A 94,727-nucleotide genomic window follows, 5' to 3' on the forward strand; every position below is an offset into this window, starting at 1 on the left:
AGTACATCGCAAAAAGCTCTTAGTACAAAATGCTTGCTATTGTCAATTAAACAAGGTATAATTGTTATTTTACAATTTTAATAATTTTATAATTTTAATGGCTTTTTATTAAGGAAGTAGTGATTTCTGAATAAAATACCCATTGACGTAATCGAAAATTATAGGATTTTATCAGACTTATCCAAACACAAATTTAATCTTTTTCTCTTGCTCGTCCCATGCCAACTTCGCATTGAATTCTTTATCCTTGCTTTTGAAGCCTTGAATTTGGTCTGTAACTCCATCGGTCAAAAGCTTTTTCAATTGTGCCTGTGTAATGGTTTTTCCAAGAATTTTTTTTGAGATCGTGAAGGAACAACCGGTCTTTTGATAATTGCTGCAACCGTAGAAGGTACCTTTATCTATAACATTTCCGTCGCAAAATTTGCAGTTGCCGAGTTTTCTGGGTGCGGATTTTTTAAATTGACGGGGGACAAAGTTTTCAGTCACCTCACGATCAAACGACCATTCGACCGCTTGCTTTGTTGTCTCCGTCACTAAATGGGTAATCATCTTATTCGTCATATCGATAAATTGTTTCGCATTTGCTTTCCCCTCAGCAATTTCCTTCAGCCGTTGTTCCCATTTTGCCGTCATTTCCGGTGAAGCAAGCAATTCTTTCCCGATTGCGTGTATCAAAATTTTTGCCTTTGCTGTTGCATATACTAAATTTTTCTTGATTTCGATGTATTTGCGTGATTTCAACATTGTTATAATCCCGGCTCGAGTCGCTTCTGTTCCAAGGCCTTCTGTTTCGTCCAACACCTTTTCCAATTCTTTGTCTTCTATATGCTTTCCGGCAGTTTTCATCAATGTAATTAACTGTCCTTCTGTATACCGTTTTGGTGGCTGGGTTTTACTTTCCTTCACGTTGACCTTTTTGACAATGCCGGTTTCGCCTTTTTCAAGTAAAGGTAATTCCGGTTCACCATCTTTTTCATTCGCAGGAATAACTTTACGCCAACCTTCAGCAAGTTGAACTTTTCCTTTTGATAAAAATGTTGCCCGTCCACCAACAAGGGTCGTAACTGTCGTATATTCGTAAACAGATTTTTCATAATGCGCGGCCAATAAGCTTTTAATGATCAAATCATAAATTTTTTGCTCGTCGGCACTTAATTTTTCAGGATCCTTCACTTGTTCGGTCGGGATAATTGCATAGTGATCGGTTACCTTTTTCTCATTTACATATCGTTTATTGTTGCGGATGGACGAAATCGGTAAAGGGAAAAATTCGGCATACTTTTCTATCCGGGAAATCTTATGTAAGATATCCGGAAACATGTCCGCCTCACCCGGTGTCACGTAGCGGGAATCGGAACGCGGATAGGAAACGATTCCTTTTTGGTATAAACCTTGCAAGATATCGAGTGTTTTTTTCGGCGGGAATTTATATAAGCGATTTGTCTCCGCTTGTAACGCCGACAAATTATAAAGCATCGGTGGATGGTATTCTTTTTTCTCCCGCTTTACATCAGTAATTTCAGCCGGCTTGCCGTTACAAAATTGAGCAATTTTTGCGGCCATGTCAGCTTTCTTAATCCGGGAATCCCCATCCACTTCCCATTTGCCTTTATATTTTTTCCCATTTATGAAAAATTCACCAATGACTTCCCAAAAAGGTTCCGATACAAATTGTTCGATTTCGAGCTCGCGTTTCACAATGAGTGCAAGGGTTGGCGTCTGCACACGGCCGACCGAAAACACGTCGGAAAACCCTTTTTCCTTTAAAAGAATACTGTACAGTCGGGATGCATTCATGCCAACAATCCAGTCACTGCATGCACGGGTATAGGCCTCAAAATATAAATTTTTCGTCTCGGTTTCATCCCGAAGATTCCGAAAACCTTCTTTAATGGCCATAGGGGTCAAGGAAGAGATCCAAAGCCGTTTCATTGGCTGTTTGGCTTTCGTCAAACGGAGAATATTACGGATGATCAGTTCTCCTTCTCGTCCGGCGTCACCTGCATGAATAATTTCGGTTATCCTAGGGTCGTTTATAAATTTTTTTATGACCGAAAATTGTTTTGGCTTATCTTTACTTACTTGATATTGGAATTGAGACGGAATCATCGGTAAGGTGGCCAAGGTCCATTTTTTCCATTCGGGGTTATATTTTTCCGGCGGGACAAGTTCACATAAGTGACCAATGGCCCATGTCATGAAAGCGCCATCCGGAAAAATCTCATTCGGTAAAATTTCAATGTATCCTTGTGCTTTTTTATTTTTAAATACGGAGGCGAGTGTCCGTGCTTGATCCGGTTTTTCAGCAATAATCAGCTGCATTTAAGAGAGAAACCTCCCTTTCGTTTTTAAACATGATTTGTTCCTAGATTTCATTATAAAAGTTAAGGTCAAAAAAACAAGATATAACTAAAAAATAAACTAAATCTAATGAATGAATTCCCCCTGTACAGTAATCGCCATATTGGAAAAAAATGATAAAGAGGGGTAAAATAACATTAAATTGGAAATGGGGGATGATAATGTCCAAATCACTACAAGGAACGACTACATTACATAATGGTGTGAAAATGCCGTATTTTGGTTTAGGTGTTTATAAGGTTAAGGATGGCAAAGAAGTTATTAACACAGTAAAGACGGCTCTGGAAGTCGGCTATCGGGCCATTGATACAGCTGCCCTTTATGATAATGAAGAAGGAGTCGGCCAAGCAATTAAAGAAAGCGGCATCCCACGGGAAGAACTATTTATTACAACAAAGGTTTGGAATACCGATCAAGGTTACGACAAAACGCTAAAAGCCTTTGAAATCAGTATGAAAAAACTTGGACTTGATTATCTTGATCTGTACTTGATTCATTGGCCGGGGAAAGATAAATATGTGGATACATGGCGGGCACTTGAGAAATTGTATAAAGATGGAAGGGTTCGAGCCATCGGAGTCAGTAATTTTAAAATTCACCATTTGCAAACATTGATGGAACAGTCTGAGGAAAAACCGGTGATCAATCAAGTCGAACTTCACCCGTATTTATCTCAAAAAGACCTTCTTTCCTTTTGTAAAAAACAACAAATTGCCGTGGAAGCATGGGGTCCGCTTGGCAGAGGCCGGTTGCTGAATGATCCGACGCTCATAGAAATCGGGCAAAAGTACGGAAAAACAGCTGCGCAAGTGACATTACGGTGGCATTTGCAAAATGATGTAATCGTAATTCCAAAATCCGTTACACCGTCAAGAATTAAGGAAAATGCGGATATATTTGATTTCGAATTAACCGCGGAAGATATGGAGAGAATTGATGCCCTGAATAAAAACGAACGGACCGGAAAAGATCCGGATCAATTTCTGTTTTAATGTGAATGGAAAAGGATAGTGCCAATACTATCCTTTTTTACTGGATAAATTTGAAGGGCTGAATTTTGCTGAACTTTTCACATCCTTGTAGAGAACAATGTTAGATAAAATTTTTGCCACTACCTACTAATATGAAAATTCTTCCAGGTTAAAAGCCGCCGCCAATATGATTAGTCGCTACTAAATTATTTTCCGCCACTTCCTGTTAACTCCGGAAAATCATCCAAATAAGGTGCTTCTATATCTATTTTTTCCATCGTCAAAGGATGAATAACCGATAAATATTTTGCATGTAAGGCTTGACGATAAAATAGAGGCTTCCCGCCATATAAAACGTCACCAACAAGCGGATGACCAATAGATGAAAGGTGAACCCGAATTTGGTGGGTACGTCCTGTATCAAGGCGACAAATGATTTGGCTCAAATTTTTCACTGTATCGAAACCAATCACTTCATAATGGGTGACAGCCGGTTGACCTGTGTATGAAATGCGTCTTCTGGTCGGATGATGGCGGTCACGACCAATAGGCGCATTAATTGTATCTTTTTTCTTCTGTAATTTTCCATGAACAATCGCTATGTATGTACGTTTTATTTTGCGTTCTTTCAATTGTTTATCAAGGATGCCGCCAATAAAAGGCGATTTTGCAAAAAGAACGGCACCACTTGTATCTTTATCAAGCCGGTGGATATGTTGTACTTTGGCAGGTTCATTCTTTACCGCTAAATAATGGACAATCCGATTTGCCAAAGTATCCGTGTCAGCAGAAGTGTTTGGATGTGTTGCCAGTTGTGCCGGTTTATTGGCAATCAACAAAAAATCATCTTCAAACAATATTTGCACAGATTGAGGTGAAGGTTTGTTGCCGTAGTCTGCTTCAAAAAATATATTTTCAAAAATAAGCTGATCACCCGCTCTTAATTTGTTGGCAAATGGAACGGAAAGACCGTTTTGTTTCACCATCTTGTCCATTCTCATTTGGTGAATGCGTTTTTTGGCCAACTGCCATTTATTTTTCAATAAATCATCAATGGAAATCCCATCCCATTCTGCAGGAACTACTACATGCAGGTGGTTGTCCAATTTCTCTACTTTGATCATGTGATCACCCATTCTTTTTAAAGTTCTCCAAAACTAACTGTTTTTCACTGGTTAACCTGAAATTTCCACAGACAAATGATTTGTTCATGAGTATAATTATTGTTATCTTATACACATAGGGAAATTATTTTATCGAGTAAATCCGGAACAGTATTTTACATTATTCTAGAAAATTGTCCAAAAGGTGGGTTTGATCTTGAAGATTGTATATGCTTCCACCCCGGAGCAAGAGAAAAAAATAAATCATTTAGTTGAATATTTCTACTCAAATATCTTACCGAAATATTTTACGGATAAACAAATAAATGAATTCATCAAAATGAACTTTTTAAATATTAATGATTTTGATAATCAGTCTGACACGTTAAAAGAAGCTTATCAAATTATAGCGTGCTTGGAAACAATTTGTTTTCTTATTGAATCGGAAAGTCTTGAGAAAGAAAAATACCAAAAAATGTTTAATAAAAACGCACAAATCTTAAACAATCTTGGTTTTTCATTTCCTTTTTCTTATGAAAACTTTTTAGAAACTAAAAATGTTTCAATGGAAATGGGCAGTATTCATGTGAAAGCTGCCAATCATTGGCTCGTATAATTTGGGTGATTGCATAATGAAACGTCTGGTGATTACAGGTTACAAACCGCATGAATTAGGGATTTTTCATTCGAATCATCCGGGAATCCCTTATATTAAAAAAGCGATCAAAAAGCAGCTTATCCCTTTGTTGGAAGAAGGTCTTGAATGGGTTTTGTTGAGTGGCCAATTAGGCGTTGAAACATGGGCGGCGGAAGTAATTATGGACTTGCAATGTGAGTATCCAAAGCTAAAATATGCCGTAATTACCCCATTTCTTGATCAGGAAAAAAACTGGAAAGAGGAAAAACAAGAGAAATATGAGGAGATTTTATTGAACGCTGATTTTCATTCGACGGTTACGAAAAAGCCGTATGAAGGACCATGGCAGTTCGTTGCGAAAAACAAATTTTTTATCCGAAATTCGGATGGTCTTTTACTTGTTTATGACGATGAAAAAGTCGGCTCCCCACAATACATATTGAAAATGGCGAAAATTTATGCCGAGACTCATGACTATCAATTACTTGTCATCAATTCCGATGATTTGCAAGCATTAATTGATGAAGATATGGATAACGGTTAGTCATGTTTAAAGGAAAGCTTTGTGTGTTTTATAAAGCCGTATAAAGCAATTGCGGTGAAGCAGTAAAAGCGGAAACCGGCCGGGTATGGTTTCCGCTCTTTCATCCGGAAAAACAAAAACTATTTCAAAACATTTTCCTCAAACCAGTCTTGGAACTCGTCCTTTTTCTTTTCTCCATGAATCCGAGCCACTTCTTTTCCATTTTCAAAATGAATAATTGTCGGTGTGCCCTCAATTTTATAATCATCCCAACCTTGTTCATATTGCAAGACATCATATATTTGCAAATCAATGTTCAAATCTTCGGCGAGCGGAACGACAATTGGAGTTGTTTTTTGACAATGGATACATTCCGGGCTATAAAAATACACAGTGGCGGTACCGTCATTTTTCAATTCATCCTGCAGTTCATCCGGTGTTACAGAATTTTTATAGTAGTCCTGTGCATCGTTCTCCTGGGCATTATTTAAAAAGGCAATCGCTGCAAAAAGAACAACGATAATTCCTAAAAAAATCAATACTTTTTTCATTTATTTCCCTCCTTCAAGCCTTTCCTGATCGTAAAACTAATCATAAAGATCATTATAAATGCAGTTAACGCTAAAAACGGAATAGTAATAAAACCAAACCAATTGATGTACTGTGCTGTACAGGGGACTCTTCCACAAAATAATGGCCCATCTCCGGCGAAAGATAATTTTTGTAAACAATAATGATAAAGGGATATCGATCCGCCGACCGCCGATAAAATCATGGCATAAAAGCTCATGTTCCAATCTTTTTTCACATAGGCAACCCCAAGCAAAATCGTCATCGGATACATAAAAATTCGTTGGAGCCAGCATAAGTCACAAGGCTCATAATGTTTAACTTCAGAAAAATATAAACTGCCAAAAGTCGCAATAATCGTAACAGCCCAGCTACTAAAAAATAACCAGTCAGTTTTTTTCTCTGCCAAGTATTTCCCCACCTTTTTCCAAGTACCATCTTTCATATTTCAGAAATAAAAGGTCAAACTTAAAATAATTGTACCATATGTTTCATTTTTCATGTTCTTTAAATACTTGGATAAATGGACTTATTTTTTTATTAAAAAGGGAAATTTTGCTCCATTGATTTTCCGGAGAATAGTAAAAAAATAAAAAGGCCTGTTTATGGAGTGAAACGTGAAAATACCAACGTGTTTCTCACCATAAACAGTCCGGAATTTTGTTTCTTTCGCTTTTTTCACCAGTCAAACCGAGTAAAGAACATCTTGTTGCATGATGGTTGCTTTATCATTCGCATAAGCGGCATATTGCAATAAAGCATATAACTGTTTTTCCACAATTGTATCATTTTTTTGATAGTAATAAGCATGTAAAAAATGTTCAATTCGTTTTGATAAAAAATCATCCTTTGTGCGGACCATGAGTATTAGCAAATTATCCCATTGAGAAAGGTATGTGTAATACAATGCGCGATCATAATCTGCTTTGTTCATGTATTGACCTCCTTTTTTCAGGAGTTAATGATATTGTATGCGGAAATAAGATATTTTTGTAAAGTAAATCTTAACAAAACGATATTTCTGGGGACGTATTTTTTTACCAGTATATTCGCAGGTTAACAAAACGAAACAAGTGAAAAATAAAAAATGAACGCGGGAAAAACTAATTAGCTGGATGTGGAAGCAAATGAGAGTGGTTGTTAAATACGGATTCATTTTTATTTTCTTTTTCTTATTCATGCCTGACCAAGGTCGTGCTTATATTGTTGATGCAGTAGATGGTTATACGATAGAACAATTAGAGGCGGATCTCAAAGATATTCATAAACAATATGGAAATAATTTATCCGTAAAACAAATAGGGACAAGTCATTTTCACCAGCCGATTTGGGCAATAAAACTTGGTGAAGGGGAAGAATCAATTTTACTTATCGGGGCACATCATGGCCGGGAATGGATCACCTCTAATTTGCTTATGGTGATGTTGGAAAGATACGCTGATGCCTATCAACATAAGAAAAAAATCGGGAAATTTGATTCGAACATATTTGATAAAGTTTCGATTTGGTTTGTACCAATGTTAAATCCGGACGGGGTAGATATTCAACAAGGGAAACTTCCGGTGCAGAACAAGCGAGATTTTATTTTCATGAATGACGGTAGTCCTAATTTTAAAAGATGGAAAGCAAATGGCATCGGAATTGATTTAAATCGGCAATATCCGTCCGGCTGGCAAGACGTTCCCGGCAGCCCTTTTCCGTCCTATAAAGGTTATAAAGGAAAGCAACCCTTTGAGGCAAAAGAGGTACAAGCGGTCGTTCGGTTTGTAGAAGAAATCAACCCGATGTCGGCAATTGCTTACCATTCATCCGGGCAAGAAATTTTTTGGCAATACGGTGCCCGGCAAAATATCGTTCGGGATTATTTTTTGGCAACCAAATTAGCCGAATTAACCGGTTATTCTTTGTCGATCCCGCCTGAAGAAGCCAATGGAGGGGGATTTACCGATTGGTTTATTGAAGAATACGGGAAGCCGGCATTTACTCTCGAATTGACCGATTTTCATCAAGAATCCAACCCGCCCATAAGGAAGCTTTGGGAGGAATGGCGCCGAAACAGACTGGTTGGCATTTATCTGGCAAGCGAAATGGCCAATTGGAGATAGAAAGAAGCAAAAGAGAGCTGTCACTCATGAAACGACAATCAGTGGGGAATTGGAATCGCCGCACTGATTGTTTGAGAGTGAAAAATTACTGAAATCTTTCTAACTTTGTAAAGAAGTCAACAACAAATTGGTGAAAAATTTTTTCCGATGGTGCCAGTTCACGTGTTTTCGGCGTTATAATGCCTACTGTTCTTTTAACTTCAGGAAAGGAAATCGCAATTTTTTTCGTCATTCTTGGAATATTGTTAATCAATGTATTTTCCGGTAAAATGCTAACACCAATCCCGGCCGAAACCAAGCCCTTAATGGCATCGATATCTTCACCCTCAGAGGTTATTCGCGGAAAGAAGCCGGCACTTTTACAAGCATCGATGGCAATTTTTCGTAAAATATAACCTTCCGAAAACAAAACAAAATCTTCTTCTTTCAGTTCACTTAATTGAATATGGTCCCTGTCAGATAACGGGTGAAGCAAAGGAACTAAGGCAGAGAATTTTTCCGAGAATAAAATATCCACTCTAATATCTGAATCTTCAGGAGGCGTCGGACCCAAGAACGAAATATTTATATCGCCACTTTTAACCGCTTTACTTAAATAAGCATATGAACCTTGTCTCAAGTGAAAACTGACTGTCGGATGAATTACTTTAAAATTTGAAATAATCGTTGGTAATAAATGGTTAACAAAACTAGACGGATAACCGATTTTCACCGTGCCGTGTTCCGGATCTAAGTATTGATCGACTTTTTCTTTTGCATAATCGATTGCTTGCAAAGCCTTTTTAACATGAACTAAAAATGTTTTTCCAATATCAGTTAATTTTAAATTTCTTCCTACTCGTTCAAACAACATAACCCCTAATTCATCTTCCAGTTTAGCGATTTGTAAACTGATGGCCGATTGAGCAACATGGAGATGGTCGGCTGCTTCAGTCATATGTTCCCGCTCGGCTACTTCAACAAAATACCGTAATTGTCGTAATTCCAAATGTTTCCCCTCCTAATCATTTACTAATCGTTTTTTGAGATAGTTTCTATCTTAATAATATATTGTTTGTATCAATTTGAAAATATATAATTAGTACTACAACGAAAATTCAGAAAGGGACTAAACGGAAACGAGGGGAATCATATGACTTTTCACCAATTACCTCAATCTCAAGGACTGTATCACCCAAGTTTTGAACATGATGCCTGCGGGATTGGTTTGTATGCACATATAAAAGGAAAATCTACCCATGATATTGTAAAAAAAGGAATTGAAATGCTTACTAGTTTAGATCACCGGGGAGGGAAAGCGGCAGACGGAATGACCGGTGATGGAGCAGGAATAATGGTGGACATCCCTGATCGTTTTTTTCGGAAAAATCTAAAAAACATTCAACTTCCTTCCAAAGGATATTACGGGGTTGGCATGCTCTTTTTAACCGAAAATGAACGTGAGGAAATTGAATATTATATTAATGAAACGATTCGGTTAGAAAAACAAATATTGTTGGGCTGGCGAACGGTGCCGATCAATCAAGAGCAAATTGGAGAAAAAGCCCGGCAATCCTGTCCGGTTGTCCGTCAAGTATTTATCGGATCACCTGGAGAAGTAAATCAACTCAATTTCGAACGAAAATTATATGTCATTCGAAAACAAGTGGAAAAATGGGCTAAAGAACACGGAAAAGAATTATATTTTTCGAGTTTGTCGAGTAGCACAATTGTTTATAAAGGTCTGTTAAATCCGGATCAATTAGATCGTTTTTATTTAGATTTGCAGGATGAAGATTTTGTCTCACGTTTCTCACTTGTCCACTCCCGTTACAGTACGAACACATTTCCAAGTTGGGAAAGAGCACATCCAAATCGTTATCTTTTGCATAATGGTGAAATTAATACATTAAGAGGCAATATTAATTGGATGAAAGCCCGCGAGAAACACCTGGCTGCATACGCTTTTGGTGCTGATGCGGAAAAAATTATGCCGGTCTTAGATGTAAACGGCAGTGATTCATCGATTTTAGATAATGCTTTTGAATTTTTTGTCCTATCCGGCATGCCGCTTGCTCAAGTAGCGATGATGCTTGTTCCGGAACCTTGGTCGGAAAACAAACATATTTCTGCGGAAAAACGTGCTTTCTATCAATACCAAAGTTTGCATATGGAGCCGTGGGATGGACCGGCAGCTATTATGTTTTCGAACGGTAAACAAATCGGAGCTGTTTTGGACCGAAACGGCTTAAGACCGGCGAGATATTATGTAACAAAAGATGATTACATTATTTTCGCTTCCGAGGTGGGCGTAATTGATGTCGAACCGGAAAAGATCTTATATAAAGAACGATTAAGTCCGGGAAAAATGTTACTGCTTGATTTGGAAGAAGGACGAATCATTTCAGATGAAGAAACCAAGTTGGAAGCCGCATTGGCATGGCCTTACCAGGAATGGCTGCAACAAGAGCTTGTTTTGCTGAACGATCAAGATGAGACTGAGGAAATTGTGGATCACATTCCATTACGGCAAAAAGCACTTGGCTATACGTATGAGGACATTCATAAGTACTTACTCCCGCTCGTTATAGACGGTAAAGATCCGGTTGGTTCGATGGGAAATGATATGCCGCTTGCTGTTTTATCAGAGCGTCCGCAATCGTTATTCAATTACTTTAAACAATTATTTGCCCAAGTGACAAACCCGCCGATTGATTCGATTCGTGAAAAAATTGTCACATCAACGGTTACGTATTTAGGAGCGGAAGGGAATATATTAAAGCCGGGTCCGGAAAACTGCCGCCGCATCGAATTAAAAACACCGTTATTAACGGCGGGACAATTTAAACAATTAATAGAGAATCAAAAACCTGATTTTCAGCATACGATTTTATCAACTGTATTTACCGATGATTTAGAGACTGAGTTAGAAAACTTGTTGCAAGAAGCGGAAAAGGCAGTGAACGAAGGGATAACCTTACTGATTTTATCCGATGAAAAAATGGACAAAGCGCATGTCCCAATGCCGCCTCTATTAGTCATCAGCGCGCTCCATCATCGGTTAATTGAGAAGGGGTTACGAACAAAGGCAAGTATCATCGTTGCATCCGGAGAAGTAAGAGAAGTTCATCATTTTGCTTCATGTATCGGGTTTGGCGCTGATGCCATTTATCCTTATCTTGTTTATGCGACATACCAAAAAGCAATTCAAGATGGTGACCTTGATTTTTCTTATACCAAGGCGGTGCAGAATTACGTAAAAGCGATTACCGACGGAATTGTAAAAGTCATGGCGAAAATGGGGATTTCAACAATTCAAAGCTATCGCGGCGCCCAAATTTTTGAAGCCCTCGGGATTTCCAATGAAGTGATTGACCGATATTTTCATGGAACGGTTTCACAAATTGGCGGGATTCATTTGGATACAATTGCTAAAGAGGCGATTCTTCGTCATGAAGCCGCCTACAGCCACCCGATGGATTCTCTGCTTGAATCCGGAAGTGACTTTCAATACCGTGTTGATGGGGAACAACATGCATTCAACCCGCTGACCATTCATACATTACAGTGGGCGGTAAGGAAAGGGGATTATCAATTATTCAAAAAGTATACAAAACTTGCGAATGATGAACGAATTCACTTTTTGCGGAATCTGTTTACTTTTAAAAAACGTTTGCAACCTGTACCGATTGAAGAGGTTGAACCGGTGGAAAATATTGTAAAGCGTTTCAAAACCGGTGCGATGTCCTTTGGCTCAATCAGTAAAGAAGCTCATGAAACACTTGCGATTGCGATGAACCGCTTAGGAGGAAAAAGTAACAGCGGTGAAGGAGGAGAAGATGCTGCTCGCTATAAACCCGATGCAAACGGCGGCAGCAGGAAGAGTCGAATAAAACAAATTGCTTCCGGTCGTTTCGGTGTAAAAAGTCATTATTTAGTCAATGCAGATGAACTGCAAATTAAAATGGCACAAGGCGCAAAACCGGGTGAAGGAGGTCAGCTGCCGGGAAATAAAGTGTATCCCTGGGTTGCCGAAGTTCGCGGCTCCACACCGGGTGTCGGACTTATTTCTCCGCCGCCGAATCATGATATTTACTCCATTGAAGACTTGGCGCAGCTCATTTTTGATTTAAAAAATGCAAACAGGGATGCCAGAATCAGTGTGAAACTCGTTTCCAAAGCCGGGGTTGGTACGATTGCCGCCGGGGTTGCAAAAGGGAATGCCGAAGTGATTGTTATCAGCGGTCATGATGGCGGAACAGGTGCATCGCCCAGAACAAGCATTAAACATGCCGGTCTTCCCTGGGAATTGGGGCTTGCCGAAGCTCACCAAACTTTGTTGCTAAATGGTTTACGTGATCGTGTCGTATTGGAAACAGACGGTAAACTCATGACCGGGAAAGATGTTGTCATGGCAGCCTTGCTTGGGGCGGAAGAATTCGGTTTTGCTACAGCACCGCTTATTTCCGTCGGTTGTGTGATGATGCGGGTTTGCCATCAGGATACTTGTCCGGTTGGCATTGCAACTCAAAATCCGGAATTACGGGCTAAATTTGCCGGGGAACCTGAACATGTGATTCATTTTATGACTTTTATTGCTCAAGAAGTCAGAGAAATCATGGCTCAACTTGGGTTTCGCACAGTTGATGAAATGGTGGGACGTACAGATATTCTTGAAGTAGGCGAACATGTAAAAGCTCATTGGAAAGCAAAAGATTTAGATTTAACTAGAATACTTTATCAACCGGATTTCGGTCGACTTTCTAAGAAAAAGCAAAATCATAAGTTGGAAGAAACATTGGATCTTCGGGAATTGTTATCTTTTGTTCGGCCGGCTTTCGTGGGCGGTAAAAAAGTGGAAGGTACTTTTGCCATTAAAAATACGGACCGGGCTGTCGGAACCATTGTCGGGAGTGAAGTATCCAAACAATATGGTGAAGAGGGTCTGCCGGAAGATACAATAAAACTTCATTTTAATGGGGCTGCAGGTCAAAGTTTTGGTGCGTTTGTGCCAAAAGGAATGACGCTTATCATTACCGGAGATGCCAATGATTATTTTGGAAAAGGTTTATCCGGGGGCAAGTTGATTGTTTGTGCACCGGGTGAATCTCCATTTGCCGCGGGAGAAAATGTAATTGTTGGTAATGTTGCTTTATATGGGGCAACAAGCGGGGAAGTGTATATTAATGGACGTGCCGGTGAACGGTTTGCTGTTCGAAATAGCGGTGTTCATGCAGTCGTAGAAGGAATCGGTGATCATGGTTGTGAATATATGACAGGCGGACGGGTGGTAATTTTAGGCGATGTCGGTAAAAATTTTGCTGCCGGTATGTCAGGCGGAATTGCCTACGTACTCCAAGATGAACCGGAACAGTTTAAATCCCTTGTTAATAGTGAATTAGTTGAGTTTGAAAGCTTAACAGAAAAAGATGAAATAAATGAAGTGAAAAAAATGATCGAAAAACATTTTGAATATACCGGAAGCAATAAAGCTGAAAAAGTCCTGGCCAATTGGGATTGGATAAAAGGGAAATTTGTTAAAGTCATTCCAAAGGACTATAAACAAATTCACCGTCTTGTCACCCGATTGACGAAACAAGGTATGACAGAGGAAGAAGCAATATTTCAAGCATTTCATCAATTAAATGAAATGAATACTACAGAATCAGCTGTACCGGCAGTGAATAAATAGAGAGGAGAGATGAAAATGGGGAAAAAGACGGGATTTATGGAATATACTCGCGAACATGTTTTTGAACGAGAACCCGGTTCTCGGCTCAATGACTGGAATGAATTTTCATCTCCTTATTCCGATGAAGTTTTACGAATACAAGGAGCACGCTGCATGGACTGCGGCACTCCTTTTTGCCACCTTGGAATGGAAATCAATGGTGTAACCACAGGGTGTCCAATTAATAACTTAATCCCTGAATGGAATGATCTTGTTTACCGTGGTAAATGGCAAGAAGCATTGGAAAGATTGCTTAAGACGAATAATTTTCCTGAGTTTACCGGTCGGGTTTGTCCCGCTCCATGTGAAGGTTCTTGTACATTAGCAATTTCCGAACCGGCCGTTTCGATAAAAAATATCGAGCGGACCATCATTGATAAAGGCTTTGAAAATGGTTGGATCAAACCGCGAATCCCGACGTCCCGAACAGGGAAGAAAATAGCTGTTATCGGTTCCGGGCCGGCCGGGTTGGCAAGTGCCGATCAGTTAAATCAGGCAGGACATTCCGTCACTGTTTATGAACGGGTTGACCGTCCCGGCGGCTTATTAATGTATGGAATTCCAAATATGAAGTTAGATAAAAAAATCGTTGAACGCCGCATCCGTTTATTAGAACAAGAAGGAATTAAATTTATCACGAATACAGAGGTCGGAAAAGATATTTCTGTTGATGAATTAAAGTCGACATATGATGCAGTAATCCTAGCAACCGGGGCGCAAAAACATCGCGACTTGCAAATTGAAGGAAGAGATGCAAAGGGTGTCCACTTTGCCATGGATTATTTAACTTCAGTAACAAAGAGTCTACTCGATTCAAATTTCCAAGACGGTCAATTTATTAATACAGAAGGAAAAAATGTCATTGTTATTGGCGGCGGTGATACCGGGGCCGACTGTATCGCAACAGCACTAAGGCAAAAATGTAACAGCGTCATCCAATTTAGTAAACATCCGGAATTGCCGATGGAACGTACAGCTGATAACATGTGGCCGAGCTACCCCAATGTGTATACGTTAGACTATGCGCATAAAGAAGCAAAAACTATTTTTGGCACCGATCCAAGAGAATATTTAATTCAAACGAAAAAGATCGAAAAGGATGCGAACGGTCACGTGAAAGCTCTTCATACGATTCAAATGGAAAAGATTTACCATGAAGACGGCTCCTACCATTTTAATGAGCTGCCCGGAACCGAAAGCGTGTGGCCGGCTGACTATGTTTTTATTGCTATCGGATTTGAAGGAACGGAAACTTCTTTGGCTGACCAATTTGGGGTGGAAACGGTCAATCATAAAATAAAAGCTTCCGTTGGTAAGTACCAAACAAATGTGGAAGGCGTCTTTGTTTGTGGAGATGCAAGACGTGGTCAAAGTTTAATTGTTTGGGCGATTAACGAAGGTCGTGCAGTTGCTAGAATGGTTGATTATTACTTGAAAACTGTCGCTGTATAATAGGGTTGTCTCTTTTTGAGGCAGCTTTTTTTCTTTCTCTGTGTGCTTATACTTAAATACTTTCCGACTATGTCAAAATGGCATCCTTAACCGATATTCATATTTTAAGGTTAAAAAATCTACTATTTTCTCCCCAACCTCTTATGTAAAAAACTCAATTCTTTTCAAAACAATCATCATTTTCTTTAAAAGTTCATAAATTGTAGATAAGGAGAGGAAGTTTTTGTATAGAAAATCATTGTCCATTCTTAATTGTAGGTAGGGAGGTTAGCCGATGAAACAGGAAGAGCACCTCGCACTCGAGAAAGCAATTGATGAGATTACCGAGATTGCGAAAGGTTTTGGCTTAGACTTTTATCCGATGCGATATGAAATTTGTCCGGCAGATATTATTTATACATTTGGGGCGTACGGGATGCCTACCAGATTTTCCCACTGGAGTTTTGGAAAGCAATTTTTTAAAATGAAACTTCACTATGATCTCGGATTAAGCAAAATTTATGAATTAGTCATTAATTCTGACCCGTGTTATGCTTTTTTACTTGATTCCAATTCCCTAGTCCAAAATAAACTTATTGTTGCACATGTCCTTGCCCATTGCGACTTTTTCAAAAACAATGTTCGTTTTCAAAATACGAAACGGGATATGGTGGAAAGTATGGCGGCTACGGCTGAACGAATCCGTCAATATGAAATCGAATATGGAAAAAAAGAAGTGGAATCGTTCATCGATGCGGTTCTGGCGATTGAAGAACATATCGATCCTTCATTGGTACGACCGCATTTGGCCTGGACACTGGATGACGTCGAATATGAGGAAGAGGAACCGACCAAAGCATCACCGTACGACGATCTTTGGAATCTTGATAAACCGAAAGAAACAAAATCGAAAAAAGTAAAGAAAATAAAAAAATTCCCGCCACAACCGGAAAAGGATTTACTCCTATTTCTTGTTCATTACAGTCGGGAATTAGAGGAATGGCAACGGGATATTTTAACAATGATTCGCGAAGAAATGCTATATTTCTGGCCGCAGTTAGAAACGAAAATAATGAACGAAGGTTGGGCTTCATACTGGCATCAACGGATTTTACGAGAAATGGACTTGACGAGTGATGAAGCCATTGAATTTGCCAAATTGAATGCCGGTGTCGTTCAGCCTTCAACAACAGGAATTAATCCATATTATCTTGGGCTAAAAATCTTTGAAGATATTGAAGAACGTTATAACAATCCGACTGAACAAATGAAGAAACTTGGCGTTAAACCGGGTTCCGGCCGGGAGAAAATTTTTGAAGTTCGCGAACTTGAATCCGATCAATCGTTTTTACGAAATTATTTAACAAAAGAACTGGTCATGCGCGAAGATATGTATTTGTTTCAAAAGCAAGGAAGGGATTATAAAATTGTCGACAAAGAATGGGAGCATGTCCGCGACCAATTGGTAAACATGCGGGTAAACGGCGGCTTTCCTTATATTACGGTTAATGATGGGGACTATTTACGCAATGGCGAGCTTTATTTGAAACATCATTATGAAGGAATTGAGCTGGATCTGAAATATTTAGAAAAAGTACTCCCTTATATTTATCAGCTCTGGGGCCGTAGTGTGCATATGGAAACAATTGTTGAAGAAAAACCGATTCTCTATAGTTTTGACGGACGGAGTATACAGAGACGATATTTGTGACAAACCGGAAAATAGTTGGGGTCAAATGATTTACCAGGGAAAATAATTGACAAATAACAGTGAAGTGCCGACTATTTCATTTTTGAAATGTCGGCTTGTTTTGTATGCTGTGTATGGCGATTAATGAGAAGAACAACAGGATAAACCTCTTATTAATGAAATGACGGGAATTTCAGAGGAGCTGCTTGTGATAATTGTAAATGGTGTCACTTTTTTGAACGAGAAAAATGTATTTGCCGATCATTTTAATATAAGATAAATTTATATAGTTTGAATAATTTTGTATATTATGGTATATTAATATATATCTCCTAAGTTATATGTCAGATGTCGAACTTTAACCCTAATCTTTTTAAGGTAAATGCAGGAGTCTGGTCACTCATATCATGATCTAAAAAGGGAGATCAATTCTTATGATGTTAAAATTTTCATTTATTGCTGGAATTGTTTTTATTGTTATTTCGGCTATCTTTAGTGGCGCTTGGGTTGATGGGCAACAACAAAGAGCAAATTTTTATTCTGAAACAAAAGGGCATAGGGATTTTAGGATGAAAATAGCATCGTACTCTGGGTATATAGGAATTGTTTTTTTAATAATTGCTGCATGCCTTTACTTTTTCTCATAAAGACCAAACATGCCAAGTATTCAATCTTGTCGGGAACAAAACCGTTGATAAAGACGTCCAATTGCAGCGTTTATACATTAATCAGTTTTCAGGAGAATTTCCATCATTCCTAATTTTAACGGAGGTGGTAAAGCGTGATCTGGTTATATCTGCTTATCCCGGTTTTCCTAATCGGCGGCATTGCTATTTATTTTGAGAAAAAATCAGGAATGAAACCACCAAAGGATGCTACGGAAAAACAAATCGACAAATTGGCGGAAATGAAATCTCAGCAAGAAAATAACCAAAATGGGTTTTATCAATAAAGATTTCTTAAAGCGGTCAACATCTTCAAAAGATTAAAGGTGAATGACCGCTTTTTAAGTGAAAGGATTGCTTATTGGTTTTTTGTAAGATAATTGGAAGATACGTTTTCAACCTTTTTTATATTAGTCTTATTCCGTTCTTGGTTTGGTAGGGTCACAGTTTGGCGGGGTAGTATTCCTTGATTCAGCAAGTTTCATTAAATAATAGCATTCCTCCCGGTACATATGGTCGGCCATTAATGCGGAAAAGGAACTGAGAACCGTGTGGGATAGTTCCATTTCTTCCAGTTCATGAAGAAAGGTTTGAAATAATTTAATTTCCACTTCAACATCATTATTGAATTTTTCAAGAGCCGGGAAGGAATGGACATTTGTACGCAAATACCCAGTAAGTTCGGATGCTTTCAAATAAAATTGCTCAAAATGCTTCGTAAACTCATGACTTTTTTCCTTGAGCCGCTTTTCAACTCCATCTAACTCATCATTGATGGTACCTGAATGACCATAAGCATCTGCCAACCAAAGGAGATGGTGGTGCAATTCATGAAAAATCGGCGGGACTCGGCCTTCTTTTAAATAGCTCAATACCCGTTGATATTCTTCCAGTTCATTCACCATATGATTAAGAAAAGTGGGAGTTAAATGAATTCCGGCTTCACCAGTTATGTGTCTCCGAATAATCATCAATTTAAATTCCTTAAAATTATCGACAACCTCTTCTACCTGATTGGTAAAGGAAATCACATTTTGTTCGGTTAATGATTTAGATTGGCTTAACAACTGATCGAAAGTATGAATAAATGCCCTTGCCAGTTCAATATCTTCCTGTTTTGAAGGATAGAGGGAATCATGAATAAATCTCGCGTGATCACCAAATACTTGCAGCCAGAATTGATGTTCAAACGATGCGCTTTTTAAAAATTGAGACAATTTCATCAACTACTTATTATCATCTAACTAAATATATTCAAGCATATAGAGAAAAATAAGCGGGACAGGTTAATTTGTTAAATGTGTTCACAAATTAAGTCAAGAGTTGCTGAGAATTGGTAATACAAACGATACTTCGGCCTGATTCACTACTGCACAAAAAGGGATCAAAAAATTTTTTATAATAACATGAATTTCCACTGTTTTCATGTTCATTAACTTGTCAAATTTATAGATAAAAAGTATAATAATGGTATGGTCATCAGATGACCTTACTAATTGCATAAGTGATATAAAATGTTAGCGCTTGCTGGTGCTCTTATTTTGTTATTTTAAAAGCCATATAAGAGTGGTATTTTTTGTTTTTAGTGAAAATCAAATGCTGTCAAACAAATGGTTAAGAGACTTGAAGTATTTGAATTTTAACTTATTGTTCCGTACAATAAGTTAAAAACTAAAGGAGACTAGGAAAATTGGAGTACAAGCGGATACAAACGAAGAAAATTTACGAAGAAGTGGCAGACTCGATTATTAACATGATTAAAAATGGGGAACTGAAACCGGGTGAAAAAATCGAATCTGTTGAAAAATTAGCGAAAAATTTCGGGGTAGGTCGTTCTGCTATACGGGAAGCATTAAACGGATTGAGAACAATGGGATTGGTCGAAATGCGTCAGGGGGAAGGGACGTATGTAAAAAAGTTTGACCCATCCAAGTTCACATTGCCGGTCACAACCGCATTTTTGATGAAACAAAAAGATGTCAAAGAATTGTATGAAGTCCGGAAAATCTTGGAGGTTGGAACAGCGAGTTTAGCGGCAATGAACTGTAACGAAGAAGATTTATTTCCAATGGAAGAAGCGCTTAACGTCATGGAAAATGCGGGAGGAGATGAAGATCAGGCGCAAAAGGCCGATACGGATTTTCATCTTGCCATAGCAAAGGCAACACATAATCATTTGCTGATCAGTTTAATGGGGAGTATGTCTGAGTTAATTTCCGAAACGATTAGAGAAACGAGGAAAGTAATCCTTTATTCAGAAGATCAAGCAGATCTTCTTTTAGTTGAACATAAACAAATCTTCGAGGCTATTAAGAAAAAAGATTCGGATCTGGCAGGTAAGGTTATGTTCAACCATTTGGAAAATACAAAAAACCGGTTGTTTAAATATATTGAATAGAATTTTCCTCACCATATCGCTAAGTGAATCCGTTAAGAAGGCTTGCCCCTATGCATCTGATTTGTTCAACTAACCATTAGCGGGAAGAAAACCCTGCTGATGGAAGTTTCACTTAATAAATTTAAAGATTTGTAGAACATGAAGGAGTGTCATATTGTGAAAGTTTCATTATTTATCACTTGTATAAGTGATATTATGTTTCCAAATGTCGGGAAAAACACTGTAGAAATTTTAGAACGGCTTGGATGTGAAGTTGACTTTCCAACCTTGCAAACATGTTGTGGACAGCCGGCATACAATAGCGGCTATTTGGAAGAAGCAAAAGGATCGATGAAACAAATGATCCGAGCATTCAAAGACGCCGAATATGTCGTCGGTCCGTCCGGTTCCTGTGTCGGTATGATCCGGGAATATCCGCATGTGTTTAAAGGAGATTCTGAGTGGGAAAAACCCGCCCAAGAACTTGCTGCCAAAACATTTGAATTAACTCAGTTTATTGTCGATGTATTGGGAGTGAAGGATGTTGGGTCAACTTTCAAAGGGAAAGTCACCTATCATCCATCTTGTCACATGACCCGGATTTTAGGAGTGAAAGATGCACCAAAAATTCTTTTGCAAAATGTAAAAGGAATTGAATTTGTAGAATTGCCTTCCGGTGAGGATTGCTGCGGTTTTGGCGGTACATTTTCCGTGAAAAAGCCGGAAATTTCCGCCGAGATGGTGAAGGAAAAGTCGCGCCATGTGACAGAAACCGGTGCTGAATATTTGGTCGGTGGCGATATGGGCTGCCTGATGAATATCGGCGGACGCATGCAAAGAGAGGGCAAAAATGTCAAAGTCATACATATCTCAGAAATTTTAAATACGCATAATTGACAAGAGGTGGAAGAAATGAGTTTAAAATTGGAAGATATTCCTTTTGAAGAAGGGGTACAAAAAGGGATCGAAAATGATTTCATGCGTCAAGCAGTTTCGGGTGCTCAGGGTCGTTTTCGTGCCGGCCGGCTAAAACAGGCGCAAGAATTGGGAAACTGGGAAGACTGGCGAAAACTCGGTGAAGAAATCCGTACCCATACAGTAAATCATATCGACTTTTATTTACATCAATTAAGCGAACAAGTGGAGAAACGCGGCGGCCATGTGTATTTTGCTGAAACTGCAGAAGAAGCAAATAGCTATATTAAGCAGGTGATTCAGACAAAGAACGCCAAAAAAATTGTTAAATCAAAGTCGATGGTGACGGAAGAAATCGGTTTAAATGATGCATTGGCAGAAACCGGTACTGAGGTTGTTGAATCCGATTTAGGCGAATGGATTTTACAATTGGAAGGGGACCATCCATCCCATATTGTTACACCAGCTCTTCATAAAAATAAAGAACAAATTCGTAAAACCTTTGCCCAAAAACGTGGATATACCGGGTCAAGTGAACCGGAAGAATTAGCAGCTTTTGCCCGCAAACAACTACGAAGTGATTTTTTGCAGGCAGATGTCGGTATTACCGGATGCAATTTTGCCATCGCTGAATCAGGAACAATTACCTTGGTAACCAACGAAGGAAATGCTGATATGGTATGGACCGTTCCTGATACACTAATTACCGTGATGGGGATGGAGCGGATTGTACCTACGTGGGAAGAAATGGAAGTTCTAGTTGGTCTTTTAACACGTTCAGCAGTTGGACAAAAACTTACCAGCTATATCACAGCATATACCGGTTGTCGTGAGGAAGATGAAATCGACGGACCAAACGATTACCATCTCGTTATTGTTGATAATGGCAGGTCGAATGCACTTGGGACGGAATTTCAGGCAGCCTTACATTGTATTCGCTGTGGTTCTTGCATCAATGTTTGTCCGGTTTATCGTCATATCGGCGGCCATGCCTACAATTCGGTTTACCCAGGGCCGATTGGTGCAGTACTGACGCCTGTTTTGGATGGATATGACGATCATAAAGATTTGCCGTATGCATCCTCGTTATGTGGAGCATGTACGGAAGCTTGTCCGGTAAGGATACCTTTGCACGAAATGTTAGTTCTTCATCGGCAAAAGATTGTTGAAAATGGTGACACTCCTTTTGCAGAAAAAATGATGATGAAAGGCGTCGGCATGTGGGGAGGCAGCCCGTTTGTTTATAAAATGAGTACAAAACTTGCCCACTCCGCCTTAAAACCATGGACAAAGGATGAGACAATTGAAAATGGACCCGGACCATTAAAAGCATGGACGGCGGTCCGCAATCTAGCAGCCCCGCCTAAACAATCTTTCCGTTCTTGGTTTGAAAACAGAAAAAAGGACGGTGAAAACTAATGGCGGTTTATAATCGAGATGAATTTTTAAACAAATTGGCAGCAAAACTCGGCCGTCCCCGTCGAACAGAAGGTGTAGTGCGCCCGGTTTGGCGTGTAAATCCGCAATATGAAGTGTTTAAAGGAATGGATCAAGAAGAACTTGTAGACATTTTTGCAAACCAATGTGAAGCCATCCATACGGACTTTGTAAGAACAGACGTTGCTCATTTAAAAAATGTTTTAGTCGATGTCATAAAAAGTTATGGCGGGGAATCAATTATTTTACCAAAGGACCCACGGAATGAAATATATGGCTTGCCAGATTGCTTTAATGAGTTACAACAAGATACAAATATTCATGTTTGGGATTACACAATTGGTAAGGAAAATGAAAAAATTGCTGAGCGAGCTAATATTGGTATTACTTTCAGCGATATAACATTAGCAGAAACAGCGACGGTCACTTTATTCCATAATAAACACCACGGCAGATCAATTAGCTTAATGCCGAAAAATTATATTGCGATCATTCCAAAAAGTACTTTAGTGCCCAGAATGACCCAGGCAGCAGCAATCATTCACGAAAAAATTGAAAAAGGGGAATTGGTTGCCTCTTGTGTCAGTTTTATTTCCGGTCCAAGTAACAGTGCTGATATTGAAATGAATCTGATTGTCGGGGTACATGGCCCAGTTAAAGCAACATATATTCTTGTTGATGAGTAAAATAAAAATTTTTTTATAAGACATTTTATAGAGGTATAAAAAGAAAAATCTCCAGGTATGGAATGAGGGTGAGTAAACCCTCTTCCATAGGTAAATATTTCTATTCCCCAATTAATCACTCACTAGTTATTACCATAAATTTTTTATAAAAAAATTGAAGGATTTTTTGTCTTTTTGTCGAATAAGATAAACATAAAATTCCCCAAAGATTTTCCTTCCTTCATCGTTTTTTACTGTACTAAGCATCCTAATTTTTTCAAAGTAACCGAAAATTCCGTTATATTCATTGAAGCCAAAATTTTGTATAATAAAAATGAAAGGAACGAGTTAAGTTATGTATGGTTTATAAACTTCCGATTTTTTGGCTCAAACCAAAAAATGATTTTGTTTTTAAGTTCGTTTTTGGTCGGGGCACGAAACAGTCAAATAAGTTACTATTGGCATTATTGAATGATGTTTTCAATGTACCAAAAGGACTGAGTTTAGGAATCGTAGAAATTACTAATCCATTAACGTTTCAAACAAACGTAACAGATCAGTATGCGATTTTGGATATTCGGGCAAAGGTCGCCGGTTTTGCCCATGTCAATCTTGAAATGCAAAGAGTAAATCAAAGAAATATCGACAAAAGGACGTTGTACTACGGAGCAAAATTATTCGAGGAACAATTGGATAAAGGGAATGAATATCGTGACTTAAAAAAAGTGGTAACGATTAATTTTCTTGATTTTTCTTACTTTACGACGGATATGTATCATAGCTGTTACCGGTTAATGGAAAAGCGGACATTTGAGCCGTACCCGGATTTACTGCAACTTCATTTTATTGAAATGCCGAAGTTTGTCAGGCAGGACAAAGAAAATCTGATTCATCCGAATGACCGAATGGCAAAATGGATACGCTTTTTAACAAATGAAGATGATGCGAGGTGGGAAGAGATGGCAAATCAAGACCCGATAATAGAAAATGCGGTAGATATGTTGCGCACAGTAAGTATGGACAGGGAAGCCCGGATGTTAGCGGAAGCCCGTGAAAAAGCATTAAAGGACATAAATTCCATTCGTGGGGAAGCAATGAGAGAAGGAAAAGAGGAAGGCATAGAAGAGGGCATAAAAAAAGGCATAGAAAAAGGAAGAAAAGAAGGCATAAAAGAAGGCAAACGGGAAATTGCAAAAAAGATGTTAATGGAAGGTGCAGATATTAACTTTATCGTTAAGATGACAGAGTTAACGGAATCTGAGGTTTTGGAAATGAAGAGTGAGTTGAATTGATAATAAAAAAGGGAGATCTTGGACGAGTAAGTGGACGGTTTATTTCTATCCGTCTACTCGTCTTTTTTTTATACGCTAATGTATCAATTTCCAGCAAAGGCAATCGTCATATTTTGAAATGAAAAATAAAGATACTCAGATAAAAAACCTTCAACATTGGTGCACGTGAAAAGGGCTCTATTAAGCCCTATGGTTGTTGAACTCATGATTTCGATAACGAAATATTTGAAAGAGAATAAATGCAATGATTGATAAAAGTAAACCGGTAATATAAGGGAGCCCAATACCGATGGCAAATAACATGCCGCCAAGGGGAGGCCCGATAATTCTGCCGAGAGAGTCAAAAGAAGATAGAAGACCGGTTACACTGCCATGACCGACCGTTGATGTCTTTGTTAACAGTGCTGAAACCGTTGGACGAATCACACCATTACCGAGTCCAAAAATGGTTAAGTAAACTGCAGCAGAGGTAAAATTATTGGTTAGTAAAATTAATCCGAATCCGATTGCTGATACCAGCAGTCCTCCTTGAATAATTCTTTCGTCGCCAAATTTTTTGGAGAGCAGACCGATTAAACCACCTTGAACAACAGCACCAGCCAAGCCCATAATCATAAAAATATAACCGATTTCCCTCGTCCCTAGCCCCGCCTTATCAGCGACAAAATAAGCGTATGTCGCTTCCAAACCGGCAAGTGACAAAGAAACGAAAAATTGCAGGATGAACAATATCGTATTAGCTCCACGAAATGCAGCCCACCTTGATAGAGCAGGAGTATTTTTTTCAGTATTACGCTCTTCCTTTGGCTTAGATTCCTTTAGGACAAACAGAACAAGCAGGAAGGTAAATATAGAAACGGAACCGGCAATGGTAAACGGCAAATTAAGGCGAATATCGGAAAAAACGCCCCCAATTGCCGGACCAAAGATAAATCCTAAACCAACTGCAGCACCAATCATCCCCATCCCTTTACTCCGGTTTTCAGGGGTGGTTATGTCGGCTGCATAAGCCATTGTTGTCGGCATATTGGCTGCCGATAAAAGACCGCCGATGATTCGGGCAAAAAACAGCATCCATAAGTGGTTGGCAATAGCCATTAGAAAAAAAGAGATGCTGAGTCCGGCAATACCAATTAACATGACGGGTTTTCGACCAATTTTATCGGAAATTTTCCCCCAAACAGGAGAAAATAATAACTGCATAAAAGAATAGACGGCCATCAGTAAGCCAAGTTCAGCAGGGCTGGCACCAAGTTCTTCCGCATAAAAAGGCAGAACAGGAATGATAATACCAAAGCCAACCATTACTAAAAACATCACAAGAAAAAGAATAGGTAATGCTCGTTTATTTTCCATTTCCTTCCCCTCTTCACGAATGAAATCAGAACACTCCTCATCTAGCAATAAAGCAGCGGGGGTCTCAGTTCCCGCTGATTGTTTATAAATATTTGGCTTAAAGAATCGGTGACAGTAGTCTTGATATGGATTCTTTGAAGCGAATTTTTAAAGGTCTTCGTAAATATTGATAATAAGTGAGCCTTCTTGACATTTTTATATCTTCATTGAAAACTTCAACTAACTGTTTCGCTGTCGGGACGTGATAGATAAACGCATTCACTTCAAAATTCAACTTGAAGCTGCGAACATCAATGTTGGCAGTTCCAACCGAAACAGTATTTTCATCAACAACCATCATTTTTGCATGAATAAAGCCGTTATCATAAATATAAACTTTTGCACCAATTTTAAGGAGTTCACCAATATAAGACATCGTTGCCCAATATACAAACATATGATCCGGTTTATTAGGTATCATAATTTTCACATCAACTCCGGATAAAATGGCAATCCGCATGGCATCAAGAATGCTCGCATCCGGGATAAAATAAGGTGTTTGAATATAGATAGATTTTTTTGCCGATGCAATCATTTTTATATAGCCATATTTAATTTGTTCCCATTCTGAGTCCGGACCACTTGTTACAATCTGAATCGGAACTTTCCCGTTATGGTTGATGTCGGGAAAATATTTCTTATCATAATAAATATCATTGCGAGAGGAAGCTTGGTTCCAGTCTAAAATAAAACGAATTTGGGTGGCAAAAACGGCATGTCCCTGTAACCGAAGATGCGTATCACGCCAATAACCGAATTTTTTATCAAGACCAAGATACTCATCCCCAACATTGAATCCACCGAGGTAAGCAATTTTCCCATCAATAATAACAAGTTTCCGGTGATTACGGAAGTTCATGCGCAAGTTGACTAGCGGAATTTTTGAAGGGAAAAACACTTCTACCTCTCCGCCTGCTTGTTTCAATTTATTAAAGGAACGTTTCTTAATTCGTCGCGACCCCATTTCATCATACAAAACACGAACTTCAACACCTTCTTTTGCTTTCTTTGTTAATAAATCAATTAATTTTTTACCTAATTCATCGTCACGGAAAATATAATATTGCAGGTGAATATGACTTTTTGCGTTTTCGATATCTTTAAAAAGAGCTTTAAATTTCTCTTTTCCATCAATAAATATGTCCAGCTCATTATCTTGGGTTAAAAGGGCATTATTGTTGGAAAGAAAAAAATAAATCAAGTCTCGATGGTTTTTCATCTCTTCCGTTGCCATCTCATATTTTCCATCCTCAATGTGACGGATTTGATCTTTAATTAAATTATCGAGTCCGATCTTCTTTAAATCTCCCCAAACGAATAATTTTTTTCCTTTTAAATTTTGTCCGAAAATTAAATAAAGAATAAATCCAAGGAGTGGAATGAAGAACAAAACTAATAGCCATGCCCAAGTGGAACTCGGATCACGTCGCTCCAAAAAAACAACGGCTACAGCCAAAATAATATTTAAAATAAAAATGGCACTGATAAAAATAGATAAAAGGCTCATAAAAATACTCCTGTTACTTTAGTATGATTTTCAAAAATAATAGCATGTTTTAGGATTGGTAATCTATATTATAATAACTCGATTTATGAAAAATGAGAAATAATATTATCTATATCAAAAACCGTGACTAAGGTCGACTATTCGAAATATAGAAAAATTTATGTTCATTTACTCGTTCGTTTTTGTTATAATAAAAGTAATCCTCACGAAAATTCAACATGGGAAAAGAATCGGGACATATAAATAAATTGGACTCCTAAACCGGTTTATTGTAACCCAAAAACGAATGAATATTAATTCTAATAGTAAGTGGGGTTGGAATAACGTGGATGCTATTTATAAAAAACAACTTGATTTAGAGTACAGCTATAATTTTCACATGTTTAATTCTATACTACATATATTATCGGAAACTTTTAACAGCTTAATTATTCGGAGTTCCATGCAGGGTGTTTTTAACTATGTATCGCCAAATTCTTTTTACATTCTTGGATATGAGTGGGAGGAAATGATAGGGAAAAAAATTACATACTTTTTACATGAAAAGGATAAACAAAGAGTACTTGAGATGTTTAATCGAGACAGTCATTTTTTGGAAAAAGAAAAATCCCTCACGATGCGATTAAAGAAGAGGGATGGGCTCTTTGTCTGGAGTGAATTAGATATTCATATTTTAAGGGATGTCAGACAAAATCCTAAGGAAATCCTGTTTTTAATTAAAGAAAAACCAATTGGCGACGAGGATAATCTTTTAGAAAATGATAAAATGGCACTTATTGGTCAACTTGCTGCCGGAATTGCCCATGAAATACGCAACCCACTTACATCTATTAAAGGCTTTATTCAATTGATGAAATCGGAGCCAACAAAGAATGACCAATATTTGGAAATTATTGATCAGGAAATCGACAGGATCAGTAGTATTACAAATGAATTGATGATTTTTGCCAAGCCGAATCATTTGAAATTTGAGCTTCATGATTTAAAAGTGATTTTAAGATCATGTATCACGTTGCTTGAAGGAGTTGCGTATCAAAAACAAATCCGTATCACACTTGATAGTTGTGAGGAACCTGTTTGGGTTTTTTGTGATAAACAAAAAATAAAACAAGTCATCATCAATTTGATAAAAAACGCATTAGAATCAATGGAAGATCCCGGAATTATTACGATAACCATTCGTAAATGTGAAGGTCAAAGTGTTCTTAGTATAACTGATGAAGGTTGCGGTATACCAAATGAACTTGTTGAAAAGTTAGGACAACCATTTTTTACAACAAAAAGTAATGGGAATGGACTTGGACTTATGATGTGTTATAAAATTATGGAAGAACATGAAGGGAGAATAGAAGTCCAGAGTGAATTAGGGGTCGGAACAACTTTCTATGTGTTTTTACCTTTAGAAGATTAAAATGAAGATTCACGACAGAAGACGAAACAATTGTTTGGAAAAATATGTGAATAAAGGGGATGCTGACTATGAATCTTGGCTTTGGTGAAATCGCGATCATATTAATTGTTGCATTACTTATTTTTGGTCCATCTAAACTGCCAAAGTTAGGAAGGGCTGCCGGGGAAACACTTCAGGAATTTAAGAAGGGGATGAGGCAAGTAATGGATGATGATGATAAAAACGGTAAAAAACAAGTGATGGATGATGAAAAAAGCAATGAAAAAATAGAAGGATAAAGGAATAATTTTAAATAAACGAATACGTTCATCTATTAATTAAGAAGGTTCCGCCTTTTCATTCGTTTTAAAATATGTATAAAGACCCCCGCATATTTGCGGAGGTCTAATCCATAATTATTTAGTTTTGCTTAGAAGTTTTGACCAGAAAGTTGTTGTTGAGCCATAGAAACTAAACGTTTTGTAATTTCTCCACCGACCGAACCGTTAGCACGGGAAGTCGTTTCTGCACCAAGATTCACTCCGAATTCTTGAGCAATTTCGTATTTCATTTGATCTAGAGCCTCTTGTGCTCCTGCCACTAAAAGTTGGTTTGAGGAATTGCTTCTGTTTGATGCCATTGTTGTCTCCTCCTTTTTTATGGTCGGCATTTTCTATCAAAGAAATCCTACCTTCTTTTGTAATCAACATCTAAACCGTATTTTGGTGGTTGGTAACGTTGATTACATGTTTTATTGTGTGTGAAACAGCAAAATATATTCGGAAAATTAAAGGTAATTGCTACCAATTTAATTCTTTTTTTAATAACATATTTAAAGAAATCCCGTGGCAAAATACGATTAACATTATTTTCAGGAAGGAATGTTTTAATTGTCAATTTGCCCGGTATGCAACGGCTTTGATTCAATTATTGTTCCGTGTCGAAATTGCAATATCAACATGATTGATGAGGGGAAACTTAGTGACTTTTTTGATGACTACAGCCCATATATGGAAATTGATTTATTGCGATTGGAAGACGGCTATCCGCAAAATTTTCACCAGAGTCAATGTGTTCACCTTTTACAGTGTCCCGCTTGTGGTCGGCAAGAGACATATTTTATCCGGGAGTAAAACTGTTACATATGTACCTGATTGGTTCAACTAACCATCCGTGGAAGAAGGCCCCACGGATGGAAGTTTCACTTTATCCCGCACAAACGGGCTGTAAACTTACATTAAAGTTTAGAAATCAAGAGCAGTTTAGGTGGGAAGTAACAGCCCGTAAGTGCCCGATTGGTTCAACTAACCATCCGTGAGTGACCTCACGGATGGAAGTTTCACTTTATTGTAAAACAAATTCATGAAAAATTTTTTCGGGATTGGTAATGACTTGTTCCATTAATTTTACGGCGTGAAGGAGGAGGTACTTATTTGATAAACGTTCATATTTGGATAATTGTGGGTGGTTAAAAATGGAACGTCCGGGCTTGGCATTGGCCTCGAACATCCAAACCTGCCCACTCTTGTCGACTCCAAAATCAAATCCAATTTCTGCAACGATTCCATTTATGTTTTTCTCGATATATTTACTAAGAGTAAGAGCTGCTTCAACTAATTTTTTTGTTTTTGTCTTTCGTTCCTCATGATCGGGAAAAATCTCTTCTAATGTTTTTATTTGGCCCCCTGCTAACAGATGGGTTGTCGGGCTACCGCTGCCGGCCACTTTACAGCCAATTGTAGTCACAACCCATTTTCCGTCCGGCAATTTATTTGTATGGATGCGAAAATCGGCAATATGTTGATCAACACGGAAGAGCTTGACTCCTTGTTGAATAATATATGGACCTGACAGATGTTCTTGCAAAAAATTACATAATTTTGTGATGTTGGCACATTTGATTAATCGATTGTTACCCGCATTATCCCGGAATCGGACAAAAATCTCATCATCTACGGTCTGGATTTGATATATACCTTTGCCGGAGCTGCCGTGATCCGGTTTTACATATAGAAAACCAAATTCGAAGAGCATATCCTTTAATGATTTTTCTTCAAAGGGAACTGTTTTTGGCAAATATTTGTTTACAGCTGATTCATTTACCAAACGGTTATAGATATCCAGTTTATTAAAAAATCCGGGATTAAACCAAGGAATGGCATATTCTTCTTGCAATCTTGTTTTTAAGGACTGAATATTTTGCAGGTTTTCAACAGCACGGTTTGGCAGTCGGTCATAAATAACGTTCGGTAAAGGAACTTCAATTTGTTTCCATTTGTTTTTATGGTAAACATAACCGGTAACGAAACCTTGCTCCCAATCAATATGCTGGATGCCGAACACGACAGGTAAAACCCCGACTTGCTCAAAGGTTAAGAAAAATTTAGACAAGGAATAAGAGCGTGAGCCCATTGGATTACCAGGAAATCCGGTGAAGCCGGCGGTAAATATTCCGACAATCGGGCCGATAAAAAGACTCCCCTCCTTTTCAAATAGATGAAGTCGTAAAGGTAGATCAGGAATATGCAGGTGATTTGCAAGGCTTTTTGTCATCGTAATGGTCTTTGTGTGCTCTTTTTGTGGAACCGCCTTGCAAGAAACAGTTAATGAACCGAAAGTAATTGTTTGGATGTCTGAAAATTTTAGCTCACTAGGGTAATAAAGGATTAACTCATTGCTATTCATGATTTCAATCGGATAAGATTTGAACATGTTTTGCTCACCTTTCTCAATTGGTGTTAGAATCAATCGGTGCTAATAATGAAGGATAATGTCCGGTTAACAAAAGATAAATCCTGTTTGAAATGAAGGGAATCAATAATCATGATTATTTCTCCAGCGGTCAAATTTGCCCAATACCCGAACAGCCGTTATAATTTAAGGATGGAAGTAAATGGGTAATCTTAGGAGAAATCGGTATTCTTTTTCATATTAAACAGCATATGTACATTCGCCCATTTAGGTGCATCATTTATGTTACAATGTAATAATTATCTTCAAACTCCACTTGTAGAAGTAAGAAAGGTCGATCCACATGCAGACATTAATCACGATCCTTTTCATGGGTATTGTTGGTGCAATTATTGGAGGCATAACAAACTCTATCGCCATTAAAATGCTATTCAGGCCTTATGAGGCAAAATATATCGGCAATTGGCGCCTTCCGTTTACGCCGGGGTTAATTCCGAAAAGACGTGACGAACTGGCTAAACAAATGGGCCAACTTGTCATTAATCACTTATTAACACCTGAAGTTATTCAACAAAAATTGACTGATCCTAAAATATATGACTCTTTACATCAAATTTTAGTAAAGAAAGTAGTGGAATTTTTTCAGTCGGAAAAAACATTAAATGAATGGCTTGAACATATTGGAATGATGAATCATGACGGAAAAATGGAAGATAAATTATACATATTACTAAATAAACAAATGACCCATTGGATAAATGAACATAATGATCAATTACTTCAAGAACTTATTCCGGAAACAATTTGGGAAAAGTTGGATAAAAATGTCAACAAGATATCAAAGTATTTGTTAATTAACGTAAAACAGTTTCTTGTTAGTCCAAGCGGGTATCACTTGATTAAACATCATTTTGATCAGTTTTTTGAAGGCCGGGGTAGATTATTAAACATGTTGCACCCATTTTTAGACAACCGCAATATGATCGAACGATTGCAGCAAGAACTTGTAAAAATAATTGAAAACGATCAAACGGAAAAAGCTGTTACTCAGGTTTTACAAAGTGAACTAGACAGAGTAAAGTCTTGGACGGTTGAGGAAGGTGTGCAAAAATTGTTGGGAAAAGAAGGAAAAGACTTGATTTGGGAAGAGTTGAAAAAATTTTTCTTCCACAAACCGCTTAAATCTTTCCCCTTGACCGATCTCAAAAATACAATTATAAACCAAATGATTCCAACTGTTGTTCAAAAGGGAATGGAGAAGCTTGGGAGTACGTATATAGAAAAATGGATGAAAAAATTAGAAATTCCTGAATTGGTAAAAAACCAAGTTGACTCCTTTTCGACGGAACAATTGGAAGAAATCGTTGTTGGCATCAGTCGGCGAGAATTGAAAATGATTACCTATCTTGGAGCTTATTTAGGAGGACTAATCGGAATTTTGCAAGGTTTTATCGTCATCTTAATGGGTTAACCCGTCCGAAAAAAGATTTGAGGGCGGGTAAAAAAATTGAGCACGCTCTCGCTTTTTTGAACATAGTTTGTTATAGTTAGAGAACATAGTTAAAAGAAGGCCTTTTCCTGTTTGGATATGGAGCCTTTTTAATAAAGATAATGGAGGTCCGAAATGGCTGCAAATATTTTTGATACCGCTTATACTTTGGAGAAAAACATTCGTGAAAGTGCTGAATTTGTCGATTTGAAAATTCAATATGCAAGTTTATATGCCGATGAAGCCGCAAGAAAACTTTTTGATGATTTTCGTACAGTTCAGATGAATTTACAAGAAAAACAAATGACCGGGCAACCGATTAGCCAAGAAGAAGTTGTTCAAGCACAACAAATGGTTTCGGTGATCCAGCAAAATAATAAAATCACTCGTTTAATCGAAGCCGAGCAAAAGATGAGCTCGGTAATTGCAGAGATAAATAAAATTGTTATGAAGCCGTTGGAAGAATTATACAGTCAGCAACAAGACCAATAACGATAAAGAACCCTGCCGTCGACGATTACTTGTCACGGCAGTTTTTTTCTATAAAAGGGTTCATTCCTCTGTTCTATACATTCACTTTTTTACATAGGTATAAATAAAAGCATTTTTGTCAGTTCATCGATACATCATGATTTGGCATAAGGGGGCATGGATGATGATTTATCGGCTACTTGCCATGAATATTGACGGAACCATTTTGCAATCGAACGGCAAATTACATAAATCGGTGAAGGAAGCTGTTGAATATGTTCAATCAAAAGGTGTGATGGTTACCCTTGTTACATCTCGAAATTTTGCCTTTGCAAAACGTATGGCAAAAGCACTGAAATTACAAACGATGGTTATTGCTCACCACGGTGCATTTATTGCTTCATCATCCGATCAAGCAATATTTGTCAAAAGAATTGATGAGCAAATTGTTCAAGATATTATCCGATTCTTGGAAACTTTTTCATGTCATATTCGAATCGTGCATGAAAAATATTCGGTCAGCAATGTCCCATTAAAGAATTCTATTGTAACGAGGGCGGTTATTGATACGAACAGTTTTTCCACCTATCACCATCAATTTGTAAAAAATCTTGGAGAATATGTTGAAGAAGAACAAATCCATCCCACACATATTGAAATAGACTTTCCGGATCAAAAAGTAGCCAAGGAAGTGAAAATCGCCCTGCAAAATATGTTCTACGAAATTGATCTTTATCTGTACGATAACCAATTAATTATTTTGCCAAATGGGGTGTCTAAATTAACCGGATTACTTTATTTTTGTGAAAAACAAAAAATTTCTCTTAATGAAACGGTTGCCATCGGAAGTGATATAGATGATTTGGATTTCATTGAAGCAGCAGGTTTAGGTGTTGCAATGGGAAATGCCCCGATTGCTGTGCGGAAGGCGGCTGATTGGGTAACACGGTCGAATAATGAGCACGGTGTATCCTATATGGTAAGAGAACATTTTCGAAAACAACAGCCCATCTCCTTTTTAGAAAAAATAAACAGTATAAAAAAATCATCCATCTAAAAGGGTCCCGCTCAATCGGAGACCCGTTTTTTTATAGGTTAAGAGTGTGTACTTATAAATTGGTCTTTAGCGAAAAATAGTTATAAAAATTATCAATTTAAAGAAGGATTTTTCTTCGGAATTGCGAATATGTATTATTAGCAGTTTTTAAGTTTAATAAGTTGAAAACGTTTACAAAAGGAGATGAGGTAAAATGATGAACACCCCGCTAATTTTAACACAAATGATTGAAAGGGTAGAAAAATTTTTCCCTAACAAGCAGGTAATTTCACGGACTTCAACAGGTGTGCAAAGATTCACGTATAAGGAATTTGGTGAACGGACAAGGAGATTAGCAAGTGTACTGACTAAGTTTGGCATTACGAGAGGAGATAAGGTAGGAACCATTGCTTGGAACCATCACCGCCACCTGGAAGCATATTTTGCCATACCATGTATTGGAGCTGTTTTACATACGATCAACATACGCTTGTCCCCTCAACAAATTGCTTATATTATCAACCATGCCGGGGACAAAATTTTACTCATTGATGAAGACCTTTTGCCGATCGTAGAAAATTGTAAAGATGAACTGAAAAATGTTGAGGCGTTTATTATTATGACCGATCGGCCGGAATTACCGGAAACAAGTTTAAGTCCTGTGTATCACTATGAAGATTTACTGAGTGAAGGAGATGCATTATTTACTTTTGTAAAAGATATTGATGAAAATGACCCTGCCGGAATGTGCTATACTTCTGCCACAACCGGTTTACCAAAAGGTGTGCTTTATTCACATCGTGGAATTGTGTTGCATAGTTTTGCTCTTGGTCTGGCTGACGGGGGATCGGTGAGTGAAAAGGATACGGCCATGCCAATTGTTCCAATGTTTCATGTAAATGCATGGGGTCTTCCTTTTGCGTGTGTGTGGTTTGGCTCAAATCTTGTTTTACCGGGTCCAAATTTTACACCGAAAATTTTGTTAGAATTAATGGTATCAGAGAAAGTAACCATTTCTGCCGGAGTTCCGACCATTTGGATCGGTGTTTTAAAAGAATTAGAAAACGAAAACTATGATTTGTCACATGTCCGTTATCTTTTATGCGGAGGTTCAGCGGCACCAAAAGGAATTATTAAAATGTTTGAAAAGAAATATAATATTCCATTTATGCATGCCTATGGAATGACCGAAACAACTCCGCTTGCCTTAATTTCCAGATTAAAGAGCGAACATGACGAGTTACCGGAAGAAGATATTTATGAATTAAAGGCGAAGCAAGGGATTTTAGTCCCCGGCTTGGAAATGAAAGTAATTGGTCAAAACGGAGAAGTGAAATGGGACGGTATCGAAATGGGGGAACTATGTCTTCGTGGTCCGTGGATCGCTTCCAGTTACTATAATGATGATCGTTCAGAAGAGACTTTTAAAGACGGCTGGCTCCATACGGGAGATGTAGTTACCGTTGATAAAAGCGGGTTTGTTAAAATTGTTGACCGAACGAAAGATTTAATAAAAAGCGGCGGGGAATGGATTTCATCTGTTGACATTGAAAACGCACTAATGGCCCATGAGGCTGTTTTTGAAGCTGCTGTCGTCGCCATACCGCATGAAAAGTGGCAAGAAAGACCCGTTGCCTGCGTTGTGTTGAAAGACCAATATAAGGATAAAATAATTGAGGATGAATTATATGAATTTTTGAAACCCCAATTTGCCAAATGGTGGTTACCGGATAAAATTCTTTTCATGAATGAAATCCCGAAAACATCAGTTGGTAAATTTTTAAAACGTGCGTTAAGAGATCAAGTAAAAGAATTATTGAATGTTTAAGGAAAATTATATTGCAATAAAAAAAGAGGGACGGCTATGTTCCTCTATCTATCGGAATATCACTGTTCTTTTAACTGATTTCTTCATATTTTAATTAAATAGAATGAGATTCATTCCCGATTTCGAAATAATTTTTGATTTTTAGTGACAAATTGTTTACAATAGTTATTGGGAAACAGTAAATCTCATATAAGTTTAAATCAATTTTTCTTGTTTTCTTATCAGGGTCCAAAATGGAGTAGGGGATAATTTGTGACTTTTAGAACATTCTGTGAAAGCATATTAGGAATAGTTACAAATTAATAACATTCCATAATGGATTTTCAAATAACCCAATTTTTTATTAATAGGACGTGGAGGGGAATAGCATGTCAAATGTAATGGAAGATGGAAACATGGAAAAAACTTTACCTCTAGGTGAGCGCGATCTTTTGGATCAGTTGCTTAAGCCGGAAGTACAACAATCATTAACGGTGTTAGTGGAACAGCTTCCAAAGTTAACGGAATTAATAACGGTCCTGACAAAAAATTTAGAAGTCGTAAAATCCCTGGTTACCGATGAAGTCTTGAAGGTGGATACGGTGGGGGCCATTAAAGAAGTGGCAGAACCGGTGATTCATTCAGCGAAACATTTAGCAGCTAATGTAATTGAAGCAAAAGACCGTGCCGAAGAAAGTCAAGAAGTCATCGGTATTTTTGGTTTGTTGAAATTGTTAAAAGATCCACAAGCTCAAAAAATGTTGCGTTTTCTTAATGCTTTCTTAAAAGTTGCGGCAGAAAAAGAACATAAATAATCAGGTCAATTGTGTGTATCTAAGGGAAAAGATTTTTACATATGAACGGAGGAAGAAAAATGTCGAAGGAAATTGTCATTTTAGGTGGGGGCTATGGCGGTGTATTGACCGCTTTGACAGTTCGTAAATATTTAGATGAAACAAAAGCCAAAGTAACAGTTGTGAACAAATATCCGACACATCAAATTATTACAGAATTACACCGACTTGCAGCAGGAAATGTTTCGGAACAACGAGTTGCTTTACCTTTGAAAAAATTGTTTAAAGGAAAAGCGATTGATTTCATTGTTGCAGAAGTGGAATCTTTTTCGGTGGACAATAAACAAGTAAAACTATCGAACGGTGACACGTTAAGTTATGACATGCTTGTTGTCGCTTTGGGCAGTGTAACCGGATATTTCGGCATCCCGGGACTCGAAGAAAACAGCATGGTGCTCAAATCTGTGGATGATGCAAAGAAAATTCGTGAACATATTGAAGAGAGAATTCGTCAATATGCGGAAACGAAAAATCCGGAAGATGCGCATATTCTAATTGGTGGTGGCGGTTTAACCGGGGTCGAACTAGTCGGTGAAATTGCTGACTTGCTTCCGGAATTGACGAAAAAATATGGTGTTCCCCGCAGTGAAATAAAATTGCAACTTGTCGAAGCCATGCAGAAAATTTTACCGGTGCTGCCTGATACTTTAATTGAACGGGCTCAAAAAAGTCTGGAAGCACGTGGTGTTGAATTTTTAATTGGTCTTCCGGTAACAAAAGTGGAAGGCAATATCGTTTCATTGAAAGATGGCAGTGAAATCAAAACCAATACTTTTGTTTGGACCGGCGGAGTTCAAGGGAATCCATTAGTAGGCGAGTCCGGATTAGAAGTAAACCGCGGTCGTGCTTCCGTAAACGAATACTTGCAATCAACTTCCCATCAAGACGTGTTTGTTGTGGGTGACAGTGCAGTTGCTTTTGCCCCGGATGGTCGTCCATATGCACCAACAGCACAAAATGCATGGCAAATGGGCGAAACGGTTGGTTATAACTTATTCGCTTATTTGGAAGGAAAATCATTGGAAGTATTCAATCCGGTTAATTCAGGAACATTGGCCAGTCTTGGTCGGAAAGATGCAGTGGCTTCGGTCGGAGCAAATGGGACGGAATTACACGGAATCCCTGCTTCTCTATTAAAAGAAGCAAGTAATTTGCGCTATTTATCTCATATTAAAGGTTTATTTTCATACGCATATTAATGATACAATTGAAGCAAAAGCGCCGGAATTTTGTTATCCGGCGCTTAATCTTTTTTTATACATGAAATAACAGCAGTTTCCCATCCGGTGATACAAGGCGGTGCGTTTTATTCAATAAATCTTTTTCAGTTAACATTGTTTCTGCTAGCTGTTTTGCCTCTTGGTCACTTTTTGCCTCAATGGATTCATCCAATAATTTTTCCCCTGCTTGTTCAAAAGCCGTTAGTTTATAAATTGGCATTAAATTACCCCCATATCTTTTCAATAATAAATTTTTATCCCGCAATACTTAATTGATTCGACAAATTAATGAAAATTCCTGCATTCCGTCGGGAAATGTGTAAAAAATTTGTGTTTCCTTCGTGCATTATATATAAAAATATGGCATAATAAAAGAACATATATTCGTGCGATTAAGGATGGGGAGATTATCGTGAAATCAATCAAATTTATTCATTGTGCGGATTTGCATTTGGATAGTCCATTTGTCGGGCTAAAAAATATACCTGCCGCTATATACGAAAAAACAAAACGCTCAACTTTTGCATCATTTTCAAAAATTGTTGAGGTCGCGATTAAGGAAAGGGTAGATTTCGTGATTATTGCCGGAGACTTATATGATGGGGAAGACCGCAGCATCCGGGCACAATTGTTTTTGCGAAGAGAAATGGAAAGGCTCGAACAGGAAGGGATTGGCGTTTTCCTCGTCCATGGAAACCATGATCATTTATCCGGCAGTTGGACGAAACTTGAATGGCCTAAAAATGTTTACCAGTTTCCGGCTACGGTAGAGGTCATTCCATATGAAACGAAAAATAAAACACGCATCCATTTCTACGGCTTCAGTTATCCAAAGAAACATGTCTTTGAACGGATGATTGATCATTACCAAAAAAAAGACGGAGCGGATTATCATATCGGTATTTTGCATGGCCACGATTCAAATAATCTTGCTCATTACAGCTATGCTCCATTTAAAGTGAAGGAGTTAATCGAAAAAGATTTTGATTATTGGGCACTTGGACATATTCATAAATCACAAATTTTACATAAAGAGCCGATGATCCTGTATCCCGGTAATATTCAAGGAAGACATAAAAACGAAACGGGTGCAAAAGGTTGTTATTTAATCGAGATGGATCATTTTGAAACAAGATGGAAATTTATCGAAACAGCTCCGATCCGTTGGGAAACGTGGGAATTAACCGAAAAAGAACCGTTTCGTTGTTTTGATGATTTTTATCAAACCATCATCGGAATAAAGGATTACTGGCGGCAAAAGGGAACCAATGTATTTTTACAAATAAATTTTAATGAAAACCAGTTTGATGTATTGACAGACCGTATCGATCTTGAAGATATGTTACAACTTTTACAAGAAGGTGAAGAACAGCAAGATTGTTTTATTTGGATTTATCAACTCGATATTCAGGAAAATGACACGAACAGGCAAGTTATTTCCGATGAATTTTTTCAAGAATTATCAAAGCAATTTCAACATGTTGATATAAAAGAACCGCTCTCTTTTCTTTTTGATCATCCGAAAGTAAGAAAATATTTAGCTCCTTTAACCGAGGGAGAACAACAACACATTTTACATGAGGCTGAAAAACTCCTCTTTCGTCTATTGAAAGGGTAAAAGTCCGGAACTAGGCGTGCTGCCACGGATGAAAAATGTTTTTCGCGAGGGGTGAAGATAATGATTATAAAAGAGTTAGTCATCTATGGGTACGGAAAGTTTGAACAATACCATCTAAAGTTACAGCCATTTTCTTTGATTTATGGAAAAAATGAAGCAGGCAAGTCTACCATCATGTCTTTCATCCATAGCATTCTTTTCGGCTTTCCATTGAAACAACAAAGTGAATTACGATATGAACCGAAAACAAGTTCCAAATATGGCGGTCGGATTGTTTTGGAAGACCCTGATTGGGGCATTGTCCAAATTGAACGGGTGAAAGGAAAAGCAATCGGTGATGTAACGGTAAAACTTGAAGACGGCACAATCGGTGATGAAGAATTGTTGCAAGTGATTTTGGGTGGTATGGAAAAATCGACCTATCAATCAATCTATTCCTTTGATATTCATGGGTTACAAAATGTCCAAAAGGTGAAAGGGGAAGAGCTTGGGAAATTTTTATTCTCGACAAGCGCGATTGGAACGGAACAAATTATGGAAACAGATCAGTTCCTTGATAAAGAAATGGACAAGCTGTTTAAACCAAACGGATCAAGGCCGGACATCAATAAACAAATAGCAAAGATGAAGGTGCTGGACAATCAATTAAAGGATGCCAAGAGAAAAATTATAAACTATGAAACTTTGTTGCAAAATTTAACGAACACGGATAACCAACTGGAAGCTAAACGGAAACAAATGGCGGATATTCAACAGGAAATTTTTGAAAAGAAAGAATGGAATCGGATATATCCGTTGTTTATGCAGAGAAAAAATCTTGAGGAGAAACTCACGGAACTGGGTGAATTTCAGTTTCCAAGTAACGGAATTACCCGTTATGAAAAGTTGGCAGCTGAATTACGTACAATAAAAAAACGGCTCGTCCCGTTAAATGAACAATTGGAGGAAATAACAAAAGAGCTCGAAACGATTGAAGTAGATGAACGGATTACGGAGAATAAAGAACCAATCCAATTCATTGTCGAGGATTTACCGAATTACCGTCAAGAAGCCGGAAAGTTGAAAGAGCTAGCCGTCCAAATCAACCAAATTGAGGATGAGTTGCTGCAAATAAAGACTAAGTTACATTATCAAGGTGATCTAGAAGCGATCAAGCAATTTGACTTAAGTTTTGCCAAAAAAGATCAAATCATGAAGCTGGTAAAGAAACAAAGTCATCTGGATGAAAGAAAAAGGGAACTGGAGAAAAATGAAAATGAACTGGGGCAAAAATTAAAGCAGCAAAAATCATTTGTAAATGAACTTGCTCGCAGCCGCTTAAATGAAAAAGAACGGCTTCATTTGGAGAATGTACTCAAGCAGGAGCAAGAAATAAATGAAATTGAAAGCGAACTGAAGTGGATTGACAGTCAACTATCCCAGCTACAGAACAAACAATCGATTAAAAAATCAGGAAAAACGGCCTTACAGTTTGTGTTTGGTTGTATTTGTATAATTACTCTTGCCTTATTTTGGTTTGATTATTGGCAAATAGCTTTGGGAATTTTATCGGCCTCAGTTTTATTTTCCCTGTTTCTCGTCATAACAGGATGGAGAAAAGCGTCGGATGCAACGATCAAAATGAATGAACCATTAATTTTGAAAAAGAGGCAATTGGAAAAGAAATATGATGAAATTCAGATCACTTCAGAAGACATTGAACAAGCCCGTGAAAAATTGAATAAAGATCAGCTCATTGCTAAACAGGAAGAAATCGAGAATATTCGGCTCGAACAATTAGAACGGCAATTTGACGAATTAGTTGCAAGTTTTGAACATTGGGAGAATGAAACAAGGGCCATCAATGATGAATTGCTGGAAATGGGAAGAAGTTACTTTTTACCGGACTATATGGCGAAACATCATTTAATGGAATGTTTTACACTGCTTGAACAGTTGAAAACACGCTGGAACGAAAAACAACGAATGTCCCAACAAATTGAGCATTTGAAAATGATCCAGACAGAAAAAGAAGCGATTTTATCAAAATATGATTGGCTTTTTCATGCTTCCTCGCAAAACTATGAGGAAAGAGTACTGCTGCTCAAAACAGAATTGAATAAACAATTGGAGCTTGAGAAAATTCAAGCTGAGAAACTGGCAAAACAACAAGAGCTCGTTAACCAAATTGCGACATGTAAAGCGGAATTGAAGCAAGTCGAACAGGAAATTAACGTATTATTCCAACAAGCAAACGTTGAAACGGAAGCTCAATTTTACTTAGTTGGAGAAAAAAATGAAAAACGGAACGAGTTATTGAATGAATTCGAACTTGTTAATAAACAGTTGGCTCATTCGAACTTAAATCTTCCGGATGGAATGAACCTTATCCCTTCCTATGTGGATGAAACAACATTTACCGAATTGAACCGAATAAAAGAGGCGATAGGCAAAGAAATTGAACAATTAGAGAAAGAACGGGTATCTATTCGCCATGAAATCACGTTGATAGAAGAAGGCGGTACCTATACAGAACTGTTACATCAATTTCATCAAGAAAAATACGAACTGGAAGAAATGGCGCGAACATGGGCTGTGTTTCAGACGGCAAAATATGTTTTGCAAAAAGGGATGGAAAAATATAAGGTTGAACGTCTTCCAAAGGTTCTTTTACAGGCTTCTAAATATTTTTCTTTTATCACCGACGGGGCTTATAAGCAGATTTTTCTTGATCAAGAAAGTGACCAACTGTTTGTCGAACGAAAGGATGGTATGCTTTTTACTCCTAATGAGGTCAGTCAGGCAACAGGAGAACAATTGTATATCAGTTTACGCTTTGCCTTGGCTGTTCTTAGTTATAAGCAAAACCCGTACCCGTTCATTATTGATGATGGTTTTGTTCATTTTGATGAAGACCGGCGAGACCAAATGATGTACTTGTTAAAGGAAATTTCTGCTGAATCCGGTGTTCAAATTCTTTTCTTTACATGCCATAATATTTTTAAAAGCTATTTTGATAGACAGCATTCGGTCGTTTTCCTTTGAATTTTGAATAATAATAGAGTTCGGGAATTCGATAAAAATGACGTAAAATCTATTCATTATGGTAAATAAGTTAATAGGAGTCGGGAGGAACGTGTATGACTAAAGGAGTCCGCTTTTATGAGGCTGGTGAACAGGTTGAACAATATTTTTTAATTAAAAGTGCTGCCAAAGGAATGGCCAGTAACGGGAAACCGTTTTTAACATTAATTCTCCAAGATAAAACCGGGGCCATTGAAGCAAAACTTTGGGATATTACCGAAGAGCTAGAAAAGACATATGTTGAACAAACGATTGTTAAAGTAATGGGTGATATTCAAAGTTATCGGGGGAAATTACAATTGCGGATTCGGAAAATTAGAACGCTGTCCCCGCAAGAAAACATTCCGGTGGACATGTTTATTGAAAAAGCACCGGTTGAAGCAGATGTAATGCTTAGTAAAATTAATCAATGCATTTTTGAAATGACCAATCCGAAAATTCAGCGGATTACCCGTTATTTGATGAAAAAATATGAAAAGCCGTTTTTGGAGTACCCGGCGGCCACGAAAAATCATCATGAATATTACTCCGGTCTTGCTTATCATGTTGTATCCATGCTCGATTTGGCAAAAGCGATTGTCGCGCTTTATCCGAGTCTGAATAAAGATCTGTTATATGCCGGTGTGATTTTGCATGATTTAGGCAAAGTCATTGAATTATCGGGTCCAGTATCACCATCTTATACAATAGAAGGAACATTGCTTGGACATATCACCTTAATGGTCGGTGAAATTGGAAAAGCAGCCGATGAATTAGAAATTACCGGCGAAGAGGTTACTGTCTTGCAACATTTAATCCTCAGTCATCATGGAAAAGCTGAATGGGGGAGTCCGAAGCCGCCGCTGATCCGAGAAGCAGAGGTCTTACATTATATTGACAATCTTGATGCCAAAATTAATATGTTAAACCGGGTTCTTGATAAAACAAAACCCGGTGATTTCAGTGAACGGTTATTTGCCTTGGACAACCGATCTTTTTACAAACCAAGCTTTCAAGAATAAGCTTGTCATAAAAAATCTCCTATATGAATATGCTTGTACAAATAATAGTTTTAAAGGATAGGAGGTTTCGTTTATGGTTGTCCCATTTTGGATTTGGTTGGTTGTGGCCGGTATTGTGATCAGTGCATATATGACGATTCGAACTAATCGGGAAGAAAAGGAAATGGAGTTAAGAGAAGCAGAGCAAGAAGGAGACATTTATATAAAAAGAATGGAAGAAGAAAAGGAAAAACGGAAACAGTTTCATGAAGCATAAGGAGGAAAAAAACAGCTTTCCCAAGCGTGGTCGATAATTTTGACCTCATGGGAAAGCTGTTGTTGTGAATATTGACTTCATCCTTCGATTGAAATTGTGGATGAAGGAGGATCATTATTTTTTAGATCCTGTCTCAACGGAATTTTTCAAAATGTCTTTCAAGTCTTTGTCATTGATTTTTACATCTGCATTTTTAACTGCTTCATCCACAGCTTTTTGAACGGTAGCTGAATCAAGTTTTGATTGCTTCACTTTATCTACCAGTTCTGATTTCATTTTGTCAAATGATTTGACATCTTTTTTCTCTGTTACTTTTGTTGCTTGGATGATATGGTAGCCATAGTCCGTTTTGACCGGATCACTAATTTCATTTTCCTTAAGCTTATAGGCGGCAACTGTAAACTCACGAGTAAGTTGATCAGGGTTCAACTCACCTAAATCTCCGCCTTTTTCAGCTGTCGCCGTATCTGTTGACAGTTCTTTTGCCAATGCGGCGAAATCTTCACCATTAGCTAATCTTTGTTTCACTTGTTTTGCCGTTTCTTCATCAGCAACAAGAATATGGCGTGCCGTTACCGTTTTTGTTTCAATCCCGTATTGTTCCTTTAACTCATCATTTGTCACTTTGATTTTATCTTTTGCCGCTTTTTCTTGGAGTAGTGAAAATTCAAGAATGTCTTTCAATTCATCCTCACTTGAAATGCCCATTTGAGCTAACCAACTTTGGAAATTATCTCCATAAGCGTCCTTGTATTGTTTTAATGCATTATCTACTTCTTTATCAGAAACCTTATATTTGTCAGACAAAACTTGTTTGTATACAAGTTCTTTCAGAGTGGATTCGCCATATCGATCTTTCAGTGTTTGGTAGAACTCATCTTGGCTAATATTTCCCGCATCCGACTCAACAATTGCTTTCCCGTTATTGCAAGCAGTTAAAGTGAGTAGACCGGCTGCCAATGTAAAAGTTAACAGGTATTTCTTCTTCATCAGATTGAACAACTCCTAATCATTTGATTTAATGCTTGTTTCATTTTACCACAAATTTAACTATATCATAATAAAAACAAACAAACAAAAAAATTATTTTCTGTATCAGTTGAAATTACAGGATCAATTGTCATATTTCGGGAAATTGGTAACCGTCAAATAACTGGATATTTTTTTCTACCTTAACGACGAGTCAAGTCCCCCATGTTAAAATTTTCGAGATTAAAAAAAGATATGGAGGGGACTGTTTACCCGCATGCGTCCGATTAGTTCAACTAACCATCAGTGGGGGGATAGATGACTCACCGATGGAAGTTTCGCTGTATAAACTAGGTGTTTTCACTAAACAATTTTTGCACAAATACATAGGATATATTGAATTCGATAAAGGAGGTATGACAGATGACAGTACCGAATGCCAGCCCGTTTGTTCTAATTGTCGTGCTGTTTATTTTATTAATCATTGTAGGGTGTTCGTATTTGTAATAGGAAAAATGAACCTTAAGTGATAAACAAGTGAATGTATAAAGGAGGTGTCATTATGTCTGAAGGATATCATGGCGGAGGATTTGCATTGATTGTTGTCTTGTTTATCTTGCTTATCATCGTTGGTGCAGCGTACATTTGGTAAATAATGCAGGTAGAAGAAATTCCGGCACCGTTTTGCCATACTTGCATAGTCAACTTGTATTGGCTTAAATCGAGACGACAGGAAAAATAGTAAAGGGGCAATTCATCCACTGGATTGCCCCAAAAATTTATCACACCTTAACAGCAAGTCAAGTCCTCCACCTCAAGATTTTCAAATTTACAAAGAAGATAGGTGGGGGATGGGCTGCCCGCATAAGTCCGATTTGTTCAACTAACCATCAGTGGGGAGAGATGCCCCACTGATAGAAGTTCATTTTATGTAAATAACATCGCCACATATGATGAGAGCAATAAAATTATCGTAGAAATATTTGTAGTATGGATGATGGTATGATGTTTCTCTTCCGGGATCTCTTTTTGGATACAAAATCTATACATAAGAATATTCAAATAAAAAATGATAATAGTGGCTAAAATAAGAAAAACAATAAGCAAAAGCATCCCCTCCCAGTACGTCAAGCATAACTTTCTCTATATTAAATCACTCTTCACCCTTAACATCCACTTCATTAGAAATTAAGATTCTTTGATGGTCAAAATTGCGTAGTATACACTATTTTACTCAATAATACTTTTTTTCGATAAATGAAAAGAAGTTTTAAAGTATTAAGAGGTAATTCCGTTTTAAATAGATATTAATAATGTAATATAATATACATCAAAAGCAAAGTAAAAATATATGTATGATCAATGAACAAATATTTAGAAGCCAGTATGAAATATCTCCATCTACCTGTAGTATAATAAGTACAGTTGAAATCCCAACCCTAAAGGTAAAAAATTTTTCTTAGCTTCTATCAGGATTTAGTCAAAAGATAAATTCTATCATAACTGCGATGGTATTAAAGACTATATGGATTCGAAAACAATCGTCTTAAATGATTGTGATAATGTTTGGTCGAACTTGGACATGTTTTTTTGTATACAGATGCCAAATCATTTAAGTACTAACATACTTTACAGCGGGTTTCATAAAAAATCAATGGGAAAATGAAAAAAGATTTTGACGGAAGATGACAAAAGATGACAAGTTGAAGGATGATAGACAATGATGGATGAATTGTTAAAGCGGATCGAAAGGCTGGAATATTATCAACAATTACTACTTGAGATCGTGAATACTAATGATTACCCCTTCACAAAATTAATCATTCAGAAAAAACTAGGGCCGGAAGAAGTTTTGGAATTCCAACATCTTTGTGAATATATGAACAATAAACTCCAAGAACAAAAAGCGGAAGGATTATTATATTTTTATCCGCTTCTTAAAGAGTTCTCTGATAAATTGAACAGAAAACTGGAGGTGAAAGAAACTGTTGAATCCTGTTTACAACAATATCTTTATGTTGAGTTAATGACCGAATTTAAGAAATGCTTACTCGGCTAAACCACTTCTTTTTCCTTGTTATCTTTTTCTTTTATATCCTTATGATGTATGTTCAGTTTTTCTATATCTGTGTATGTTTTTTTGAAAATATCCATAAAGTCATCACCGTATATATTACGGACGATGGCTATTAACTCTAATATATCGGGATATTTGCCATAAATATCTTTCAAAGGCTTAGCACCCATTAAAATTGCATGTTTTGACGGATCAAATTTCTCTAGTAATTCAATGATAAGGTTTTCGCCTTTTTCCGTTAAACGGATATACGTATTTCTTTTATCCTCGACCTTCTTGGAAAAAGTCAAGTAACCCCTTTCTTCCAACTTTTTTGAAAAATTGAAAGCAGTTGAAACATGCATGACACCAAATTTGGCAATATCGGATATGGATGCTCCGTGTAAATGGTAGGCGATCCATAAAATATGATGTTCGTTGATATTCAAATTGTATGGTTTGATCCATTGTTGCCAGTCTTTTTCTATGGCCTTCCAAAGTGCTTTTCCCAATTGTGAAATTTTTTGTGTAAATAAAAGCGCTTCAAGTTTTGAAAAATCTTCCATATCATCACCTTCTACTTTTTGATTTAACATTGTGGTAAAAAAGAGAAAATTAATGAAAACTCAGGCATCCGAGCTTTAGGCGACTCGTGACGTGTAGTAAACCCAATAAAAATAACACTTCATTTCAAATTGAACAAATTCCGACCTTTTACCTATTTCCCTTTTTACACTATTCTGTCATGTATGTTTCAAAAAATTTTATTATATTATTTCAAAATTCTACATTGATCACAAAAAATCCTTTTTATTTTGAAAAAATTTTTTGTTTTTATAATATAACTTTATGGTCGCACCAAAAAAGTTTTACGTAAATTTTTAGAAAAGATTTGTATATCGGTCGAAAATTCCGTAAATTTTAAAAAGTACGCTTTTGGGTAAAGGAAAGAGAACTTGGGTTACTTTCCAAGTTCTCTTTCACTGAAAAGCAATTAGGCGAAGGTCATTTTGCTTCTTTCCATGATTTTCGCGACGATTGGATAGACAATAACAATGGCGATTGTGTTCAACAAAGCTGTTGGCAACACAATTGTTGTAAACATTAACATGAATGCACCATCCAATCCGATTATTAAAAATGCAGAAGCAAGGAATATAGTTCCTGAAATAATCGTGCCAATAGCCGTTAATACAGCATTGCTAATAATGGAACGATTCTTTTTGACTAGAAGGAACAACCCGTAAAATGCAAAAGCCGAGATAAATTTATCAATGATGTTTGGAAAAAAGCCACCTGGTACACCTGTTGTTAATCCGGAGATAATTCCGGTTGCCAGACCGAGTAGGATAACATTTTTCTTATCGGGAAATAGAATAATTGCCAAAAACATCATTAGTAAACTGAAATCCGGTTTCATGCCCCCTGCACCTATACCGGGGATCAATATATGCAATGCAGCCCCAATCCCCACAAATAAAGCCATAATAACTAATTCTTTTGTTTTCATCTCTATTCTCTCCTCCGCTGTTCTCTTCTCAACTTAACTCCTTTTGTATCCTATGATCAAAAGCGAGTTGGTTTGACTGTATTATAACATACGTTTCTTTTCGATAAAAGATATTTTTCAAAAAGTCTGGAAAAGAAGTTTTGATACACGTGCTGTATGCATGTTTGCTCATCTGTATGAAAACGATCTATTTTAAAAGACCATTTGTTTCTTCTCTTTTTATTATATGAGCATAATCATATTTGGTCGGCGATCGATTTAGCGATCTTTTGCAAATCTTCTTTTGTATACTCGCTTGTATGCGTCTTCCAAACGGCACCAAAGCCGTCATCTTCACCATATCGCGGAATCAAATGGACGTGATAATGGAAAACGGATTGTCCAGCATATTCTCCATTGTTGTTTAATAAATTTAACCCAATTGGATTGTATGCATTTTTAATAGCGTTTGCAATTTTCGGTACGGCAGAGAACAGCTTGCTTGCTACATCCGGAGTTAATTCATAAATATTTGCCTGATGGGTTTTCGGAATGACAAGCGTATGTCCTTTTGTCACTTGAGAAATATCAAGGAACGCCAAGACATTTTCATCTTCATATACTTTAGCAGATGGAATTTCTCCGTTTAAAATTTTACAAAAAATACAATCCGACATTTCTATCATCCTTTCTAATTTCATATTGTTACCTATTTTATCATATATTACCAAGAATGGGTAAAAGTAGATGAGGATTGAACAGGAAAATCTTCTGATGTCCGACTTTTTAGGAAAGTGCAGATAATCTCTGTTGAAAATGTAAACATTAACGTAAAAAAGGCAAGACCTGTGTTCAGTAACTGAACATTGGTCTTGCCCGTGCGAAGGGAAAATGAAAGCGGGTTTGTTACTACTCAATCAGGCAGGTTTCTAAAGAATCTAAAGCATTCAAGCTCATCATCCCCGTTTCTTCATAAAAATTATGAACGACTTCGGTTGATGATCTTTGACAAACACCTCATTTATTGAAGTGGGTTTTCTGAATGCATAGCTCTTTTTAAAACGAGTTCAGTATCTTTCGTAAACACCCCATTTGAATAAAAGTTATTTTCCCTTCAAAAATTAGCATAACCAGATTTAAAAAAATCATACGACGACAGAAAAAATTTTTTTATCTGCCGTAAATTTGCTAAACTAAAATTAATATACTGGACAAGCAACGAAAAATAATTCAAAGGAAACATAAAGATATCTTTGACTGTTAAGCAATGTAAAGGAGAATGATCATGAGCTTACTAGAAGTTCGGTCGCTTTCAGGCGGTTATACGAAAAAAAATGTGTTAAATGAAGTGAGTTTTGAAATTGAAAAGGGGGAGATAGTGGCACTGATTGGACTTAATGGGGCCGGCAAAAGTACGACTATCAAGCATGTTATCGGTTTAATGGAACCAAAAAAAGGGGAAATTCGTATAAACGGAAAGACGATTCATGAAGATCGTGACGGTTATCGAAAAAAATTCTCCTATATTCCGGAAACACCGGTCTTGTATGATGAATTAACCCTGGAAGAGCATTTAAAATTGACAGCCATGGCTTATGGGGTGCCGGAGGATGAATATAACCGGCGAATCGATCAATTACTGAAAGAGTTTCGAATGCAAAAAAGGCTAAAATGGTTTCCCTCCCATTTTTCTAAAGGAATGAAACAGAAGGTCATGATCATGTCGGCATTTTTAGTGGAACCTGAACTTTATATTATTGATGAACCGTTTGTAGGATTGGATCCGTTAGCTATACAAAGTCTCTTGCAACTTTTACAAACAAGGCAAAGCAAGGGAGCGGGTATTTTAATGTCTACGCATATTTTAGCAACAGCAGAAAAATATTGTGACCGTTTCGTTATTTTACATAATGGGGAAATCAAAGCAAAAGGGACGATGGAAGAGCTGAGGAAACAATTCAACTTAAAGGATGCCAGTTTGGACGATTTATACATTCAATTGACAAAGGAAGACACCAAAGATGAATAGAGATCGACTTTGGAATGAAAGATTCATGGAGCGCTTAAAAGAGTTGCTTCGTTACGGTAGGTACATATTTAATGACCATCTTTTAATTGTATTACTTTTTGCCGTTGGTGGCGGGGCATACTATTATAAAGACTGGGTAGCAACGTTGGATGAAACATTCCCGACAGCCGGACTTTTTGCGGTTGTTTTTGCCTTATTATTAACGAATGGGACGGTTATTACGTTTTTAAAGGAGGCTGATAAAGTATTTTTGCTTCCTATAGAAACAAATTTGACAAGTTATTTTGTCCGAGCGTACATATTAACAGTCCTGTGGCGGTTATCTATTACGTTCATTGTTTTGCTTATTTTGATACCCATTTATTTGCAAACAACCGGTACCGGAAAAGCATTGCTTGTCTTTAGTGGCTTACTGGTTTTGCTTCAATTTCTCAATCTTTATACTCGCTGGAAAGTTGATTACGATACGGATCAGGCATCGGTTACATGGGATTTAACTGTACGACTGTTATTAAACGGTTTACTGGTGTTCTTTTTTATCAATAAAAGATTTGCGCTTTTTGCGATTGTCTGCATCATTTTCGTTATTTATGCAGTCTATTTTCGTAACAAAATGAAAAACAGCGGGCTCCCGTGGGAACGGTTGATTGTTAATGAAGAGCGAAGAATGGCGTTTTTTTACCGGATTGCGAATTTATTTACGGACGTCCCACAATTACGAAACCGGATAAAACGCAGAAAATGGGCGGATATGTTTATGAAAAGTCGCCGCTGGACACCAAGCAGCACGTATTCGTTTCTCTTTGTTCGAACTTTTTTCAGGAGCGGTGATTATTTCGGTTTGTTTATGCGATTAACTGTCATTGCTGCTCTGCTTATTTGGGGCTTGAACGGTTCATATATTGCTTTTGCGATCGCGATACTTTTTATTTATTTGACCGGTTTCCAACTGATTAGCCTATGGAAACATTATGATGCGGTCATTTGGCCGGATCTTTACCCGGTCGGTGAAGACACAAAGAAAAAAGCCTTTTTAAAAATCATGTTAAATATATTATGGACACAAAATATTATTTTTACGGTTAGCTTCATTACCTCATTTGAATTTCAAAGAGGGCTCCTGTTGTTTCTTGTTTTAAGTGGATTTTGCTATGCTTTTCTTTTTCTTTATTGTAAAAAACGAATTGAAAAACTGGATTGATTCATATACGAGGTGGTCAGGAGATGGAATATGAAAGAAAAGCTTATGATGAGCTTTTACAATGGCAGAGAGAAATCCGAAAGAAAGGGAGTCTTTTGAACCGGATTTCCAAACAAGCACAAAATAAGATGAGTCAACTGATACCTGAAAAAGCTCAAAACGTGATCACTGAGGCTGTGAAAAAAATGGTCACTGCGGTACTATCCGGTTCAAATCTTCTTTTTACCAATGACTTTCCAAAAACATATTCATTGGAAGAAAAAGAAGCACTGATTAAAGAGCAATTGGATAAATATCGAAAAGCTGCGACCGTGGAAGGCGCCGGAACAGGTGCAGGGGGGATTTTACTTGGGTTGGCCGATTTTCCGCTTCTTTTATCAATAAAGTTGAAATTTCTTTATGATGTGGCAAAAATTTATCACTATCCTTTAGATCAATATGAGGAACGACTCTTTTTATTAATGGTTTTCCAACTTGCTTTTTCCAGTGATGAAAAACGGATTGAGACTTTGGAAATAATTGAAAATTGGGATAGAGAAAAAGAGCGGCTCGTTGATCTTGATTGGCAAACATTTCAGCAAGAATATCGCGATCATATTGATTTTGTGAAAATGCTGCAAATGGTGCCGGGAATCGGTGCCGCGGTGGGCGCTTATGCAAATTATAAATTGCTGGACAGATTAGGGGAAACGGCGATATTTTCTTACCGAATGCGTTATTTTAATAATTTAAAAAATATTAGGGTTGAATGATCAGGGGGGATTTGCTTGCTCCCCTTCCCGGCAGTTTTTGTAGTCGTATAGATAGATAATGAATTTCATAGAATAGAAGTTTTTTCATAAAATAAGTAATACTCCTGATATTACATCAAGATCATATCAGGAGTATTTTATTTCGGGTCTTTACAAAATATTAGAAAAATTTCCGTGCCATTCCTTGCCTGTATGGTGCCATAACTTTTAAATTTGATTTTGATATTGCGCAGCTGCAGTGAATAATGTTTTTGCTGCTATTAACATTCCTTGTTCATCAATATCAAATTTCGGGTGATGATGTGGAAAACAGTCTTTCTCATGAACTGGTTTTGCCCCGGTGAAAAAGAAAGTACCTTTCACATGCTGCAAGTAATAGGCAAAATCTTCACCGACCATCCGTTTCTCACATTCTATTACATTAGTGACTCCCGGTACATTTCCGGCACATTTGGCGAGAAATTCCGTCTCCTCTTTATGGTTAACGACAGGCGGATATCCTCGAAAATAATGGTAATCATATGTACAATCATTGGTGAGACAGGTGCCCTTAATCATTTTTTCAATGAATTGTTCAATCTGATTGCGAACTTCTTCGTTAAACGTCCGTACCGTTCCTGTTAACTCCACTTTATCCGGAATTACATTAAATGCATGTCCGCCATTTATTTGCCCAATGGTGACGACTGCAGACTGAATCGGATCAATGAATCGACTAACAATCTGTTGCAAATTTAGGACAAGTTGGCTGGCGGCTACTATTGGATCTTTGGCAGCATGGGGATAGGCTCCGTGTCCGCCTTTCCCGTTTATCGTAATTGAGAAGCGATCGGCGGCAGCCATAATCGGCCCCGTACGAAAAGAAATTTGTCCGACCGGTTCCGTAGACCATAGGTGAGTTCCAAATATAACGTCCACTCCGTCCAAACAGCCGTCTTCGATCATTGACTTTGCCCCGCCCGGAACATATTCTTCCGCATGTTGATGGATAAAAACATATTCCCCGGAAAGCTCATCTTTCAAATCGAAAATGATGCTGGCAACAGATAATAATGTCGCAGTATGTCCGTCATGACCGCAAGCATGCATCACGCCGGGAACGGTTGATTTATAAGGAACGTCTTTTTCATCTTGAATTGGTAAAGCGTCAAAATCTGCCCGCAATGCAACGGTTTTTCCCGGTTTAGCGCAACGGATACGGGCAACTACGCCATTTCCACCGACATTTGTTTGAACTTGGACACCTAAATTTTTATAAAAATTTGCGATATATTTTGCTGTCTCAAATTCTTTAAATGACAGTTCCGGATGTTGGTGCAAATATCTTCTTATTTTTACCATGTGATCATAATTTTTTTCCAATAATTGATAAGCTTTTTCCAACATATTCATCCCCCTGATTCGTATAGAATTATTCATCGATTTCATTCAGACCAATATAATATTCGTTCAAATAGGATGGTCCGGCATACATTTTTATTTTATTAACCTCAATACTTCTGTCTTTTTCGTCGGGGAAAGCAAATTCTTCCATATCTTTCCATGCCTTAAAAGCTTCTTTACTTTTCCAGAAGGTAATAATAAGATACGTATGATTTTTCATTGGCCGTAAAATGCGGGCTGCAAGAAATTCGTCTGCATTGTCCAATCTACGGGGGCGTTTGCTTAATTCATGTTCAAATACCGGAGAATCTTCATCTCTGACCGGAATATAGTGGAATAGTGCGTATCCTTTGACCGGAACACTACCGGTAGATTCCAAGATTTCGTATTTTCTTGGCATTTGGAACACAGTTTTTCCGTTTGTTTCGTGGAACAATAGAGCATGATCAGACCCGAAGAACATGGTAATGTTTTCTTTTTTGAATTTCTCGGCGATTTTTTGTAAAAAGTCTGCAGTGCCTGTCGTTAAATAGACATATTTCATCATATTTCACCTCATTTTATGAGCATATTCGTTTTAAACAAATTGTCGTTAATGGTATGGTTGAATTAGAATGTAATCATTATTTTATTGCAAAATTTGATTTTAGCCAAACCGTTTAAGTTGATCCCACTCGTAGCGGTGTGGAGCGGATGATAGGCCCCTACTGAATACATGTCGGTTTTTGAAATGATTATTATAAAATAATAATGATAATTTAACAAATTTATGACAAATATTAATGAAATCTATACAATGACCGTAAAAACATGTATAGTGATGATGGTCTATTTATAACTATTATAATTTAATAACAAAATTTTTTAACTTTTTATTGAAAATATTTATTTGAACCATAGTACATACAATTGGTTTGGCAATGTTATAATCGAAACTTGCTACCAGCCTGATAAAAATACGAAAGGTGATTACTGTATATGTCCAGACTAAAAAATGACACTTTCTTAAAAGCTGCCAGAGGGGGAAAAACAAATCATATTCCGGTCTGGTATATGCGGCAGGCAGGACGGTCACAACCGGAATACAGGAAATTGAAAGAAAAATACTCTTTATTTGAAATCACCCATCAACCGGAACTTTGTGCCTACGTGACGAGACTGCCGGTTGAACAATATGGTGTAGATGCGGCTATTTTATATAAGGATATTATGACACCGTTACCTGCTATGGGTGTGAACGTTGAAATTAAAGGCGGGTTCGGTCCGGTCATTGATCAGCCGATTCGGACATACCAAGATGTTGAAAGATTGGGGCAAATCGATCCGGAACATGATCTCCCGTTTGTGTTGGATACGATCCGGTTATTAACAACCGAACAATTGACCGTCCCGCTAATCGGGTTTGCCGGGGCACCGTTTACTTTGGCGAGTTATATGATCGAAGGCGGTCCGTCGAAAAACTATAATAAAACAAAGGCGTTTATGTATAGTGAGCCTCGTGCTTGGTTTTTGTTAATGGAGAAACTGGCAGACATGACGATCGCTTATGTAAAAGCACAAATTCATGCCGGAGCCAGTGCAATCCAAATTTTTGATTCTTGGGTGGGTGCATTAAATGTTCAGGACTACCGGAATTTTATGAAGCCGACAATGTTACGGATTTTTTCTGAATTAAAAAAAGAAAATGTTCCACTCATTTTGTTCGGTGTCGGTGCAAGTCACTTAATAATGGAATGGAATGATTTACCTGTTGATGTGATTGGACTGGACTGGCGGTTGGAAATTCGCGATGCCAGGGCGATGGGAATTACGAAAACCTTACAAGGAAACCTTGATCCTGCTGTCCTTCTTGCACCTTGGGAAGTGGTTGAAGAGCGGGTGTCTGACATCCTAACCCAAGGTATTACACAACCGGGATATATTTTTAATTTAGGCCATGGAATCTTTCCTGATATAAAGCCGGAAACGATAAAACGGTTAACCCAATTTATTCATGAATTTAAACAATAACGGTGAAGGTCTGTAGTGATAATAGGACGGCTTTTCGGCAAAATAAATACGAGGTGATACGAATGAGCAAGAAAAAAATCGGGCTTCTCGTTATGGCTTATGGAACCCCGTATACAGAAGAAGATATTGAACCGTATTATACACATATTCGGCATGGCAGAAGACCCGCAGATGAATTAATTGACGATTTAAAAAGTCGTTACCGGGCAATTGGCGGTATTTCACCACTGGCTGAAATAACAAAATCCCAGGCAGAAAAGTTAACGAAATATTTAAATCGTGTTCAAGATGAAGTTGAATTCCAATTGTTTATCGGTTTAAAACATATTCACCCGTTTATTGAAGATGCGGTAAAAGAAATGCATAAAGAAGGAATTACTGAAGCTGTCAGCATTGTTTTAGCACCGCACTACTCGACCTTTAGTATTAAGGGATATAATGAACGGGCGAAAAAAACAGCCGATGAACTCGGTGGAATCCAGATCGTTTCCGTTGACCAATGGTATGATGAACCGAAATTTATTGATTTTTGGGTAAATCAATTAAAAGCTACGATAGAAAAAATGCCGGGAGAAGAGCGCAATCATTCCGTTGTCATTTTCTCGGCACACAGCTTGCCTGAAAAAATTTTACAAGCCGGTGACCCGTACCCCGATCAATTAGCCATGACAGCAAAATTAATAGCTGAGAAAGCCGGTATTGATGCGTATGCTGTTGGTTGGCAAAGTGCCGGTCAAACAGCGGAGCCTTGGCTTGGTCCTGATGTGCAAGACCTAACAAAAGATTTACATAAGGAAAAAGGTTATAAAGCATTTATTTATTGCCCAATCGGGTTTGTTGCAGAACATTTGGAAGTCCTATTTGATAATGATACAGAATGCCAAATCGTCTGTGAAGAAATTGGAGCAAGCTACTACCGCCCGGAAATGCCAAACGATCACGATCAATTCATCGAAGCATTGGCAAATGTTATTTTAAACAGATTAAATGAATAAGGAATATAGAAAGTGAAAAAAGCTGTCTCATCTGATTCTGTTATGATGAGACAGCTTTTTAGTGTTCCGCTTATAAGTTTACCTTTTAACTTTGCCTGTTTTCTGATTATTTTAAGATTAGTCCATATCTTTTAAGCCGATGCATTTATGGCAAACATTTCCATAACATTCATGTTGTTCCTCAATTTCTTCGCCGCATTTTTGGCAATACTTTGAAGGTAGGTTTTGGAAAAATTCGAGAATACTTAAAATCATTTGAATCGCCCCTTTTTTAATTTGTATTACCATTGTATTATAACAAGACGAAAAATGCAACTGTGTATTAAAACAAATTATTTATTCTATCCGCGAGTCAAAATTTGTTATCGAAAGATTTGGGGTAATGTGTGGTAGATAGATGGGTAGCCACTACGGTAATTTTGTCGACGTTAAAAAGAACCTTTAGATTAGGAAATAGTTCGAATAATGTAGTATAGTGAATTTTAGAATACTTGGTATAGGAGGTATCTTTTTGAAATTAACAATTATTGGTCCGTGGGGCGGGTATCCGAAAGTGAATGAAGCGAGTGCCGGGTACATATTAGAGCATGACGGTTTCAATCTTTTAATAGATTGTGGAAGCGGGGTATTGTCAAAACTTCAACAATATATAAAACCAACTGATCTTGATGCTTGTATCATTAGCCACTATCATCCCGATCATAACGCCGATATTGGTGTACTACAACACGCACTTTTAATTGACATGTACTTGACCGGGAATAAAAAAACACTTCCTATCTATGGTCACGATTTTGATAAGGAATCATTTGCAAAGCTTTCTTATAAAGATATTACAATCGGGATAGCTTATGATCCGGAAAATGAGTTAAAAATCGGTCCTTTTTCGATCCGTTTTTTACGCACTGTCCATCCCGTTCCGTGCTTCTCATTCCGAATTGAAGCGGATGGAAAGGTATTTGTGTTTACCGGTGACAGTGCTTTTCAAGAAGCATTTATCGATTTTGCAAAAGATGCAGCGCTTCTTTTGTCCGAATGTAATTTTTATGGTAATATGGATGGCAGTAGAGCCGGCCATATGAACAGTAGGGATGTAGGAAAATTAGCCGATCAAGCGCAAGTCCAAAGACTGATTTTGACTCATTTGCCTCATTATGGCAATCTTGAACAATTAGTTTCGGAGGCCGGTGAACGATACAAGGGACCAATTCACTTGGCCAAACTTGGGGATATATGGACGATATAGGAGGAGTCTTACATGCTTTACGTTGATAATAAAGGAATAAATGACCCGCAAATGAATCTGGCCATTGAGGAGTACATATTAAGAAATTTAGATATCAATGAGTCTTATTTACTTTTTTATGTAAACGGGCCGTCAATTATCATCGGTCGTAATCAAAATACGATTGAAGAAATTAATACCGAGTACGTTGAGGCAAATGATATTAAAGTGGTCCGTCGAATGAGCGGCGGTGGTGCGGTATACCACGATTTAGGCAACTTAAATTACAGTTTTATTACGAAAGATGAAGGCAATAGCATCCAAGATAATTTCAAAAAATTTACGAAACCGGTAATTGATGCGTTACGAAAACTAGGTGCCAATGCAGAATTGATGGGGAGAAACGATATTGAAATCGACGGTCGCAAAGTTTCCGGTACTGCCCAATTTGCAACGGGCGGCAGAATGTACACCCACGGAACTTTGATGTTAAACTCCAATTTGGATAATGTCACAAAAGCATTGAAACCGAAAAAGGAAAAAATTGAATCCAAAGGTGTTAAATCTGTTCGTGCTCGGGTCGGTAATATTTCCGAATTTATTGATCGGCAAATGACGATTGAAGAGTTTAAACAGTTTATTTTAGAAAATGTATTTGAAGCGGAAGGCAGTGAAATTAAAGAATACGTACTGACGGATGAAGATTGGAAAAACATCGAGGAATTATCAAAATTGAAATATCAAACATGGGAATGGAATTACGGAAAATCACCGAAATCCAATATTCAAAATTCAAAACGTTTCCCGGTTGGTACCATTGATGTTCGTTTACAAGTTGATAAAGGCATTATTCAAAATGTGAAAATTTACGGGGATTTCTTTGGCTGGGGGGATGTAGCGGATATTGAAACAAAATTGAAAAACGTTCGCTATAATAAATCTGCCTTACAAGACGCATTAAAAGATATAGATATAAAGTATTACTTTGGCAATATCGAAATGGAAGATTTCTTAAATTTAATATACTGATTTTCAAAGGCTGTCCAAAGTGTTGACTTTCCTTTTTGGACAGCCTTTCTCTACTCTCAGCGGTTGTGTGGAGAGGAATCTATCAGCTTGCATTAGAATATACTTGACACATAAATTTTTGCAATTATAATTAATTTATTACTAATTTGTTTTTTGAATATAATGGTTAACACCAAAACTGTAAAGCTTACACGCAAAGGATAATATTTGGGGTTGTACGAATGGCGGATTTTGCATAAAATTTCCGTCAAACGTTTTTTGGTGCTAATCAGATAAACTACTTTGGAGGGAAATGGTTAATGGGGAAGTTGAGAAAAAGTGTTTCTTTCATCTTGCTTGCGAGTCTGTTAATTCTTGCAGGTTGCACGTCAAATAAAGAGTCTTCATCCGGTGGAAACGGCGGCTCAAATTCGAAAAGTGGAGGAGGAGAAACATATACAATTGGAATCAGCCAATATGTGAATCACCCGTCTTTGGATGCGGCAACGGAAGGGTTTAAAAAAGCATTGAAAGAATCAGGGTTAAAGGTGAAATATGATGAGCAAAACGCTCAAAATGATCCGAATAATGCCAAAACCGTGGCACAAAATCTTGTTAACAGCGGGGTTGACTTAATTTTTGCCAATGCAACACCAAGCGCTCAGGCAGCTGCGGGTGCGACAAGCGATATTCCAATCGTATTTACCTCGGTAACCGACCCGATTGGAGCTGAATTAGTAAAATCAATGGAATCACCCGGAGGAAATGTGACGGGAACGGCAGATATGCATCCCGACTCGATTCCGAATACAATTAAATTTATTGATGAACAAATGGATGTAAAAAAAGTCGGAACAATTTATAATGCCGGTGAACAAAATTCAGTGAAACAAATCGATGAAATGAAAAAAGCGATAAAAGGTACTGATTTACAATTGGTCGAAAAAATTGTGGCTAATACTTCTGAAGTTAAGCAAGCTGCAGATGCACTTGTTGACAGTGTTGATGTGATATATATTGTTACAGATAACACGGTTGTTTCGGGATTAGAATCCGTCATACAAGTTGCCCAGAGCAAGGATATTCCATTATTTGTCGGAGAATTGGACTCCGTTAAACGGGGTGGATTTGCTGCATACGGTTTTGACTATGCCGATATCGGTTATGAAGCCGGACAACTTGCAATTCAAATTTTAAAGGATGGGAAGAAACCTAGTGAACTTCCTGCCCAATATCCGCAAAAATTGAAGCTGGTTATTAACAAAACCGCTGCTAAAGAAATGGGGATTCAAATAAAGCCGGAATGGGATGAATTGGCGGAATATGTTGAATGATATCGTGAAGAAGAAGCGTACCAAATTGGTTTAATGGGCAATCCATAGAGCATGGATTGAAGTTTCACCAAATATATTGTATAGCAATCTATAATAACGGAGTCAGTCATATATGTCTGTACTCCTTTATTATTTCATGGTCATATATTCTAGTAATCTTTTGAAATACAAACTTGTTTTGTGTTCTTTTTGTTACATGTGGATTTTAGGAGGGGTTGTTTTGGAAACGAATGTACTGGATAAACCTGCAAACCAATTTAAACTTGGTTTACAAGGCGGTGCTACAATTGCCATCGGGTATATGCCGGTTGCAATTACATATGGGTTTATTGCCAAAACAACGGGGCTGACTCTGGGTGAAACCATTTTAATGAGCCTCATTGTTTATGCGGGTGCATCCCAATATATGTCTCTGGATATGATTTCTAAACAGATTGGAGTCATTGAAATTATTTTGACGACGTTCATCGTTAATATTCGTCACTTGTTGATGAGTGCATCGTTAAACGAAAAAGTAGAGCAAGACAAACCGATCAAAAAGGCGCTTTATGCTTTCGGTATCACTGATGAAACTTTTTCTGTCGCAGCGGTTCAGAAAGAAAAATTGACAACTGGTTATATGTTTGGACTAACGTTCATAGCTTATAGTAGCTGGGTTTGTTTTTCCGGTGTAGGCTATATTGTTGGTGCCAGTCTTCCTGAACTTTTTCAAGAAGGAATGTCGATTGCGCTTTATGCAATGTTCATCGGGCTGTTAGTGCCGTCGATGAAAGGGAGTAGGAAAGTTGTCTTTCTCGCAACAGTTGCTGCCTTATTTAATAGTTTATTTGTTATGACGGAAGTTTTGTCAACGGGTTGGGCAATTGTTTGTTCAACATTAATTTCGTCATGCCTTGTTGAACTCATTATTCTGTTGAAGAAAGGGAAGGAGGATGGACCGAGTGAATAGCCAAATTGTTTGGATGATTATTGGAATGGGACTGGCTACGTACATTCCGAGAATGATTCCCCTTGTTATCTTACAAAAATTGCAACTACCCGTGTTTTTGCAAAATATCCTGCAAAACGTCCCTTATGCGATTCTTGGTGCACTCATATTCCCAGGCGTATTTTTTATTCATGAGGACATCTGGTTCGGGGTTGTTGGTGCGGCGATTGCTTTTACCTTTGCCTCTTTTTTCTCGAATGTTGTTGTTGTCGTAATCGGGTCAATCTTTGCATTGTCTGTCGTTTCTTTTTATTTTTAATTTTTAATTTAGAAAAACAAGGGGAACATACAAAAGTGGGATACTAACAAATGGTTGGTGAATAGGTTGAGAAAGAAAATAATCCTCATCTTCTTGACATGTTATGTTTTATTTATCGGTTTTCTTTATTTGTATTTATTTAATTGGAACACGGGAGCGCTGTCGGCGGATGAAATAGGAACCGCGGTAGATCCGGCAACCTTCCTTACTGGAGAAGAATTGGTCTTGTCCGAGCAATATTCAAATATCCGGAATCTTTTGTTTTTCTTGGGAATTCCGTATGAATGGCTGTTTTATTTGCTCATTTTACTGCTTGGAATTGGAAAAGTTTTTGAAAAATGGGCAGAATCAACTTCAAAAAGATGGCTGTTTAAAAGTGCGATTTTCACCTTTTGTTTATCCTTTGCTTCTTTTTTATTCTTTTTTCCACTGGGATTTGTCGGCTACCGGTTATCAAAAAGTTACGGTCTTTCGAATGAAACGTTCCATGGTTGGATGCGGGATCAACTAATTGACTTTTGGATTAAATGGGTGTTTTTATTTATTATCGTCACATTCCTGTATTGGTTAATCAGGAAAAGTGAAAAACGCTGGTGGTTATATGCTTGGTTTCTCTCCATACCATTTACAGTATTTATGATGTTTATCCAGCCGGTTATCATTGATCCTTTATACAATGATTTTTATCCGTTAAAAGACAAGGCTTTGGAAGATAAAATTCTTTCGTTGGCAGCTAAGGCGGATATCCCCGCAGAGCATGTCTATGAAGTAAATATGTCGGAAAAAACAAATACGCTCAATGCCTATGTGACAGGAATCGGTTCGAATTCGCGAATTGTCTTATGGGATACAACATTAACGAAATTAGATGACGAGGAAATTTTGTTTATCATGGCTCATGAGATGGCCCATTATGTTGAAAAACATATTTATTTCGGGATTGCCGGTACTCTATTGTTATTATTGGCAGGGTTATTTATAACGGCAAAATTGTTGGACGTTTTATGTGATAAATATGGCGGGATATTGAGGATTTCTGACAAAACAAACCTTTCTTCTTTACCACTTATTTTACTTATTTTATCGGTCTTGTCCTTTGCAGCAAGCCCGATATCCAATGCCGTCAGTCGTTATCAAGAAGAACGAGCCGACCGTTATGCCATTGAAATGACAAGAGATGTCGATGCAGGGATTTCAACTTTTCATGAATTAACAAGAGCAGGACTTAGTCAAGTAAATCCACCGAAACTTGTGAAATGGTTTCGATATGGCCATCCGACCATGAAGGAGCGGATTGAAATGATTGAAACATATGAGCAAAATAAGTAGATGCTGTTATTCAGGGTCCGGGCAAAAGAAAAGGTCCGGGCCTTAACTTTTTACTGGAATTGATTTTGTCGCAAAGCTTCATTATCGGTGGTTTAAACTGGATGGGGGAAACGAAGACCCAGAAAAAAACTGCTAAAACAGCAGTTAGAAGGTTGCTTGTAAAACTTAAGCTAAGCATTTAATTGTTCTTCTATTTCTGTCAATTGTTTTGCAAGAAGGAAAAATGATTCTCTATCACATTGATCAATTGCTTCATCAATTTTTTCTTTAATCACTCTTCTCTTTTCCTTTAAGAGTGCTTCTTGAATCAACAAATCGATGTAGACCGATTGAATAAATTTATCCTTTTGTTGTGTATTCTCTAATGATGCTTTTGTCAATTCAGCAAAAGAATTTTCCCTTTTCATAACGTTTCCTCCTCTCATTTTTTACTTCCCTTAGACTTCAGCCGACGAAAAATAATTATTAGTAACATTATATTCGTAAACGGGTAAAAACTCAACCTATTTTATCTAATGTTCAGAAAAAGTTTTAAATGGTGATTGTTATATTTATTTATAAAAATACAAAATGTCTATGGACTATATAGAAAAAACATGATAAAATAAAACTGTATGTGTGCTTAAAATAAAAAGGAGGAAATTATGTCGCAGAAAGTGGTAAAAACATGTTTTGAATTTCAATTTGATTCAATGATTATGGCCATCATCCCCGAGCAGTATGGCAGCAAATTATATTCAAGGGTATTAAAAACAGATGGAGAAGTGTTGATTCCGTACAGTCCCTTGGAAGTTATAAAGAAAAGTTGTCATTTATATGCTTCCAGTTTTGAAGGAAGAAAAGAAGGGACAAAGGAGTTAATTGGTGTCACACATAAACCGCCCATCGTCATTGATCCGATTCAATCCATTTACTTTTTTCCGACTGCATCCCCGAAACAACGGCATTGTATGTGGATTTCCCACAGTCATGTTCTGGCCTATAATAATGCGGGAAGTCTGAATACGGAAGTTATTTTTACTAATAAAATGAGGCTTCAAGTTCCGATGTCATGCGGATCTTTTGATAAGCAAATGTTAAGAACGGCATTGTTAAAAACAAAAATTGACCCAAGATTTATTCAAGCTGAAAGAAACAGACAAATTTTGTATCAAAGGTTTGAACAAGGGCTTGAGGCAATGGAAAGAAGAAGTCATTATGACGTATCTTTGGACGAGCCTTTTGGACGATCATATTGGTCGTCAAATCGTTTAAATAAATAATTTGTCAATAAACTTTCAACGTAATTACGTAATCGCGGATTGAAATAACTGTGATATTCTTCATACCCCTTGTAAATGAACAGGTAAGTCGTAAATGTATCATCCCATTTCGTTTTTTGTACTTTCATCCCTTGCTTTTTTAACTCTCTTTTTACATAATATAATTCTTTATGGACAAGATTTAATATGTGTTCGACTAGTTCAATATATGGATTCGGCAGTTTGAACGGACTGCTTTTAAATACAGATAAATCTTTTTCCAATACTTTAATTAACATTGGGTAATAAATGGCTTTTTCTAATAAATCCCTGCTTTCTGAAGGAATCCTTGTCATTTTCCCTTCCTCCTCAAGAACAAAAGTTCGTATATACGAATATCTTATTAAAATTTCTTCTAAAATGCAAACCGCTATTACTGAAATCCCTCTCTTTTTTTATACGTTAAGAAAGTATAAATTTCCAGCAAAGAAGCGAATTCGACGTAGTTGGAAATTTTAAGAATTAAGTATAAGTGCTCTTGCGGCTCTGCTTTCGCCTAAAGGCTCGGCAATCGCCGAGTTTTCTTTACAAAACCGGCTAAAATCCGGAAAATTCAAATCATCCTTTTCCAATGATATAATTGGTTTTATTAACAAATGGTAAAATAAAATAAAAGGATTTTTTGATCTTTCTATTTTGGTCATATTTTATGATATAATTTTCTAAAAAACACTGAAGGGTTTCATCATACTGCTTGTAATCTGACCAAGGGAGATTTTATATGGATTTTTCGAATATGCAAGAAAACCTTATGGAATTAATTCAAGATTACCGTTCTTTTGGTCCAATACCCGGACTGGTTTTACCGATAATTGAAGCCTTCTTACCTTTTTTACCTTTATTCGTATTTGTGACTGCCAATGCAAGTGCATTCGGGTTGGGATGGGGTTTTTTGTTTTCATGGATTGGTGCATGTACCGGTGCGTTGATTGTTTTCTCAATTGTTCGGAAATATGGACAGAAACGGTTTTTAGCGTTTTTAAAAAATCATAAACAAGTGAAAAGACTTGTAGACTGGGTGGACAGGCATGGATTCGGACCTTTATTCTTGTTAATGTGTTTTCCGTTTACACCTTCTGCAGTCGTGAATATTGTCGCCGGTTTATCGAGAATAAGTATTTATCAATATGGTGTGGCGGTATTAGCAGGAAAAATGGTCATGATTTTTAGTATCAGCTATATCGGACATGATATCCCGTCATTAATCCATAATCCAAAAAAGACGATTATACTAGGGATTGTGATTGTCATTCTCTGGTATATTGGTAAGCGAATTGAGGCCCATCTGGATAAAAAAATAGAATCGGATCGAATCTCGAATTTGAAATCAAGGGAAAAGGGTGAGCAAGACGAATAATCGAGGCTCTTTCTGAAAATGTCGTTTAAAGTTATGTAAGGAGGCAGATGCGGATGTCACTGCGATTTGTTAGAGGTCGTTCCGGCAGTGGAAAAACAACTTTCTTGTTAAATGAAATGAAGGAATCATTGCAACAAAAACCTGACGGGAAACCAATCTTTTTGATTGTCCCGGACCAAATGACATTTTTAACTGAATATAAAATGGTGTCGCAACCGGATCTTAAAGGTATGATTCGATTGCAAGTATATAGCTTTACCCGACTTGCCTGGCGAATCCTTCAAGAAACAGGCGGGATTACCCGGCTACATATCAGTACGACCGGTTTAAATATGTTAATTCGGAAAATTGTTAATGAAAACAAAGAAAAGTTCCTTGTTTTCAAACAAAGTGCCGAAAAAAAAGGGTTTATTGATCATCTGGAAAAAATAGTGACAGAATTTAAGAGATACTGTATTACCCCATCGGAACTAAATAATGAGCTCGAAACCATTTCCAATGAACCGACACTGGAAGGAAAAATTCATGACCTAGAGCTGATTTATGAGCAATTTGAAAATACAATTAAGCAAAAATACTTAGCTTCAGAAGATTATTTAATGCTTTTGGCTGAAAAAATTAAGGAATCAGAAACACTAAAGGATGCCGAAGTTTTTATCGACGGGTTTTACAGTTTCACCCCACAGGAATATTTAGTCATCGAACAGTTGCTTAAAAGTGCAAGGAGGGTGACAATTGCCTTAAATGGTGAAAGAACTTATCGTGAAAGTTTACCGGGAGAATTTCATTTGTTCCGAATGACGGGAGAAACCTATGCGACCGTTTATGAGATTGCCAGGATTAACGGAATTGAAGTAGAGGAAGATGTCGCTTTAAATCAATCAGTACGTTTTCAAGATGAATCACTTGCCCATCTTGAAAAATATTATGAAGCGCTCCCGGTTCAACCATTTACAAAGGATGCCAATATTTACTTTTGTGAAGCTACTAACGCAAGGGCGGAAATTGAAGGAATCGGGAGGAAAATTGTTGCCCTCGTTCGCGATCGAGGGTACAGATATAAAGACATCGCCGTTCTTGTCCGAAACGGTCAAAATTACCAAGAACTGTTTGAGACGATTTTCCATGATTACGAAATACCTTATTATATTGATCAAAAGCGACCGATGCTAAACCACCCGTTAATCGAATTTATTCGTTCATCTTTGGAAATTATAACGAGCTATTGGCGCTATGATCCTGTTTTTCGTGCGGTTAAAACCGACTTGCTTTTTCCATTAAATGCAAATATTCATGTCATGCGGGAAAAAATGGACCGACTTGAAAATTATTGCTTGGCATACGGTATTCAAGGGGACAAGTGGACGCGGAAAGAACGCTGGCGCTATCGGAGGATTAGCGGACTGGATCGGGATTTTCCTCAAACCGATGAAGAAAAAAAGTTTGAGCAAGAATTGAATGAATCCCGTTTGATGATCGCCGCTCCGATTAACCGTTTAGCAGGCAGATTGAAGAAAGCAAAGAACGGCAAAGAGCTTTGTACCGCTTTGTTTTTATATTTAGAGGAGCTTGATATACCTGCTAAATTGGAAAAAATGCAGCAAGATGCCGAGGAAAACGGGAAATTAATGCTAAGTCGTGAACATGGACAAGCCTGGGACGGAGTTCTCCAATTACTAGATGAATATGTTGAAATATTAGGAGATAAAGAACTATCGATTAAACAGTTTTCCGAAATCATTGAAGCGGGCCTTGAATCCCTACATTTTTCTTTAGTTCCTCCTGCGATTGATCAAGTGGTCATTGCCGACTTGGAATTATCAAGACTATCAGACATTAAGGTTGCGTTTGTCATCGGTATGATTGACGGAATTATGCCGATGAAATTTCAGGAGGATGGTATTTTGACCGATGAGGAAAGGGAAAAACTGCTCTCATCCGGTTTAACGCTCGCTCCTACCAATAAAATGCGCTTGCTGGACGAAGAATTTATCGCTTATAAGGCATTTACGACTCCGGCGGAACTTTTATTCCTTAGTTATCCGTTAGCAAATGAAGAAGGGAAAGCGTTAATCCCTTCACCGTATTTAAAACGTTTGGGAGAAATGTTCCCGAATGGAAACCATTTATTTTTTGGAAATGAGGTAAGTGAATTACCAACGGAAGAACAACTTGAATTTTTATTAAACCGGAAGCAGGCACTAACACATGTAACGTACCAGTTACAAGCTTACAAACGTCATGAACCTATTGATGCGATTTGGTGGGACGGATATAACCTGTTGATGACCGGCAGGGACAGAGACTCGGCTGTAAAGGTACTCTCAAGTTTATTTTATGAAAATAAAGCAAAACGGCTCTCAGCATCTACGGTTAAAGATCTCTACGGGGAAGAAATAAATGGGAGCATTTCAAGAATGGAAATGTTTAACCGCTGTCCGTTTTCACATTTTATGTCCCATGGTCTTCGTTTACAAGAAAGAAAGATTTACCGCCTTGATGCACCGGATATCGGTGAGATGTTTCACAGTGCACTGAAATATGTCGGAGATCAGGTAATGAAGGAAAATTTGTCTTGGGGAAAATTAACAAAAAGACAAATCCGGGCATTGGTTGCTGATGCGGTTACATATCTCGCTCCGAAGTTGCAAAACGAAATTTTATTAAGCTCCAATCGCCATCAGTATTTATTGCGGAAGTTGGAACGGGTTATTTTACGCGCGACCGAAGTCATTGAGGAACAGGCAAAATCAAGCAAATTTGTTCCGTATCGTATGGAATTATCATTCGGACCAAACGGAGATCTTCCACCGGTTTTGTTTCAATTAAAGAATGGAATGAAAATGGCATTAGCTGGACGAATCGACCGAATAGATAAGGCAGAGAACGAAAATGGTGTCTTTTTAAGAATCATTGATTATAAATCGAGCAGTCATGATTTAAACATCGGGGAAGTGTATTACGGCCTTGCTTTACAAATGCTTACGTACTTGGATATATTGGTTCGCTACTCAGAACAGCTCGTCGGTACAAAAGCTGACCCGGCCGGTGTCCTATATTTCCACATCCACAATCCAATTATTAAAAGTAAGAAGTTATTGACAATAGAGGAAATAGAAGAGTTAATTTTTAAAGATTTCAAGATGACCGGATTAGTTTTAGCGGATCCGGAAGTTGTTCGGATGATGGACCAAACATTGGAGCGTGGGGATTCAAAGATTATTTCCGCAGGTTTAAAGACAGATGGTACGCTAACAGCTCGTTCAAAAGTAGCAAATAAGGAAGACTTTTCCCATTTGCGGCAATATGTAAGGCAAGTATTTGAAAAGACCGGGAATGAAATCGTCGAAGGGAATGTCGATATTGCGCCCTATAAAATGGATGATCGAGTTCCTTGTACCTATTGCCCGTTTAAATCTGTTTGCCAGTTTGATCAGACGTTAAAGGAAAATAATTATCGAATATTACCTTCACTAAATAATGAGAATGCAATGGAGCGGGTTAAGGAGGTTGTGAAATCTTGAATATACCACAAAAACCGGCCGAGGCCATTTGGACAGATGACCAGTGGAAGGCAATCCATGCAAGAGACAGAGATATATTAGTGGCTGCGGCAGCGGGTTCAGGAAAGACGGCCGTTCTTGTCGAGAGAATTATTCAGCGAATTCTTGATGAAGAAAACCCGATAAATGTTGATGAATTACTTGTTGCCACGTTTACGAACGCTTCTGCTGCGGAAATGCGTCATCGCGTCGGCATTGCTCTTGAAAAGGAAATCGCGGCCCGTCCCGATTCCGTGCATTTACGGAGACAATTAAACCTATTGAATCATGCAACAATATCAACCTTGCACGCATTTTGTTTAGAAATTGTCCGAAAATATTATTATTTAATCGATATTGATCCGGGGTTTCGTATCCTTGATGAAACAGAAGGGATATTGCTTAAGGACGAAGCAATTGAAAGCCTGTTGGAAGAAGAGTACGGTAAGGAAAATAATGAGGCGTTTTTCAAAGTTGTCGATATGTATACCAATGACCGCAGTGATGTCGCTTTACAAGATTTAATTTTGAGATTATACGAATTTTCCCGAGCCAATCCAAATCCAGACAAATGGCTTGATGATTTAGTTGCCAATTATGATATTAAAGAAGGGCAATCGGTGGAAGATCTTCCGTTTATCAAGCCGCTATTATTTGATTTAGAACTGCAACTAAATGAAGCCAAAAGTTTTTTTGAGAAAGGTTTGGAACTGACGAAAGTACCGGGTGGACCGTATAAACGTGCGGAAAATTTCGAAAGTGATTTATTGCTTTTGGATTCAATTATCCGTGCGAAAAATGAATCATTTCAAGCTCTTTATGATATTTTTCAAAACATTAAGTTTACGACTCTTAAATCATGCAGAGGTGATGAATTCATTCCTGAACTGATAGAGGAGTCGAAAAACTTACGGGATCAAGGGAAAAAAATCATTCAAAAATTACAAGTGGACTTGTTCTCCAGAAAACCGGAAACATTTTTAAAAGATATGCAGGAAATGAAACAACCGGTTGAGACATTGGTTCGCCTAGTTAAATCTTTTGCAGAAAAATTTGATTCGTTGAAGAGAGAAAAAGCCGTTGTTGATTTTTCTGACCTTGAACATTTTGCGCTTCGAATACTTGGACAAACGGATGAATCCGGTATTCTTCGGCCGACCGAGGCAGCCCTTGCCTATCAGAAGCAGTTCAAAGAAGTTTTTATTGATGAATATCAAGATACGAATATGGTGCAAGAAACCATCCTTCAATTGGTGAAAAAACCTACGGAAGAAAATGGAAATCTATTTATGGTCGGGGATGTTAAACAGTCTATATACCGGTTTCGGTTAGCTGAGCCGAATCTATTTTTACAAAAATATTTATCTTTTACCCATGATGGAATAGACCATGGTCTTCGGATTGATTTAGCGCAAAATTTTCGCAGCAGACAGGAAATTTTGGATGCAACGAACTTTTTGTTTAAACAAATAATGGGGGTTCAAGTCGGAGAAATTGAATATGATGAAGCGGCAGAATTGAAAAAAGGTGCCGCCTATCCGGAAGATGAGCCCTATCCCGTTGAACTGACAATTCTTTATCGAGAGGATGATGAAGAGGATCAATTGGAGAAGAATGAGGATAAAACAGAGGACCATGACACTGAGACGGTTTCATTTACAGAAGAAGAATTACAACAATCGGAAATGGAATCCCGATTTGTAGCGAAAAAGATCCGGGAGCTCATCGATAGTGAAAAACAAGTTTATGATGCAAAGAAAAAAATGTATCGACCGCTTCAATACCGGGATATTGTTATTTTGCTTCGTTCCTTTACTTGGGCACCGCAATTTATGGAAACACTGAAGGAATACGGTATACCCGCCTATGCAGAGCTGGCGGGAGGATATTTTCAAGCTTCCGAAGTGTCGATTATGCTTGCTTTATTGAAAGTTATTGACAATCCCTATCAAGATATTCCGTTAGTTTCAGTTCTTCGCTCACCGATTGTCGGATTACATGAAGAAGAGCTTTCCCGGATTCGAATCATTGATCGAAAGGTGAGCTTTTATGAAGCGGCAAAAAAATTTGAACGGATAAGAGGAAAAAATGAATTTGAGGAATCAATTATTTACAAGTTAAATCTGTTCTTTTCCCAGTTGAAAAAATGGCGTACGCAAGCAAGGCAAGGTTCTTTATCTGATTTAATCTGGCAATTGTACCGAGATACCTACTTTTACGATTATGTCGGCGGTTTACCCGGGGGAAGACAGCGACAAGCGAATCTGCGTGCTTTATATGATCGGGCACGGCAATATGAATCGACTTCTTTTCGCGGTTTGTTCCGGTTTTTGCGCTTTATTGAACGAATGCAAGATCGTGGTGATGATCTCGGGGTTGCGAGAAGTTTAGGGGAAAAAGAAGATGTCGTCCGGATCATGACGATTCACAGCAGTAAGGGATTAGAATTTCCGGTCGTATTCATTGCCGGTCTTGCTAGGAAATTTAATATGAAGGATTTGACTAAACGTTACTTATTCGATAAGGAATATGGATTTGCAACGGAATATATCAATCCGGAAAAGCAAATTGTCTACCCGTCTCTGTTTCAAATGGCTCTGCAAAGAAAAAAACGGCTTGAATTAGTAGCGGAAGAAATGCGTGTGCTTTATGTTGCCATGACACGGGCAAAGGAAAAACTTTATCTCATTGCCTCAAGCAAAAACAAAGAAAAATTACTGGCTAAATGGCAAAAGTATCTGGAAGAAACAAATTGGTTATTAAATGATTTTGATCGTATGGAAAGTAAAAATTATTTGGACTGGATCGGTCCGGCCTTAATCCGCCATCGCGATGGGGAGGAATTGCGTTTACACTCGTCCGACCATTTGGATAATGAAACTGTACAGGAAATTGTTAACCATTCGTCCCAATGGAAGATTCATTTGATACCAAGTCAACAATTGGTAAGTACAGAAAATGGAGAAAATGCCAGTGATCATTTCTTAACTTTTGTGAAACAGGGAGAGTTGGTTCCTGTTGAGTCTGCATATAAAGAGCAAATTTCTCATCAGTTGAACTGGCAATATCGCTACCAAGCGGCAACCGTGCATCGCAGCAAACAATCTGTCTCGGAAATCAAACGACTGAAAGAAATACGTGATGAATATAGTGGTGAAGAACTAATCCGACCGTTTAAAAAGCCTATTACAAAAAGGCCCAAGTTTATGCAGGAAAAGACGTTGACTCCTGCAGAAAAGGGAACAGCCATGCACTTAGTCATGCAACATATTGATTTACGCAGGATGCCAACTGTCGAATCGTTAACAAACCAAATTTTTTATATGCAAGAGAAAGAATTGCTGACAGAAGATGAGGCAAATATGATTCATCTGGAAGAGATTGTTCAATTTTATCATTCAGATTTAGGGCAAAGAATATTGGCGGCCGACTGGGTGAAACGAGAAGTTCCGTTCAGCTTTACTGTACACCCGAAAGAAATTTATCCCGATTGGTCGGAAGGGGATGACCCGGTTTTTGTTCAAGGGATCATTGATTGTTTATTTAAAGATAAATCCGGTCTTGTTTTGGTCGATTATAAAACGGATCAAATCAGTGACCGATTTACAAAGGGGTATGATGAAGCAAAGCCGGTATTATTACAACGTTATCAAACACAAATCTATTTATATCGGAGAGCGGTTGAAACCATATTGGCAGTTCCCGTAACGGATGCATACTTATACTTTTTTGACGGTGGCCATATATTGCCGGTTAAGTGAAATACACCCGTACAGGATACATAAATAACCTGTACGGGTTTTTATTTCACCTAAAAGGCGGTCCAAGACCCTCACCTCAAGATTTTCGAGTTTACAAAGAAGATAGGTGGGGACGGGATGGCCGCATGTGTCCGATTGGTTCAACTAACAATCAGTGGGGGGATGCCCCACTGATTGAAGTTTCACGATAGCTAAGTTTTACTAATTATTCTGTCCGGAAGGTTGGTCTACTAGATCAGGGTCGACGGCATTCGTTGCACTAAATCCATTATTTGTAATGGAAAGTCCTCCAATATTCCCTGAACCGGAGCCTTGATTTTGTTTCGTATTCGACTTTGGTGCAATATTCAATGTGTCGCCAAAATTAACAACACCACCGCCTATATTAATAAGTTGAATCGAACCGATGATGGCTGGCATGTTTACCATCCTTTATCATAAGGTTTAAGCTTTCAAACACTACTTCCTTATAATTTATGAAAATTGACGCAATATGTTCTTATTCCGTTTGATTTGTTGCTTTCTGAATATTTTCAGGCTCGGCAATTTGTCTAATCTCTTTTCGGCGATTTTCTAAATAAATATTTTTATTACTGCCAATCTGAATAATAGATGAACTCGTTGCCCCTAAAATATTTATTCGGTTAACAACAATACAACCACACATATGTTGGTTCCGATAATAAATTTGCTGATCTATTGGAGGAAGTATAAGCGGTAGAGAAAAAATGCCGTAATTTATTACATCACCTTCATTTTCTAAAAACAACTCTTTATCGCGTTTAACCGCAAATGTGTCGCTTTTGGCGTTAATAATGGTGCTGTCGCCAATGAGTAAATGTGAGGAAAAAGTAAGAATTTGTATGCCTATTCTTTCCACCTTTGATATACGTTTTAACATATTAACGTGTCGCTATAGGGACGAATGGACCAATTAACAAGGAAGATGAAGGTGAATCATAGGCACACACCATTTGCATCGAATCTGTGTCTCCTACTAAAACAGCAGAGGAGCTGGCAATCGCAATAATATTTATATTCACTACATGCAAATCGTGATTAATCACTTCCAAGATCATTCTTTTCCTCTCCCTTTTGTCCTTTCATTGGAAATTGGCGTAAAAAAGCGTATATAGCTTGTTGTATGTCGTGAATAGTCATTTGATAAATTTCTTGTTCTTCCTCGTTAACAGAAAAATTGCGACGATTTTTGGCTAATTTTTGTGAATAAAAGGCTAGTCTCTCCGGCAGTTGCCTGCGAATATCTTCTTGAATAAATGCTGCATAGGATTCATCCAGTTCAAGTCCCATTTCTTTTTTTGCTTTTTCAATAAATAATGGAAGCTCTTTTTCTAAATACGTATTTAATTTGTCTTGTAATTGGTTTAGTTGCACCTTACTTTTTTCACTTTGTTCTTTGCGGAAATGGGGTGTTGGAATTGAGAATTCATCCATTCCTTGAAGGTCTTGCGGGTTCAAGCCAATATTCAATGTCCCGTCCAATCGTTCAATTTTCAACTGATCAAAATGGTAGTCGATTCTTTCCACATTTATTGGCGGCTGATTTTTTAGTGTTTCAATCGTTTTCGCAAAATCGGCATGAGCCTTTTCTAATTTTGTTAATTTTTCTTCATGCCTTTTCAGTTGTGAGGCAAGTTGATTTATAAATGTATAGAAATCATTTTGCAACGACATCACTTCCTTATGCAGTTTGAATATGGAGAAAGAATAGTTGTTCCATTAAAGTAGCAATTTATCTCTGTCCTGCTCCCTGTACCGGAATGGTGAGAGGTTGTGCCGCAGTTGTACTGGTAAACCCTTCGTAGTTCGGTTCCGGTGCATCACCGGTAAATCCTCCGGTATTATATGCTTCTGTTATCGCGCTAATCTTTCCGGCAGTGCCAATTTGTAAAACCGAGGAGTTCGCAATGCTATTAATTCGCAGTATATTAATTTGAATCGTTTGTTGAACATAAATATTCATTTTTTTCACCTGTTTGTCTTCTTATGATTATTTCGGTTAGACATTAAAACTGTTCGGTTGGTCGACTACATCGCGGTCATAGGTATTTGTGTTGCTGCGATGGTTATATACATAAAGCTGCTCGGCCGTATTAAATGAACCTGCACCTGCAAATGTTTTGTTCATTGTATAGGGACTAATTTGATATACATCCCCCACATTAAAAACACTACTGGATCCGATTGAATTTACGTTGACAATTCCGACTACTGCAGGCATATTGCTCACTTCCTAACCCGTTTTCCCTTTATCCACCTAGCGGGCAGTAAGACTCACCTCAAGATTTTCGAGTTTACAACGAAGATAGGTGAGGAGCGAACTGCCCACATGCGTCCAATTGGTTCAAATAACCCATCAGTGGGGATAAAGAGCCCCCCTGATGGAAGTTTCACTTTATTGTATGATTCATTAAAGGAAAGGTGCTATAAGTGCCTATATTTTGTACGTTAAGAAATGAAGAATTTCCAGCAGAGATGTAAATTCGATCTAGTAGTAGTAAATTTAAGATTTATTGTTTTGTCCCATAGCACACGATTTGGACAATTCTATGGGCCATTTCGGCTTATTTCTCAATTAAATTCGTCCAATATGAAAATATACCAATTATTATCATTTAAACCAAACTTATGATAATATGTAAAAAGGGAAATGATGATTTGCGCCGAAAGGGTTAATCAAGAAAATTCATACAAAATAGAGTTCCTACAAATATTAATTAAATGATTAGCACCCAAAAAGGTTTTAAGGAAAGATTTGCGCCAAATATAGTACTAACAATTTTTATCAAGACACAAAATATTGCCATTTAAGCGTAAATGTTTTTGAAAAATGGGCTTTTTGGGTGATAACCATTAAATTTCCTGAAAAAACCTTTTTGGGTGTTAATCGAATTATTAATTGGGAGGAATTAAAAAATGACACATCTGCATATTACATCTTGGGTGGTTGCCATCATTTTATTTATCGTAGCTGTCCTTTTGACAAAAAATAAAAATGAAAAGCCTGCAAAAATCGTCTCGATGATATTACGTCTATTTTACTTGTTCATAATTGGAAGCGGTATTCAATTATACTTTCTGGTTGATCCATCCTCGGGCTATCATATAAAAGCTCTTCTCGGAGTTTTAGTTATTGTATTTATGGAACTGGTTCTTGCGGGCATCAAAAGGGGTAAATCAACAACGATTTATTGGATTTTATGGTTTGTAATTTTGGCAGCAACCATTTATATGGGATTCACTTTACCACTCTAAAGGTCAATGAACTTTAATAAGATTACATAAAAAGATTAGGAATCATCTGAAACGATATATATCGGTGAACCGAGATTAAGAGAATTGTCGTATTTTGTCAATTCTTTTCTTTTTTTCGTTACAAATTCACTTAAATATGCTATTTTTATAGTTGTAACATATTTAATGACACTTTTTCATATGACAAAAGCAGGTGAAAGCTGTGGTAGAGACATACAATTATGAGTTTATTGATAAAGAGCAGCTTAAAAATTTTATTGAAAAACATCGTTTACGATTGTATACAAATATACTGGCGCAGATTTTTGTCGGAAATGGGACTTGGAAGGAAATACAAGAAATTCAATTCATCATGAAAGAACTTTTACCGGATGTACAGTTGATTGGATGCACATCATCTGCGGCCATTCTGGATGGAAAAATTGTGGAAGGAAGAACAGTAATAAACTTCACTCTTTTCGAACATACAAAGGTAGAGACAGGACTTATTCAAATCACGGATCATGATAAAAAGGTTGAAACGGATAATTTGGACTTAAAAACGATTATTGCCTACACGACGCATCCATCGATCCAGACCCGTGATTTTTTTAACGATATTCCCGCTGAAAAAGAAGTAATCGTTGCAGGAGGCAGTGCAACGAATACATCCGACAAGGAAGTTTTGGTGTTCACGTCCGATAGTGTAACCTCTAATGGTATTGTTTTTGTAAAACTCTATAATCCTAATTTATTTATAGATACATACCATAATATCGAATATAGTAAAGTCGGTGAGTGTATTAAGATTACGGAAGCGGAAAATGATCGAATTTTATCTATCAATAATGAAAAGCCGATAAGATTTTTTGAACAGAGTTTTGGTTTCAATCTAAAAGACTTTCATCAGGCCGGTTGTGAGTTACCTTTCATTTTTTTAAAAAATGGTGAAGACAAATTTTGTTTTATAAAAGACATATTACCGGATGGGGCAATGAGGGCAAGCTTGGAATTACGTTCCGGTGATGAATTATTTTTGGTCTATTTTGACTTGGCACGTATGATCGAAAGTAGTTTACTGCAATTAAACAGGCTGGCGAATGATTCCGTTGAAACGGTTTTTACATTTATAAATATGGGGAGAAAAACTCTGTTTGAATCATTTACAAGCCAGGAATTACATCATTTACAAGCGTTGGGTGAAGTGTCAGGGCTGATCACTTTAAGTGAAGGAATGTCGGGAAGTGTCAAAGATGTGACGACGAATTTTTCTGTTTCCGCAATAGCTTTATCAGAAACCGATAAACTCCTGGATGCTAGTAAAAAAGATGTTGAAATAGCAATCTCAGAAATTAGCTCAGAACGCGAAACTGAAACACCGCCGGCTGCAAAAAGAAAAGAGTTTTATTATCATTTCACTTCAGAGATGAGTAAGCAATTATACTTTGCAAATACAATGAAACTTGTAACAAAACAACTGGCTTGCCTTTCCTGCTCGTTGGAAAAAGCCAATCGAATGCTCTTTTATGATAAAGATACTGACTTGCCCAACCGGTTAAAAATTACCGAAACGGTAGATAACTTAATTTCAGACAGTGTAAACAAAAAGTTTGCTGTTCTTTTTATTGATATTGACCGCTTTAAATTAATTAATGACAGTTTTGGCCATTATGTCGGTGATATGGTTATTGGTATAATTGCCAATCGATTAAAATCTTTGCTTACAGATGATATATTTATCGGTCGTTTCGCAGGTGATAAGTTTACTGTCATTTTAAGAAAAGAACTGGATGCAAAGCAAATAATGATCTTGGCAAATAAAATATTATTATCTATTTCAGAACCGCTTGAATATGAAGGCCAGGAGTTTGCCATATCGGCCAGCATCGGTGTAAGTTACTATCCGGATGACGGGAACGATACAGAAACAATTTTAAGAAATACGGATACGGCGATGAACCGAGCGAAAAAGTATGGAGGAAACCAAATTATATTTTTTGCCAGTGAAATGAATGTACAAATTAAATATAAGTTTGAGTTGGAGAATTATTTGCGGCGGGCAATTGAAAAAAAGGAATTGTTTTTATTATATCAACCGGTTGTAGACTTACAGACAGGTCAAATTAACGGGAGTGAGGCATTAATCCGCTGGAATCATCCAAACCTGGGGTTGATCTCACCGATGGAATTCATCCCGATTGCCGAGGAAACGGGGCTGATTCATGAAATTGGAAAATGGGTGCTCATGGAAGGGTGTAGGCAAAATCAAGAATGGTTTGACAAAGGCTATGATGAATTGTTTATCTCTATTAACGTCTCCGCCCGTCAATTTTTGCATCCAACATTTGTAGAACATTTACATGAATCACTACAATATTCCGGAATGGATCCGAAAAAACTACATTTAGAACTTACGGAAACCGGTATGATTGATAATGTTGAAAAATCCATTGCAATTATGCAAGAAATCCAAAATTTAGGGGTAAGAATATCCATTGATGATTTTGGGACAGGCTATTCTTCACTCAGTTATTTAAAAAATTTACCTATCGATACATTGAAAATCGACCGTTCTTTTATTAATAACTTTACATCTGAAACGGTGGACTACTCCATTGTGAAGGCCATTATTACGATGGGTAACGGTCTGTCAGTGAAAGTAGTGGCAGAAGGAGTAGAAACCTATGAGCAGTTAATTGAATTGAAGAAAATGAACTGCGATTATGCACAAGGTTACTATATTGAAAAACCGGTATACCCTGACCGTTTTATTGAAATTATGAACAACAAAAAATTTCAAATTTCATAAGTTGAGTTATTGTGATTGTGATAAAAGGCTGTATTAGGTCAAAAACCTGTACAGCCTTTTATAGCTAATCGTGGGGATATCTATAAAGTCCAATTTTAAAGGTGATTTTAGGATCGTCAATTACTAGGTAGGATCGTTTAACTTCTGCTTGGTCTTTGCAGTGCTTGTAACACAATACGATTTCCCGTATTTAATGTGTACTCGAACCGGTCACTTTTTTGGCCCTGACGGTAATGGAAATGATGATGAACAGAACAAACTTCCACTGTATTATCAAATACGAAAAAATTGGTCCCTTCCTTTTCTTTCGTAACAAGAAAAGATTGGTGATTATGGCAAAAAATTATATCGTAAATTGAAAAGTTAAGTTCATTTAATTTGCGGATAAATTGAAAGAAGGCATCATCAGCTAATTCTTCAAGCCAAGCTTGGTAACTAATGGATAATGATTTTCGGATTTTCACATAGGTTTGATCCTGCAGTTCATATTGTTTATTTTCATACTGAACAATAAAGTCATCCGTTAATATTCCGCTATACCAATGATTAAGGTGTTTCATACGGATTTCTTTATATAAAAAATCCTCCAAGGGAAAGGCTTCTTCTGTTTCATTATCAATGATAATCCAGTCATCATTAATTTTTTCAACAATTCCTTCAAAAAAAGCTCGAGCTTGTTTTTCAAGGATGCGATAGCGTTCCGGTTTCATTGAATTCCTCCATCAATTGACAAGATTAAGTTGATTCCACGTAACCACAAGTCAAACGCCCGTCGTAACAAGCGAGTCAAGGTAGTAGCTCAAACGCTCGCATGCGTCCGCTTGGTTCTAATAACATTGAGTTAGGGATATTGATTTCCACTTAATTTAAGTTTCCCTCTAAGTACTGTTCCACCATTTTCATTTATTGGCAATGTCATGTTAATTTATACTGTTCTATTTTTGATAAAATTTTCCATTCTCCTTTTCCATTTATTGACCTGTCTTTCCGAAACAAGGTAAGCTAGAGGAGTAGAAATAAAGGGGGAGAATGATGTTGCGAAAATGGATGGGAATGGTCTTGCCTGCTTTTCTGATTTTCTTTGTAAATGCGACAGCCGTGTTTGCAACTGAAGAAACCAAAAGGGTATAGCAAGATGAAAGTATTTATTACCTTATAGTTGACCGTTTTTACAACGGCGATCTTTCAAATGATTTTACTGTAAATACAAAGGACAAGCTTTCCTATCATGGAGGAGATTTCCAAGGTGTTAGACAAAAACTCGACTATATCCAAACAATGGGATTTACGACTATTCGGTTGGGTGTGATTTTTGATCAGCGTGCATATAGCCGATCCGGAGCGGATACCAAAGATTTTTATCATCCAGAAGAACATTATGGGACGCTGAACGAGTTTAAACAATTAGTGAAAGAAGCACATAAAAGGGAAATAAAAGTGATGATCGATTTTCCTTTAACGATATCTCCTAAGCATCCTTGGGTGAAGGACCCGGAAAAACAAAATCGTTTTATCATTGAGGATGGAAATGAATCTAATCAAGAAAATAATCAATCCGTCACCTCGCCTAAACTAAATATGAACGACCCGGAAACAGCTCAGTATGTTTCGAAGGTTGCCAAATGGTGGTTACAGGAAACAAAAATTGACGGTTACTTTTTTTCACAAGTTGATCAAATTCCGGAAGCATTTTGGTCAGGATTAATAAAGAAAATAAAATCCGAGAATAAGGATCTCTACATCGTCGGGGAATTATCCGAAAAAGCTTCTGTAAACTTAAGAGACTATAAAAATATCGGCTTTACTAGTTTGCTTGTTCCGTCAACGACATTAAAATTGCGGGAGTCTTTCAAAACACCGAATCATTCTTTAACAAAGCTGGTTCAAGATGTTGGAAAAATAGAATCATCATATTTGATAAAAAGTACGGACGGTCCAAGTTTTTCCCGATTTACAAATGATATCGTTGCAGCCAACCAATTTCCTGGAGATAGATGGGAACCTTCCTTAACTTATTTGTTTACAACACCGGGTGTTCCGATGATTGACTACGGTTCGGAAATAGCGATAACAGGTGATGATCCAATGATGGATTTCCGTGCTGATCCCGATTTAATTGAGTTTATCGAAAAACTGGGAAGAGCACGAAACCATTATCTCTCTTTAACAAGAGGGGATTTCACATTACTTTATGAAAATGAGGGAATGGCTGTATATACACGGTCTTATAAAAATGAAACGGCATTCATAGCATTGAATAATACGTCTGAAAAACAGGAAATATTAATCCCGACAGATAAGCTTGGCTCCAAAAAACAATTGATAGGTCTAGTCAATAATGATCTTATTAAAGAACAAAACGGCAATTACCCGCTTTCGATAAATGGTGAAGAAAGTGAAATTTATATCGTACGCGATGACCATGGCCTTAAAATGTTAAATGTTATCGTCATCATTGCCATCCCGATCGTGTTTTTGATTCTCTATTTCTATATTTGGAAGCGCGGGAAAAATAACGGGTAATTAATTGGATATTGTAAATATATGAAAAAATTGAAATGGTGCCAGCGCTTTTAACAATTTTAAGCCCGGGAAAGTGTTTCGTTCATCACTCCCGGGCTCTATCATTGCTTGAATAGCATCTAACTATGTAAATCCATTATCGGTAATTAATAAATTGTACATCGAGCGGCAAGTCTGTTTCACGGATGACTGCAATGATTTTTTGCAGGTCGTCTCGACTTTTTCCGGTCACGCGGATTTGATCATCTTGAATTTGACTCTTAACTTTTAAACCGGTATTTTTAATGATTGTGTTAATTTTTTTGGCATTATCTTTATCAATACCTTGAATTAGTTTTGCGCGCTGACGTACATTTCCGCCAAAAGCATTTTCCATTTTTCCGTATTGCAAATTTTTGATTGGTACACCGCGTTTAATCAGTTTACCTAATAAAACATCCTTTAGCTGCGACATTTTGAACTCATCATCGGAAATTAAAACAAGTTCATCGCCTTCCAGTTTTACATCGCTTTTGCTTCCTTTAAAATCATATCGATTTTGAATTTCTTTCATTGTTAAATTGATGGCATTCGTCACCTCAGCCATGTCAATCTTAGAAACAATATCAAATGAGCTTTCTTTCGCCATTAAGCTACCTCCGTTCATATGTTTTCCTTCATTATAGGGAAAACTAAGGAAACGGGCAAGTAAACAGACGGAGGCAGCTAGAAACTACAAATGATCGGTCTTCTTTGAATATTGGTGTTTACCGGCTTTTCGGTTTTTTTCTTTCAATTCGTTTTTTCTTTCGCGAAGTGCCTGATGGTCCACCGGTTTCTTATCATCATCAGAAGTTCTTGACATAAAGACCCTCCTCAATAATTTCAAATACTAACGCTTATCTTATTATGGGGCAATATCAAGTTCACTATTCGCCTTAGCATTAAAAAGAAAATGGCAAGTGTACCCGGTCCGGAATGGGCACCGATTGCCGAACCGATCATATTGATATAAAAATGTTTACAACCAAATCTATCTTCAATCATATTTTTCATCTGCCGAGCTGTTTCCTCATCGTCTCCATGGCTGATGCCGATAAGCTGGTCTTTCAAATTAACACCACGTTCTTCCATTAACTCCAGAATCCTGTTCAACACTTTTTTCTTTCCGCGGATTTTTTCAATTGGAATCAGTTTACCGTCCTCAACATTCAATAAAGGTTTTATATTTAAAAGTCCGCCGACAAAAGCACTGGCTCTTGATACCCGACCGCCGCGCCGCAAATATTCTAAATCATCGACAGTAAATAAATGTTCCATATGACTGCAATAAAATTCGGTTTCTTGGATGATCTTTTCCTTTGTTGCTCCGCTACTCGCCAGTTTAGCGGCATGAAAAACAATTAATCCTTGTCCTAAAGAGGCCGCTTTTGTATCAATTATCGTTAAATCCAAGTCAGGATACTCTTCTAAAACCTGTTCTCTAATCATGCATGCCGTTTGATACGTTCCGGACAATTGTGACGAGAAAGCAATATAAACTCCAGGGCGTTTTTCTTTGGCTAAGTTGACAAAAACCTCTTTTATCTTTGTTGGGGAAGCTTGGGATGTTTTTGGTGTTTTGCCATTACGCATGGCATCAAATATTTTCTTGGAATCAATCGAAATCACATCATCATATTCTTCACCGTCCAATTCGACTTGTAAAGGAAGCAAGTCAATGTTTTGTTCTTGTAAAAAAGAGTATGGTAAATCAGCACCGCTGTCTGTAATAAGTTTTACCTTTGTCAATCCCCATCACCACTTTCGAATGTTTCTTATATGCTTTAGTTTATCATCAAAAATTGGAGAATTAAACCAAAACTTCACGGAAATCCAAGCCGTTTTTAGGAAACAATAAAAAAATACTAGTATTACCGCGCTGAAATGGAGGTTACATCATGACTTTATTCCATGTAAAAAAATTCATCATTGTTATCATCGGTGCATTTATTTTTGCATTTTCCATGAATTATTTTTTAATACCGGCGGGTGTTTATTCAAGTGGTTTTTCCGGATTGAGTCAATTGCTGTCAAGATTATTTAGTGAATATTTTAAAATTCATATTTCTGTTGGAATTTGGTTGTTGCTGTTGAATATACCGGTTACGATTTTAGGATGGAGAAAGATCGGTAAAACTTTTACTTTGTATAGTTTTATTAGTGTTATTTTTTCTTCCATGTTTTTAAACTTGATACCGATAAAGGAATTATCAGATGATATTTTGCTAAATGCGGTATTTGGCGGAGTGATCGGCGCAGTTGGAGCAGGAATGACTCTGAGGTTTGGGGCTTCAACCGGTGGTATGGATATTATTGCCGTATATTTATCAAGAGTTGTTGAAGGATCCGTCGGCAGATTTACGTTAATTTTAAACAGTTTCATTATTATTTCTGCCGGATTCTTGTTTGGTTGGGAAAAATCTCTTTACACGCTGGTTGGATTATTTTCTTCATCAAAAGTGATTGATATTCTCCATACACAAGCGCAAAAACTGACGGCGATGATCGTGACCAAAAATTCCAAAGATTTGAAGCAGGCAATTTTAACCCGGCTAACGAGAGGGGCAACCGTCGTTCCTGCGCACGGGGCGTATTCCAATGAAGGAAGGGATATGTTAATCACCGTAATTAGTAGGTATGAATTGTTTGAGCTGAGGAAAATCATTAAAGAAGTTGATCCTAAGGCATTTACCAATATTGTAAAAACGGACTCGGTCATCGGTCTGTTTAGAAAAGATTAAAGAAAACTTGGTGAATGCGTGTCTTTATAAGACTGCCAAACCGAAATAAAAAATGACAGCTCCGAACCGAGCTGTCATTTTTTCCGGGGGATTAGCTGTTGTGAGAGTCTACTGCATCCAATTCCTGTTGGTATTGTTGCAAAAGTTCTTTCTCTGCTTCAGTCGAATTAGCAAAAGCGGATGAAATAGCGTTATTTGCTTTATCGATATCGTCTTGGCTGATATCATTCTTTTGTTTTAATCGTTTTGTAAATTCCCTAGCCTGTTGTAACAATTGATTTGCCATTTTGCTCCCACCTTATAATGAATCAAAATGATTATTCATTTTTCTGGCCTCAGCTTCAGCATACGTTAAATGGTAAGGGATTTTTTCCGAATGACGAGTTACCGCATCGACACCTTGCTTAACAAAACGCTTTGATTTACTACTTTTGCCCATTCGTATCCCTCCGTCATTACAATTAGAACAAGAAGGAAACTTGGCTTCTTGTTCCTTATTAACATATCCCAATTGTGTCAAAAAAAACTGTCAGAATACGACAACCTTGCCCGAATTTGGTTAAAAATTTACGCTATTCATTCATATAAAATAAAGGACGTATAACTTGAAAATCAATAAATTGAAGACTTTAATGAATGTTCCTATAAGAAGTAAACCAGTCAGCCGATGAATTGCTTGCTTTAGTTGAAGTTCAAGACTTTAATAAAAGTTCCTCCAAGTAAACAGCGATTCCGTCTTCTTCATTTGATAATGTCACGTCTTTTGCGACATGTTTGGCCATATCAATCGCATTTCCCATGGCCACTCCATGTCCGGCGAATTCAAGCATTTCTAAATCATTATCTTCATCACCAAAAGCAATCACCCGACTTTGGGGAATTCCGTAATAATCGGCGACTTTTTTAACACCGATTGCTTTATTAATTCCGTGTTTTACAATTTCGATAACCGGATATGGGGCGCCCCAACTGCGGTGTTCGATAACTTCCGCCTTTGTTTCTGAGAGATAGGAATTAATTTTTTCAACATTCTTTTCGTCTGAATGAATCAGTAAGCTGGTTGGGTCATTTTTTAAAAAATTACGTAAATCACCGTAAGTAACGGACAGATTCCCCAGTTTGAAAAAATCAATTAATTTTTCATCATGATAATGAAGATAAATATGGTCCATTACTTCAGCGATAATATTTTGAATGGAATACTGGTTGGAAATTTCAATAATATCTTTTACCGCCTCTAAAGGGAGTGGTTGATGATATACACCCCAACCGGCATCGAGCGGATGATGAACAAATGCTCCGTTAAAGTTGACAATCGGGCTTTGTAAGTTCAATTCCTTATAATACATTTCGCTAGCACGATAAGGTCTTCCGGTAGAAATCATGACAACATGACCATCATTTTGGACTTGATTTAATACAGCTTTTGTCTTTTCAGATATGGTTTTATCATCTTTTAATAACGTTCCATCTAAGTCTAATGCAATTAAGTGTTTATCTTTCATTGAGACATTCCTTTCATTATGTCATTATTTAGCAATTATAGCACACTCGTGTTAAACTGTTATTAAGAAACTGTATTAAATATTAGTTTATAATATATGGGTAGAAATACAATAGATTTGCTTGTATTTTTTATACAATTTCCTTACTGGTACAAGGAGTTTTAGACTGAGATTGGATTTTTAGGAGGAAAATAATGATTATTGTTGACAAGAAAATAGTTGCTAATATTCCGTTGTTAGAAGTTGTACAAAAAGAGTTGTTGGATCAAGCGGTACCCACTGTTTTCTTTTTCCACGGATTTACAAGTGCAAAAGAACATAATTTGCATTACGCCTATTTGATGGCTGAAAAAAATATACGGGTTGTCCTTCCTGAGGCTGATTTGCACGGAGAACGAAGCCGAAAGTTGTCGATGGAGGAACAAGCTTTATATTTTTGGAAAATAATCTTAAAAAATATTAAGGAACTTGGAGAATTAAAGGAAGCATATGTGCGAAACAGGCGAACTTTACAAAATCAAATTGGTGTTGCCGGCACATCAATGGGAGGAATTACGACCTTTGGTGCCTTATGTAAATATGATTGGATAAAGGCAGCTGTCAGTTTAATGGGGAATCCCGCTTATCACCATTTCGCTCGTTATCTCGTTAATGAACTGCAAAGCCAAGGATATAAAATTCCGTATTCGGAACAGCAATTAGAAGGAGAGTATCAGAAACTGTTGACTGTTGACTTAAGTATGAATCCGGAAAAGTTAAACAATCGTCCGCTGCTATTTTGGCATGGAAAAAAGGATCCAATTGTTCCCTATACATATGCTTATGATTTTTATCAAAAGGTAAAGGAAAATTATTCAGAACATCCGGACCATATCCGCTTTATTTTAGATCATCATGCCGGACATAAAGTATCACGAGAAGGGTTATTAGCAACGGTTGACTGGTTTGAGCAATTTCTTCAATAAATGTCCAACCTTATCCAACTTGTAGTGGCCAAGAATTTATCTTACCTTAACGGAAAGTAAGACTTCACCTAAAGATATTCGAGCATGGAAAGAAGACAGGTGGTGAACGGACTGCCCGCACGCGTCCGATAGGTTCAACTAACATTAGCGGGGAAAAAATATCCCCTTTGACGGAAGTTTCACTTAATTCATTTTTCTATGTATCTTTGGTATGATAGAATATGAATTGGAAAGGAGGATTTTTTATGGATGAAGCTTTAAAAGAAAATATACTCGGTGCGCTTGAACAAGTAATCGATCCTGAAATTGGAATTGACATAGTAAATCTTGGGTTGGTATATGATGTTGATCTGGATGAAAACGGCAAAGCCATTGTGACGATGACTTTGACCACAATGGGTTGCCCATTAGGCGGTATCATTTCTGACCAAGTGAAAATAGCTCTTTCTGATATACCGGAAGTGAAAGATACTGAGGTGAATATTGTCTGGAATCCACCTTGGTCAAAAAATATGATGAGTCGTTATGCAAAGATTGCACTAGGAATTCCGGATTAATCCGAAACTGACCCTAAGGAAGGGGATGATGGTTCAGCCAGACCCTTTCGAAAAGTTTTGAGAGCCTGCTTTCAACTGTCATTTTTTTCATCTCTACCTGAATTCATGATTTCCCTCTTTTCGTAAAAGATAATAATGAGAAATCTGGAAAGGGGGATGAAAGCAATGGGAGAAAATCGTCGTTTCCGAGCAGGGTACAAAGCACCAAATGACGGGATATATATTGAAATAGGAGAAGAAGGATCGTCTGTCGTCAATCCAAGACAAGTCCGGTTAAAAGCAGGACAGCGTTTCCCGGAAAACTCCAATCATAACCGCATTTGGACCTTTAAGGGTTAAATTCGATTTTTCATATTTTGTATTATATGAAATTCTGGAAGCAAAAAGTCAAAAGGTTGTCTTGTCAGGGAGAATAGAAATGACTCCCCTAAAGGACAACCTTTTTTCGTATACTTTACGTATAGATGACCGGCACTTAGGAAATCACCGGAGAAAAATTTGAAATTAAGTAAAAACTGAAAAATACTTGTCATTTTCGATGAACTACGCATGACGAGTCGCCGAACTTAATCGTAATCGGTTCACTCTCTTACACATTTAGTTCTTTATCTTTTGGCATAACTGCCGCAATTAGGAAAAGAATAATCGAGATGCCGATTGCTAAAATTGTTCCAACTGTAAAATCATATGAAGCGGATTTTATTGACCCGACAATATAAGTTAACATATGTGATAAAAGAAATACCCAGAAAAAGGTCCAAAAATATTTCATGAAACTCCACCTGCTTTTCATTTTATAATTATTTTCTTCATTATCATATAAAGAAATCATACCATAAAAATCAAATTTTAGGAAAGGTTTCTTATTGAGCAATTTAAAATAAACAGCTTAGGTTTTTATTGCGAAACACAAGAGGCAATCTGACAAAGCTGTTTTTCCCCGGACTTACAGGAAAGATAAATGAAAAATAGGCAATTGTAATAGAGAGTTTATTACTTTTTTGAATAAAGTATAAAGAGAAGCACTGCCCACAAGGCTGATTATTGTGTTAATGAATGGAAAATAATTGGTAAGTAAATATAAGAGGGGTTATGTATGAACTTTCGAATTTTCACCTTAAATGATCAATATTGTATCATTCATTATCCGGAAAAACCAAATGGATTCGGGGTATTGGTCATCGGCGGAGAAGAACAATATGTAGATAAACAGAGTAGTAATTGGTTAAGTAACAATGCAAGACAGAAAATCCTTCAATCATTTTTAGATGACGGATACACCGTTTATTATACAAATTTCAATTACAGGCATATGGGAAATAAGCAATCTGTTGAACAAGTGGCCAGTCTATACGAATTTATTAAGCGGACGGAAATCTTAAACGAACGGGTGCACATTATTGCAGAAGGAATTGGGACTTTGATTGCCATGGATTTATTAAAAAATAAAAGAGAAATGATTCGCTCGATTGTATTCATTAATCCGATATTTTCCATTCAATGGATGATATCAATTTTGAAAGATCAACCTTTTCTTTATAAAAAAACGATCAAAGATTTATCATCTGCTTACAATATTAGTGAAGAAAGTTGTGAAAAAAATATCAAAAACTTAAAAGTGACATCATTTACCATCACATATCCTTTCGTTATCATTCATATTTTAGAACATGGAATTCAAGATGCGCTATGGACACAGCTATATAAAAAATATTTTTCTAAATATAATGAAAATATCTATGTTATTTTACCGGAAAAAAGGTCGCGCATTGCTTATTACGCAAAGAACTTATTCATGCAGGCTGAAGCTCAATTGTAATCGTATTTGACAGCAGGTGAAGCAAATGGACGGATATATCCTCTTCGGATCCTTTGGACAATTGGGATTTGAAATTTGTGAACAACTATTAAATAAAGGTTATCAAGTAAACCATGTAAATGTTTGTGATGACTATGAGGATCAGGAAATTATTGAAGAAAAAAATTTATTGCTTGGCAGAAATGCGAATTTTAAGAGAATGGGCGAAAATTTAGAACGATCCATAAACGTTCCAATGATCATCCCATTATATGATTGGTTATTTTACGATGAAAATCAATGGGAAATGATTTTAAAAAAACTTGAACAAATTTTTGCCCGGCTTTCAGTAAAAAATGCTTCAGCCCCGATCATTTTATTAAAAGCATCAGGTCCCGACCAAAGGATCCAGTCAATGAATCATTATTTTCGGGTAATTGAACAAAAATTTTGCAAAACATTATCGATTTACGTTCCCATTATATATGGGAAGTGGTTTACCGAGACTTCATATCTTTACCATATGTTAATGGGGGAAAAAATTAGCAGAAACGCAGATGCCATTTATATTAGTGATGCGGGTAGAACGATTGTTGATTTAATGTTACATGAAGAAAAAGGAGAATTTTATATTAGAAATCAAAACAAACATCGTTGGCATGAATGTCTATATATGCTGACCGGTATTAAATCACAAACCGATTTTCCGGAAGATGAAACCGTCAATGATCCCGGTAAAGTTATTTTTGTCAATGAAACAAATGACGGAGAACGTTTTTTTGATGAAATAAAGAAATTACAAACGATATTTGATTTGTAACATGTAAGTTTACTTGAATTATTTCCACTGTACAAAATTTCAATTGAATTATCTTTTTTTTTCAAGTAAAATTAGTACCAAGTCATAATAACTCATAATAAAAATAGTTGTGATCAGAATTTTTCAAATGAGGAGTGAGTTACATGAATGTTGGAATTGTTGGTATTGGTCGTTATGTACCGGAAAATGTAGTAACGAATCAAGATTTAGAAAAAAGAATGGATACTTCCGATGAATGGATTCGAACGAGAACCGGGATCAGGGAGCGAAGAATTGCCGGTGATGACATAAACACCTCACATATGGCTTATTTCGCTGCACAAAAGGCGATTGAGGATGCCGGGATTCAGCCTGAAGATATTGATCTCATCTTAACAGCAACGGTTACTCCTGATCAGCCTTTCCCAACCGTTTCTTGCATGATTCAGGAACAAATTGGTGCCAAAAAAGCTGCAGCGATGGATATTAGTGCCGCATGTTCCGGATTAATGTACGGAATGGTGACGGCCAAACAATTTATCGAAACAGGTGTTTATAAGTATGTATTAGTTATCGGTGCAGAAAAGTTATCGAAAATAACCGACTGGGAAGACCGTTCAACTGCCGTATTATTTGGTGACGGAGCCGGTGCAGTGGTCATGGGACCGGTCACTGACGGACGAGGAATTTTATCATTTGAACTCGGTGCAGATGGTTCTGGAGGAAAATTTTTATATCAAGAAAAATATATTTGTATGAACGGTCGAGAAGTCTTTAAATTTGCTGTTCGACAAATGGGCGAATCCGCCTTAAATGTGATAGAAAAGGCAGGCTTGTCGAAGGAGGACGTCGATTTTCTTATCCCGCATCAAGCTAATATCCGAATTATGGAAGCAGCAAGACAAAGATTGGATCTCCCGATTGAAAAAATGTCAAATACTGTTGGAAAATATGGAAATACATCTGCAGCCTCCATTCCAATTTCTTTAGTTGAGGATTTGGAAGCAGGACGGATTAAAGATGATGATATTATCTTGATGGTTGGTTTTGGCGGTGGTCTAACTTGGGGAGCGATTTTAATGAAATGGGGCAAGTAATTTGTTTTACTACCGCTAAAAGGCCCGTCTTGACTAAACCGGTTACAGCCCGGTTGTTTTAACTAATCAATCGACATAAGCAAGTTGTTAACAGGTAAGCGGTTATGTAGACATCTATCATTTGATTATTAGGTGTATTATTGTTCGGTAAAAATTCTTTAAAACCTAAAAAACTTTTCAAAATTTTTTCCGGGATGGTAAGATAAGATGAAGGACGATCGTAATAAAATAGTGTACGAATTCTTGAAAGTTTCATAGTGGAAATATGCACGATTAAAAAGGAGTTGTATTGAAATGGAACAACGAAGGGTAGTTATTACTGGGATTGGTGCTGTTACACCTGTTGGCAGTGATGCCCTAACTTCTTGGAATAATATTATAAACGGAAAATCAGGTATCGGTCCGATGACTCGGGTTAATGCTGATGAGTTTCCTGCAAAAGTTGCCGCAGAAGTGAGAGATTTTAATCCTGAAGATTTTATTGAAAGAAAAGATGTAAGGAAAATGGATCGATTTACTCATTTTGCCGTAGCTGCATCACTTATGGCCGTAAAAGACGCCAATCTGACAATTGATGATCATAATGCACATCGAGTCGGTGTTTGGATTGGTTCGGGTATCGGCGGGTTAGAAACGTTGGAAAATCAATTTGAAACCTTTTTACAACGTGGCTATCGGCGGGTTAGTCCGTTCTTTATACCGATGATGATTCCGGATATGGCAACCGGGCAAGTTTCGATTTTTCTTGGTGCAAAAGGTTTTAATTCTTGTACAGTAACGGCCTGTGCAACCGGAACAAACTCCATTGGCGATGCATTTAAAGTTATTGAACGCGGTGATGCAGATGTCATGATTTCCGGTGGTTCTGAAGCCCCAATCACAAGAATGTCGATAGCAGGATTCTGTGCCAATACCGCGCTCTCAACCAATCCCGATCCAAAAACCGCATGCCGGCCGTTTGATAAAGATCGTGACGGTTTTGTTATCGGTGAAGGGGCAGGGATCGTTGTTTTAGAAGAATTGAATCATGCTTTAAACCGAGGTGCTCATATTTATGCAGAAGTAATCGGCTACGGAGCGACCGGTGATGCCTATCATATTACTGCTCCGGCACCTGAAGGAGAAGGCGGTGCCCGTGCAATGAAGATGGCGATCGATGATGCTGGAATCGACCCGACAACAATCGATTATATTAATGCCCATGGTACAAGTACCGAATATAATGATAAATATGAAACAACAGCCATTAAAACAATATTTGGCGATCATGCTTATAAAATGGCCATCAGCTCAACGAAATCAATGACCGGACATTTATTAGGCGCTGCCGGAGCGGTAGAGGCAATTTTTACTGTTTTAGCTCTAAAGGAAGGCATTTTACCGCCAACCATGAATTTACAAAATCCGGATCCGAATTGTGACTTGGATTATGTTCCAAATGAAGCAAGAAATCAAGAAATTACGTATGCGATGAGCAACTCGCTCGGATTCGGCGGTCATAATGCAACGCTAGTCTTTAAAAAATATGAATAATGTAGAAACGCTTAAAGCCAGGGAAAGGGGACCTGGCTTTACGTATTTATCATCGTCTTTTCGCCATTAAGAGAAGGAAATCTTGCTTTTTCAGGAATAATTTAACTCTTTTCGGACAATACTGTACTCAAACAGTCTTTAAGCGAGGGGTTAGAAATGATGTATTTGCATGATGTTTGGGTGAATTGGTTCGAAGGGGAAGAGAACGGATATAATGTCTGTCATTTTCATGAATGGCGAAAAGATGATACCATCGAATTATTAGATCAGGTACCGGTTTTGAAAGTAACGAAAGACTTATATGATTATATTGAAAATGGGTTGACTGATCTGCCGGAAAGTTTATTGAATGATGTGTTTCAAAAGGCGTATTTGCGAAAAAATCATGAGCGGATCCAGTTGGACTATTGTTTTATCATAACAGACGGCATCGGCATTCTGGCCGTCGATACGCTCGGATATCAAATACCGATGAGGAAAAGTCGCATAATCCCGAGACAAGAGCAACTTGTATATGAGATGATAGCAGAAGAAAATCCGATCAAATATTCGATACCAAAACATCCGAAAAAAGAACATCATATTATGTCACCTGAACCGGAAGTAATGATGGGGCTGACAAGGAAAGAGCGGCAGTTAAAGCAATTGTTATTTTTAGCTTTAGATCATCTATATACATCGAAAAATACAGGGCAAGTCCGGTACTGGTATACAGAATGGGCACCGGGACATTATTCAACGATTCGGACGAAATCGTTTGAAGAAATATGGAATCAACTGTATGAAGAAGTAAAACTCGGTTGGACAGAAAAACATGAGAAGCTATGTGAGGCTTTAATAAAAGGTGAACCATATTTTGAAAAACTTTGGGAAATGGAAAAAGGATCAAAGGTAAATTAAAGAGTCCCACTTCAAAAATGTCCATGAGATAAAACCTCAGGGGCATTTTTTTGTACACTGCATGGTGATTAACAATGTATCCCAAATTTTAGTATAGGGCAAATCAGGATTAACAACTGTGTTACTTACTAAAATGGTAATTACACCGATAACGAACTTAATGAAATAATGGTAATAATAAAATAACTAATAATAATCAATAATATATGGATGAGTAACAATAATATAAAAATCATTGTAGGATTATTTATCTTGGTTCTTTTAATATAACATTCAAATATGATCAAGAACCAATAATTTATACTGGTCATTTCAGGATTTAAAATGACATAGGTTATGAAAAAAGGAATTTGATAAATTAAAAATTTAGTAATGAAAATTTTATTCATCTCTTTCCAATTTTCCGTTAAAAAATCCGAAAGAACTAATAATATAATTGTTTGATAATTTTTTCAGTTATAATAGCAAATAGTTTTTTCTTTAAAATTCCTTTTGTCACGATAACCATTTGTGTTATCCATTTATTAATTATTATTCCAACCGGATTGATTGATAAAAAGATGGACAATCAAATGCGTAAGAAGATTATAGAAGAAGCGATGAAAAGCCTGAAGAAGTAATAGTTGTTTGGTGACTTCTAATGTGTACGCTAAAATATGTCAGTACAAGATTGATTATTTTGTTGATTTTAATCGTATATGATGACCGGGAAATTTTGTCTGACATAAATCGTACATACTCTATGAAAAGATGTAAAACATAAGGTTGGAGGTGGAAACGATGTCGGAAAACGAAAAACTGAAAAAACAGCTCCGAAAATATTTTAGCGATGAGCAAGCAAAAAAAGATGATCAATCACACGAATTTGATCATGAATTTGCCAATGAACCGTTGACAGCTGCTGAAAGGTTGAACAATAAAAAAACGAAAAAACGGCAATAATGAAAAAAAGGGGATGAAAAAGCCATCCCCTTTTTCAAAAG

92 protein-coding genes are annotated in these 94,727 nt (G+C 37.3%); 57 read left to right on the forward strand and 35 right to left on the reverse strand.

Annotated elements, in window-relative coordinates; translation table 11 throughout:
- Positions 1-177: 177 nt before the first annotated feature.
- The gene (locus tag BT1A1_RS05605) at positions 178-2,325 is read right to left on the reverse strand and encodes a DNA topoisomerase III (protein ID WP_034768980.1); all 2,148 of its coding nucleotides are present in this window, start codon (positions 2,323-2,325) and stop codon (positions 178-180) included.
- Positions 2,326-2,525: 200 nt separating this feature from the next.
- On the opposite strand from BT1A1_RS05605, the gene BT1A1_RS05610 reads away from it, so the two are divergent.
- Entirely contained in the window at positions 2,526-3,356 is an 831-nt protein-coding gene (locus BT1A1_RS05610; protein WP_034768982.1) for an aldo/keto reductase, read from the forward strand.
- A 185-nt stretch (positions 3,357-3,541) separates the two neighbouring features.
- Here the strand turns inward: BT1A1_RS05610 and BT1A1_RS05615 are convergent, their stop codons facing one another.
- Entirely contained in the window at positions 3,542-4,471 is a 930-nt protein-coding gene (locus BT1A1_RS05615; protein WP_231553302.1) for an RluA family pseudouridine synthase, read from the reverse strand.
- Between the two features lie 184 nt (positions 4,472-4,655).
- Here BT1A1_RS05615 and BT1A1_RS05620 point away from each other — a divergent pair, with 184 nt between their 5' ends.
- Together BT1A1_RS05620 and BT1A1_RS05625 are read left to right on the forward strand one after the other, a co-directional pair.
- Entirely contained in the window at positions 4,656-5,054 is a 399-nt protein-coding gene (locus BT1A1_RS05620; RefSeq protein WP_034768984.1) for a YhcU family protein, read from the forward strand.
- A gap of 13 nt (positions 5,055-5,067) precedes the next feature.
- Positions 5,068-5,619, forward strand: coding sequence for an SLOG family protein (locus BT1A1_RS05625; RefSeq protein WP_034769123.1), 552 nt, complete (start codon positions 5,068-5,070; stop codon positions 5,617-5,619).
- A 119-nt stretch (positions 5,620-5,738) separates the two neighbouring features.
- Here BT1A1_RS05625 and BT1A1_RS05630 read toward each other — a convergent pair whose 3' ends face one another.
- The 3 genes from BT1A1_RS05630 to BT1A1_RS05640 form a co-directional block, all read right to left on the reverse strand.
- A complete protein-coding gene (locus tag BT1A1_RS05630; RefSeq protein ID WP_034768986.1) occupies positions 5,739-6,149 on the reverse strand; it encodes a thioredoxin family protein in 411 nt (136 codons plus the stop codon).
- A complete protein-coding gene (locus tag BT1A1_RS05635) occupies positions 6,146-6,577 on the reverse strand; it encodes a disulfide oxidoreductase (RefSeq protein WP_034768987.1) in 432 nt (143 codons plus the stop codon). The genes BT1A1_RS05630 and BT1A1_RS05635 overlap by 4 nt, the downstream gene beginning before the upstream one ends.
- Before the next feature lie 276 nt (positions 6,578-6,853).
- Entirely contained in the window at positions 6,854-7,102 is a 249-nt protein-coding gene (locus BT1A1_RS05640; protein WP_034768988.1) for a YhdB family protein, read from the reverse strand.
- A gap of 193 nt (positions 7,103-7,295) precedes the next feature.
- On the opposite strand from BT1A1_RS05640, the gene BT1A1_RS05645 reads away from it, so the two are divergent.
- Positions 7,296-8,273 (forward strand): M14 family zinc carboxypeptidase, encoded by a 978-nt coding sequence (locus tag BT1A1_RS05645; RefSeq protein WP_034768989.1) that lies wholly within the window; start codon positions 7,296-7,298, stop codon positions 8,271-8,273.
- An 85-nt stretch (positions 8,274-8,358) separates the two neighbouring features.
- Here BT1A1_RS05645 and BT1A1_RS05650 read toward each other — a convergent pair whose 3' ends face one another.
- A complete protein-coding gene (locus tag BT1A1_RS05650) occupies positions 8,359-9,261 on the reverse strand; it encodes a glutamate biosynthesis transcriptional regulator GltC (RefSeq protein WP_034768990.1) in 903 nt (300 codons plus the stop codon).
- A 144-nt stretch (positions 9,262-9,405) separates the two neighbouring features.
- Here BT1A1_RS05650 and gltB point away from each other — a divergent pair, with 144 nt between their 5' ends.
- The 5 genes from gltB to BT1A1_RS18600 all read left to right on the forward strand — a co-directional run bounded on the left by gltB (position 9,406) and on the right by BT1A1_RS18600 (position 18,056).
- Complete coding sequence (gene gltB, locus BT1A1_RS05655) at positions 9,406-13,944, forward strand: glutamate synthase large subunit (RefSeq protein ID WP_034768991.1); 4,539 nt, start codon at positions 9,406-9,408, stop codon at positions 13,942-13,944.
- Between the two features lie 15 nt (positions 13,945-13,959).
- The gene (gene gltD, locus BT1A1_RS05660) at positions 13,960-15,435 is read left to right on the forward strand and encodes a glutamate synthase small subunit (protein ID WP_034768992.1); all 1,476 of its coding nucleotides are present in this window, start codon (positions 13,960-13,962) and stop codon (positions 15,433-15,435) included.
- 274 nt (positions 15,436-15,709) lie between these two features.
- Entirely contained in the window at positions 15,710-17,125 is a 1,416-nt protein-coding gene (locus BT1A1_RS05665) for a SpoVR family protein (RefSeq protein ID WP_034768993.1), read from the forward strand.
- A 413-nt stretch (positions 17,126-17,538) separates the two neighbouring features.
- Positions 17,539-17,751, forward strand: coding sequence for a DUF5316 family protein (locus BT1A1_RS05670; RefSeq protein WP_034768994.1), 213 nt, complete (start codon positions 17,539-17,541; stop codon positions 17,749-17,751).
- A gap of 134 nt (positions 17,752-17,885) precedes the next feature.
- Positions 17,886-18,056, forward strand: a complete 171-nt coding sequence (locus tag BT1A1_RS18600; RefSeq protein WP_156103193.1) for a hypothetical protein — start codon at positions 17,886-17,888, stop codon at positions 18,054-18,056.
- Between the two features lie 129 nt (positions 18,057-18,185).
- Here the strand turns inward: BT1A1_RS18600 and BT1A1_RS05675 are convergent, their stop codons facing one another.
- The gene (locus tag BT1A1_RS05675) at positions 18,186-18,992 is read right to left on the reverse strand and encodes a DUF2935 domain-containing protein (protein ID WP_419468898.1); all 807 of its coding nucleotides are present in this window, start codon (positions 18,990-18,992) and stop codon (positions 18,186-18,188) included.
- Between the two features lie 467 nt (positions 18,993-19,459).
- Between BT1A1_RS05675 and BT1A1_RS05680 the strand changes: the two genes are divergently transcribed.
- The 5 genes from BT1A1_RS05680 to BT1A1_RS05700 all read left to right on the forward strand — a co-directional run bounded on the left by BT1A1_RS05680 (position 19,460) and on the right by BT1A1_RS05700 (position 24,455).
- Positions 19,460-20,167: a FadR/GntR family transcriptional regulator gene (locus tag BT1A1_RS05680; protein WP_034768996.1), complete on the forward strand. Its 708-nt coding sequence runs from the start codon at positions 19,460-19,462 to the stop codon at positions 20,165-20,167.
- Positions 20,168-20,323: 156 nt separating this feature from the next.
- Positions 20,324-21,043 (forward strand): (Fe-S)-binding protein, encoded by a 720-nt coding sequence (locus BT1A1_RS05685; RefSeq protein WP_034768998.1) that lies wholly within the window; start codon positions 20,324-20,326, stop codon positions 21,041-21,043.
- Between the two features lie 15 nt (positions 21,044-21,058).
- A complete protein-coding gene (locus BT1A1_RS05690; protein WP_034769000.1) occupies positions 21,059-22,480 on the forward strand; it encodes a LutB/LldF family L-lactate oxidation iron-sulfur protein in 1,422 nt (473 codons plus the stop codon).
- Positions 22,480-23,184, forward strand: a complete 705-nt coding sequence (locus tag BT1A1_RS05695; protein ID WP_034769002.1) for a LutC/YkgG family protein — start codon at positions 22,480-22,482, stop codon at positions 23,182-23,184. The genes BT1A1_RS05690 and BT1A1_RS05695 overlap by 1 nt, the downstream gene beginning before the upstream one ends.
- Before the next feature lie 338 nt (positions 23,185-23,522).
- The gene (locus tag BT1A1_RS05700) at positions 23,523-24,455 is read left to right on the forward strand and encodes an Rpn family recombination-promoting nuclease/putative transposase (protein ID WP_034769004.1); all 933 of its coding nucleotides are present in this window, start codon (positions 23,523-23,525) and stop codon (positions 24,453-24,455) included.
- Positions 24,456-24,635: 180 nt separating this feature from the next.
- Here the strand turns inward: BT1A1_RS05700 and BT1A1_RS05705 are convergent, their stop codons facing one another.
- Complete coding sequence (locus BT1A1_RS05705) at positions 24,636-25,811, reverse strand: tetracycline resistance MFS efflux pump (protein ID WP_034769006.1); 1,176 nt, start codon at positions 25,809-25,811, stop codon at positions 24,636-24,638.
- 97 nt (positions 25,812-25,908) lie between these two features.
- Entirely contained in the window at positions 25,909-27,357 is a 1,449-nt protein-coding gene (cls, locus tag BT1A1_RS05710) for a cardiolipin synthase (protein ID WP_034769008.1), read from the reverse strand.
- Between the two features lie 325 nt (positions 27,358-27,682).
- Between cls and BT1A1_RS17385 the strand changes: the two genes are divergently transcribed.
- Positions 27,683-28,768 (forward strand): ATP-binding protein, encoded by a 1,086-nt coding sequence (locus BT1A1_RS17385; RefSeq protein WP_051989027.1) that lies wholly within the window; start codon positions 27,683-27,685, stop codon positions 28,766-28,768.
- Positions 28,769-28,836: 68 nt separating this feature from the next.
- A complete protein-coding gene (locus BT1A1_RS05720; RefSeq protein ID WP_034769010.1) occupies positions 28,837-29,046 on the forward strand; it encodes a twin-arginine translocase TatA/TatE family subunit in 210 nt (69 codons plus the stop codon).
- A gap of 131 nt (positions 29,047-29,177) precedes the next feature.
- On the opposite strand, the gene BT1A1_RS05725 is transcribed toward BT1A1_RS05720, so the two are convergent.
- Together BT1A1_RS05725 and BT1A1_RS05735 are read right to left on the reverse strand one after the other, a co-directional pair.
- Positions 29,178-29,387, reverse strand: coding sequence for an alpha/beta-type small acid-soluble spore protein (locus BT1A1_RS05725; RefSeq protein ID WP_034769013.1), 210 nt, complete (start codon positions 29,385-29,387; stop codon positions 29,178-29,180).
- A gap of 704 nt (positions 29,388-30,091) precedes the next feature.
- Complete coding sequence (locus BT1A1_RS05735; protein WP_034769016.1) at positions 30,092-31,459, reverse strand: YheC/YheD family endospore coat-associated protein; 1,368 nt, start codon at positions 31,457-31,459, stop codon at positions 30,092-30,094.
- 322 nt (positions 31,460-31,781) lie between these two features.
- On the opposite strand from BT1A1_RS05735, the gene BT1A1_RS05740 reads away from it, so the two are divergent.
- The 6 genes from BT1A1_RS05740 (at position 31,782) to BT1A1_RS05765 (ending at position 38,294) form a co-directional block, all read left to right on the forward strand.
- Entirely contained in the window at positions 31,782-32,909 is a 1,128-nt protein-coding gene (locus BT1A1_RS05740; protein ID WP_034769018.1) for a DUF445 domain-containing protein, read from the forward strand.
- A 153-nt stretch (positions 32,910-33,062) separates the two neighbouring features.
- Positions 33,063-33,419 (forward strand): YlbF/YmcA family competence regulator, encoded by a 357-nt coding sequence (locus tag BT1A1_RS05745; RefSeq protein WP_034769020.1) that lies wholly within the window; start codon positions 33,063-33,065, stop codon positions 33,417-33,419.
- 163 nt (positions 33,420-33,582) lie between these two features.
- Positions 33,583-34,455, forward strand: a complete 873-nt coding sequence (locus BT1A1_RS05750; protein ID WP_034769022.1) for an HAD-IIB family hydrolase — start codon at positions 33,583-33,585, stop codon at positions 34,453-34,455.
- Between the two features lie 193 nt (positions 34,456-34,648).
- Entirely contained in the window at positions 34,649-36,262 is a 1,614-nt protein-coding gene (locus BT1A1_RS05755) for a long-chain fatty acid--CoA ligase (protein ID WP_034769024.1), read from the forward strand.
- Positions 36,263-36,630: 368 nt separating this feature from the next.
- Positions 36,631-37,056 (forward strand): helical membrane plugin domain-containing protein, encoded by a 426-nt coding sequence (locus BT1A1_RS05760; protein WP_034769027.1) that lies wholly within the window; start codon positions 36,631-36,633, stop codon positions 37,054-37,056.
- A gap of 59 nt (positions 37,057-37,115) precedes the next feature.
- Positions 37,116-38,294, forward strand: coding sequence for an NAD(P)/FAD-dependent oxidoreductase (locus BT1A1_RS05765; RefSeq protein WP_034769029.1), 1,179 nt, complete (start codon positions 37,116-37,118; stop codon positions 38,292-38,294).
- Between the two features lie 55 nt (positions 38,295-38,349).
- Here the strand turns inward: BT1A1_RS05765 and BT1A1_RS05770 are convergent, their stop codons facing one another.
- Entirely contained in the window at positions 38,350-38,535 is a 186-nt protein-coding gene (locus tag BT1A1_RS05770) for a YhzD family protein (RefSeq protein ID WP_034769031.1), read from the reverse strand.
- Positions 38,536-38,727: 192 nt separating this feature from the next.
- Between BT1A1_RS05770 and BT1A1_RS05775 the strand changes: the two genes are divergently transcribed.
- The 4 genes from BT1A1_RS05775 (at position 38,728) to BT1A1_RS05790 (ending at position 44,253) form a co-directional block, all read left to right on the forward strand.
- The gene (locus BT1A1_RS05775; RefSeq protein WP_034769033.1) at positions 38,728-39,933 is read left to right on the forward strand and encodes a metallophosphoesterase family protein; all 1,206 of its coding nucleotides are present in this window, start codon (positions 38,728-38,730) and stop codon (positions 39,931-39,933) included.
- A 60-nt stretch (positions 39,934-39,993) separates the two neighbouring features.
- A complete protein-coding gene (locus BT1A1_RS05780; protein ID WP_034769035.1) occupies positions 39,994-42,957 on the forward strand; it encodes an ATP-binding protein in 2,964 nt (987 codons plus the stop codon).
- A gap of 95 nt (positions 42,958-43,052) precedes the next feature.
- Positions 43,053-43,997 carry a 3'-5' exoribonuclease YhaM gene (gene yhaM / locus BT1A1_RS05785; protein WP_034769037.1) on the forward strand — a complete coding sequence of 315 codons (945 nt, stop codon included), beginning with the start codon at positions 43,053-43,055 and terminating at the stop codon, positions 43,995-43,997.
- A gap of 73 nt (positions 43,998-44,070) precedes the next feature.
- On the forward strand, positions 44,071-44,253 hold the full coding sequence (locus BT1A1_RS05790; RefSeq protein ID WP_034769038.1) for a sporulation YhaL family protein: 183 nt from the start codon (positions 44,071-44,073) through the stop codon (positions 44,251-44,253).
- 114 nt (positions 44,254-44,367) lie between these two features.
- On the opposite strand, the gene BT1A1_RS05795 is transcribed toward BT1A1_RS05790, so the two are convergent.
- Positions 44,368-45,243, reverse strand: coding sequence for a peptidylprolyl isomerase (locus BT1A1_RS05795; protein ID WP_034769040.1), 876 nt, complete (start codon positions 45,241-45,243; stop codon positions 44,368-44,370).
- 402 nt (positions 45,244-45,645) lie between these two features.
- Between BT1A1_RS05795 and BT1A1_RS17820 the strand changes: the two genes are divergently transcribed.
- From BT1A1_RS17820 to BT1A1_RS05805, 3 genes are all read left to right on the forward strand, one after another.
- Positions 45,646-45,729 carry a YjcZ family sporulation protein gene (locus BT1A1_RS17820; RefSeq protein WP_072012650.1) on the forward strand — a complete coding sequence of 28 codons (84 nt, stop codon included), beginning with the start codon at positions 45,646-45,648 and terminating at the stop codon, positions 45,727-45,729.
- Between the two features lie 55 nt (positions 45,730-45,784).
- Complete coding sequence (locus tag BT1A1_RS17825; protein WP_108897779.1) at positions 45,785-45,874, forward strand: YjcZ family sporulation protein; 90 nt, start codon at positions 45,785-45,787, stop codon at positions 45,872-45,874.
- A gap of 1,068 nt (positions 45,875-46,942) precedes the next feature.
- Positions 46,943-47,281 (forward strand): DUF1878 family protein, encoded by a 339-nt coding sequence (locus BT1A1_RS05805; protein ID WP_051989029.1) that lies wholly within the window; start codon positions 46,943-46,945, stop codon positions 47,279-47,281.
- Here the strand turns inward: BT1A1_RS05805 and BT1A1_RS05810 are convergent.
- The 3 genes from BT1A1_RS05810 to BT1A1_RS05820 all read right to left on the reverse strand — a co-directional run bounded on the left by BT1A1_RS05810 (position 47,278) and on the right by BT1A1_RS05820 (position 49,444).
- Positions 47,278-47,844, reverse strand: coding sequence for an HTH-type transcriptional regulator Hpr (locus BT1A1_RS05810; protein WP_034769044.1), 567 nt, complete (start codon positions 47,842-47,844; stop codon positions 47,278-47,280). The genes BT1A1_RS05805 and BT1A1_RS05810 overlap by 4 nt on opposite strands.
- A 428-nt stretch (positions 47,845-48,272) precedes the next feature.
- Positions 48,273-48,788 (reverse strand): tryptophan transporter, encoded by a 516-nt coding sequence (locus BT1A1_RS05815; protein WP_034769046.1) that lies wholly within the window; start codon positions 48,786-48,788, stop codon positions 48,273-48,275.
- Positions 48,789-49,024: 236 nt separating this feature from the next.
- The gene (locus tag BT1A1_RS05820) at positions 49,025-49,444 is read right to left on the reverse strand and encodes an HIT family protein (RefSeq protein WP_034769048.1); all 420 of its coding nucleotides are present in this window, start codon (positions 49,442-49,444) and stop codon (positions 49,025-49,027) included.
- A gap of 602 nt (positions 49,445-50,046) precedes the next feature.
- Here BT1A1_RS05820 and BT1A1_RS05825 point away from each other — a divergent pair.
- The 3 genes from BT1A1_RS05825 to BT1A1_RS05835 are packed head-to-tail and all read left to right on the forward strand — an operon-like array spanning position 50,047 to position 52,749.
- Entirely contained in the window at positions 50,047-50,796 is a 750-nt protein-coding gene (locus tag BT1A1_RS05825; protein ID WP_269147486.1) for an ABC transporter ATP-binding protein, read from the forward strand.
- Complete coding sequence (locus BT1A1_RS05830; protein ID WP_034769052.1) at positions 50,789-51,997, forward strand: ABC transporter permease; 1,209 nt, start codon at positions 50,789-50,791, stop codon at positions 51,995-51,997. Before BT1A1_RS05825 ends, BT1A1_RS05830 begins: the two co-directional genes overlap by 8 nt.
- 23 nt (positions 51,998-52,020) lie before the next feature.
- Positions 52,021-52,749: an EcsC family protein gene (locus tag BT1A1_RS05835; protein ID WP_034769053.1), complete on the forward strand. Its 729-nt coding sequence runs from the start codon at positions 52,021-52,023 to the stop codon at positions 52,747-52,749.
- Positions 52,750-52,956: 207 nt separating this feature from the next.
- Here the strand turns inward: BT1A1_RS05835 and BT1A1_RS05840 are convergent, their stop codons facing one another.
- Both BT1A1_RS05840 and BT1A1_RS05845 read right to left on the reverse strand, forming a co-directional pair.
- Complete coding sequence (locus BT1A1_RS05840) at positions 52,957-54,135, reverse strand: M20 metallopeptidase family protein (RefSeq protein ID WP_034769055.1); 1,179 nt, start codon at positions 54,133-54,135, stop codon at positions 52,957-52,959.
- 25 nt (positions 54,136-54,160) lie between these two features.
- Positions 54,161-54,676, reverse strand: a complete 516-nt coding sequence (locus BT1A1_RS05845) for an antibiotic biosynthesis monooxygenase family protein (RefSeq protein WP_051989030.1) — start codon at positions 54,674-54,676, stop codon at positions 54,161-54,163.
- A gap of 434 nt (positions 54,677-55,110) precedes the next feature.
- Between BT1A1_RS05845 and hemE the strand changes: the two genes are divergently transcribed.
- Positions 55,111-56,142, forward strand: a complete 1,032-nt coding sequence (gene hemE / locus BT1A1_RS05850; protein ID WP_034769059.1) for a uroporphyrinogen decarboxylase — start codon at positions 55,111-55,113, stop codon at positions 56,140-56,142.
- A 62-nt stretch (positions 56,143-56,204) separates the two neighbouring features.
- Entirely contained in the window at positions 56,205-57,137 is a 933-nt protein-coding gene (gene hemH, locus BT1A1_RS05855) for a ferrochelatase (RefSeq protein WP_034769061.1), read from the forward strand.
- 117 nt (positions 57,138-57,254) lie between these two features.
- Here the strand turns inward: hemH and yhfH are convergent, their stop codons facing one another.
- Positions 57,255-57,392 (reverse strand): protein YhfH, encoded by a 138-nt coding sequence (gene yhfH, locus BT1A1_RS17830; protein WP_072012652.1) that lies wholly within the window; start codon positions 57,390-57,392, stop codon positions 57,255-57,257.
- A gap of 256 nt (positions 57,393-57,648) precedes the next feature.
- On the opposite strand from yhfH, the gene BT1A1_RS05860 reads away from it, so the two are divergent.
- The 6 genes from BT1A1_RS05860 (at position 57,649) to BT1A1_RS05885 (ending at position 63,280) form a co-directional block, all read left to right on the forward strand.
- The gene (locus BT1A1_RS05860; protein WP_034769063.1) at positions 57,649-58,383 is read left to right on the forward strand and encodes an MBL fold metallo-hydrolase; all 735 of its coding nucleotides are present in this window, start codon (positions 57,649-57,651) and stop codon (positions 58,381-58,383) included.
- Between the two features lie 12 nt (positions 58,384-58,395).
- Positions 58,396-59,391 carry a lipoate--protein ligase gene (locus tag BT1A1_RS05865; protein ID WP_034769065.1) on the forward strand — a complete coding sequence of 332 codons (996 nt, stop codon included), beginning with the start codon at positions 58,396-58,398 and terminating at the stop codon, positions 59,389-59,391.
- A 299-nt stretch (positions 59,392-59,690) separates the two neighbouring features.
- Positions 59,691-60,704, forward strand: a complete 1,014-nt coding sequence (locus BT1A1_RS05870) for an ABC transporter substrate-binding protein (RefSeq protein WP_034769067.1) — start codon at positions 59,691-59,693, stop codon at positions 60,702-60,704.
- Between the two features lie 220 nt (positions 60,705-60,924).
- Positions 60,925-61,653: an AzlC family ABC transporter permease gene (locus BT1A1_RS05875; protein ID WP_034769069.1), complete on the forward strand. Its 729-nt coding sequence runs from the start codon at positions 60,925-60,927 to the stop codon at positions 61,651-61,653.
- Complete coding sequence (locus BT1A1_RS05880) at positions 61,646-61,951, forward strand: AzlD domain-containing protein (protein ID WP_034769071.1); 306 nt, start codon at positions 61,646-61,648, stop codon at positions 61,949-61,951. The genes BT1A1_RS05875 and BT1A1_RS05880 overlap by 8 nt, the downstream gene beginning before the upstream one ends.
- A gap of 66 nt (positions 61,952-62,017) precedes the next feature.
- A complete protein-coding gene (locus tag BT1A1_RS05885) occupies positions 62,018-63,280 on the forward strand; it encodes a M48 family metallopeptidase (RefSeq protein ID WP_043988190.1) in 1,263 nt (420 codons plus the stop codon).
- Positions 63,281-63,450: 170 nt separating this feature from the next.
- On the opposite strand, the gene BT1A1_RS05890 is transcribed toward BT1A1_RS05885, so the two are convergent.
- Complete coding sequence (locus tag BT1A1_RS05890; RefSeq protein ID WP_034769073.1) at positions 63,451-63,687, reverse strand: IDEAL domain-containing protein; 237 nt, start codon at positions 63,685-63,687, stop codon at positions 63,451-63,453.
- Positions 63,688-63,924: 237 nt separating this feature from the next.
- On the opposite strand from BT1A1_RS05890, the gene BT1A1_RS05895 reads away from it, so the two are divergent.
- Positions 63,925-64,542, forward strand: coding sequence for a competence protein ComK (locus BT1A1_RS05895; protein WP_051989031.1), 618 nt, complete (start codon positions 63,925-63,927; stop codon positions 64,540-64,542).
- On the opposite strand, the gene BT1A1_RS05900 is transcribed toward BT1A1_RS05895, so the two are convergent.
- A complete protein-coding gene (locus BT1A1_RS05900; protein ID WP_034769075.1) occupies positions 64,476-64,877 on the reverse strand; it encodes a YhjD family protein in 402 nt (133 codons plus the stop codon). The genes BT1A1_RS05895 and BT1A1_RS05900 overlap by 67 nt on opposite strands.
- 425 nt (positions 64,878-65,302) lie before the next feature.
- On the opposite strand from BT1A1_RS05900, the gene BT1A1_RS05905 reads away from it, so the two are divergent.
- From BT1A1_RS05905 to addA, 3 genes are read left to right on the forward strand one after another with little or no spacing between them, the layout of a single operon-like run.
- Positions 65,303-65,938: a TVP38/TMEM64 family protein gene (locus tag BT1A1_RS05905; RefSeq protein ID WP_034769077.1), complete on the forward strand. Its 636-nt coding sequence runs from the start codon at positions 65,303-65,305 to the stop codon at positions 65,936-65,938.
- Between the two features lie 53 nt (positions 65,939-65,991).
- The gene (gene addB / locus BT1A1_RS05910; RefSeq protein WP_034769079.1) at positions 65,992-69,462 is read left to right on the forward strand and encodes a helicase-exonuclease AddAB subunit AddB; all 3,471 of its coding nucleotides are present in this window, start codon (positions 65,992-65,994) and stop codon (positions 69,460-69,462) included.
- Positions 69,459-73,241 (forward strand): helicase-exonuclease AddAB subunit AddA, encoded by a 3,783-nt coding sequence (gene addA, locus BT1A1_RS05915; protein ID WP_034769081.1) that lies wholly within the window; start codon positions 69,459-69,461, stop codon positions 73,239-73,241. The genes addB and addA overlap by 4 nt, the downstream gene beginning before the upstream one ends.
- A gap of 201 nt (positions 73,242-73,442) precedes the next feature.
- Here addA and BT1A1_RS05920 read toward each other — a convergent pair whose 3' ends face one another.
- The 6 genes from BT1A1_RS05920 to BT1A1_RS05945 all read right to left on the reverse strand — a co-directional run bounded on the left by BT1A1_RS05920 (position 73,443) and on the right by BT1A1_RS05945 (position 75,483).
- The gene (locus BT1A1_RS05920) at positions 73,443-73,661 is read right to left on the reverse strand and encodes a spore germination protein (RefSeq protein WP_034769082.1); all 219 of its coding nucleotides are present in this window, start codon (positions 73,659-73,661) and stop codon (positions 73,443-73,445) included.
- A 79-nt stretch (positions 73,662-73,740) separates the two neighbouring features.
- A complete protein-coding gene (locus BT1A1_RS05925) occupies positions 73,741-74,142 on the reverse strand; it encodes a spore germination protein GerPE (RefSeq protein WP_034769084.1) in 402 nt (133 codons plus the stop codon).
- Position 74,143: 1 nt separating this feature from the next.
- Positions 74,144-74,320 carry a hypothetical protein gene (locus BT1A1_RS05930; protein WP_034769086.1) on the reverse strand — a complete coding sequence of 59 codons (177 nt, stop codon included), beginning with the start codon at positions 74,318-74,320 and terminating at the stop codon, positions 74,144-74,146.
- Positions 74,301-74,930 (reverse strand): spore germination protein GerPC, encoded by a 630-nt coding sequence (gene gerPC, locus BT1A1_RS05935; RefSeq protein WP_051989032.1) that lies wholly within the window; start codon positions 74,928-74,930, stop codon positions 74,301-74,303. Before gerPC ends, BT1A1_RS05930 begins: the two co-directional genes overlap by 20 nt.
- A gap of 64 nt (positions 74,931-74,994) precedes the next feature.
- Positions 74,995-75,225, reverse strand: a complete 231-nt coding sequence (locus BT1A1_RS05940) for a spore germination protein GerPB (protein WP_034769088.1) — start codon at positions 75,223-75,225, stop codon at positions 74,995-74,997.
- A 36-nt stretch (positions 75,226-75,261) separates the two neighbouring features.
- Entirely contained in the window at positions 75,262-75,483 is a 222-nt protein-coding gene (locus tag BT1A1_RS05945) for a spore germination protein (protein ID WP_034769090.1), read from the reverse strand.
- A gap of 695 nt (positions 75,484-76,178) precedes the next feature.
- Here BT1A1_RS05945 and BT1A1_RS05950 point away from each other — a divergent pair.
- A complete protein-coding gene (locus tag BT1A1_RS05950) occupies positions 76,179-76,517 on the forward strand; it encodes a YisL family protein (protein WP_034769092.1) in 339 nt (112 codons plus the stop codon).
- A gap of 202 nt (positions 76,518-76,719) precedes the next feature.
- The gene (locus BT1A1_RS17390) at positions 76,720-79,305 is read left to right on the forward strand and encodes an EAL domain-containing protein (protein ID WP_051989033.1); all 2,586 of its coding nucleotides are present in this window, start codon (positions 76,720-76,722) and stop codon (positions 79,303-79,305) included.
- A 137-nt stretch (positions 79,306-79,442) separates the two neighbouring features.
- Here BT1A1_RS17390 and BT1A1_RS05960 read toward each other — a convergent pair whose 3' ends face one another.
- On the reverse strand, positions 79,443-80,015 hold the full coding sequence (locus tag BT1A1_RS05960) for a DUF2777 family protein (RefSeq protein WP_034769094.1): 573 nt from the start codon (positions 80,013-80,015) through the stop codon (positions 79,443-79,445).
- Positions 80,016-80,460: 445 nt separating this feature from the next.
- Between BT1A1_RS05960 and BT1A1_RS05965 the strand changes: the two genes are divergently transcribed.
- Complete coding sequence (locus BT1A1_RS05965; RefSeq protein WP_269147488.1) at positions 80,461-81,828, forward strand: alpha-amylase family glycosyl hydrolase; 1,368 nt, start codon at positions 80,461-80,463, stop codon at positions 81,826-81,828.
- A 136-nt stretch (positions 81,829-81,964) separates the two neighbouring features.
- Here the strand turns inward: BT1A1_RS05965 and BT1A1_RS05970 are convergent, their stop codons facing one another.
- The 3 genes from BT1A1_RS05970 to BT1A1_RS05975 form a co-directional block, all read right to left on the reverse strand.
- The gene (locus BT1A1_RS05970; RefSeq protein WP_034769096.1) at positions 81,965-82,456 is read right to left on the reverse strand and encodes a YajQ family cyclic di-GMP-binding protein; all 492 of its coding nucleotides are present in this window, start codon (positions 82,454-82,456) and stop codon (positions 81,965-81,967) included.
- A gap of 84 nt (positions 82,457-82,540) precedes the next feature.
- Entirely contained in the window at positions 82,541-82,672 is a 132-nt protein-coding gene (locus tag BT1A1_RS17835; protein WP_072012654.1) for a DUF3941 domain-containing protein, read from the reverse strand.
- Positions 82,673-82,692: 20 nt separating this feature from the next.
- Entirely contained in the window at positions 82,693-83,598 is a 906-nt protein-coding gene (locus tag BT1A1_RS05975; protein WP_051989035.1) for a DegV family protein, read from the reverse strand.
- A 149-nt stretch (positions 83,599-83,747) separates the two neighbouring features.
- On the opposite strand from BT1A1_RS05975, the gene BT1A1_RS05980 reads away from it, so the two are divergent.
- The gene (locus BT1A1_RS05980) at positions 83,748-84,590 is read left to right on the forward strand and encodes a YitT family protein (protein ID WP_034769098.1); all 843 of its coding nucleotides are present in this window, start codon (positions 83,748-83,750) and stop codon (positions 84,588-84,590) included.
- 91 nt (positions 84,591-84,681) lie between these two features.
- Here BT1A1_RS05980 and BT1A1_RS05985 read toward each other — a convergent pair whose 3' ends face one another.
- The 3 genes from BT1A1_RS05985 to BT1A1_RS05990 all read right to left on the reverse strand — a co-directional run bounded on the left by BT1A1_RS05985 (position 84,682) and on the right by BT1A1_RS05990 (position 86,095).
- Positions 84,682-84,876: a DUF3813 domain-containing protein gene (locus BT1A1_RS05985; protein ID WP_034769100.1), complete on the reverse strand. Its 195-nt coding sequence runs from the start codon at positions 84,874-84,876 to the stop codon at positions 84,682-84,684.
- A gap of 12 nt (positions 84,877-84,888) precedes the next feature.
- Entirely contained in the window at positions 84,889-85,029 is a 141-nt protein-coding gene (locus tag BT1A1_RS19060; RefSeq protein WP_162835726.1) for a hypothetical protein, read from the reverse strand.
- 253 nt (positions 85,030-85,282) lie between these two features.
- Complete coding sequence (locus BT1A1_RS05990; RefSeq protein ID WP_034769102.1) at positions 85,283-86,095, reverse strand: Cof-type HAD-IIB family hydrolase; 813 nt, start codon at positions 86,093-86,095, stop codon at positions 85,283-85,285.
- 194 nt (positions 86,096-86,289) lie between these two features.
- Between BT1A1_RS05990 and BT1A1_RS05995 the strand changes: the two genes are divergently transcribed.
- From BT1A1_RS05995 to BT1A1_RS17840, 3 genes are all read left to right on the forward strand, one after another.
- Positions 86,290-87,060 carry a prolyl oligopeptidase family serine peptidase gene (locus tag BT1A1_RS05995; RefSeq protein ID WP_034769104.1) on the forward strand — a complete coding sequence of 257 codons (771 nt, stop codon included), beginning with the start codon at positions 86,290-86,292 and terminating at the stop codon, positions 87,058-87,060.
- A gap of 245 nt (positions 87,061-87,305) precedes the next feature.
- Positions 87,306-87,617: a metal-sulfur cluster assembly factor gene (locus BT1A1_RS06000; protein WP_034769105.1), complete on the forward strand. Its 312-nt coding sequence runs from the start codon at positions 87,306-87,308 to the stop codon at positions 87,615-87,617.
- Between the two features lie 165 nt (positions 87,618-87,782).
- The gene (locus tag BT1A1_RS17840; RefSeq protein WP_072012655.1) at positions 87,783-87,956 is read left to right on the forward strand and encodes a YjzC family protein; all 174 of its coding nucleotides are present in this window, start codon (positions 87,783-87,785) and stop codon (positions 87,954-87,956) included.
- 250 nt (positions 87,957-88,206) lie between these two features.
- Here BT1A1_RS17840 and BT1A1_RS06005 read toward each other — a convergent pair whose 3' ends face one another.
- Entirely contained in the window at positions 88,207-88,389 is a 183-nt protein-coding gene (locus tag BT1A1_RS06005) for a YjzD family protein (RefSeq protein ID WP_034769107.1), read from the reverse strand.
- Positions 88,390-88,713: 324 nt separating this feature from the next.
- On the opposite strand from BT1A1_RS06005, the gene BT1A1_RS06010 reads away from it, so the two are divergent.
- The 6 genes from BT1A1_RS06010 (at position 88,714) to sspO (ending at position 94,686) form a co-directional block, all read left to right on the forward strand.
- On the forward strand, positions 88,714-89,436 hold the full coding sequence (locus BT1A1_RS06010; protein ID WP_034769109.1) for a hypothetical protein: 723 nt from the start codon (positions 88,714-88,716) through the stop codon (positions 89,434-89,436).
- 25 nt (positions 89,437-89,461) lie between these two features.
- Positions 89,462-90,235 carry a hypothetical protein gene (locus BT1A1_RS06015; protein ID WP_034769111.1) on the forward strand — a complete coding sequence of 258 codons (774 nt, stop codon included), beginning with the start codon at positions 89,462-89,464 and terminating at the stop codon, positions 90,233-90,235.
- A 143-nt stretch (positions 90,236-90,378) separates the two neighbouring features.
- Positions 90,379-91,311 (forward strand): beta-ketoacyl-ACP synthase III, encoded by a 933-nt coding sequence (locus BT1A1_RS06020; protein WP_034769113.1) that lies wholly within the window; start codon positions 90,379-90,381, stop codon positions 91,309-91,311.
- A 294-nt stretch (positions 91,312-91,605) separates the two neighbouring features.
- The gene (gene fabF, locus BT1A1_RS06025; RefSeq protein WP_034769114.1) at positions 91,606-92,844 is read left to right on the forward strand and encodes a beta-ketoacyl-ACP synthase II; all 1,239 of its coding nucleotides are present in this window, start codon (positions 91,606-91,608) and stop codon (positions 92,842-92,844) included.
- A gap of 156 nt (positions 92,845-93,000) precedes the next feature.
- A complete protein-coding gene (locus BT1A1_RS06030; protein WP_034769117.1) occupies positions 93,001-93,744 on the forward strand; it encodes a YjbA family protein in 744 nt (247 codons plus the stop codon).
- A gap of 780 nt (positions 93,745-94,524) precedes the next feature.
- Positions 94,525-94,686: a small acid-soluble spore protein O gene (gene sspO / locus BT1A1_RS06035; RefSeq protein ID WP_034769119.1), complete on the forward strand. Its 162-nt coding sequence runs from the start codon at positions 94,525-94,527 to the stop codon at positions 94,684-94,686.
- Positions 94,687-94,727 lie beyond the last annotated feature (41 nt).

Source organism: Caldibacillus thermoamylovorans (assembly GCF_000751775.1).
GTDB lineage: Bacteria > Bacillota > Bacilli > Bacillales > Caldibacillaceae > Caldifermentibacillus > Caldifermentibacillus hisashii.

Excerpts from the sequence above, each read along its gene's own strand:
- BT1A1_RS05605 (WP_034768980.1), bottom strand. The coding sequence starts at position 2,325 with ATGCAGCTGATTATTGCTGAAAAACCGGATCAAGCACGGACACTCGCC.
- BT1A1_RS05610 (WP_034768982.1), top strand. The coding sequence starts at position 2,526 with ATGTCCAAATCACTACAAGGAACGACTACATTACATAATGGTGTGAAA.
- BT1A1_RS05615 (WP_231553302.1), bottom strand. The coding sequence starts at position 4,471 with ATGGGTGATCACATGATCAAAGTAGAGAAATTGGACAACCACCTGCAT.
- BT1A1_RS05630 (WP_034768986.1), bottom strand. The coding sequence starts at position 6,149 with ATGAAAAAAGTATTGATTTTTTTAGGAATTATCGTTGTTCTTTTTGCA.
- BT1A1_RS05640 (WP_034768988.1), bottom strand. The coding sequence starts at position 7,102 with ATGAACAAAGCAGATTATGATCGCGCATTGTATTACACATACCTTTCT.
- BT1A1_RS05645 (WP_034768989.1), top strand. The coding sequence starts at position 7,296 with ATGAGAGTGGTTGTTAAATACGGATTCATTTTTATTTTCTTTTTCTTA.
- gltB (WP_034768991.1), top strand. The coding sequence starts at position 9,406 with ATGACTTTTCACCAATTACCTCAATCTCAAGGACTGTATCACCCAAGT.
- gltD (WP_034768992.1), top strand. The coding sequence starts at position 13,960 with ATGGGGAAAAAGACGGGATTTATGGAATATACTCGCGAACATGTTTTT.
- BT1A1_RS05665 (WP_034768993.1), top strand. The coding sequence starts at position 15,710 with ATGAAACAGGAAGAGCACCTCGCACTCGAGAAAGCAATTGATGAGATT.
- BT1A1_RS05670 (WP_034768994.1), top strand. The coding sequence starts at position 17,539 with ATGATGTTAAAATTTTCATTTATTGCTGGAATTGTTTTTATTGTTATT.
- BT1A1_RS05675 (WP_419468898.1), bottom strand. The coding sequence starts at position 18,992 with ATGAAATTGTCTCAATTTTTAAAAAGCGCATCGTTTGAACATCAATTC.
- BT1A1_RS05690 (WP_034769000.1), top strand. The coding sequence starts at position 21,059 with ATGAGTTTAAAATTGGAAGATATTCCTTTTGAAGAAGGGGTACAAAAA.
- BT1A1_RS05695 (WP_034769002.1), top strand. The coding sequence starts at position 22,480 with ATGGCGGTTTATAATCGAGATGAATTTTTAAACAAATTGGCAGCAAAA.
- BT1A1_RS05700 (WP_034769004.1), top strand. The coding sequence starts at position 23,523 with ATGGTTTATAAACTTCCGATTTTTTGGCTCAAACCAAAAAATGATTTT.
- BT1A1_RS05705 (WP_034769006.1), bottom strand. The coding sequence starts at position 25,811 with ATGGAAAATAAACGAGCATTACCTATTCTTTTTCTTGTGATGTTTTTA.
- cls (WP_034769008.1), bottom strand. The coding sequence starts at position 27,357 with ATGAGCCTTTTATCTATTTTTATCAGTGCCATTTTTATTTTAAATATT.
- BT1A1_RS05720 (WP_034769010.1), top strand. The coding sequence starts at position 28,837 with ATGAATCTTGGCTTTGGTGAAATCGCGATCATATTAATTGTTGCATTA.
- BT1A1_RS05725 (WP_034769013.1), bottom strand. The coding sequence starts at position 29,387 with ATGGCATCAAACAGAAGCAATTCCTCAAACCAACTTTTAGTGGCAGGA.
- BT1A1_RS05735 (WP_034769016.1), bottom strand. The coding sequence starts at position 31,459 with ATGTTCAAATCTTATCCGATTGAAATCATGAATAGCAATGAGTTAATC.
- BT1A1_RS05740 (WP_034769018.1), top strand. The coding sequence starts at position 31,782 with ATGCAGACATTAATCACGATCCTTTTCATGGGTATTGTTGGTGCAATT.
- BT1A1_RS05745 (WP_034769020.1), top strand. The coding sequence starts at position 33,063 with ATGGCTGCAAATATTTTTGATACCGCTTATACTTTGGAGAAAAACATT.
- BT1A1_RS05750 (WP_034769022.1), top strand. The coding sequence starts at position 33,583 with ATGATTTATCGGCTACTTGCCATGAATATTGACGGAACCATTTTGCAA.
- BT1A1_RS05755 (WP_034769024.1), top strand. The coding sequence starts at position 34,649 with ATGATGAACACCCCGCTAATTTTAACACAAATGATTGAAAGGGTAGAA.
- BT1A1_RS05760 (WP_034769027.1), top strand. The coding sequence starts at position 36,631 with ATGTCAAATGTAATGGAAGATGGAAACATGGAAAAAACTTTACCTCTA.
- BT1A1_RS05765 (WP_034769029.1), top strand. The coding sequence starts at position 37,116 with ATGTCGAAGGAAATTGTCATTTTAGGTGGGGGCTATGGCGGTGTATTG.
- BT1A1_RS05770 (WP_034769031.1), bottom strand. The coding sequence starts at position 38,535 with ATGCCAATTTATAAACTAACGGCTTTTGAACAAGCAGGGGAAAAATTA.
- BT1A1_RS05780 (WP_034769035.1), top strand. The coding sequence starts at position 39,994 with ATGATTATAAAAGAGTTAGTCATCTATGGGTACGGAAAGTTTGAACAA.
- yhaM (WP_034769037.1), top strand. The coding sequence starts at position 43,053 with ATGACTAAAGGAGTCCGCTTTTATGAGGCTGGTGAACAGGTTGAACAA.
- BT1A1_RS05790 (WP_034769038.1), top strand. The coding sequence starts at position 44,071 with ATGGTTGTCCCATTTTGGATTTGGTTGGTTGTGGCCGGTATTGTGATC.
- BT1A1_RS05795 (WP_034769040.1), bottom strand. The coding sequence starts at position 45,243 with ATGAAGAAGAAATACCTGTTAACTTTTACATTGGCAGCCGGTCTACTC.
- BT1A1_RS17820 (WP_072012650.1), top strand. The coding sequence starts at position 45,646 with ATGACAGTACCGAATGCCAGCCCGTTTGTTCTAATTGTCGTGCTGTTT.
- BT1A1_RS17825 (WP_108897779.1), top strand. The coding sequence starts at position 45,785 with ATGTCTGAAGGATATCATGGCGGAGGATTTGCATTGATTGTTGTCTTG.
- BT1A1_RS05805 (WP_051989029.1), top strand. The coding sequence starts at position 46,943 with ATGATGGATGAATTGTTAAAGCGGATCGAAAGGCTGGAATATTATCAA.
- BT1A1_RS05810 (WP_034769044.1), bottom strand. The coding sequence starts at position 47,844 with ATGGAAGATTTTTCAAAACTTGAAGCGCTTTTATTTACACAAAAAATT.
- BT1A1_RS05815 (WP_034769046.1), bottom strand. The coding sequence starts at position 48,788 with ATGAAAACAAAAGAATTAGTTATTATGGCTTTATTTGTGGGGATTGGG.
- BT1A1_RS05820 (WP_034769048.1), bottom strand. The coding sequence starts at position 49,444 with ATGTCGGATTGTATTTTTTGTAAAATTTTAAACGGAGAAATTCCATCT.
- BT1A1_RS05825 (WP_269147486.1), top strand. The coding sequence starts at position 50,047 with ATGATCATGAGCTTACTAGAAGTTCGGTCGCTTTCAGGCGGTTATACG.
- BT1A1_RS05830 (WP_034769052.1), top strand. The coding sequence starts at position 50,789 with ATGAATAGAGATCGACTTTGGAATGAAAGATTCATGGAGCGCTTAAAA.
- BT1A1_RS05835 (WP_034769053.1), top strand. The coding sequence starts at position 52,021 with ATGGAATATGAAAGAAAAGCTTATGATGAGCTTTTACAATGGCAGAGA.
- BT1A1_RS05840 (WP_034769055.1), bottom strand. The coding sequence starts at position 54,135 with ATGTTGGAAAAAGCTTATCAATTATTGGAAAAAAATTATGATCACATG.
- BT1A1_RS05845 (WP_051989030.1), bottom strand. The coding sequence starts at position 54,676 with ATGAAATATGTCTATTTAACGACAGGCACTGCAGACTTTTTACAAAAA.
- hemE (WP_034769059.1), top strand. The coding sequence starts at position 55,111 with ATGTCCAGACTAAAAAATGACACTTTCTTAAAAGCTGCCAGAGGGGGA.
- hemH (WP_034769061.1), top strand. The coding sequence starts at position 56,205 with ATGAGCAAGAAAAAAATCGGGCTTCTCGTTATGGCTTATGGAACCCCG.
- yhfH (WP_072012652.1), bottom strand. The coding sequence starts at position 57,392 with ATGATTTTAAGTATTCTCGAATTTTTCCAAAACCTACCTTCAAAGTAT.
- BT1A1_RS05865 (WP_034769065.1), top strand. The coding sequence starts at position 58,396 with ATGCTTTACGTTGATAATAAAGGAATAAATGACCCGCAAATGAATCTG.
- BT1A1_RS05870 (WP_034769067.1), top strand. The coding sequence starts at position 59,691 with ATGGGGAAGTTGAGAAAAAGTGTTTCTTTCATCTTGCTTGCGAGTCTG.
- BT1A1_RS05890 (WP_034769073.1), bottom strand. The coding sequence starts at position 63,687 with ATGAAAAGGGAAAATTCTTTTGCTGAATTGACAAAAGCATCATTAGAG.
- BT1A1_RS05895 (WP_051989031.1), top strand. The coding sequence starts at position 63,925 with ATGTCGCAGAAAGTGGTAAAAACATGTTTTGAATTTCAATTTGATTCA.
- BT1A1_RS05900 (WP_034769075.1), bottom strand. The coding sequence starts at position 64,877 with ATGACAAGGATTCCTTCAGAAAGCAGGGATTTATTAGAAAAAGCCATT.
- BT1A1_RS05905 (WP_034769077.1), top strand. The coding sequence starts at position 65,303 with ATGGATTTTTCGAATATGCAAGAAAACCTTATGGAATTAATTCAAGAT.
- addB (WP_034769079.1), top strand. The coding sequence starts at position 65,992 with ATGTCACTGCGATTTGTTAGAGGTCGTTCCGGCAGTGGAAAAACAACT.
- BT1A1_RS05920 (WP_034769082.1), bottom strand. The coding sequence starts at position 73,661 with ATGCCAGCCATCATCGGTTCGATTCAACTTATTAATATAGGCGGTGGT.
- BT1A1_RS05925 (WP_034769084.1), bottom strand. The coding sequence starts at position 74,142 with ATGTTAAAACGTATATCAAAGGTGGAAAGAATAGGCATACAAATTCTT.
- BT1A1_RS05930 (WP_034769086.1), bottom strand. The coding sequence starts at position 74,320 with ATGATCTTGGAAGTGATTAATCACGATTTGCATGTAGTGAATATAAAT.
- BT1A1_RS05940 (WP_034769088.1), bottom strand. The coding sequence starts at position 75,225 with ATGAATATTTATGTTCAACAAACGATTCAAATTAATATACTGCGAATT.
- BT1A1_RS05945 (WP_034769090.1), bottom strand. The coding sequence starts at position 75,483 with ATGCCTGCAGTAGTCGGAATTGTCAACGTAAATTCAATCGGATCCAGT.
- BT1A1_RS05950 (WP_034769092.1), top strand. The coding sequence starts at position 76,179 with ATGACACATCTGCATATTACATCTTGGGTGGTTGCCATCATTTTATTT.
- BT1A1_RS05960 (WP_034769094.1), bottom strand. The coding sequence starts at position 80,015 with ATGAAACCGGAACGCTATCGCATCCTTGAAAAACAAGCTCGAGCTTTT.
- BT1A1_RS05970 (WP_034769096.1), bottom strand. The coding sequence starts at position 82,456 with ATGGCGAAAGAAAGCTCATTTGATATTGTTTCTAAGATTGACATGGCT.
- BT1A1_RS17835 (WP_072012654.1), bottom strand. The coding sequence starts at position 82,672 with ATGTCAAGAACTTCTGATGATGATAAGAAACCGGTGGACCATCAGGCA.
- BT1A1_RS05980 (WP_034769098.1), top strand. The coding sequence starts at position 83,748 with ATGACTTTATTCCATGTAAAAAAATTCATCATTGTTATCATCGGTGCA.
- BT1A1_RS05985 (WP_034769100.1), bottom strand. The coding sequence starts at position 84,876 with ATGGCAAATCAATTGTTACAACAGGCTAGGGAATTTACAAAACGATTA.
- BT1A1_RS19060 (WP_162835726.1), bottom strand. The coding sequence starts at position 85,029 with ATGGGCAAAAGTAGTAAATCAAAGCGTTTTGTTAAGCAAGGTGTCGAT.
- BT1A1_RS05990 (WP_034769102.1), bottom strand. The coding sequence starts at position 86,095 with ATGAAAGATAAACACTTAATTGCATTAGACTTAGATGGAACGTTATTA.
- BT1A1_RS05995 (WP_034769104.1), top strand. The coding sequence starts at position 86,290 with ATGATTATTGTTGACAAGAAAATAGTTGCTAATATTCCGTTGTTAGAA.
- BT1A1_RS06000 (WP_034769105.1), top strand. The coding sequence starts at position 87,306 with ATGGATGAAGCTTTAAAAGAAAATATACTCGGTGCGCTTGAACAAGTA.
- BT1A1_RS17840 (WP_072012655.1), top strand. The coding sequence starts at position 87,783 with ATGGGAGAAAATCGTCGTTTCCGAGCAGGGTACAAAGCACCAAATGAC.
- BT1A1_RS06005 (WP_034769107.1), bottom strand. The coding sequence starts at position 88,389 with ATGAAATATTTTTGGACCTTTTTCTGGGTATTTCTTTTATCACATATG.
- BT1A1_RS06010 (WP_034769109.1), top strand. The coding sequence starts at position 88,714 with ATGAACTTTCGAATTTTCACCTTAAATGATCAATATTGTATCATTCAT.
- BT1A1_RS06015 (WP_034769111.1), top strand. The coding sequence starts at position 89,462 with ATGGACGGATATATCCTCTTCGGATCCTTTGGACAATTGGGATTTGAA.
- BT1A1_RS06020 (WP_034769113.1), top strand. The coding sequence starts at position 90,379 with ATGAATGTTGGAATTGTTGGTATTGGTCGTTATGTACCGGAAAATGTA.
- fabF (WP_034769114.1), top strand. The coding sequence starts at position 91,606 with ATGGAACAACGAAGGGTAGTTATTACTGGGATTGGTGCTGTTACACCT.
- BT1A1_RS06030 (WP_034769117.1), top strand. The coding sequence starts at position 93,001 with ATGATGTATTTGCATGATGTTTGGGTGAATTGGTTCGAAGGGGAAGAG.
- sspO (WP_034769119.1), top strand. The coding sequence starts at position 94,525 with ATGTCGGAAAACGAAAAACTGAAAAAACAGCTCCGAAAATATTTTAGC.